This is a genomic window from Pseudomonas sp. GW456-E7 (genome assembly GCF_059424105.1).
The window spans coordinates 1-114117 of the sequence record NZ_JBWKZB010000018.1 but is presented as its reverse complement, the minus strand read 5'-3'; the positions used below and the strand labels follow the sequence as shown (position 1 = coordinate 114117).

The following is a 114117-nucleotide window of genomic DNA, read 5'->3' as shown; positions in this document are numbered from 1 at the left end:
GCCCGAGGCATCCACCACCACGCTGCCAGTGCTGCCATCCGGGAACGTCACGTTCACGGTCGCGCCTGGCTCGCCGCGCCCGCTGACAGTAACACCGCCGTCAGGCTTGCCTATGATCGCCGGCGTCGGCGCTTCCGGGGCTGTGGTATCTTCATACTCCACCACGATATCTGGAGATTGGTTGCCATGACTGTCGGTGATATTAATTACCAGATCACCCTCCGGCTGAACCACGCTCACCGGGCTGTCGATGCTGTAGTTGCCCGAAGCATCCACCACCACGCTGCCGGTGCTGCCATCCGGGAACGTCACGTTCACGGTCGCGCCTGGCTCACCGCGACCGCTGACGGTAATGCCGCCATCAGGCTGTCCGGCGATGACCGGAGCCGGAAGCTCGGGAGCCGTGGTATCGACCACCAACTCAACCGGTTGTGACTCCTCACTGGTGTTTCCTGCTGGATCTTTAATGACCACTGTCAGGCTGTGGTCACCATCGACCAAAGGAGGGTTTGGAGTGAAACTCCATTTACCATCATCTCCAATGACAACCTCACCAATCACCACACCGTTATCGAGAATCTGCACGGTGTCGCCCGGACGACCGCTACCGCTTAAGATGGGTTGATTGTTGCTGCCGGAGGCATCACTGACATTGACAGCACCCGGAGTGGCCGGGGTGACGGGGGGCTGTGGCAATGGCGAGACTGGAATATGAGCACCACCACCACCACCACCACCATCCTTGGCATAGGCAGTGGCGTCATGGGAAATGGAGTCCGGTACCAAAACGATGGAGGCCGAGAGGACGCCACCGATCGCCAGCGCCAATAAACCTTTCTTGAAAAGCAGGTAAGTGTTCATCGTGCATTCTCCTGGTGATTTACCGCGAGCAGTGCCAACGCGATCCGCGTTGTAATCCGGGAGCGGCATGGGAGTAAGCTTTATTGTTTATCCTGAAATCTTGGTGTGGGAATTTTTCCCACTCGATGAAAGCTAGCCCTTTCTGGCTCCGGGTCAACCCGCGCAGGAGAAAGCCGACCGACGGTGAGACACGTCAGCACCCGGCATCAATGGATAACGCTGTGTGAAAGCAATCGAATCACCGGCAGAACGCCAATGGCTCATGGACGAGTGGCCGAGTGGCCTCTAACCCGGGTGATCACCGAGACGTCAAGGCGGCTCGGGCATGACCTGAAAGCCCCCCCATAGGGGTAATGCTGTTCACTTAAGAGATAGAGCGAACAATAAGCAACCTGTGGCGAGGGAGCTTGCTCCCGCTGGACTGCGCAGCAGTCCCCTGCTCTTTAGGGAAAGGAGGGGCCGCTTCGCGCCCCAGCGGGACGGTGCGGCGATCCGACAAGCTCCCTCGCCACAGATGCAGTATTACCCCCATAAGGGGAGCGCCATGCCCGCTCCCCTTTTTGAAACACAGCATTCCAAATGCTCTGTCTCGGCACCCGCGATCAGTCGTGATGTTTGTGTTTATGTTTGTTCTTGTGTTTATTCTTGTGCTTGTAGCCGGAATCGTGGTGGTCGTCGTCATCGGCCAGATTGTTGCCGATCGCCCCCCCTGCTGCACCGCCCAGACCCGCGCCGATCAGGCCACCGGTGGAACCACCGACACTGTTGCCGATGACCTGGCCACCCGCTGCACCGAGACCTCCGCCAATAGCGGACTCGGTCTTCTTGCCACTCTTGGCGGTCATTGCGCCCCCGGCCGCGCCACCGACGCCGGCTCCGATTGCAGCGCCAGTGCTACCTCCCACAGCCTGACCGACCACGCTGCCAAGGGCGCCGCCGACACCGCCACCGATAGCCGTGTTGGTGGCTTCGCCGGCGAGGGCGTACTGCGATACAAGCAGACTTAATGCAACAACAGTGAATGACTTACGCATCAGACGGACCTTTAGGAACACACAAAAGGAGAAAGTCTGTTGGTACGAAACAGCCAGGTCAACAGATATTCGGCCGTGCACTGCAAACAAGGGAGCCCCGCAACAGCGGGACTCCCTTCGGTCTAGCCCCTGGGCTGCGGATTCAGCACCGTAACGGCCTTGGTTTTCCTGAAAAAAATGCCGTAGACAACCGAAAGCACCAGCAAGAACGGCACACCGAACACCAGGGTCATCTTGAAGGCCTCAGTGAAGTAGGTCGTGATCATCACAGCGCCCATCAGGACCAACCCCAACAATGTGCTGTAGGGAAACAGACGCATGCGGAACGACAATTTACGGTTGCCATTGCGTTCATGAAAACGACGGAAACAGTAGTGAGTGAGGAAGATCATGAACCAGGTAAAGATCGCGCCGAACATCGAGATCGCCATCATCAGGGTGAACGAACTTTCCGGGTACAGGATGTTGAGCAAGGTCGCCAGGGCGATCCCCGAACTTGAAAGCAACAGCGCGTTCAACGGGATGCCGGTCTTGCTCAACACCCCCATGGATTTTGGTGCGTAGCCGGCTCGAGACAGGCTGAACATCATGCGCGTGGTGATGTACAACTGGCTGTTCATCGCCGACAACGCCGCGATCAGGATCACGAAATTCATCACACCGGTGGCGCCGGGAATCCCGATGGCCTGCATGACCGTGACGAACGGACTCTGGGCATGGCCAGCCTGGACCCAAGGCACGATCGCCAGCATCAATGCCAGGGTCAACAGGTAGAACACCACCAGGCGCACGATAGTCCCGCGAAAGGCTTTCTTCACCGCTTGCTCCGGATCCTTCGCCTCACCGGCCGCCACTGCGATCATCTCCACACTCAGGTAGCTGAAGATCGACACAATCACCGCAATCCACATCCCTTGCAGGCCATTGGGGAAGAAACCGCCGTGAGCGGTGTAATTGTGCACGCCGTATTCCGGATTGCCGGAACCGAACACCACATACACCGCCAGGATAATGAAGCCGACAATCGCGCCGATCTTGATGGTCGAGAACCAGTACTCGAAGGTACCGAAGGTCTTCACGCTGATGGCATTGAGCACGATCAACACGCTGGAGAACGAGACGATCCAGATCCATTCCGGCACGTTGGCAAACCAGTACTTCATGTACATCGCCACCGCCGTCACTTCCGTACCGACCGCGAGCACGATCGCCGCCCAATAGGCATAGCGCACCAGGAACCCGGCCAACGGGCTGACATAAAATTCGGCATAGGCGCCGAACGAACCCGAGGTCGAATGGGCCACGGTCATTTCCGCCAGACAGCCCATCAGCAGCAAGGTGATGATTGCGCCAATGGCATAGCTCAACAGCACGCTCGGCCCGGCATAACCAATGGCATAGGCGCTGCCCATGAACAGCCCGGTGCCGATTGCACCCCCAATGGCGATCATGCTCATCTGCCCCGACGTCAGTTGACGCCGCAGGCCATGTTCACGGTTGGATATCGTTTCGAAACCGCAGTTATCGGTCATTTCTATGTCCTCTGGATTTTGTCTTTCTTGAAGAGCACGTCGTGGGTTAAACGGTGGGGATCAGCCACGCACAGCAGGACACGGATCAGAAAATACTCAGTGGATATTCGACGATCACCCGGACTTCGTTGTTGTCCGTGGTGTCGGCGCGGGCGACTTGCGCGGTGGAGCGCACACTGGCCTGGCGCACGCGTATTGATAGGTCCCTGGCCTTGCCCGACTGCACGACATAGCGCGCCTCGAGGTCGCGTTCCCAGCGCTTGCCGTCATCGCCGTAACGTCCATAGGCGCCATTGGGTCCGCCGTCGTAATGGCTGTCATCGATGTGGTCGCCACTGACGTAACGCGACATGAAGCTCAGCCCCGGCACGCCGAAAGGCGCCATGTCCAGGTCATAGCGCAGTTGCCAGGAGCGTTCGTTGGGGGCGTTGAAGTCGAGGACCTGAATCGAGTTGGCGAGAAAAATCGACGTGCCCGGTTGCTGGTCGAAACCCAGGTAATCGAACGGTTCTTCGCCATCGACCCGCTGGTACGCCAGGGTCACCCGATGAGCTCCGAACCTGTACGCGGTGGCAAACGACCAGGTGGTGTTGTCGATCCTTCCGGCCAGGCTGTCGCCGTTATCGTTGGTGCGGTAGAGATTGAAATCCAGGTTCAGCGACTGGTCTGGCGTCAGCACATAGGAGTAATTGACGTTGCCGTAGTACTGCCGCCAGATGTCGGTGAACTGAGAACCGTACAGGCTGACACTCAACTGATCGCTCAGCGCATAGCTGCCACCCAGGTAATCGACGCTGCGGGTTTCCACCCCGGCATACAGCGCTTTAAGGGCGCCATCGGCATTGGTCGAATTATTGTCGTTGCCGGCAGTGAAGTGGCCAATGTCCAGTCGTAATGCCTTGAGCTCATTGCTGGTCAGCTGGAAGCCGGTGGCACTGCTGGTGAACAGTCGCGCATTGCCGGTGCCGAACACCGGATTGAGCGGTGTCAGGTTGCCGTACTTGAGCTCGGTCTGCGAAATCCGCGCCTTCAGCGCACCACCGGCTTCGGAGTACTCATCCTCGGGACGGCCATCGGAATCGACCGGCAACAACCCTGTGCCCGTGCGCCCCTTGCCACTGTCGAGCTTGATGCCCAACTGCGCGTAGGCGTCGACCCCGAAACCCACCGTTCCCTGGGTGTAGCCGGAGCGGTAGTCGAGCATGATCCCGTGGGCCCACTCGTCCCGATAGTTCTGACCGCCGGGGTTGTTGAGGTTGTTGCGGTAGAAATAGAAGTTGCGGTTGGTCAGGGTCAGGCTGCTGTCTTCGACAAATCCGTTGTCAGAGGCGGCACAGGCCATTTGGCCAAGGCAACTGGAGATGGCGAGCGGCAAGGCAGGCCAGAGGGACAGTTTCATTCTGCGTGCTCCTTATTATTGTGATTGCAGAACTGGTTATTGCCGGCGACCGAACGCCCGCTGCGGGAAAATGCCCGCAGCTGGACAAGGACGCCGCAAGGTTCAAGTCACGCTGTGGCGAACCTGGTATCGCGCTTGCGACCAGGTGTTCCGGTCGAGGATCTCGCCGAGGATCTGCACCGCATCCCAGACTTCGGTGAAGGTTGTGTACAACGGGGTGAAACCGAACCGCATGATGCGCGGTTCGCGATAGTCACCAATCACGCCACGGTCGATCAGGGCCTGGATCACCGCATAACCTTCGGGGTGTTCGAAGCTGACATGACTGCCGCGTCTGGCGTGTTCGCGCGGCGTGATCAACTTCAGTTCGTGAGCCGCGCAACGCTGCTCGACCAGTTCGATGAACAGGTCCGTCAGGGCCAGGGATTTGCGGCGCAGGCTGGCCATGTCCGTTTGGGCGAACACGTCCAGGCCGCACTCGACCATCGCCAATGAGGTGATCGGTTGAGTGCCGCACAGGTAACGCGCGATGCCGCTGCTCGGCTCGTAATGCGACTCCATGGCGAATTGCCGCGAGTGCCCGAACCAGCCGGACAAGGGTTGCGGCACCAGATCGCACAATGACGGCGAAACCCAGACAAAGGCCTGCGATCCCGGCCCGCCATTGAGGTACTTGTAGGTGCAGCCGATGGCGTAGTCGGCACCCGCCTGGTGCAGATCGACCGGTACTGCGCCTGCGGAATGCGCCAGGTCCCAGATGGCCAGCGCGCCACATTCGTGGGTCAGCGCGGTCAGGGCCTGCATGTCATGCATGTAGCCGGTCTTGTAATTGACGTGGGTGAGCATGACCACCGCCGTGTCCTGGTCAATGGCTTGCGGCAAGGCTTCAGGACTGTCGACCAGGCGCAGGGTGTAACCCTGTTGCAGCATCTGCGCCAGGCCTTCGGCGATGTACAGGTCGGTGGGGAAATTGCTCGATTCGCTGACGATCACTCGCCGCTGGGGTGACCTTGTGGCCTGTACGCGCAAGGCAGCGCTCAGCACTTTGAACAGGTTGATCGAGGTGGTATCGGTCACCACGACTTCACCCGCCCCCGCGCCGATCAAACCCGCCAGGCGGTCGCCCAGACGCTCGGACAGCTCGCGCCAGCCAGCGCTGTTCCAGCTGCGGATCAAGCCATTGCCCCATTCCTCGGCGACCACCGCTTGTGCCCGCGCCAATGCCGCGACCGGCCGCGCACCGAGGGAATTGCCATCGAGGTAGATAATCCCTTCGGGGAGCGCAAATTGCTGGCGCAGGGGCGCCAGAGCGTCCTGGGCATCAAGCGCCAGGCAACTGTTTCTTGTCGTCATCGAGTGTCCTGTTTTTTTGTCATGGGACGCCATCCGGGCGGGTTGCATCAGCCGGATCAGGCGCCCTGGTTCAAGGCGATCAACTTGCCTTTGGGTAGAGAGATAATGAACGAACCTTTGGAGAATTTTCGTGCAAAGTAACCAGCCATGTAGTAGTTATTTCGCAGATAATTCGAATCCAATACCCATAAACGCGGATTTATTCAAACCATGAATCTTGACTCGACAGACCTGCGAATCCTGCATCAGTTGCAACAGGATGGCCGAATCAGCAATCAGGAGCTGGCGGAGAAAGTCGCCTTGTCACCGTCGGCCTGCCTGCGCCGGTTGCGCCTGCTGGAAAGCGAAGGAATCATCACCGGCTATCGCGCGGTACTGAATGCCGAACGGTTGGGCATCGAGCTGGAAGCCATCGTCCATGTGTCGTTGCGACAGGACGTCGAGGACTGGCACGAGACCTTCATCAAGAAGGTCCAGCAGTGGCCGGAGGTGGTCACCGCCTATGTCATTACCGGGGCGAGCAACTATGTGTTGCGGGTCCAGGCCCGCAACCTCAAACACTTCTCGGATTTCATCGTCAATCACCTCAACCGCACCGCCGGCGTCACCGACATACGTTCGGAGATCGTCCTGCAGAAAATCAAGGAGCGCGAGCAGTTGCTCGATCTGGTGGTACGCAAGTAAGACCGCGGCGTCCTTCAGAGCCCGTGCAGGCGCCGGGCCTCCTTGCGCTGCAACGTCATGCTCGGGGTTTCGTCGAACAGCTTGCGGTATTCGGTGGAAAAACGGCCCAGGTGCATGAACCCCCAGCCCATGGCTATCCCGGAAATGTTGCGTGACGAGCCGTGCTCGAGAATCTCCTGGCGTACGGCATTCAGGCGATACTTTTTCAGGTAGGCCATTGGCGACAAGGCGAAGTACTTCCTGAACGCGTCGAACAACTTGAAGCGTGAAACACCGGCAGCGGCTTCGATGTCCTCCAGGTGCAACGCTTCGCGGGCGTTGTCGTGGATGTACTGTCGAGCCCTGACCAGGTAGTGCGGCAATTTCACGCCCAACGCGTCCCGCAGCTCCTGCGAATAGTTGTTGGGCTGGGCGAGGATCAAGCCCTTGATCAGCGAGCTTTCAATGTCCCGGGTGAAGGCCACCTGCTCGAAGAGTTCACTGCTTCGCTCCAGCTCGTCGATGAAATAACGCGCCATGCGCCACCACGACGCCGACGCCCCATCGATCGCATCCATCATCGGTTCGAAGCGCAGCGGCGCATCCAGCGGCCGTTGCAGCATCCCTTCCAGAGCCTCGCTCATCGCCACTCGGGTAATCACCACCTGGACCTTGCGACAGTCACCGGAAATCGCCAGCAGTTGGTGTTCATTGGGGGAAATGATGACCCCTTGATCGCGGTCTGACCTGACCACGCTGCCCGCCTTGCTCAGCTCCTGTTCGCCCGACAACGGCAGGCTCAGGCTATAGCTGCTGAAGTGCTCGGCGTCTTCGATATCGATGGTGACGTCGGTGCCGTATTCGATGGTGCCCAAGGTGGTGGCCATCGATTTGAACATGTTGGCGTTGTGATGAAAGCGGATCCGTTCGGGGGTCGCGCTCACGAGTCGATGGGGTCCGCAAATACCGGACATCCAGCTTCTGGCAGCCTCCAGGTCATCGCTGTCGACACGAATGTCGCGAAACTGCGGATCCACTTTGCTACTCATCATGGTGCACTCACGGAGTCTGGTTCTGCGCGCTCTGGTGGCGCTTGTCAGGCGGGATGGGAGCAACTTCCACGCCATAAAACGTCGACACCGAATTAACGGATAGTGAATGGCAACTAAGCGGACAAGACATGGCTGGCGAAGCCGCAAAAGCCCTCGATCCGCACTCGACGTCGTGCAAAACAGTATCTGATTGGCGCCATCAGGTGCAGCCGTTTATCACCTGGTGGCGGATTTGTGTCATCGCTGCCCAACCGACTGTTACCTGCTCCCCAATTTTACGGACTGCCTTCGCCAACTTATCGGATAGACCATCACCCGCCCCGCTTCTCTAATGAGCGCACCGATTAGCCGAATAAAAAAAGGTGCACACCATGAGTGGCGAAAGAAACGTCGAGCAATGGAAAACGTTTATCGAAAGCTGCCTGGACTTCCGTCCCGCAGAAGGCGTGTTCCGCATCGCCCGGGAGATTTTCACCGAACCGCAGCTGTTCGATCTGGAGATGGAACTGATCTTCGAGAAGAACTGGATCTACGCCTGCCACGAAAGCGAACTGGCCAACAACCACGACTTCGTAACAGTGCGCGCCGGTCGCCAGCCGATGATCATTACCCGCGACGGTGAGGGTCGGCTCAATGCACTGATCAATGCCTGCCAGCATCGCGGCACGACGCTGACCCGCGTGGGCAAGGGCAATCAATCGACCTTCACCTGCCCGTTCCATGCCTGGTGCTACAAAAGCGATGGCCGCCTGGTCAAGGTCAAGGCACCGGGCGAGTACCCGGAAGGCTTCGACAAAGCCACACGCGGTCTGAAAAAAGCCCGCATCCAGAGCTACAAGGGTTTCGTCTTCATCAGCCTGGATGTGCACGCCGACAACAGTCTGGAAGACTTCCTCGGCGATGCCAAAGTGTTCTTCGACATGATGGTCGCCCAGTCGCCAACCGGTGAGCTGGAAGTACTGCCCGGCAAGTCGGCCTACACCTACGACGGCAACTGGAAGCTGCAAAACGAAAACGGCCTCGACGGTTATCACGTCAGCACCGTCCACTACAACTACGTCGCCACGGTGCAACATCGCCAGCAGGTCAACAGCGAAAACGGCAACGCCGCCAGCAACACCCTCGACTACAGCAAGCTCGGCGCCGGCGATGCCAATACCGATGATGGCTGGTTCGCGTTCAACAACGGTCACAGCCTGCTGTTCAGCGACATGCCCAACCCTTCGGTACGCTCCGGCTACGCGACGATCATGCCGCGGCTGATCGAAGAACATGGCCAGCAAAAAGCCGAGTGGATGATGCATCGCCTGCGCAACCTGAACATCTACCCGAGCCTGTTTTTCCTCGATCAGATCAGCTCGCAATTGCGCATCATCCGTCCGGTGGCGTGGAACAAGACCGAAATCATCAGCCAGTGCCTGGGGGTCAAGAACGAGTCGGACGCCGACCGCGAAAACCGCATTCGCCAGTTCGAGGATTTCTTCAACGTCTCGGGTTTGGGCACGCCGGATGACCTGGTGGAATTCCGGGAAGCCCAGCGTGGCTTCCAGGCGCGCCTGGAACGCTGGAGCGATATCTCCCGCGGCAGTCACCGCTGGGCCAGCGGCGCCACGCCCAACAGCGAAGCGATCGGCATTGCCCCGGCCATGACCGGCACCGAATTCACCCATGAAGGGCTTTACGTCAACCAGCACAGCAACTGGCAGAAATTCCTGCTCGACGGCCTGGACGCCAAATCCCTGAAACTCCGTGAGGTGCAATGATGAATGCGCAACTGCAGTACCGGATCGAACAGTTTTTCTATCGCAAATCCGAACTGTGCGACGCCCAGGACTGGGATGCCTATGTCCAGCTGTTCGCCGAGCAAAGCGAGTTCCACTTGCCGCAATGGGACTCCGAACACGTCTACACCCGCGACCCCAAACGCGAAATGTCGCTGATCTATTACCCCAACCGTTCAGGCCTGGAAGACCGCGTGTTCCGCCTGCGCACGGGCAAGTCCGCGTCCTCGACGCCGATGCCGCGCACCCTGCATCAGATCAGCAACGTGCGGATCGCCCCCCTGGAAAACGACGAGCTGCAAGTGCAGCTGAACTGGCACACCCTGTATTACCGCCTGGCCACGACCGAACAGTTTTTCGGCCGCGCGACCTACCGCCTCAAGCCCCACGCCGATAGCTGGCTGATCGTTCGCAAGCATGTGTTGCTGCTCAACGACACCATCAATTCGGTACTCGACTTCTATCACCTCTGAACCCAGGGAGACCGGGCATGAACCATAAAGTCGCGTTCAGCTTTGCCGACGGCAAAACGCTGTTCTTCCCTGTGCAGGCCAATGAAATCCTGCTCGACGCCGCCCTGCGCAATGGCATCAACATCCCCCTGGACTGCCGCGAAGGCGTCTGCGGAACCTGCCAGGGGCGCTGCGAGTCGGGCGATTACAGCCAGGACTATGTGGATGAGGAAGCCCTCTCCAGCCAGGACCTGCAACAACGCAAAATGCTCACCTGCCAGACCCGGGTCAAATCCGACGCAACGTTCTATTTCGACTTCGCTTCCAGCCTGTGCAACGCCGCCGGCCCCGATCAGCTCACGGCAACGGTCACCGAGCTCAAACAGGTGTCGGCCAGCACGGCGATCCTGCATCTGGATCTGGGCGATGTGGGCCAGTCGCTGGATTACCTGCCCGGGCAGTACGCCCGGCTGCAGATTCCGGGGACCGAGAACAAGCGATCCTACTCCTTCGCCAACCGGCCGGGCGTCAGCAATCGGCTGCAGTTCCTGATTCGCCTGCTGCCCGATGGCGTGATGAGCAACTACATCCGCGAACGCTGTCAGGTGGGTGACCCCATCGTTCTGGAGGCTCCGCTGGGGGCTTTCTATCTACGGCACGTCGCCCGGCCATTGATCCTGGTGGCTGGCGGCACCGGACTTTCCGCCTTGCTGGGCATGCTCGACGAACTGGCCGAGCGCGGCTGCGAGCAACCCGTGCATCTGTACTACGGCGTGCGCGATGCGGCCGACCTGTGCGAACAGGCGCGCATCCAGGCGTATGCGCAACACCTCCCGGGGCTGCGATACACCGAGGTGGTCAGCGAACCGTCGCCGCACTGGACCGGCAAGCGCGGCTACATTGCCGAACACTTCGACGTCGCCGAACTGCGCGACAGCCCGGTCGACATGTACGTCTGCGGGCCGCCGCCGATGGTTGAATCGATCAAGACCTGGCTGCAGGCACAAGCACTGGACAGCGTGCAGTTGTACTACGAAAAATTCACCGAGAGTAACGCCTGACACCCGCTACCGGAACCGGTGCCCGGTTCCGGATTGCCGATTGGGTCACTCGTATTAATGAGTACCCAACGGTCGCAAAATAGCCCGGACCGGGCTGGCGTCGAGGTTGGCAAAACGTAGCGGCAACGCGATCAACTCGTAATCCCCTTCGGGCACGTCATCGAGCACGACCCCCTCAAGAATGGCCATGCCGTGACGGGCCACGGCACGGTGCGAATCCATCGTCTTGGATTGCTGCGGGTCCAGTGACGGCGTATCGATGCCGATCAACCTCACACCCAGGCTGGCCAACAAATCGACGGCTTCCCTGGCAACGGCCGTGAACGCCGGGTCCCAGGCAGCCAGCGGTGCCTGGCGATAGGTCCGCAGCAGCACACGCTCAGGCACATCGTGCAAACGCCCTTCCAGTTGCCCGGGCTGCACCAGGTCACCGCTGTCCAGACAATGCAAAACGCGGCAAGGCCCGATATACAGATCCAACGCGACCTCGCCAATCGCCGCGCCGTCAGCGCTGTAATGCAGCGGCGCATCGACGTGGGCACCGGTGTGCGGTGACAGGGTGATGCGTCCGACATTCACCGGGCACTCGGGACCGTAGGTCCAGACCCGCTCCTCCAGAAAAGGCGTGTCCCCCGGCCAGGTCGGTGTTTTGCTACTCAAGGGTGGACTGATGTCCCACAGGGTTGTGTTTTTTGTCATCGCAAATGCTCAGCGTTTTTTACCGAGTGAAATGATACGAGCGATAACGGTGCAGATTCGTGCAAAAAACCCGGGCAAGCGGGCGGTTTTTCGCACAAACCGCCATGGATGAGCGTGATGGCGGCAGGAAATTTCAACGCGCACCCTTCGCCGACGCGGTCTTCACAGGCCGCAACGCGCGATGAAAGATCGGATGACTGTGGTTCAGGCTGACCGGGGTGCTGCCCCGCCAATACCACGCAGCGTCATGGCCTTCAGTCCGCGACACCCTGGCGTCGCTTGCGGAATTCGGCGACCTTATGCCGGTTTCCACACAGCGCCATGCTGCACCAGCGTCGTTTGTGGGATTTGGTGCGGTCGTAAAACATCAATGAACATTCGGCGCTTTCGCATTTGCGTACCAGGCTGAAATCGCCTTCGGCCAGCAACTCCGCGGCGGCGTAAGCGAGCCTGCCCAGACGCTGGTGGCCGGCATCGCGCTGGTGCAGGCGATCCAGCACCGGCGCGCCCGCCTCCTCCCACACCAGTTGCGGCACGACCCGCAGCAGAAAGGCATTGAGCGCTGCCGGATCCGCCTCGCGGTTCTCTCGACGGGCGGCGAGCAGGCCCTCGATGCAGTCGCGCAGCTTGCGCAATCGGGCAAGCAACTGCCCGTCCCCCACTGCCACGTCCGTCGCCCGACCGACACCGATCTGCTCCAGCCAGCGCGCCGCGTCGGCATCGCTGTTGAGCAGGTCGCGCCGCTGGCCGTCGACCACCATTCGGGTGTTCAGCAGGTCCAGCGCCGGATGGTCGGCCAGCACCAGCGGTACGGGCAAGTCAGGCGTGGCGACGGCGTCAGTCATGGAAATCTCCCGGGAATCGATGCACGGATTGTAACCTACAAAAAAGATTTGACCAGTTACAAAGTCCGTGCAAAATGAAAACAGGTAACCCGTATAAATAACTTTAAACAGTTACATTGGAGATCCGTCATGACCACGCTCGCGCACACCACCGTTGCCTGTAAATTCGTCGAAGCCGACGGCATCAGGGTTTTCTACCGCGAGGCCGGTGCTGCCGACGCTCCCGTACTCTTGCTGCTGCACGGCTTTCCCAGCTCGTCGCACCAGTTCCGGGACCTGATCCCGCGGCTCGCAGACAAGTACCGCCTGATTGCGCCGGATCTGCCCGGTTTCGGTTTCACCGAGGTGCCTGCCGAACGCCACTACGTCTACACCTTCGATGCCATCGGCGAGACGATCCGCCAGTTCGTCGATGGGCTGGGCCTCAAGCGTTACGGGATGTACTTCTTCGACTATGGGGCGCCGGTCGGCCTGCGCCTGGCGCTGGCGTACCCGGAGCGGGTCAGCGCGATCGTTTCGCAGAACGGCAATGCCTATCTCGAAGGCCTGGGGGATGCCTGGGCGCCGATCCGCCGGTATTGGGACGAGCCGTCGCCCGCCAATCGCCAGGTGATCCACGATGCCATCCTGCACCTGGAAGGCACGCGCTGGCAGTATGTGGAAGGCGTGAGCAACCCCGATCTCATTGCACCCGAGGGTTATCACCTGGACGCGCTATTGCTGGAACGGCCCGGTAACAAGGACATCCAGCTCGATCTGTTTTATGACTATCGGAACAACCTGAAGCTGTACCCGGCGTTCCAGCAATTCTTGCGCGATGCCCAAGTGCCGACGCTGGCGATCTGGGGCAAGGGCGATCCGTTTTTCATTCCGCCAGGTGCCGAGGCCTACAAGCGTGACAACCCCGATGCGGTGGTCGAGATGCTCGATACCGGCCACTTCGCGCTGGAGACCCACGCCCTGCAGATTGCTCAGCGGATAGTCGACGTGGTGGGCAGCCATCTCGACTGAGAGGCTAGGACTTTCTCGTTCCCGGGTTCTGCCAGAACGAGGGATCGGCGCTCTTGAGCCGCTCGACTGCGTTATTGATGTGATTGAGCGCCGCATGTCGCGCGCCTTCGGGGTCGCGCGCGGCAATGGCCGAATACACCGCGAAGTGTTCGGCCCGCACGGTCTTGGCCAGATCCCGGCGGCGCTCCTCGTTGGAGCGCGTGATGCGGATCGCCTCTTTGATGAATTGCGCAATGAACTCGTGCAATGAGGGGTACAGCGGATTGCCGGTAGCCCTGGAAATGGAGTGATGGAACCCCAGGTCTTCCTCTACCCCATCGCGACCCGCCTGCTCGGCTGCATCAATGGCCTTCAGCGCCTGGTGGATGGCCTCCAGCTGCGCAGGTGAATGCCGCTGGGCCGCCAGTGCCGCCGCCTCGCCTTCGATGCCGCGGCGTAATTCGGTGACCCTCAATACCGCCTCGATCGAGCCGCCGACATCCAGGTCGATCGTGAACGCCTTGATGTGCGCCCCTTCACTGACCACGGTACCGCTGCCCTGGCGAACCTCCACCAGACCGGCTGACTTCAGGCGCGAGATCGCCTCGCGGATGACTGTCCGACTAACGCCGAAACGTTCCGAGAGTACGGGCTCGGTGGGCAGGCGATCGCCCGGCAGCGCTTCGCCGCTGGCGATATAGGCCTTGAGGGCCGCCGTCACCTGATCGGACAACGTGCCCTTGGCGGAGTCCTTCAGGACACCCAGCGCATCGGGGCTACAGGAAGATTTGTCAGGAATGGGCATAGGCATCTCTGGGCTCAAATCGGTGAACGGTACTGCATTTTAGACCCGCCGTCCTCCCTCGATTTAGCCGTTGAATTCGTATGACGTATTATGATAAAAAACGCCACATCATGTAATCCGACAAAAACAACGTCACCCACTACAAAAATAAGGATGGGGGAAACACATGACTGAATCAGTGATTCAAACCGGTGCCGCCGTGCCCGCCGATCGCTTCGAGGATCTGGCGTATCGCAAAGTGGCGTGGCGTATCCTGCCGCTGCTGTTGCTGTGTTACCTGGTCGCCTATCTGGACCGGGTGAACGTCGGTTTCGCCAAATTGCAGATGTCCGACGATCTGCAATTTTCCGAAGCCGTCTACGGCCTTGGCGCAGGGATTTTCTTCATTGCCTACTTCCTCGTGGAAATTCCCAGCAACCTGATCCTGCATCGCGTCGGCGCGCGGTTGTGGATCGCACGCATCATGATCACCTGGGGAATCATCTCCTCGGCCATGGCACTGGTGAGTACGCCAATGTCCTTCTACATCATGCGCTTCCTGCTGGGGATCGCCGAAGCCGGGTTCTACCCGGGCGTCATCCTCTATCTGTCCTACTGGTTCCCGACCCATCGTCGCGGCAAGATGTATGCCCTGTTCGCCACCGCCGTGCCGCTGTCCGGCTTGATCGGCGCGCCGTTGTCCGGCTGGATCATGAGCGCCTTCAACGGTGACCACGGGTTTGCCGGCTGGCAATGGCTGTTCTTTCTCGAAGGACTGCCCTCGATCGCCGTCGGTATCCTGGTGATTTTCTGCCTCAGCGACCGCATCTCCAGTGCCGGCTGGCTCACCCGGGAAGAGAAAGCCCTGCTGCAGACGCGCATCGACGCGGAGTCCGCCGGCCACCAGAAACACAGCCTCAAAGAGGTGTTCCTGCAGCCGCGCATCTGGCTGCTGACGGCCATCTACTTCTGCATGATCGCCGGTTTCTACACCGTCGGTTTCTGGTTGCCGACCCTTATCCGCCAGGCCGGCGTCAGCGATGTCTTGCAGGTCGGCATGCTCACTGCCATCCCTTACGCGGCGGCAGCAATGACCATGATCCTGGTCTCGCGTAGCGCCGACCGGCTGCGCGAGCGGCGCTGGCACCTGGCGCTGACCGCCGTGCTCGGCGGCATCGGCCTGTTCATCTCCGCCACCTGGAGCGACAACTTCACGGTTTCCATGATCGGCCTGACCCTGGGCTCGATGGGAGCCATGAGCACCCTGCCCTTGTTCTGGAGCTTGCCGACTGCCTTCCTCGGCGGCACGGCAGCGGCAGCCGGCATTGCCCTGATCAATTCCTGGGGCAACCTGGCGGGCTTCGTCTCGCCTTACTTGATGGGTTTCCTCAAGGACGCCACCCACAGCACCACGATCGGCATGTATGTGATGGCAAGCGCATTGTTCCTCGGCGCCCTGCTGGTCTTCAGAATTCCCGGAAAACTCGTCAACCGCTGACGTTTGGAGTAACTCATGAATATTCTCGTGACCGGTGCAGCCGGCTTCCTCGGCCGCCGCCTGATCGAAGCGCTGTTGCTGCGTGGCTCGCTCACCGACCGTACTGGCCAGTCCCGGCCCATCGGGCAAATCGTCGCCTTCGACATGGTCGAACTCACGGGGATCGATGATCCCCGAGTAAAAGTGGTGTGTGGCGATATCGCCAACCCTGAAGTGCTGGACTCCCTGATCGATGCCAACACCGACAGCATCTTCCATCTGGCGGCGGTGGTTTCCAGCCAGGCCGAAGGCGACTTCGAACTGGGCATGCGCATCAACTTCACCGCCACCCAGAACATGCTCGAACGCGTTCGCCGGCTCGGTACCTGCCCGAAATGGGTGATGACCAGCTCGGTCGCGGTGTTCGGCGGGCAGTTGCCGGAACGTGTGCGCGATGATCAGGTCTGGGCGCCGCAGAGTTCCTATGGCACGCAAAAGGCCATGAACGACCTGCTGCTCGCCGACTACAGCCGGCGCGCCTTCGTCGATGGTCGCAGCCTGCGCATGCCGACCATCGTGGTGCGCCCGGGCAAGCCCAACCTCGCCGCGTCCAGCTTCGCCAGCGGCATCATCCGCGAGCCGCTCAACGGCCAACCCAGCGTCTGCCCGGTACCGCTCGATACCCGGCTCTGGCTGATGTCGCCCGCGCAGGCGATTGCCAACCTGATCCATGGTCATGAACTGTCCGGCGCGCAATTGACCCAGGGTCGGGTGATCAACATGCCGGGCCTGTCGATCACCGTCGAACGGATGATCGACGCCCTGCGCCAGACGGCCGGTGCAGAAGTGGCCGGGCGGATCCGCATGGAACGCAATCCGGCGATCGAGCGCATCGTCGGCTCCTGGCCAGGCGCCTTTTGCGCCACCTACTCCCGGGACCTGGGCTTCACCGCGGACGAGGATTTCACCGATGTGATCGAGCAGTTCATCAACGAGTACCTGCCCGGCTAAACCCGATTGAGGAGTTCAACATGTTGAATGCCCCTGCCCGGCCGCTGCTGGGCTGCATCGCCGACGACTTCACCGGTGCCACCGATCTTGCCAACATGCTGGTGCGCGGCGGCATGCGCACCGTGCAAAGCATCGGCATACCCGCCGGCGATGTCGCCGGCCAACTCGACGCCGACGCTATCGTCATCGCCCTGAAGTCGCGGACCGTGCCGGCCGCCGATGCCGTGAAGGAATCGCTCGAAGCGTTGCGCTGGCTGCGCGAGCGTGGCTGCGAACAGATTTTCTTCAAATATTGCTCGACCTTCGACTCGACCCCGGCCGGCAATATCGGCCAGGTCAGCGACGCCTTGCTCGAGGCACTGGACAGTGATTTCACCCTCGCGTGTCCGGCTTTCCCGGAAAACGGTCGCACGGTCTTTCGCGGGCATTTGTTCGTACAGGACCAATTGCTCAGTGAATCGGGCATGCAGCATCACCCGCTGACACCGATGACGGACGCGAATCTGGTTCGCGTGCTGCAAGCGCAGACCCGGGGCAAGGTCGGCCTGCTGCGCCATGACAGCGTGTCCGGTGGCGTCGAGAGCGTGCGAGCGCGCATCGCGCAGCTTCGCGCCGACGGGGTGCGCATGGCCGTCGCCGATGCCTTGTCCGATGCCGATCTCCATGTGCTGGGCGAAGCCTGCGCCGACCTGGCGCTGCTCACCGGCGGCTCCGGACTGGCGCTGGGCTTGCCGGACAACTTTCGACGCGCCGGCCAATTGCGCGACCTGGACGCCGCACAACTGCCTGCGGTCGAAGGCGGTGAAGTGGTGCTCGCGGGCAGCGCTTCCCAGGCCACCAATGGCCAGGTAGCGACCTGGTTGCAGGCAGGTCGTCCGGCCTTTCGTATCGACCCCCTGGCCCTGGCGGCGGGACAGCCAGTCATCGAGGAGGCATTGGCCTTCGCCGCTGATCATTCGCAAACAGTGCTGATCTACGCCACCAGTACCCCGGATGAGGTCAAGGCGGTGCAAGGTGAGTTAGGCGCCGAGCGCGCCGGGCATCTGGTCGAGCAGGCCATGGGCCGGATCGCCGGCAGGCTGCGCGAGGCAGGTGTCCGACGCTTCGTGGTCGCCGGAGGGGAAACCTCGGGGGCCGTGGTCCAGGCGCTGAACATCCAGCTTCTGCAGATCGGCGCACAAATCGACCCGGGTGTACCCGCTTGCGTCAGTATGCCCGGAGAACCGCTGGCCCTGGCGCTCAAGTCGGGCAATTTCGGTGGCGCGGATTTCTTTGACAAAGCCCTCAAGCAACTGGCAGGAGTACCGGCATGAGTAACGAAAGCGCCCTGCGCGAAGAGATCTGTGAGGTCGGCGCTTCGTTGTATGCCCGTGGCTACACGGTGGGCAGCGCCGGCAACATCAGCGCCCGGCTGGAGGACGGCTGGTTGATCACGCCGACGGACGCGTGCCTGGGGCGCCTCGACCCGGCCGCGATTGCCAAGGTCAGCCTCGCGGGTGAATGGGTCAGCGGCGACAAACCGTCAAAGACCCTCGCCCTGCACCGCCAGGTCTACGATCGCAACCCGGGGGTTGGAGGCATGGTACACACCCACTCGACCCACCTGGTGGCATTGACGCTGGCCGGTGTCTGGCACGAGGATGACATCCTGCCGCCGCTGACGCCCTATCAGGTGATGAAGGTCGGGCACATCCCGCTGATCGCCTATGAACGTCCGGGCTCACCGAAGGTGGCCGAACGTGTGGCGCAACTGGCCAACCGCGTGCGCGGCGTGATGCTGGAACGCCTGGGCCCGGTGGTCTGGGAAAGCTCGGTGTCCAAAGCCAGCTACGCCCTGGAGGAGCTGGAAGAAACCGCACGCCTGTGGCTGATGAGCAATCCACGACCGGCTCCGCTGCACCAGGCGGCGCTGGATGAATTGCACGAAGCCTTTGGTGTGCAGTGGTAACCCACAGATCGATTTTTTTGACCGCAGGAGTCTTCATGCCTCGTTTCGCTGCCAACCTCAGCATGCTCTACCCCGAACATGACTTTCTCGACCGTTTCGCCGCCGCCGCCGCCGATGGTTTTCAGGCAGTGGAATACATGTCCCCCTACGACTACAGCCCACAGCAATTGAAACAGCGGCTCGACGACAATGGCCTGGTCCAGGCCCTGTTCAACGCACCGCCTGGCAATATCGCGGCCGGCGAAAAAGGCACCGTGTCCTTGCCAGGCCGTGAGTCGGAGTTCCGCGCCGGTTTCGACAAGGCCCTGGAATACGCCGCGGTACTGGGCAACGACCGCATCCATGTCATGGCCGGGCTGCTGGCCAACGAAGCGGATCGCGCCAGGCACCAGCAAACCTACCTGGAAAACCTCAGCCACGCAGCGACACAAGCCGCCAAGGCTGGCATCACCGTATTGCTGGAGCCGATCAATACCCGCGACATGCCGGGGTTTTTCCTCAACCACCAACATCAGGCCCAGGCCATCTGCAAAGCGGTCGGCCAGGCCAACCTCAAGGTCCAGTTCGACGTCTACCATTGCCAGATCGTCGAGGGTGACGTGGCGACGAAGCTGCGACGGGATTTCGCCGGCATCGGCCATATCCAGATCGCGGGCGTACCGGATCGCCACGAACCGGACATGAACAACGAGCTGAACTATCCCTACCTGTTCGAGCTGATCGATCAACTGGGGTACACCGGTTGGGTCGGTTGCGAGTACCGGCCACGGGGCGACACCTCCACGGGCTTGCAATGGCTGCGCGATTGGCAGGGTCGGTCAAGCCAAGGCCAGGCATAGACGGCTTTTCATCCAAGGGTCACCAGGACGCCGGGGCAGCAGGAGGTATGCAATGGTACTGAACGCCAGGATCTCCAAGACGCTCGTCTGGGAACGAGGCGGCCTGCACGTGCGAACAAGAGCAGGTGGCGGAGATAGATTCTGATGAAAAACAAAATAGTCCCAAGCGAACTGACTATTGAAAAAATGCACGCCGGCCGATCATGCCTGAACCTGACATCGAGTGTCGATTGGGAGTCTTTTCCTGAGTATGCAGAGTTTATTCTTGGACTACTTGGGGGATCGGTCATCAGCAAGTCTGACGGTGCTGACGTGCGTATTTGGGAGGTGCTGATAGACAACGAGTACTTCTTCCTCGCATTTGACGATTTTCCGGTAATGATAACGTTAGAGTCGAAGAGTCTGCAGGGAGACAATTGCATACCCGCCTTCAAGGCCTTACTCGTTGAGAAGTCCTGACCTGGAAACCAATCCAAACGGACTGAGTACGGATAAATAATTGATGCGCACAAAACAAAGGAAGAGTCGTCTGCCAGGAATGATGATGAGCTACACCGTTCCCCTCTCCCATCCTGGCAATCAGGAAAACGCGGACGTTGTATGAATGCCTGCTTATGGCCGATTGCGGTCTGCAGTGATGGGCAGCAATCGACCAACGCTGACGTTATTCATCCTCGTAGATAAACGAGTAGTGGTCATCGATCAGCTGTTGCAGGTAGTAATCGAAGCTTTGCGCAATGACTTTGTAGCTGTCAGGGTCGTGCAGAAATCGCATGACCTGACCCACCGTTCCACCGGGCGCCGGGTTGAAGTCGATATACAGTCTTGAGGTTCCCCCATTGTTCATGCAGTGGGAGAAGCACAGCCGTTTGTTCATGGGCAATGTGCTGTCGATAAGCGGGTCGATCAGGTCGGGTTCCTGATCCAGGTAGCCCTCATATATCTGCGCAATGCTCCGGGTGTGAGCGTGTGCGCCCTCAAGTATCTGCCGTACGGACCTGAGGTAATAGGGGTACTCGAACACATCCGAGCCGAGCATCAGGACCATGACGGTGCCGTCGTGGTAATCCCTGAAGTGTGTGCCGTCGATCTGGCTGAGCAGTTGCAGCAGGCTTGCCGGGCACAGCGGATAATGCTCTGTGAGCTGCTGCAAGTCTGTCGCCGAAGCCCCATGTGCCAGTTTCAGTTGATCGAGGTTTTCAGCCGGCAACACATGGCGTAGACCGGCAAGGTAGGTATCTACGAGGGACATGACAGTCGTCCTTGCTATAGCGGTGAGATCGGACTCAATACGCTTGGTTTTTCCTTCAATGGTTGTCTTGATAGGCACCCAACGTAGAGCAATGGCGGCATCTGAAGAGGTAGGCTGTAGGGCCGTGGTCCTTGTCCAGTGCACTGAAGAACCTGTGCCATTGAGGCCCCTCCTCCAGCCCCGTCGCGTCCTGTACGGCAGTCATTGCTTCTACCCCTAGTGCAAGCAGCTCGGTATGGCCTGCCTTGCCGATGAACTCGCCTGCGTCATTGCAATGGGTAAACCATCGTTCCTGCTGCCAGCCATTAAAACCGGGTGTGCGCTGGCTCAACTCGGTGACCAGCGCTTCATCAAGTTCTTCTTCAGCGTCCAGACCAATGCTGTCTTCATCGATAAAGGTTGCGCCGAGCCGTTGGTGAGCGCTCCCATCGGCAATGCACCAGGGACAGATGCAGGCTTCGTAATCTTCGACGGCGTATACCGGCCCCACATAGATGTAGCCGCGAGCCTGGTCGCAGCTGATGCAGGTGTTTGTGGAGGGTTGTACCGAGCCGCTGGAAACAGGGTCCGGGTGGTAGGTGAACTGTGGCAGATTCATTGGAAGGTCCTTGATCCAAAGCCATGCCCTGAGCTGGAAGCGTTAGCGTACTCGACGTATTCTTCCTTGAACTTGAGGGCAATGGGGTAACAACAGTCAGATTGTGAATTGTGGTTATGGTTCAAACTGCCTTTTATCTACATCGATACATCACCCGTGCGAGTGTTGCTCCAGCCAGGACTTGAATTCGCCGGCCTGCTCAGGAGTGTTCAACGCACAGATCCAGGCGATTTCCTCAGGTGCGTTTTCAAAGTCAGAAACTGAAAACACATGGACGGCGTGCTCGAAAGTCGAGCCTGTGAGCTTTTGCATGGCTGCCACACATAACGCGAAAACCTGACTGCGATGTTGCTCGAAATTTTCCCGGGAGCTTGCGTCGGCCATGCTCCACAGCGTTTTCGACAGGTCCGCGAAGAAGTGTCCGCCAAAGGCTTCGTGGCTCCATTCGGCGGGAGTCCACTTGAAGTACTGGCGGCCATCGGGATTTTCAGCCTGCAAACGTGTCAGGTGGTCTTTGGTATTAAAGGCCGGCGCCAGGCTTCGCGCATCGGCGTCTGAATACAACGCGAATCCGCAGACCTCGGCGTTCGGGAAGTCCTTGCGAAATTGTTCGATTGCCTTGAGGGACGCTGCCTGAATCTCTCGTTGAAGACGTTCGCTACTCAAGGTCAACATCGGGCTTCTCGCTGTAGGGGTCATGAGGCGTCGCCAGGCTTGAGCACGATGAACGCATCGTTCTGGTAATAGTATTTAAACGCCATGAAGTAATCATCCAGTGTGGCTTGGACCCGTTGTTGGTTCGTGTTGAAAATAACGTCCTCGATCATCGCCGTTTCCAGAGTCTCGACCCAGCCTTCATTGTGCACCTGTGGTGGCAGGTGTTCATTCGAGTTGGCAGGAAAGTCCCGACTGTCCAGTGAGAACGCGCCAAGTGTGTCCAGCGTCCACCCGGTATTGGGCAAGTAGAACCAGGCATTGGGCATGTGCTCGATCTGCTGTAGAACTTCGCGGATGCTGTAAGTCTTCATAGGGTCCTCATGACGGGCTGCTCAATGATGTCGTCCGGCGCCGGTGATGGGCGGGACTAGCCCACAACTTCCTTGATCAGGGCATCCATGGATGAAAAGGCCAGCCCATCAGTGATGGACGGGCATCCCGAGTCCAGCAGATAAAAACGTTCTATCGCAGATCTGTCCACCAGTATCAGCCGGCCGCCCGAGTCATCACCGATCAACAGATATCCTGGAAAGTACTCGGCTATTTCGTATGTCTGTTGACGCTCGGCTATTTCATCCGTCGAATAAATTTTCACGAGGTCTTCGATCAGTGCGCCGTCGCAGGACGACCAGAATCTGGTTATCCATGAACCTGGGTTGATGGATAGCTGCTGCGCTGTGCAGGTGATCTTTTCAACGTCTGCAGGTGGTTTTTTTTCTGTGTAACGCACGTTCATTCGGATGCACCAGATGAAAGATTTTTAGCATGCTCATTCAAAAAAGAACTTCATGAATCCGTTCACGTCTGCACCTGCAACGGTGCCCACAACTTCCCTGACTCTGTGCAGGAAGGCGGGTTTTCCTGCGATTCGTTTACCGGGGCCTGTGATGCATCAAGAGGCTTCGACTCGGCTGTCAAACGGTTCGAAATCCCGCTCGGTAAAGGATTCCGTCAGAACATTCGAACTGCACAGCCATTCAATCGCTTCCACCAGCCCGTGGCCGGCAACCAGCGCGGCTTCGCTGTGTCGCGGCAACACATAAATACGCTCAGGATCCTCGGGGTGAATAATGAGTTCGTCACCGTCGTAGGTATCACCAATGATGATGCACTGCAGGGCCTTTTCCTTGGGCATCAGTTCTTTGTCATCATCCCAGAACCAGTATTGGTCAATGCGTTCCAGCCAGTTAGCCTGACTGTTTTCACCGTGCAGTATCTGATGTGGCGGGTATATCCGGATGTACACACCACCGAGAATGCCTTCGCCAAATTGCGTCACGTATTCACGGTAACCGGTGGGAAATCGACTACCCAGCGCATGTTGCGCTTGATCGACTTCGGCGTCTGTCGACAGCACCCTGGGCTCGCCTATGACGTTGATGTTTTCGAACATTCCATTTCCCCTGATTTGATGAATTGACTGCACGATATTTAGCGCACTCGACCTTGAGTGAGCAGGGTCCCGGGCATGTGCAGTTGCAGGTAGCCAATGACAATCACCATCGATACGCAAAACACCCATTGCAGCCAACTGAGCCCGGCAATCCGATAGGTCGCCTGCAGTGGCCTTCGCCAACGGTACTGGCGGTCCGCCGGGACTGCACTGGCGGGCTGCAGCAGGCCGATCGCCCCGTTGACCAAATAAGTCGCCAGCCCCAGCACCCCAAGCCAGTTCCAGATCACAATGGCAAGTGCCAACAACGGGCCGCCATTGCGGATCACCAGGTAACGGCGATCTGCGGTCAGTTTGTGTCGTACACACCATTCACTGGCACGCTGGTCGAGGTCATGCAGCGATTGCGTCAAGGTGGTCCAATGGCTGAGCAGCCATTTGCCGACCTGTGCCGCCAACACACCACCCAGTGCATAGAGTGGCAGCATGAGCAGCGTCACCATGAGTCCGGAGCCGGGAAGGTTGTTCAGTGCAAGGGTCAGGGTCAAGACGCAGGCTGCACGTTTCACGCCATGGGGCGGGTCCTTGTGACCGATGAGGGTCTTCCAGAACCAAGGATCATGGTTGGGGAACATCCCCAGCAGATCGGGGAAACGCGTGGCAAAGGTCTCTGCCAGTTGTTCGCAGGCCTGCCAGTCAGCCTCAACGAAACCTGTGGCCAGCTCCGCCTGCTGCACCGGTTGGGTCGACAGCAGGAACAGCGTGGCGGCATTGGCGCGCGAACTGGGGTGTTGCTGACGTTGCTGCATCAAGGAACGCAGTTCGCCGAGCCAGGTTTGCTGCTCGCAGCGCCTGTGCAGCGCTTGCCACGGGTCCTGGGTGATGGGCACCACCGCCGCTTCAACATCCCAGGCAAACAATCGACACACCCGTTGAAACAGCAGCGGTGACCAGTCTTCGGTATTCAGGAACAGATTCAGGACATGCACCTGCAATGCCTGACGACGTGCGAAATCACCAAGCCAGGCTTGTTGGCTGTGGTGTTCCAGGCAGTCGAAGAAGTTCTGTTCCTCGCCGGTTGCCAACTGCTGGTCGAGTTTGCGGTAAAGCGCTGCCGTCAGGGCGCGGGCAAGACAATGCTGCTCAAATTCACTGGCGGGGATCCGCTGCCAGGGCGTCAACCATTGGCGCTGTTCGATGCCCCATGTCAGAAGGTGCCAATGCGCTTCAGGGTCGTTCACGCAACGTTGGAACAGCAGGCGTTCGAACTCGGCGTCGCAGCCTCTGGTCGATGCCTCGTTCCAGTATTGATCAACCGCCCGGTCTTCAAATCCGCCCAGTAGCCCGACGGCCTGCTCATGCAGGGACCGCGTGGGCTTCAGGCCCGGGGGTGTCCGGTTCTCTGCAGTGGGCCGATCTGTAGAGTCAGCGGTATCCCGATCAACCTCGCTCCAGCCCTCGCGCAGGATGTGCAAGGCTTGCTCATAGGCTTCACGCAGTTGCTGGAAGGCGCCGGGATCCTCGTCCGGACGCGTGACCTTTAGCAGTTTGGCGTATTGGCGCTTGATGCTGCGCTCGTCGGATCGGGCGGGTAGGTCAAGGACCTCCCAGCAATCGAAATCAGACGCCATGGCTCAGTATCCGGCACCGGTTTCGAGCAGGCTGATGCGCCCGCTCAGATCATGGCGAGCCTGGCGAATCAGGCGCTCGTCCTGGCTTGCCAATGCTTGTTGAAACAGGTTGGCCCAATGAGCGATCTGCTCACGAAGCTCGCCCAGGCTTTCTTGGTACAAACGCTCCAGGCGGGCGATCAGCACCGTGTTGATCTGCTGTTCGCGGGGATGCACCTTGAGCTCGGCCAGCGCTTGCAGACGCTCGGCAATTTCTTCGCTGCTGAGCACACCCGGGTTGTTTTCGATGACCAGTGCATGCTGTTCACCGGTCATGGGAATGCGCACTTGACACTCAAGAATGCCGTTGATGTCGTAGGTGAAGCGCACGTCCAGTTCGACAACGCCACCGGTGTTCGCCGGGACCGGAATCTCCAGTTCACCCAAGGCGATGTTGTCATGCACCAGACGACTCTCACCCTGGTAGATCTTCACCAGTACGCTTTCCTGCAGTTCATGGACGGTACACACGGTCTTTACCCGGCTTACGGGGACCGTACTGTTGCGCTCAATGATCGGCAGGTAGTGCCCTTCCTCATAGTGTTGGCCCACCCATACCGAGGTTGAAATACCCAGGGTGTAGGAGCAGACGTCGGTCAACACCACCTCTTCCAGGGCGGCACTGCGGGACTTCAGCGCGGCTTGAATGGCTGCGCCGTGAGCCACGGCTTCGTCAGGGTTGACGTGGATGGACGGGAAGCGGCCAAACAGCCCCGCGGCCAGCTTGCGCACCAGCGGCATGCGTGTGGTGCCACCCACCAGCAGCACTTCATCGAGCTCGTTGATACGGATTCTGGCATCGCGCAGGGCGCGCTCAATCGGATGGCGCAGGCGTTCGAGCAAGGGCGCGAACAATGTGGCCATCTCGTCCTGTGAAAACACATGCTTCCATTGCTGCCCGTCCACCCGCAAAACAAACTCGCTCGCCGTTTCCTGTCCCAGCGCCTGGCGGACTCGCTCGGCTTCGCGGCGCAGCGCGTGGGCAATGGATTGTGTCGGTGCAAATCCTGGCTGGTCGCGCTGGGTCTGGATAAAACGCTCGGCCAGCACCTGGTCGAAATCCTCACCGCCCAGATAGTTGTCGCCAGCGCTGGCCCGTACCTCCATGACACCGTCGAACAGTTCCAGGACTGACACATCGAAGGTGCCGCCGCCCAGGTCGAAGACCAGGAACGTGGCTTCCTTGCCGTGCTGGGGCAAACCGTAGGCCAGTGCGGCAGCGGTCGGTTCGTTGATGAGCTTGTCGACTTTCAGCCCGGCCAGTTCGCCAGCGATACGGGTTGCCTTGCGCTGCGCATCACTGAAGTACGCGGGGACGCTGATGACCGCCTCGGTCACCGGTTCGCCATAGGCACGCTCGACGTCGTCCTTCAGGCTCCTGAGTACCAGCGCCGACAGTTCTTCAGGGCGCAACGACTTCGTACCCAATTGCACGGTGTGTGCACTGCCCATGTAGCGCTTGAACAAGGCGGCGGTCATGGTGGAATGGGTGTGCAAGCGCTCGCGGGCAGCTTGGCCGACCAGAATGCGGCCTTCATCGTCCACTCCCACCACCGATGGGGTCAGCACCTGACCCAGTGCGTTAGGAACCAGAACACTAACGTCGTTATGCCAGACAGCCACCAGGCTGTTGGTGGTACCCAAGTCGATTCCGACAATCATCAATGCGTTCCTTTTCCCTGGCGTGACTTCATGAACCTGTTCTTCCTTGAACCGCAGAGACAGATCGTAGTCGATGTGCGATCACTTTTTCCAATGAAGGTTCAATGCTCGCACGTTCGATGAACGAACCGGACTGCGATGCATGACACCTTGCAACCTTTTGAGTACTCAGTATCCGCTGATGAGGCTAAAGAGGCTGACAAGCCAAAACCAATACGTTGTGCCAATATTGAATCTGGACGCAGTTTTTTAAACGAAGGAATGAAAATGGCTGAAATCAGCAAGGTGACTGCCGAGTTGGCAGAGGAGATCAAAGTGTTGAGCCAGCAGGGGCTCGACTTACTGAGCCTTACTCAGGATCATGCTTCGGCTGATGTGGTTGCGGCGATTACGGAGCGGGTGCGTAATTGCAAAGCGAGTGGCACAACGCTGCCCGAGGGCGACATATTTTCGCTTGGAGCGTTGCTCGGCAGCCAATACGTAAAAGGGCAAGGCTGGCACTGGGGCGATGTCGTTTGGGATTTTGATGAGACCACTGCGGCTGTCGGAGTGCTGAACCACGACAACTCATTGTTCATCAACCCTATTGGCTGGTTGGCTGAAGTGATGGAGTCCGAGGGCGGCGTCGGCTTCATGCTCAACTACAACATGGTCAGCGCGCACCAGGTTCCGGTATGCGAACCTGATAGCGCCACAGGCCTTTACTGACTGCCTGGCCCCTGCCGCAGGACCTGTCGCAGCAGCTGCAACATCAGATCGCTCTGACCTGACGCAGCGCCCGCCGTCACAAGCGGCGGGTCGAGGATCACCATTCGGGATGAAAGTGGCGCTCTCGGTCGAGCAAATCGGCAACGATCCACGTCAACGCAGCCTGTGCTGGACACTGGTCGAGGAAGTGGCGCCAGGCGCCTGGACCTGTGGCGGCGTGGATGTCAGCGCTCAAGCCATTCCGTGCATCGTTCAGGTCTGCAAGATCTGGCGCAGCCGTAGACACTCCAAGTGCCAGCTGTTCGCCCTGCCCCGCTTTACAACGGGGCAAGGCAGCTCATCGTTACTGTTTGATCAAATCACTGGGCTTCCAGCTCTGGTCGAAAAACGCTTGCTTGGGACCATACAAACGCACGATCACCAGGAAGCCTTTGCCCGGTACGGTACGAATCCAGTTCTTGCCCGTACCCGGTGATTCGGGGCCGAAGTAGAGGTCGGTCGAGCCATCGCTGTTCTGCGCCGGTTTGTCCATCTGGTTGAGCGACGGGAACGGCTGGCCGTTGTCCAGGCCCGAGGCGGTCAGGTTGTCGTAGGCAGTCACCGACCAGAACAACGCCGCCGGCACATTGGCGGGCAGGTTGAGCTTGTAGGTGTGGGCGCCGTCGAGGAACTTGCCGTCGGCATCGCGGGTGGTGGCGGGATATTTGGCGCCGGCGCCGACCATGTTCATCACCATGCCCGGACTGTCCGAGTAGGCAGAGGTGAAGAACGCCACACGCTGCTCGAGGTTGGTGAACGTGCCGCTGGACTGGAACTCGGTGTTTTCCCCGGCAAAGGTGTTCACGTACTGGCGATCCGTGTAGTACAGGCCGCCCGGCTCTTTCATCAGCAGATGACTGGTGACCACCTTGCTCATCTTGAACGCGGTGCGCGCCGCGTCATCCAGCAGCTTGCGCCGCTGTGCATCCGGGGCGAAGGCCTTGCCCTTTTCGATGCCGATGGTATGCAGGAAGCCGCGCATGTCCATGTCCGCCGGGTCGACCGCTTCGGCTTCAATGAAGCGCGACAGTAGATCGAAGTAACGGCCGTCCTCGGGGAACAGCATGTTGATCGGTGCACCGGTGGCATCGGGGAACTGCATCGGCAGCGCCGAATCCTTCTTGCCCAGCGGATAGATCTTGGTGCGCTCGACCTCGGCCACCGGCACGCTCAGGTCTTTCGGGTCCTTGAAGAAGGTGCGCCAGAACAGGAACACGTTGTTGGTGCGCGAGCGGTAGACGAAACCTTCGGTGGGTTCCGGGCCGGTGTAGCCAGGCGGCAGCAGCACATAGGTGCCGCCCTTGCCCTTGTCGGGTCCGGCCAGGCCGACGTCGCCGCGCCAGGTCTTGCCGTCAATGGTCGGACCGACAATCGGCCGCTGGAAGAAATCGTCGAACATGCCCTGCACACCGGGCGGTGCTTCGACCACCAGCGGACCGTACTTCGCCAGGTCCAGATAGCTCATGGCGTAGACCAGGTCGGAGTTCGGCGTGGTCACCAAGGTCTTGGCGTTGATGCGTTTTTTCCAGGTCGGCAGGATGTTGTAGCCGGCGCCGAATTGTTTCTCCGACGCCTCCTTCATCGACCAGATGTTGATGGCTGGCAACGACCAGAGATACGACTGCACGGCGCGCTGGAAAATCAGCTCGTCGATCATGCTGCGTGCGGTGGCCTCGGTCGGGAAACCGTTTTCGAAGGGCTGGTTGGCCAGCTCTTCGTACCGCGTGGCGGCATCGGCGACGCCGCTCAGGGAGACCGCCACTGCCAGGGCGGTCAGGGTGTTACGCAAGCTGCTCATGGGATGTCCTTATGTGACGCAGTTTGAAGATAAAACATGGCATGGTTTTCAGTTGAGCTTGACCACCGCTGGCGGCGTCCACTGGCCGTTCATCGCGGCGGCTTCAGGCCAATAGGCGCGTACGTACAGCGAGAAATCGGCGCCCTTGGGCGCGGGCAGCCAGTTGTTTTCCTTGTCGGCACCCGGGGATTCGCTCTGCACGTACAGCGTCAGCGAGCCGTCGGCATTGGGCTTGAGCGATTTGTTCTTGGTGCCCAGGGAATAACGGCCCAGCGGGTTATCTGCGAAGAAGTGCTGTTCGTTATACAAAGTCAGCGACCAGAAACCCTTGACCGGCGGCAAGGCATCTTTAGGGAAGGTCACGCTGTAGCGCTGGCCGCCATTGAGGCGCGTGCCGGACTGATCCAGGTCCTGGTAAAAGTACTTGGTCTCGATCTGCTTGTTGACGAAGATGTTCGAGCGGGCCACCGCCGTGCGCAGGAAGTAGTCGGTGCCGAACGCTGCGCCGTTATCGATGGTGCTCCAGTGATTGGGCAACTGCTTGCCATAGTTGCGGAACTGCAACAGCGGCTTGACCACTTCGACATCAGACTTTTGCGCCTCGTCGATCATGGCCTTTTTCAGCGCCGGATCACGCTGGGCGATCTGTGCCAGTACCGACAACTGCGCATAGCGTGCTTCTTCGCCGGGCAATGGCTTGGCGTCCTTGAGGAGTGCCGGCAGTTCATCGAAGAATTTTTCCGGGAGCACCCAGCGGGTTTCTTCGGCACCGGCCGCTTCTGCCGGGAATTTCGGCGACTTGCTCCAGTCACGCTGCTTGAGTTTGCCGTCGTATTTGGACACCGGGTACATATCGATGCCGGACAGGTACGGCTGAATCGCCTTGCGATCCTCGGTCGTATCGTCCTGGAACACCCGTGGAATTACGAAACCGGTGTTGGTCTTTGCGCGGAAAACCTGGGTGATGCCCTCAGGCACCTTGCCGTTCCAGTCCGGGCCGACCAGCAAGTAGAAACCGGGTTTGGTGCCGTACATCTTGCCCAGCTCGGCGAAGCTGTCGGAGCGCAGGTCCACGACCTGATACACCCAGAACCGGTCGCCGAAATCCGGCACCTGCAAGACCACCGGCTCCAGATCCAGCGCGATGCTGCCGGCACCGTAGACCACGTCCTGGTTCGGGCAGGCCACCAGGCGTTCACCTGGCGAGATGTAATCGGTGAGCATCGACAGATGATTGATCGGCGCCACGGGCACGATGCCGCCCATCAGGCCGGCTTGCGGCAGGTCCTTGAACTTCAGCCGCCGGTTATAGATGTTGGCCATCGGCCAACCCCAGAAATAGGCTTCGCGCGCCATCATGCGCACATAGCTTTCGGTCACCTTCACATCGGCCTCAGGCCCGGACACCTGAGCCACCGGCTCACTCTGCGCCTGCACGGCCGTCGCGCCGGGCAACATCGCCGTTGCGAGCAGACAAAGGGTGAAAAGAGGGGTCTTTTTCATGAAGGTGCTTCCTTGCTTGGGAGTTTTCGATAAACGTGTTTATGGCAGTAAACACATCGGCAGAAAATTTAGCAGAGGAATCTGATTCGACAAAGGAAAGGCGTAAGACCAGGGGGGCGCTTTTTTTCTTTTTTTCGCCAGGCAGCGTTATTTCTCTAATGGCAGCTTCACGCCCTGATGATGCCAGCCGCTCGACAGAAGTCGCCATTCCATCCCGAACAATCTTGTCATTTGCCAAGGCTTAGGGCAGGGTCGATACCACTGAGGTCCCTGCCAAAGGAGTCACTCCATGTCAAAGCTATATCCCAGTATCGATCCCGAGGGGCTGGTCGAGTATTCAGTGGTCTACACCGACCGCTCGCTCAACCACATGTCGCAGTCATTTCAAGGGGTGATGAAGAACATTTCCACGACCCTGAAACAGGTCTACAACGCCCAGGCTGTTGCGGTGGTCCCGGGCAGCGGCACATTCGGCATGGAAGCGGTGGCGCGACAGTTTGCCACCGACCAGCAATGCCTGGTGATACGCAACGGCTGGTTCAGTTATCGCTGGAGCCAGATCCTTGAGATGGGCAACATCCCGGCGGCCACCACGGTGCTGAAAGCCCGACCGGTCGATACGGGTCGCCAGGCTGCCTACACCCCACCCCCTCTGGACGAAGTGCTGGCAGCCATTGCGGCTTCGAGGCCGCAGATTGTCTTCGCCCCCCACGTTGAAACCTCATCGGGGATTATCCTGCCCGACGAGTACCTGCGGGCCGTCGGCGACGCCGTGCATGCGGTGGGTGGCCTGTTCGTGCTGGACTGCATCGCCTCAGGCACGATTTGGGTTGATATGCACAAATGCGCAGTCGACCTGCTGATCAGCGCACCGCAGAAAGGCTGGAGCGCCTCCCCTTGCTGCGCCCTGGTGATGCTCAGTTCCCTGGCCCTCGGGCGCATCGAACAGACGCAAAGCAGCAGCTTCGCCTGCGACCTGAAAAAGTGGCTGCAGATCATGCAGGCCTACGAACAGGGCGGACATGCCTACCATGCGACCATGCCCAGCGATTCCCTCGCGCGATTCAACGAAGTGATGAAAGAGACGCAAGCCTACGGTTTCGACAAGGTTCGCGACGAACAACAGGCTCTGGGCGATCGGGTTCGCGCCATGTTGACCGGCAAAGGTTTCAAAAGCGTGGCTGCAGCCGGCTTTCAGGCCCCTGGCGTAGTGGTGAGCTACACCGATGATGCCGACATCAAGAGTGGCAAGAAATTTGCCAACCACGGCCTGCAGATCGCCGCCGGAGTGCCGTTGCAATGCGACGAGCCGGCCGACTTCCAGACCTTCCGCATCGGTCTGTTCGGACTCGAAAAGCTGCACAATATCGAGCGCACGGTCAGCACCCTCGAGCAGGCACTGGACGAGGTGATGGTTGACTAAGCCCTCATCTTGCCCGCAGCACATACCGGACGTGGGAGTTCCAGGAAGGCATCCTGCCCTGGGCACTGCCGGCCCATGGCGCTGACCTTCGACGAACATGACGCTGGTCGCCCGGACGTCATGTTCGAACCGTAAGGGAAAGCCCGTGCACGTGTCTTGCTGATACGTGTGCCTTTCAGCGCTATCAGAAAAGGGTTCCAACGGAGCCTTTTACGGGGCGGATGATTGGCGGCTGTATGACTTGGATCGACCCGAAGCTGCCGGTGACGATTGATAGAAAACAGGGAAAATCGGTCGTTCAAGTATGTCTACGAAACTTGAGGCGATTAAACAATCGGCATTCTGACTGCTGCAATGAAGTTAACTAATTAAGTATTTCCTACTGCCTCAGTTCGCCAAAGCCACTCACCTCATGGTAGGCGGCTGATATATTATGCTTCCGCAGTATACAGCTCTGCAAAGTCCTTCATCTCAAGACCATAGCTTTTAAGTCTAGCACGGAGATAGTTCGCCTCTTCGATGCCGCTTGAAAGCCACTGCTCGCGAGTCACAGCCTCCCAGCACGCTTGGAGAACATCCAATTGACCTATGCAAAAATTTCCGAAATTGGGCATACGATCGATCAACAGTCTCAAGTAGTCTTTCGAATTTTTTGCAAGAATGCTTCGCATCTCTGCAGATTCAGCGTACGTCAATACCTGCAGCAGCTTTGCCTTGTGCTCGCGGGTATATAGCACTGAGCGCGCATCGTGCAGCAAGTTCAGGCGGTGGTTTGACGCCTCGTCCAATTGGCAAAGATAGATGCCATTGGCCTCAGTGAGCAGCCCCAGCACATCAGCCACAGCTGCAGCTGCTGTGAGTTCCTGGACTATTTCGGCAAGCACGGGTATTTCCGTATTGCGGTTGTGTCTGAAACACAGGTGGAACAGTCCGGCCTTATCCTGGCAACGCTGTGCAACGCTTTCCAGTATCTGGTGCTCCATGTCGCGTAGTTGCTTTTCATCGCCCTGATTCGATCGCACAGAAAGCGCTACGAACATGTCCAGCATTCGACTACAGATCTGTATGTGACCAGAGGCAAAACCCAGTGCTTCAACCTTCTCCAGTTGCACCAGTTTGCAGAGGAAGCGAACGATCCGGATTGCTCGAGCAAGCGACAATTCACGCTGTGCCCTAACCTTGTGCTCGCTAATTAGACGAGTACAAATGGAATATTGATCAAGTGTCATGTTGAGCAAGCGCAATGAAGCGTCGGAGAGATCGGTCATTGCCCCTTGGGCAGCGGTTTGCAACGCGTAGACCACCAACTGGTCATCAATGCAAATGTTCCATTGTTCTATTAACCTGCCAAGTTCCTGCTGGGTGAAACAAGGTGCATGCGTGCCCAGTTGCATCTCATAGTCGATTAGCTCGGGGGCTTGCCATACACGCAATCCTTGCAGTTTTACGACCAACCGATACAAACGAATGAACGCTGGACTACCCTTCTCGTAGCCCGATGCTTCGGTGACCCTCTCCAGTATCTCTGAGACCTCTTTCTTTCGCTCGCTATCAAAGGATGTCCCCAATGTCGGCTTTCCTTTGCCGATTAACTCCTTTTCGACAATATCTACACATTCCGCCACCTCACACCTGAGCAAGGTTTGCAGAATAATTGCCTCCCACTTCAGTTCGCCCTCACCATGGCGCATGGCTACTTCCCTGAGGCTACCCAACTCTCGTGCAATGCCTCGAACCTGCCTCGGATTGTCAGGAAACCACTGAGCCGAACTGATCCTTACACCCTCGGGAATGAAGTCGCAACATTGCGCCATCGCACGTTCGGCCAAGCGAGCAGTTAAATCCCTGGAAAGGGGTTTGAGTTCAAACTCAAGGTCGATAATCTTGTCCAGAAACGGCTGTCTGGAGGACGAGAATGCACCGGAGTACTCGTCAAGGGATCGCACAATGATTTCTTTGTCGAAAGCCAATACGAAAGCAAACCCCGGCCAGTCAAGGTATTCGCGCAGCGTCATTAGCGTTTTCGGCAAAATAGCTGGATCTGCACGATCAAGGTCGTCAATAAAAACAATGACGTGATGTGACTTGAGTAGGCTACGAAGTTGCTCAAGTTCTAATGGAGATAGATTCAACCGTTTCTTGATGGTGTTTACAACGCTTCCCGTCAGCGCAGCACCCATTGATACCATCGTAGCGAGATCGTTATCGACTTTGCCCGCCGCTTGGCCGGTCATATCGGAAAGTCCTGTAATGCCAGACGCGATAGATGCTACCCAGCGCTTGAGCGTCATTTTTTGGGGCGTCTTAATCCGTCGCTTTTTTATTTCGGCACTCATCTCTTCACTGAGCGTGCCCATAAAGCTGTCAGCATCCAACGCACGCCAAGCGGAAACGTGGACAACCACGTCACCTTGCTCCAACGCGATCTCGCGCAGAAAATTCAACACGCTTGTCTTGCCAGCCCCCCACTCCCCGTAAAGACCGATACGTGTGGAAAAGCCAGGGGGAGTCGTCCTGATTGCTCTGTGCATCGAATGCGCTACTGGCCAGCGATCCAAGTCGTCATCTTCCCGGCTGGATTTGGCAGCGTCATGACCTGATCGCGAATTGGCTAGTTCAACGCCATGAGCAAGCGGCTTCCTACCAGTCTCTTTCTTCCAAAAGCGCTTTAGTCCAAACAACATCACCACTCCTACCCGAGCACAACCCTCAAAAAAGGGAGCATAACTAACTTCACCTGCAGCTTGCTTGCTCTTGGTATCACTCTTTGAATATAGGCCTCAACGAAAACCGGCTGATAGGTCTAGGCACTTGTACTATCGACTCCACCTGCTTCCAGTCGACCGCAAAGGTTCGCAACGGATCAGAAGAGACCTTTAGCAAGCGTCAGCTTCTGGCCGAAAGTAGTCATTTGTGAACGGCAACTTTCGGCCAGAAGAAGAAGAAGAAGAAGGAGAAGACATTCGTTTGCGTCGAGGTGCCCCCAATCCCGTCGTCAGGCATTAAGCACTGTTGAGAGGGTCACGCCGGCCTGGCAAGCCGGGACAACGCGTCGTGCGAGCAATCAGGCCTGCGTCTCGCTTGGGAACGCCGGCAGCCCGTACGTCTACGCAAGTCCCAAGGCCGATTACAAGGCGTATAACTATCAGAACAAAAGGCGGGCCACCCGGAACAGGCCCTCCAAAGGCAGCGCCCGGACCAGCCGCCCCAAGGCCTGATCGGCGCCTGCGGCGCGGAGCGATGTGATGAGTTGCAGAGCATGGCGATGGGCTCGCAAGAGCCTTCTTGGCTGCATCGGGCTGACCTTGCTGGTCGCTCCACTGTGCGCCAGCGCCATGTACAAGTGCCAAGCCGGGGACGGAGCCATCAGCTACACCAGCCAAGCCATCGCCAGCGCCCGCTGCACTCGTCTCAATGGCATGGCGGGCGCCGGTGTCGGCGCCAAGGCAAAGGCCCTGCCCCGGCTTGTGCAGGACGACAACTCAGGCGCGGTGCGGGTTCGGGTGTTCACCTTCATCCACAGGGGTGTTCGTCAATATGTGAGCCGGCGCCCCGTCGGGATTTCCGCACGGGTCGATGTCATTGATCTCTATTTCATCAAGGGCTGCTATCTGTGCAGGGCGCCGAAGGATTTCAAGGTCGCCTCACTGCGCCTGGACACCCAATCCTATCGGCGGGAGATCGAAGCCGCTTCGGGTCTTTATGGTGTCGACCGGGCGCTGGTCCGCGCCGTGATACATGCCGAATCGGCGTTTCGCCCCTACGCCATCTCCGAAGCCGGCGCCCAGGGGCTGATGCAGTTGATGCCCGCCACCGCCGAGCGCTTCGCCGTGGACGATCCGTTCGACGCACGACAGAACATTCGTGGCGGCGTGCGCTACCTGGCCTGGCTGCTCAAGCGCTTCAACGGCAACCAGGTGCTGGCGTTGGCAGGCTACAACGCCGGCGAAGCGTCCGTGGCCGAGTACAACGGCGTGCCTCCCTACGCCGAGACGCAATCCTACGTCACCCTCGTGCAGTCCTTGACCGAACGCTATCGCAACCATCGCTAGTACCGCAGGGCGCATCACCCGGAATATCCCTTTACTCCACCCGACTGACGGGCACCCTGCCCTTACCCGCCAGGTCAGTGTCGCAGCGCTCAAGCCCTTGCGACGCCTCGGCACCTGACACTTCAGGCGCCACCGCGTCCGTTTTCTTGCCGAGGACGTGATGAGTACGCAAAAGAAAATGCGACAGCGCCGGGATCAATATCAATGCACCCAGCATGTTCCACAGGAACATGAAGGTCAGCAGCATGCCCATGTCGGCCTGGAACTTGATCGGTGACCAGACCCAGCACACCACACCGGCGGCGAGGGTGATGCCCACCAGGCCGACCACCCGCCCGGTAAAGGACACGGCGTTGCGGTAGGCCTGGGACAACGGCAAGCCCTGGCGCTGGTATTGCAGCTGGACGCTGAGCAGGTACAGGGCGTAGTCCACGCCGATGCCGACGCCGAGGGCGATCACCGGCAGGGTCGCCACCTTCACGCCAATGCCCATGACCACCATCAAGGCTTCGCAGAGGATCGAGGTCAGCACCAGGGGCAACAGCGCCACCAGCGTGGCCCGCCAGCTGCGGAAGGTGATCAGGCAAAACAGCGTCACCGCCGCGTAGACGTACAGCAGCATGGTGCGATTGGCCTCGCGCACCACCATGTTGGTCGCCGCCTCGATCCCGGCAGTGCCGGCGGCGAGCAGGAACTGGCGATCGTCGGTGCTGTTTTCCCTGGCGAACCTGTCGGCAATCGCCACCACGGCATCCAGGGTTTCGGCCTTGTGATCCTTGAGGAAGGCGATCACCGGCATCAGCGAGCAATCGGTGTTGAACAGCTCCGGTGAGTTGACCGAGGCTTGTTGCGCGGCATAGTTCAGCACGTCCTGGTTGCGCTGGATGCTGTTGAGCTTGGGGTTGCCTTCGTAGGTGCCGGCGGTGATCTGCCGTACCGCGTTGACCAAGGACGCGGTGGCCTGCACGCCCGGATACTGTTGCAGCTCCCAGGCCAGGCGGTCGGCGAGCACCAGGGTCTTGTAGTTCAGGCAGCCTTCCGCCGGGGTCTTGATCATCACCGCGAACAGGTCGCTGGACAACGCGTAATGCTGGGTGATGTAGGCGTTGTCGCGGTTGTAGCGCGAGTCGGCGCGCAACTCCGGTGCACCGCTGTCGAGGTCGCCGATTTTCAGTTGCAGGCTGACCACGAATCCGCCGATCCCGAGCAAGGCTGCAACGAGGACGGCGCCGGTGGCCCACTTCGGTGTCGTGAAGCGGTCAAGGCTGTCCCACAGTTTGCCGAAGCCTTTATGCGCGCTCGCCCGCGTGTCGATTTGCAGCGCACGCTCGGCGGCTTTGCTGCCGACGCCAACAAAGGACAGCGCCACCGGCATCAGCAGCAGGGAGGTGAAAATCAGCACCGCGACGCCGATGCTGGCGGTGATCGCCAGGTCCTGGATCACCGGGATGTCGATCAGCATGAGCACGGCGAAACCCACCGCATCGGCCAGCAACGCGGTGACCCCGGCGATAAACAGGCGGCGGAAGGTGTAGCGCGCGGCCACCTGCTTGTGGGTGCCACGGGCGATGTCCTGCATGATGCCGTTCATCTTCTGCGCGGCGTGGGACACACCAATGGCGAAGATCAAGAACGGCACCAGCACCGAATACGGATCGATGGCATAACCGAGCCAGGCGACAATGCCCAATTGCCAGACCACCGCGATCAGCGAACAGCCGACCACCAGCAAGGTGCTGCGCACACAGCGGGTGTAGAGGTAGATGATCACCAGCGAGGTGACCACGGCCAGGCCGAAGAACATCATCACCTGGATCAGGCCGTCGATCAGGTCGCCGATCAGCTTGGCAAAACCGATCACCCGGACCTTGTAGTGACCCTTGCCCTCCTCCCCGGCCTTGCGCGCCGCAGGGTCACCGGCGTATTCGAACTTGTCGCGCAGACGCTCCTCGAGCATTTGCGAGAACGCGTGATAGTTGATGCCGCTCCCCGTGGCCGAAGCCTTGTCCAGCAAGGGCACGATCAACATGCTCGACTTGAAGTCGCTGGCCACCAGGCTGCCGACGATGCCGGCGCGGTTGATGTTCTGGCGCATCTGCTCGATATCGGAGGGCGAGCCCTGATAGCTGTCGGGCATTACCGGCCCCCCCTGAAAGCCCTCTTCGGTGACTTCGGTCCAGCGCACGGCCGGGGTCCAGAGGGATTTCATCCAGGCGCGGTCGACGCCTTCGGTGAGGAATAGCTCATCGTTGACCTGCTTGAGCACGTTCAGGTATTCGGGGTCGAAAATGTCGCCCCGGGTGTTCTCCACCACCACGCGCACCGAATTGCCCAGGCCGCGTAACGAGTGGCGGTTCTCGAGGAAATTCTGAATGTACGGCTGGCTCTGCGGGATCATTTTTTCGAAGCCAGGGCGCAGCTCCAGACGGGTCGCCGCCATGTAGCCCAGCACCAGGGTGGCCAGGGTCATGAGCACGATGAACAGCGGACGATAGTTGAACACCAGCCGTTCCAGCAGGTTGCCGGAGCGCCGATCAAAATCGCGCAGGTCGCGGATCACCGGCATGTTGTCTTGCTTGGTAGGGGCCATGTCTGAGTACTCGCTCTATGTTCTGGCTCTTATTCTTTGAGAAGCGCACGTGCGCCACGCGTACCCACCACGACCAGCGAACCATCGACGGCCAGGGTGGCACCGGCGACCGGTGACGGGTTCTGTTGCGGCATCAATTGCAATTGGGCGCTGTCGGGTTGATTGAGCAACATGTGCCCTGCCTGAGTGAACAAGCGATAGTGACCCTGGGCATCAATCGCGGCAGCAGTGACGCTGACCTGCAGCCCGGTGTCGAACGGCGTCCAGCTCGACCCGCCATCGGTACTGCGCAACGCATTGCCACGCAGGCCGTAGATCACGACTTCCCCAGGCTTGCCGACGACGCCGAAAAAACTGCCCTGATAGGGCGTAGGCAGGGCGGCGAAACGCTGCTGCGCCGCCTCCCATTTCAGCAGCAGGCCCTGCTCGCCGGCGATGTACAGCGCATCACCGGTCGAGGCGATGGCATTCAAGTGAAAGTTCTGCGGGTTGTCGGTACGGTCCTGGAACGGCGTCCAGCTCTGGCCGCCATCCTCGGTACGCAGGATCAGGTTGAACACCCCGACCACGTAGCCGACCTTGTCGTCGGCGAACCAGACGTCGAGCAGCGGCTTGTCGGCGCCCTCCTCGACCAGCCGTTGACCGTCAGCGACCAACAGCGGCCACTGCTCATTGGCCGGCTCGGCAGTGGCCAGCGCCGTGTAATGCCTGACCAGCAACGCGCCGATCTGTCGACCGTCCAGTTGCTTGTTCCAGGTCACGCCGGCATCGCTGCTGTGCAGGATCACGCCATCGTTGCCGACGGCCCAGCCCTGCTGCGGCGAAGCAAAATACACCGCACTCAAGTCACTGCTGACCGGTACGCTCGCCTGCTGCCATTGCTGGCCGCAATCGTCGGAATAAAGAATGTGCCCGCGCTGCCCGACCGCCACCAGCCGTTGCCCGGCATTGGCGACGTCCAGCAACGGGCTGCGCACGGCCAATGCACTGGCCCTGGCGGGCAGGTCCAGCACATCGACGTAATCGGCCGCCTGGACGATGCCCTGCGACAGGCCGAGCACAACGCCTAACGCCAAACGCAAACTATTGTTTTTATATGAACACATGCTGCGTCCTCTTCGGAAAACCGCGTCGTGCAGGTCATGTGGGAGCGAGCTGGCTCGCGATGGTCGTGAACGATGACGCGTGCTGTCTGGATGCCCACGTCGCCCTCTGGTCCATCGCGAGCCCGCTCGTTCCTACAGTGGATCGTGCGAGCGTTTGCTTGCGCTTGGCTTAGCGAATACCGTTACCGGCCAGCGCATCCGGCGACCACTGCGCCTTGGAGAGCGGCGCGATGTACTTGATGCCGCCGTAGGCGCCCGACAGGCCGTTGATGTTGTAGGTACCGCCGACCAGGTCGTAGATCACGTGCGGCGTGGTGTTGGGCGTGGTCACGTCGTAGCTTTGCGAGAGGAAGCTGAACGAACCGCGATAGAGCTGGCCACGGGCGTCGTACTGATCCGATGCCAGAGCGACCCAGCTGTCCTCATCCAGATAGAAGCGACGTTTGCTATAGACGTGACGGGCACCCGCCTTCAGCGTGCCCTCGACAACCCACACCCGATGTTTCTCCCAACGCACGAACTGCGGCGCCAGGTGATTCGGGGTGGTCAAGGTTTTCGTGTCTTTGAGATAGCTCAGGGCGTAGGCGTTGTACGGCACGATCATTTCCTGCTTGCCGACCAGTTTCCAGTCATAGCGATCCAGCGCACCGTTGAAGACATAAACGTCATCATAAGTGCCGGAACCTGCGGTGCCCGGGTTTGGCGTGTCGTAGGCCAGGGTGGGTGCCAGCTTCACGCGGCGTTGCCCGGGCAAGTACTGCCAGGCACGGCGTGCCTGCGCCAGCGGGTTGGCGGCGTCCTTGAGCATGATCGCCTCGCCTGCACGGCGCGCCGGGCCGGTATACAACAGGCGGGTCTGGAAGTAGGTGTCCTTGCCATCGATGACCTTGTCCGGGTCTTCGAATATCGGGAACGAGTTCACCACCTCTCCGCTGGTCGCCAGGTTCTGCGAGCCCGAGGAATCCACGTTCCACGAATCGTACTTGGTGGAATAAGCCACGCCCTGATAGCGCAACAGGTGGTTCCACATGGCCTCGGCGCCCGACTGCGGGATCGGGAACGGCACGCCAGGCAGCACGTTCTCGATCGCGTTACCGCCTTCCAGAGACTTGGCGCCGGTGGCGTTTTTCAGGGTGTTGTCCAGCACGCTTTGCGGCAGCGCGACGCTGCGGTGGGTCGGGTAGACCTCGACGCGAAAGCTTGGAAAACGCGTGGCCAGTTCGACGGTGACGGCGGTCAGCTGGTTTTTGTACTGCGCGACGTTCTTGCCGTCGATCACCAGCAAGGGTTTCTCGCCGGCGTATGGATCCGGGCGGAAAGTGTCACCGGCCTTGAAGCCTGCCGGCAGGCTAGTCAGCCCACCGCTGTAGGCCGGAATGGAACCGTCGGCATTGCCGGCCTTCTCGGCGCCGACGGCGGTCAGGCTGCTGCCCAGTTTCGCGGCGTCGGCGGCGGGTACGGCGGCCTGGACCAGGCCGGCGAAGGCCAGCGCAACCGAGGCGGTCAACAGAGTGTGCATGCATTTCATTGTGTCGTTCTCCTGATTGGGTTTTAAGCAATCGCGAATCAGAAAGTTGTCTTGAAGGTGGCCGTCACCATGCCGCGATCCTTGAGCTGGGCCGGAGTACCGCCGAAGGCGGTGGTTTGTCCTGGCGTGCAGTTGTACTGTCCGTTCACACCCGGTGCGGAGCCGTCGCCCTGACTGCCTGCGCTGCCCGGTGAGCTGCAGGTATCGAATGGACCGAAGTTGTCCACGTATTTCAGGTCGAAGCGGTATTGGTTGCGAATGTCGAAGCCGACGCCGACCGAGTAGCTGCCGGAGTCTTCGTTGCCGCCCAACTGCACGGCGGAGTTGCCATTGAGGCCGACGTTGTAGGTCATCGGCATGTACATATCGACGCCGGGGAACACCTGGTACCAGGTCGGGTTGAAGTTGACGCCGATGATGTAGTTGTCGCGGGTGACCTTGTCGGTGCCGTGGTACCAGTCTTCACCCTTGAACAGCTGTTTGTTGTCGGTCACTTTCAGCCAGCGGCTGTAGCCGAGCTCGACCAGCAACGAGGAACTGTCCCACAGCGGCGTGTCGCCGAAAGTCGTCAGGCCGTTAAGCACCGCGTGCACGGTGTTGCCGCGTGCCACGCCGTTTTCCCCGTTGAAGCTGCCGATGAAGCCTGGAACTCCGGCGGCGGCCGCCGCCGCATTGACGGTGCCCGGCACACTGGCCAGCGGCATGTTTTCGCGGTAGTTCAGGTCGAATCCGACACTGACATCGCCAACGCTTTTCGACAGGCTCAGGCCATAGATATCGATGTCATCGACGTAGAACTGGTTGTAGCTGCCGATGTTGCCGGAGATCAGCTGCGCCGGGCCGACAGCGGTCGGTTGCAGCACCAGGTTGGGCAGGATGTCGGACGTCTTGCGGTAGTAGACGCCGAGCGTGCCGTCCAGCCATTCCGGGCTCCACTTGGCCATCAGGCCGAAGTCGCCATGCTTGTCCGGGGTAAAGGTATGGCCATTGCTCAGGCGCAGGAACTGGTTCGCCCCCAAGGGTCCGGGCGTACCGAAGCGCGGATTCAAGCCACCGATCAGCGACAGGTTGTGCCCGCCGTTCTGGATGCCGTCGTTGAAGCCCAGATAGGTCCCGGATTCCGGCAGGCGCGAAGCGTCCCAGTCGAGGAAATACTGCGCACCCAGGGTCAGCTCCGGGTTGACCGTGAAGCTCATCGACAGCTGGTTGCGCGGGATGAACAGTTCCTTGGCTTCGGTACCTGGCACCGTAAGCGCCTTGGTGATGTCCAGGCCGGACTGGCCATAGCTGTTGCCGTGGGCGAAGGCCAGGACGCTCTCGCCCCAGTACTGGGTGTGCTTGCCGAGCTTGGCGCTGAGGATCGACTCGTCACCGATTTCCGCGCTGCCGAAAACGAAGGCATCGAGGATTTCCGCCGACGGCCCGTTGTAATAGCGATCGACATAGCCGCTGACATGGCGCGAATCCGGGCGCCCATTGTTCAACTGGTTGGTCGCCGCGTTGTCACTGCCGACATTGTCGTAGGCATGGTCGTACCAGCTGTTGGTGCTGACGCGAAAACCCATCTTCTTCTGGTAGGCCACATCCAGTTCCGAGAGCACGTCCAGGCGCTGGGACACCGCACTGCCCGAAGAGAAATTACGGTTACCGTCGTTGTTGTTCCATGACCGGGCCAACTTGCTGTTGGGACTTTCCACCCGCTGGGCATAGTTGAACTTGAAAGTGTTGTCGAAACGTACCGTCCAGTCTTCATTTCCGGTATCGAGTTCAAAGGCATGAGCCGCCGGCACTGCCGCGATAAATAGCGCAGAGGCCAGCAGTGTTGGCTCCCATACACCCACACCGAGTTTTTTATTGATCCGCATACGTTGGCTCCGATCTTTTCTTGTTGTTGTTTTATGTTCATGAAAAAACATCTGGCCACCCGATTCGGGCGCGACAGTGCTCACCACTCTTATCCCCATCAGGGGAGTGTTCGATTCATTCAAGTAACCCGATCAATACCGCCGGACTCAGCATCCTGCGCGGTATGGAACGACCCGACTCAACCGGCGAGTCGTATCAACAGCAACACCAGCCCCAGCAGGAACACGGTTTCACCGACCATCAACACAATGGGTTTGAGCCCCACCGTGGCCAGCTCCTTGAGCTGGATTTTCATGCCCAGCGCGCTGATCGCGACCACCAGGCACCAGCTCGACATCTGATTGCCCAGGTTCTGCACCGCCGCAGGCAACCAGCCGAAACTGGTGACCGTCGCCAGCGCCACGAAGGCCACGGCAAACCAGGGCAACAACGGCGGCCGCTGACCGGTGTCGTTCCCACCCTGAGAGCGGGTGATCAACACCGCGCAGACGATCACCGGCAGCAGCATGGCGATGCGCATCAGTTTCACCACCGTGGCGGTATCGCCGATGTCATGGGACATGCTGTACCCGGCGCCCACCACCTGGGCGACGTCATGAATGGTGGCGCCGAGAAACACCCCGGCCTGCAGCGGGTCCAGACCGAGCGCCCGGGCAATCACCGGATAGACAATCATCGCCAGGGTCGAGAGGCTGGACACGCCAATCACCGTGAACAGCGTCGCGCGCTCCTTGGCATGATGGGCCGGCAACGCCGCCGCCAGGGCCAGCGCCGCCGAAGCACCGCAAATGGCCGTGGCACCACCGGACAACAGGCCGAACAGCACGTTGAAACCCATGGCGCGCGCCGCCAGCATGGACACCACGATGGTCACCACCACCGACACCACAACGATCAGCACCGGATGCCAGCCCAATGCCGCAATCTGCTCCAGGGAAATGCGAAGCCCCAGCAGCGCCACGCCCACCCGCAGGATTTCACGGGCGCTGAAGTCGATACCCGGCTTGCTCGGCCCCGCCGCCAGGAAATTCATGGCCATGCCGAGCAGCAGCGCCAACAGCATCACCGGCGCGTGGTATTGATCAGCCAGGAAGCGCGCGGCAATCGCCACGACAATGCTCGCCAGCACACTCGGCAGGTACTGGCTGACAACCGACTGAAACTGAATGACGGCGGACCTGGACATAAGCTAGACCTTGATTCCCATGGCCGGCAGCGCACGCGTGCTTTCACGCTTGATCCGCGCCGCCACATAAAAGAACAAGCCACCGAGCAGCAGCGCCAGAATGTCGCTGACCAGCAACACACGGCTCAGCGGCGAAGCCACGCCGGCAGTCGTCAGCACATCACTGATCCAGCCCACGACAAAGGTGCCGAGCGCCACCGAGAACAGGTTCAACAGCAACATCGAGCAACCCATGACCGTCGCACGCATGCGCACAGGCACCGCACCCTGGATCGCGGTGGTCGCGCAACCGTACAGCGACATCAACATGAAAATGCCCACTGCCATGCCGACGTAGAACAGTGGCGAATCCGTCGGCACCAGGCGATAAGCGATCATGAACGGCGCACTTACCAGCACCAGCAGTACCAGCACACTGGCGGGGCCACCCTTGAAACGCGGGGCCAGGCGATCGCTCAAGACGCCACCGGCCAATGCGCCCAGCGAACCGAAGACAATCTGCATGACGCCCATGGTCGTGGCGATGGTCGCCGGGTCCATGCCGCGTTCGCGGGCGATCCACAATTGCGCGAACGAAATGCCCGGATAGACCAGATGCGCCAGCACGAAACCGGCCACCGTGTAGCGCACCACGCGGTTGCTGCGCAGCTCCGCTAACACCGCGGCCATCTGCGTCGTCAGGGACGCGCCGCGCTCCTGCACGGCGTGGATGCTGCGTTTGTCGCTCATCAACATCAACGGCAGGCCGATGACAATCCCGGCAAGCCCCAGGAAGTGGAACGTGGTGCGCCAGCCATGGGCGGCGCCAAGGGTACCGGCCAACAAAAAGCTGCAACCGATGCCCAGCGGAATGCCGAGGTAGAACAGGCCCATCGCCGTGCCCCGGCGCTTCTCCGAGAACAACTCCATCAACAGTGCCGTGGCGGCAGGCACCAGCGCGGCTTCACCGGTGGCCACCAGAAAACGCGCCGCCACCATTTGCTCGAAATTCTGCACGTAGCCTGAGGCAATCGTGCAGGCGCTCCAGACCAGCATGCCGGCGCCGATCACCCGTGGCCGGCTGTGCCGGTCGGCCAGGGCGCCGAGAAACACCGCCATCACCCCGTAGCTCAGGACCCAGACCGCGCCGACCAGAAAGCCGTACTGGGCATTATTGATCGCCAGCTCGCCGGTGATTTGCGGGGCGAAGCCCAGCAGTATGTTGCGGTCCACCTGGGCCAGCAGGTGAATCACCATCAGCGTTGCCAAAACGGCGCAAGGACTCTTTTTCCAGAACATCGTCTGTACCTTTGAGTTGTTGTTATGAAGGTAAGGCCGGATGCCGCTCGTCCTGCCAGGACTAGCGCATGGTCCGCCGCTTCGGCCCCAGGGAAAGTGCGGTGATGCGATACGCGTCACCCACCCAGTTGCACAGCAATGGACGCGTGCTGTCCGGCTCGATGATGTCGATCACGCCAAAACGCTCGGCGGTACGCAGCGGTGACGCCAGGGCCTGGTAATGCGCCTCCAGTTCCTTGCGCCGGGCCAGCGGGTCGTCCGCCGCAGCGATTTCCTGCTTGTAGGCGGCGGCCACGCCGCCCTCGATCGGGATCGAGCCCCACTGCGCCGAAGGCCAGGCAAACCGGTGCGGCAAGGCGGTACCCGTCGGGCCGTGCCAGGGGCTGACCATGGCGCCGGCGAGGCCGACACAGCGGCGCAGCACGATAGTGATGACCGGCACGCTCGCCTGTTCGATCGCATGCACTGCCTGCATCGCCGCAATCAGCGTGCCTTGCATTTCGGCTTCCTGGCCGGTCATCACCCCAGGCTGGTCGACGAGGTAGATGATCGGCAGATGAAAGGTGTCGCACAGGTCGATGAAACGGGTCTGCTTGAGCGCCGCCGCACGGGTCAGCGCACCGCCGCCGACCCGCGGGTTGTTGCAGATGATCCCGACCGGGTAGCCGTCGAGACGGGCGAACGCGGTGATGGTCGACGCGCCGAAATCCGGGGACATCTCGAACAGGCTGTCCTTGTCCACCAGCGACTTGAGGATCTTGTGCGGGTTGAAGATCTTGCGCCGGTCATGGGGAATCGCATCGTTGAGCCAGGCGTCGCAACGACCGGGGGAATCGGTCGATGCCGCGCGCGGTGGCTGCTCCCAGACATTGCCCGGCAGGAATGACAGGAAGCGCTTGGCCAGGTCCAGCGCCTCGGCGTCGCTGTTGGCCGCGAGGTTGATCATGCCGCTGTGGCGATGCACCTGGTCGTATCCGCCGAGGTCGTTCTTGTCGATATCGACGCCGAACGCCTGCTTTACCACCGGCGGGCCGGCCGCGAACACCTGGCTCTGGCCGCGCACCATGATCGACAGATGCGAAGCGGCGACCCGCAGCGCACCCAGTCCGGCACAAGCCCCGTGGGCGATACCGACAACGGGCACGGCGCCCAGCAGGTTGGTGATCGGCAGCAAGGCATAACCCGGAATCTTGGTGTGGCCGAGCTTGTCGAGCAGCTTCACACTGCCGCCGGCGCTGTCGATCATGCGAATGATCGGCAGCTTGTATTCCCAGGCATAACGGTCGGCGTAGATCCACTTTTCCGCGACCGCCGCCTCCGACGATCCGCCGCGAATGGTGAAGTCGTCCGCCGCGACCACCGTGCGTCGCTGCTCGATCTTGCCCACGCCAACCACCGCCGTGCTCGGCGTGGCGGAAGCGATCTTGCCCTCGGCCGTGTATTTCACGGCACCGGCGAGGATGCCGAACTCCTCGAAGCTTTCGCCATCGAGCAGGTGGCCGATGCGTTCACGCGCCGTCAGCTTGCCCTGGGCATGATGCTTCTCCACTGCTTCCGGGCCGCCCAATGCATAGGCAACTTCGCGGCGAGCGCGGATGTCGGCGAGTTCCCGGGACCATTCAGGGGCAACAGGCGTGCTCATGACGATTTCCTCTGCAGGCGCGCGAGATAGTCGTCGCGCAGAATGTTTTTAACCACCTTGCCGGCGTTGTTGCGCGGCAGGGCGTCGACGAACTCGATCAGGCGCGGTTTCTTGTAGCCGGCGATCAGCGCGGCGCAGTGAATGCCGAGAGCTTCGTTGTCGACGCTGGTGCCTTCGCGGCGCACGACGAACGCTGCGATGCGCTCGCCCCACTCCGCATCGGGCAATCCGAGCACCGCGACTTCGAGCACCTGCGGATGGCTTTCCAGGGCGTCCTCGACTTCCCGCGCATAGACGTTGAAGCCACCGGAAATGATCATGTCCTTGTTGCGCCCGACGATATAAAGGAAGCCCTGCTCGTCGAGGTAACCCAGATCGCCCGAGTAGTACCAGCCATCACGGATCGCCTCGGCTTCCAGATCGGGACGGCGCCAGAACGCCACTTCGCCGATGCCATCGGTGGCGATGGCGATCTCGCCGATTTCCCCCACCGCCCTCTCTATACCCTGGGCGTCGCGCACCGTGATCTGCACGTTGGCAGTCGGTTTGCCGCAGGAGCGCAGCACGCCATCCTCTGCGTGTTCGTACGGATACAGCACCGCCAGCGGCTGCACGGCCTCGGTCATTCCGTACTGCTGGCGCATCACCGGGCCGAACCGCGCCATGGCCCGACGGATCAGGTCGACGGAAGTCGGCGCGGTCCCGTAATGGATGCAACGCAGCGACGACAGATCGGCCGCGACCCCGCTGTCGAGCGTGTCGAGCAAGCGCGTGAGCATGGTCGGCACGCACATCATTTGCGTGATCCGCTGGCGTTCGATTTGTTGCAGCGTTTCCAGCGGCTCGAACTTCTCCAGGATCACATTGCGCGCACCCCGCAAGTAGCACGGCAACAGGTGCACACCGGCGGCATGGGTCAAGGGACCGACGTGCAACATCGCATCGGTCACGCCCAGGCTGTATTCCATGGCGTAGAAATGGTTGGTCAGGCGCTCGTACCAACGCTTGACCGTATAGGTGACGCCCTTGGGTTTGCCGGTCGTGCCGGAGGTATAGGCGATACGCAGCAAGGCGTCGGGCGACACCTGGACATTGGGCGCACAGGCCGGCATCGAGGCGAGTTGCTGGCGGTAATCCAGCACCTGCGGTGCCTGCCAGTCGAGCGCCATGACGTGACGCAGACTCTCGACGCGACCCATGACCCCCAGGCTGATCTCGCGAAATTCCGGCCCCGCCACCAGCAGGCTCGCGCCGGCGTCGTCGAGGATCGCGATCTGCTCGGCCAAGGTATGCCGGGCGTTGAGCGCCACGTAGACCAGGCCGGCCTTCTCTGCAGCGAAAACGCTTTCTATCGCTTCAGGCGAATTGTCGAGCAACACGGCGACGCGCTCCCCCACTTGCAAGCCAAGGGAAATCAGGGCGTGGGCGAGACGGTTACTGCCCGCCTCCACCTCGTCGTAAGTCAGTGCCTTGTTGCCGAAGATCAACGAGGTGCGGCCGCGGTGTTGCCGGGCTGCCCAACTGAGCATGAGTCCTGCGGTGCGTTTTTTTGTCATGATATTTTGTCTTATTGTCGACAATTAGACACAGCACTAGGGAGTGTTGTGCCCCCTGTGTACGGTTATTCCAAGTGGTTCAATGCCGCTTGATGGGAAGCGTTGATCAGCTCGACCATCAGGTTGCCGGCGGCGCTACTGTTGTTCTGCCCAAGTGCCTCGACCAACCCGCGCCAATAAACGGCGGAAGCCTGGCGACGCTCCGGTGAGCGCAAGCCCAAGCGGGTGTAGCGTGCGGTCTGGATCGCCAGTGCACCCATCAATTCTGCCAACTGCTTGTTGCCGCAGGACTGAAACAACACCGTGCTCAGGCGATAACTGCCCTGGGCATACTCGTCCAGTGCATCGGCTTGCCCGGCGATCAGTTCAAGCCGGGTGACGATGGCGTCCATCTGGTTGACGACCGCTGCATCGAGATCGACCAGGTACTTGGCCAGCAATCCGGCCAGCACGGCGCGGATCTCGAACAGGTTGTCGATTTCCTGCCTGCTCAATGAAGTCACATGCGCGCCACGCTGCGGCACGATGGTCACGACGCCGACCTTCTCGAGAATGCGCAGGGCTTCGCGGATCGGACCACGGCTGACCTGGAAGTGATCGGCCAGCTCCTGCTCACGCACCGAATCGCCCGGCCCGTATTCACCGCGCAGAATCGCCAGCGTAATGCTCTCGGCAATCTGCTCCGGCATCGTCAGAACGCGCTGGCGACCGGCCCGCGTGATACCTATTGCACTACCGCCCTTGGCGGCCGACGCCGAACCTGCATTCATTGACATAGACTTCAATCGCACTCCATCAGCAAAACATCCTGGCCATCTTTCACTACGTCGCCTTCGGCAACGAGGACACTCACTACTCGACCCGACTCGAGCGCCATCAACGGGATCTCCATCTTCATGGACTCCATGATGACCAGGGTCTGATCTTCTTCAACGATATCGCCTTCGCGGACATGAATCTGCCACACCGTACCCGCGACATCCGACTTAACCGCGATTGTACTCATTCTCGCCCCCTCCAAAACACCACTGTTTTCTGAAATCGCCAGGCCTCTGGCCGTCGCGGGCTACGCTTTTTGTATCCAGCGCTGTGCGAACGCCTTGGCTCACGAACTGCAAATTACATGATTGTACGATTGTTGACAATCCTACGTTTCGATGTTTTTATCCGACCAGGCAATTCGAACAACAAGAGGCCGAGGCATGTCGCTCACACATAAAGAAGCACGAAGAATCCTGGAGATCCTGGATCACACGACCCATCTGGACTTCCTTGAAGTCCGCGTCGGTGACACCACGCTGACCGCCAGCAAATCCGGCACGATCCAGCGCTCGCCGGCACCTGCCCAAGGCGCCGCGCCGGCAACAACCGCACCGGCCGCCGCCCCTGCGGCAGCCGCAAGCGAGCCTGAAATCGCCGAGGGCCAGGTGGCCGTGCGAGCGACCATGATGGGCACCTTCTATCGCAAACCCAGCCCCGACCAGGCGTCGTTCGTTGAAGAAAACACCCTGGTGGAAACCGGCGCGCCACTGTGCCTGGTGGAAGCCATGAAGCTCTTCAACACCCTCGCCTCCCCGGTGAAGGGCCGTGTGGTGCGCATCGTCGCCCAGGACCTGCAGATGGTTCAGCGCGACCAGATCTTGATGATTATTGAACCGGAGGCTCGTTGATGAGCAGCATTCCCGTGGCAACCCGCGACATTCGTCGGGTCCTGATCGCCAACCGTGGCGAAATCGCCGTTCGCATCGTGCGAGCCTGCAAGACCCTGGGTATCGAATCGGTGGCGGCGGTGTCCGAAGCCGACAGCGACAGCCTGGCCGCCCGCCTGGCCGACCAGTGCGTGATCATTGGCCCGCCGCCCGCCGCGCAAAGCTATCTGTGCGCCGAGTTGCTGGTCCGTACGGCACTGGAGCACCGCTGCGACGCCATCCACCCCGGCTACGGCTTCCTCTCCGAACGCTCGCATTTCGCCCAGGCCTGCGAAGACGCCGGGCTGGTGTTTATCGGCCCGTCGGCGCAGATCATCGATTCGATGGGCGACAAGATCACCGCCGTCGGTCTGGCGGAAAAAGCCGAAGTGCCGCGCGTCCCCGGCTCCGATGCGGTGGCCGATGCCGAGACCGCACGCGGCATCGCCAGCGCAATCGGCTATCCGGTGCTGTTCAAGGCCACCGCCGGTGGCGGCGGACGTGGCATGCGCATCGTGCGCAGCGATGAAGAGGCCGAGGCGGCATTCCGCTCGGCCTCTTCGGAAGCCCAGGCGGCCTTTGGCGATCCGACCCTGTACGTCGAGAAGTTCATCGAGCTGGCGCGGCATATCGAAATCCAGATCATGGGCGATCGCCACGGCAACGTGGTGCACCTGGGCGAACGCGAGTGCTCGACCCAGCGTCGTCACCAGAAGTTGATCGAGGAAGCCCCCTCCCCGAGCCTCGCCGCGCAAACCCGTGAGCAAATGGGTGAATGCGCCGTGCGTCTGGCGAAAAACGTCGGTTACTTCGGCGCGGGTACCATCGAATTCGTGGTCGATGACCGCGACGGTACGTTCTATTTCCTGGAAATGAATACGCGCATCCAGGTCGAGCACCCGGTGACGGAAATGATCACGGGCTTCGATCTGGTGGCCGAGCAGATCCGCATCGCCGCCGGCCTGCCGCTGTCGTTCACTCAGGCCGACGTCAAACTGAGCGGTCACGCCATCGAATGCCGGATCAACGCCGAAGACCCGGACCGCAATTTCCTGCCCAGCCCCGGCCTGGTGAGCGAGTGGCTGGCACCCAAGGGCCAGGGCGTACGCGTCGATACCCATTGCTTCAGCGGCGCCACCGTGCCGCCGTTCTATGACTCGCTGCTGGCCAAACTGATCGTGCATGCACCGACCCGCGGTGAAGCGATCGTGCTGATGCGCAAGGCGCTGGAGGACATGAAAGTCGTCGGTCTGTCGACCACCGCCAGCTTCCACCATGCCGTGCTCGACCATCCGGATTTCGTCGCCGGCCGCGTCACCACACGCTGGGTCGAAGACGTGTTCGTACCGGCCCGCAAGCAGGCGTTGAAACAAGCCAGGGAGCGCGCATGAGCATGACTACTTTGGTCGATGTCAGCCTCAGTGACGGCCAGACCGCCGTCTGGGGCGGTGCCGCCAGCACCGCGATGTTGCTGGGGACGATGAACTCGCTGGGGCACGCACGTCTTGCCGCCATCGAAGTCTTGAGCCCGGCGGTGATCGCCCAGTGCGTCAGCCGTGAGGAAAACCCGCTGCAACGCGTTGCTGCGCTGCGCGAGCGCGCCAATGGCACGCCGCTGCGCGCCACGGTGAATCTGCTGGCGACCCATGGCTATATCGATGTGCTGTCGGGCGAGGCCCTGAACACCTGGCTGCGATTGCTCGCCCGGAATGGCATCAGCGAGGTCGTATTGATCGATCCGCAGCTGGATTTCCAGCGTCTGGATAGCGCTGTGCAAATGGCCTTGGCCAACGGCCTGAGCGTCATCGCCGCCCTGCCCTACGTCGACGATCATGAGCACAGCGATGCCCACTATTCGGCCTCTGCTGCACGACTCGCCCAGACCGGCGCACAGCGCATCATGTTGCGCGACGAAGCCGGCCTGCTGCATGTCGATCGCCTGCCCGGGCTACTTACAGCACTGCGCGATGGCCTCGATGGCACGCCGCTGGACCTGCACACTCGCTGCCACACCGGACTCGGCCCGCAGGTTGCACTGGAGGCGATTCGACTGGGCATCGATCGCCTCGATGCCGCGCTGCCTTGTGTCGCCAATGGTGCATCGACGCCTGCGTTGCCCCTGCTGGTGCGCTCGGCGGCGTTGCTCGAACTGTCGCTGCAAGCCCCGGACCCGGACCGTATAAAAGAAGCCGAGGCCCAGTTCGCCGCCGTGGCGGATCAACAAGGTTTCCCCGAAAGCCAGCCCTGGGCATTCGACCTGGCGCCTTACGAACATCAACTGCCAGGCGAAATCGCCGCCGACGCCATGCAGGCCTTGCGTTCGCGCGGACGCCTGGTGGATCTGTTCGGGTTTGCCCGCGAGTGCACGCGCATACGCCAGGAGTTGGGCAACCCGCCGATGCTGCCGCCCTTCGCGCAAGCGATTGCACGACAGGCACTCGAACATCTGGATGCCGAACCACGCTATGCCACGCTGCAACCCGCCTTGCGCCGCTGGCTGCAGGGCTGCTACGGCCCGGTCGACACGTCACTGACCCGCCTGCAACAACGCATCGGCGCCGTCGCGACGCCGTGCCGTCCGATCAATCTGTCCACCGATGATGCGTTGGCCGCCCTGATCTGCGGCCGCCCTGCACTGCCGCCGTTTCAGAAGCTTGAGTATGAAATCCGCACCCCCGAGCAAGCCCTGACCCAAGGGCTGCTGCAACGCTGGTCCGGCTACACCGTACTGAGTGTCACAGGCCCGGGCCTGTCCATCCATCTCGAACACAGCAAGGGGTGACATGTGCTGAATCAACTACGCGAAAAAGTGAATGCGGAGTTCATCCGCACCGGCAAACGTCGCCGTATCCAGCTGGTCGATGCCACCCTGCGTGACGCGCACCAGTGCCTGTGGGCCACGCGCATGCGCACCGAGCACATGCTGCCGATGGCCGAGCGTCTGGATGCCCTGGGCTTCCATGCCATTGAAACCGTAGCGCTGGTGCAATTCGACGCCAGCGTACTGTTCCTCAACCAGAATCCACTGGAACGGCTACGGCTGTTGTCCGAGCGTATCCGCCACACACCGCTGCGTGCAGCGGTGCGCAGCAATATGTTGCGCAGCTTCTACCCCGAGCCGGATGACCTCAGCGAGTTGTATGTTGAACGGCTGGTCGCCAATGGCGCGCGCGATATTGTCTTTCTTGAGTCACTGCATTGCTGGGACAACCTGACGACATCGATCGCCACGGCCAAGCGCCTGGGTGCCACCACCACGATCGGGCTGATTTATAACCTGGCACCCGGTTATGACGCACCTTTCTATGCCGCCAAGGCCCGGGAGGCCATCCAGCGCTTCGACATCGATGCCTTTGCCTTCGGCGATGCCGGCGGCAGCATGACAGTGGAGCAGGTGCGCAGCATTGTGCCGGCCATCAAGGCCGTGATCGGCGATCGACCACTGGAAGTGCTCACCCATTGCCTGAACGCGACCGGCTCGCTGGTTGCACTTGAAGCAGCCGTACAGGGTGCCGACCGGCTGCTGTGCTCGATCGATCCGTTGGCCAACGGCAATGCCGGGCCATCGGCGCAGATGCTGGCGCGCAACCTGCGCGAGATTGGTTTCGAGGTCGACTTCGATGACCGCGCGGCGGACGAGATCGGTGACTACCTCGCCGGGATTGCCGAAGAGAACGGCTTCCCGGTAGGCATTCCGGCGGAATACGACCCGGCGCACTTCGTTACCCAGTACGCCGGTGGCGCCATGTCCAACCTGCAATCGCAGCTGCAACTGGCGGGCATCGCCGACAAGCTGCCGGTGGTGCTCGAAGAGATCGCGCGGATCCGCGTCGAACTCGGTTCGCCGGTGATGGCCACGCCCTTCCCCGCGATGATCGCCGCGCAAGCGGTGATGAACGTGCTGAGCGGCGAGCGTTACAAGGTGGTGCCGGATGAAGTGAAAAAGTACGTGTGCGGCTACTTCGGCGCCCTGCCCCTGCCGGTGGACCCCGACGTCAAGGATCGTGTGCTCGCCAATGGCTCCCGCGAAATCGCCCTACAGCCGCCGGTACTGGCGCCGCGAGTCCCTGAACTGCGTCGCCGCTACGCCGGCTTGTCGGATGATGAATTGCTGCTGCGGGCCATGTATGGCGACGAAAAAATCACCGGCCTGCTTCCGACCGTGATCGACGACACCTTCAATGTGCGTCGTCCGCTGAGCGAGCTGATCGCCGGTCTGGCCAGGCTGCCGGAACAACGTCATGTGCATATCGCCATGGCCGGTTTCGAATTGCGTACTCACTGAGGCTGCCATGTCGACTCCCATCCCGCCACGACCACTGCCGCAGCCCACCGCCGAAACGGCCGCCTATTGGGCGGCCGCCCAGGAGCAACGATTGGTCATCCAGCGTTGCGCCAGTTGCGGCAACTGCCAGTTCTACCCGCGCGCATTCTGCATCGGCTGCCTGTCCGAGCGCATCGAGTGGATCGATGCCAGCGGCCATGGGCGCATCTATTCCTTCACGGTCAGCCGCATTGCCCCGTCGCCGGCCTTCGAGGCCCGGCTGCCTTACGTCGTCGCGCTGATCGACCTTGATGAAGGCGTCCGGCTGGTCGCCAACATCCTCGACGCCGACCTTGAGCGCGTGCGGATCGGCGCCGCCGTCAGGGTCTGTTTCGAAACCGTCAGCGAATCCTGCACGCTGCCCCAGTTCACTCTTTTGGATTAGCCGTCACCATGGAAATGATCACCGACTACTTCGATGCCGGCGCCAATCGCCATCCCGATAACATCTGCCTGCAAGGCACCGGGTTCAGCCTCACCTACGCCCAGGTGCAAGCCGAATCCCACGCGATCGGTCATGCCCTGTCCCTGCTGCGCCTGCGATCCGCCCATGTCGGCGTGCTGGCGCCCAATCACCCGTTGAGTTTCGTCGCCATGCTCGGTGCGTTGCGCGCGGGGGCGACTTTCGTGCCACTCAACGCCCGCGACTCGATCGACAGCCTGATCTGGTTCATGAGTTTCACCCAACTGTCGGTGCTGGTCCTGCATTCCCAGTACGCCGAGCATGTCGAACGCATCCGCGCAGGCGTGCCGACGCTGACCACGGTGATCGGCCTGGACCAGCCCATCGCCGGCCTGAGCATCGCCGACTGGTGCCAGGAACACGCCGGCCAGCGCTGCACCGTGCGCAATTCGCTGGACGATACCGCCCTGATCAAATCCTCGGGCGGTACCACCGGCCGGCCGAAAGCGATCATGCAAAGCCATCGTGCGCTGCTGGCCTGCTACCGCATCAGCAACCAGTTCATGCCACCGGCGAAAAGCCCGGCGCACCTGGTCGTGGCACCACTGACCCACGCCGCCGGCGCGACCGCCATGGCGCTGTCGATTTTCGGCACACGCAACGTCATCGCAGCATCCGCCGATCCGGGTGTCGTGCTGGAAACCATCGAACGGGAGCGCATCACCCACCTGTTCCTGCCGCCGACCCTGATCTACCGACTGCTGTCGCACCCGGATGCCCGGACCCGCGACTGCTCCTCGCTGGAATACGTGATCTACGGCGCGGCGCCGATGTCCGTGGACAAGCTGCGCGAGGGCATTGCCCTGTGGGGACCGGTGTTCATGCAGGCCTACGGTCAATCCGAAGTGCCAGGGGTGATCACTCTGCTGACTCGCGAAGACCATATGCGCGACGGCAAGCACCTGGGTTCGGCCGGTCGCCCCACCGGGGCCTGCGAAGTGGCGCTGATGGATGAAGAAGGACGCTTCGTCGAGCCTGGCGAACGCGGCGAAATCGTCGCCCGCGGCGAACTGGTAGCGCCGGGTTACTACGACAACCCGCAAGCCAACGCCGAGGCCCGCCGCTTCGGCTGGCATCACACCGGCGACATCGGCGTGTTCGACGAAGGCGGCTATCTGTACATCGTCGATCGCACCAAGGACATGATCATCTCCGGCGGTTTCAATATTTACCCAAGCGAGATCGAGCAAGTGATCTGGGCGCATCCGGCGGTGATGGATTGCGCGGTGGTCGGGCTGCCCGATGCCGACTGGGGTGAGAAAGTCATCGCCGTGATCGAACTCAAGGCCGGCGCCAGCGCGACCGCCGAGGAATTCGTCGCGATCTGCCGCGAAAAACTCGGCAGCTTGAAAACGCCCAAGCAAGTGTTGTTCTGGGAGAGCCTGCCGCGCAGTCCGGTCGGCAAGGTATTGAAGAAAGACGTGCGCGCGCAGCTCGCCGCCCAGGAGGCGCAAGCATGAGCAACGACCCTTCCCGCCTGGCGGGCCGCTACGCCATCGTCGGTGTCGGCGAGGCCGGGCTTGGCAAGGCGGCGCCTGGCGACACCGCGCTGTCGCTGCAATGCCGCTCGGCCCGTGACGCCCTGCTCGATGCCGGCCTCACCCTGGCCGATGTCGATGGGGTTTTCGCGCACTGGGACGACCGCGCCAACGCGCTGCTGGTGAGCGAGTACCTGGGCATCACGCCACGTCATGTCGACAGCACGGTGGTCGGCGGCGGCTCGCCGCTCACCCATTTGATCCACGCCATGGCCGCGATCGAGGCGGGGTTGTGCTCGGTGGCGCTGGTCACCTACGGCAGCACCCAGCGACTGGATCAGAGCCGCAATCGCGGCGGTGTCATCAACGAGCCGCGCTCGCCGTCGGGACAATTTGTTGCGCCTTACGGTGTACTGAGCCCGATCAGCTGGTACGCGATGCTCGCGCAGCAGTATCTGCATCGTTACCAGGCGAGCGAGGAAGACCTCGGCGAGGTGGCGATCAACGCACGACGCTGGGCACAGTTGAATCCTCAGGCGACGCTGCGCAAACCGCTGACGATGGAGGAGTACCTGGCGTCGCCACTGATCTCGGACCCGCTGCGCAAGGCCGATATTTGCCTGGTCAGCGACGGCGCCGGTGCGTTGGTTCTCACCAAAGCCGACCGCGCGCGCACGCTGGCGAAACCACCGGTTTACATCCGCGGCTTCGCCGATGCCTATCGGCATCACGTCACGCCACTGGGCTCGACTGACTGGCTCGGCCCTGGGGTCATCGCCGACTGCGCCGAGCGTGCGCTTTGCATGTCCGGCATCGCGCGCGACGAATTGAGCATGGTGCAGATCTACGATGCGTTCACCATCAACGTGCTCGTCGCGCTCGAAGCCATGGGTTTCTGCCCACCCGGCCAGGCCGGCGCATTCTTGCGCAGCGGCATTGCCGCGCCCGGCGGTGCATTGCCGGTCAATACCTCCGGCGGCGGGCTGGCCTTCAACCACTCCGGCCAGTTCGGCATGCAATTGATGATCGAATCCGTGCGTCAGCTGCGTGGCGAATGCGCCGGGCGCCAGGTCGCCAACGCCAGCAGTTGCCTGGTCCAGTCCAGCGGGTTGTTGATGTCGGCGTTCATGACCCTGGTTCTGGCAAAGGGTGATCGACCATGAAGACGACAATCCCGATCCGAACCCTGCAGGCCCTTCGTCTGTTCGACTGGCGCGATGGCGCCCGTCTGTACGAAGTGCCGCCAGTCCTTCACACATTGCGTCACGGCGAAATCGCCGGACGTGCCGTCACAGTTCCCAATGAGACCTCACGATGACCTGCGAACACCCATCACCGGAACAGCAACTGCAGACCCGCCGCGAAAACACCCTGCAAATGGGTGGCGAGGCCAAGCTCCAGGCGCGCCGCGAGGCTGGCGTGCTCAATGCACGGGAACGACTGGAGGGCCTGCTCGACCCGCAGTCGTTCAGCGAAATCGGCATGCTCGCCCACTCCTCCCGGCCCGAGGACCGGGACAGCACGCCGGCGGACGGCAAGATCACCGGCTTCGGTCGCATCGATTCGCGTCGGGTGGCCGTGGTCTCCAACGACATGACGGTCAAAGGCGCGTCGTCCTCATGGATCAATGCACGCAAGATCGCTTACATGAAGGAATGCGCCACTCGCAATGGCATGCCGCTGATCTTTCTTGGCGAATCGTCCGGCCAGCGCATGCAGGACGCGATGGGCGCGGCGAGCATGGCCAGTGCCGGCCAGGACGCCCAGCAATACTGCCGGCGCCGCGAAACCCCGTGGGTCAGCGCAGTACTGGGCCCGTGTTTTGGATCGGCAAGCTGGTACTCGTGCCTGGCGGACTTCACCGTCATGCGCAAGGGTGCATTGCTCGCCGTCTCCAGCCCCAAAGTCACCTCCGTGGCGATCGGTGAATCCTCGGACGCCGAGGAACTCGGCGGCTGGCGCATGCATGCTGAAATCACCGGTCTGGCCGACAAGGTGGTCAACACTGACCAGGAAGCATTGAGCGCTATCCGGCAGTTTCTCAGCTACCTGCCCTCTCACTCGAATGAGACACCCGCCCTCCTGCCCTGCGGGCCCGAGGATCGACCTGACCCGTCGGGCCCGGAAACCATCGTCCCGGTGGAGCGCAGCAAAACCTACGACATGCGCAAGCTGCTGGCGACGCTGGTCGACCGCGACAGCCTGTTTGCGCTCAAGGACCGATTCGGTCGCTCGGTCGTTACCGCTCTCGCCCGCCTTGAAGGCGCCAGCATCGGGATCGTCGCGTCCAATCCGCAATTCAAGGGTGGAGCGCTGGACGCCGATGCCTGCCGCAAGGCCACCGGCTTCATCGCCATGTGCGACTCGTTCAACATTCCACTGGTGTTTCTTGTCGATACCCCCGGCTTCCTCGTGGGCATCGAAGGTGAGAAACGCAGCGCACCGGCGCACATCATGAACATGATCCACGCCGTACAACTGTGCTCGGTACCCAAGCTCTCGGTAATCGTGCGCAAGAGTTTCGGCCAGGCCTATCTGAATTTCGGCGGTGGCCGCAACAGCGACCAGTCGGCCGCTTGGTGCTCGGCCGATGTCAGCTTCGTCGACCCGGGCGTGGCGGTCAGCGTCGTGCATGGCGTGACGCGCGAGACGGATCCCGAGCGCTACGAGCGCCTGTACGCTGAATTCTCGAAAGACACCTCGGCCTTTGCACTGGCCGGTGCGCTGGGCACCCACGAGGTGATTGCACCGGGAGAAACCCGTCGTTTTCTCGTCGAGGCACTGGCGGCACAGCGGCGCGCAATCAATAACGGCATCGGGCGCCACGAAATGCGCACATGGCCCACCTACTTTTGACCGGCGCGAGTGCACTGCACTCAGCCCCCCCTCAATTCAAGGAATCGCCATGAATGTATTCATCGTACATGCCCATCCCGAACCGAAATCCTTTACCGCCGCCTTGCGCGACCAAGCGGTTGAGACGCTGCAATCCCAAGGGCATCAGGTCCGGGTATCCGACCTGTACGAAATGAACTGGAATCCGGTGGCCGGTGCCGGGGATTTCCGCGCCCGGGAAAACCCCGGGTATCTGGTCTACGCACTTGAGCAACGACGCAGCAGCAAAGAACAGACACTCGCCGCCGATATCCAGCAAGAGTTGGACAAACTGTTGTGGGCGGACCTGCTGATCCTCAACTTCCCGGTCTACTGGTTCTCGACACCGGCCATCCTCAAGGGCTGGATCGATCGGGTTCTGGTATCCGGCATTTGTTACGGCGGCAAGCGTTTCTACGATCAGGGCGGCCTGCGCGGCAAGAAAGCCCTGGTGACCGTGACCCTGGGCGGGCGCGAACACATGTTCGGCGACAACGCCATCCATGGCCCATTGGAGGACATGCTGCGCCCGCTACTGCGCGGAACCCTGGCCTATGTCGGAATGGACGTGCTGCAGCCATTTGTCGGTTGGCATGTGCCGTACATCACTGATGAAGCTCGACAGGATTTCCTGAAGGGGTACCGCCAACGCCTGGAAAACATCGGTGAGGATCCCCCCCTCGAGTACCCGCGTTTGAGTCAGTTTGATGATCGACTCTATCCCCTTGGAGTCGCGCCAGAAGAACCGGACACCACCTGCTGTTGATGCCGGATTGCGCAGAATAGTCCCGAGGTCGGCAATGCCGCCAGGCTTCGGGTCAGCAAGCGGCCCTTCAAGGGGGGAGCCGATGCCCGGCAATTGCCATGAATAGAGCTACGCTTGTCTGCAATAGAGGGACTTTACGCATTCCTTCATCGGGCAGCGGAGCCTAAAGACATGGGCATTGAACAGGATGTTTATCCTGCGGCCACCGTTCTGGTGGTCGATGACACGCCGGACAACTTGATGCTGATGACTGACCTGCTCAAGGACAGGTATCGGGTCAAGGCCGCCAACAGCGGCGAAGCGGCGTTGCGCGTGCTGCAAAACAATCCACTGCCGGATCTGATCCTGCTCGACATCATGATGCCGGGGTTGTCGGGGCATGACGTGGCCCGGCTGCTGCAGCAAGATCCGCGCACCCGCCAGATTCCAATCATTTTCCTCACGGCCCTGGCGTCAATGGAAAACGAAATCCAGGGCCTGGAGTTGGGCGCGGTCGACTACATCACCAAGCCGATCAGTCCGCCATTGGTCCTGGCCCGGGTGCAGACCCAACTGAAGATCAAGGCCGCGGCTGACTTCCTTCGCGATCAGAACGATTTTCTCGAGCAGGAAGTCCAACGCCGCACCCGTGAAGTGGTAGCCATTCAGGATGTCACTATCCAGGCCATGGCTTCGCTGGCCGAGACCCGCGACAACGAGACGGGCAACCATATCCGTCGTACCCAACACTACGTCAGGCTGCTGGCTGAACTGCTGCGCGATCATCCGCGTTTCAGTCAATTCCTGAACGATGACAGCATCCGCCAGCTGTTCAGGTCGGCACCGCTGCACGATATCGGCAAGATCGGCATTCCTGATCACATCCTGCTTAAACCGGGGCGCTTCACCCCGGAAGAATTCGAGATCATGAAAACCCACACCACCCTGGGGCGCGATGCCATCCAGCGTGCCGAGGATCAGTTGGGCCTTTCGGTGGACTTTCTGCGCATGGCCAAGGAAATCGCCTACAGCCACCAGGAAAAGTGGGATGGCAGCGGCTACCCGCAGGGACTGGTTGGCGAAGAAATCCCCATGAGCGCCCGATTGATGGCGGTGGCGGATGTCTATGACGCGCTGATCAGTCGTCGTGTGTACAAGGCGGGAATGCCGCACGAACAGGCCGTGGAGATCATTCGGCAGGGGCGCGCGAGCCACTTCGACCCAGACGTCTGTGATGCCTTCCTTGCCAACGCCGAGCAATTCCATCTCATTGCCGAGCGCTTTGCGGACAGCGATCAGGACATGGCCATGCTGATCAACCTGCAACGCACTCTCCAGAAACCCTGAACGGTCAACGCGCCGGTTTTTCATCAACGGGAATTGCCATGACCCGAGTACTCGCTCAACTTGAACGCCTGCCTCTTCGTATCAAGCTGATCCTCGGCTTCGCGACATTAGGGGCGCTGGTTCTGGTGCTCGGCGTGCAGAGTCTGCGTACCCAGGATTTGTTGAAAGCGGATATGCAGAGGCTGTACCAGCATGAGTTAGCGGGTATTGAACCCTTGCAGGAAGCACGGGTGCAGATGTCGCATCTCATGCAGGGATTGCAGCATGCGGTCGGCGGCAACAACGCAGATGATCGTAGCAAGGGCGTCGAGCAATTTCGTGAGGCTCGACAACATCTTGAAGAGGCGCTGCTACAGACACAACCGACCCTCTGGCGCGAGGAAAACCAGGAGCGATTCGCCACGTTCGAGGTTTTGTTGAAGCGTTTGCTGCACGACAGTGAGGCAGCACTGGAACTTGCCGTTGGGGATCAGGCGCAAGCCTTGCGGATGATCAATAGCGTCGGGTTCCAGGGGCTGGATGAGCGAGGGGACAACTTGCTCAAGCAGATGGCGCGAATCAAACAGGCCTCCATTCATGACACGGCCAAACAGATCGCAGACTTTGCCGGGCGCAGCACCCGGCTCACTTATCAATTGCTGCTGGGCGGCTTGGCACTGGCGTGGTTGATGGGCTGGTTGATCAGCCGCTCGATTCGCCTGCCCCTTTACCGGGTTCGCGCTGCCGTTGACGAGCTGACCGCTGGCCGACTGGACGGGACGATTCCCCATATCGATCTGCAAAATGAAACCGGTGATCTGGCGCGTGCTATCGCGACGCTGCAAACCGAGTCGCAACAACTGGAGCGCCAACGCTGGGTCAAGGCGCAAACCGAGCAACTCCAGGCTGACTTGCCACAAGCGGAAACGCCACGCGATCTGGCCCAGGTTTTTTTGCGGCATATGGCGAGCATGCTCGGCACCTGCCGAGGCGTGCTCTATAGCGTGCAGGATCAAGATGAAAGCCTGCAACTGATTGGCGGTTACGCGACCGATCCCGATTACCCGCCGGCGCCGACGGTGGCTCTGGGAGCCGGCCTTCTAGGGCAGTGCGCGCTGGATCGTGCGCCTCGTGAATTGCAGGGGCTGACGCAGCCGCTCGGACGGTTGCATTCGCAGTTGGGTGAAGTGCCGGCCAGCTATCTGCTGGTGCAGCCGGTATTGCGCGGTGAACGTCTGCTCGGTGTGCTCGAGCTGGCGGGTTATCAACCGCTGGGGGCCCGTGAACAGTCGCTGCTGCAGGAGGCCATGCCACGCCTGGCCGGTGCCATGGCGGTGATGGAGCGTCATCTGGCGGTGCAGTCCTTGCTGAGCGAGACCCGGCGCCAGGCCGATGAAATGGGTCAGCAGGCCTTGCGGCTGGAGCTGCAATCGAAGGAGCTGGAGGCACAACAGACTGCCTTGCGTGCCACCAAGGCCTGGTATCGCGCGATCCTCGAAGCGGCACCGGACGGCATGATCGTCATCAATGCCGAGGGCGAGATCCTGATGACCAACCCGCAACTGGACACGCTGTTCGGTTATGCCACGGGTGAACTTGTGGGCGAGACCATCGAGCGGCTGGTGCCTGACGCGGCGCGCGGTCGGCATGTGGCGTTGCGCAATGGCTTCATCGCCCATGGCAGCACCCGGCAGATGGGCGCGAAACTCGATGACCTCAAGGGCCTTCGCAAGGATGGCAGCCTGTTTTCCGTGGAGATCGGCCTGTCGCACTTGCCGCTTCTGGAGGGGCGTGGCACCTGTATCTGCGCTTCGGTTCGCGATGTCAGCGAGCGGCGGCAGATGCAAGCGGCGCTCAAATCCAGCGAAACGCAGTTGCGTGCGGTATTGGACAGCAGTCCGGTGGCCATGCTGATCCGTGGCGATGATGGCCTCCTGAGTTACTGCAACCCGGAGCTGGAGGGCCTGTTCGGCGTCAGCCGCGAGCAACTTGGCGAGATGGATGAAAGTCGCTTCTGGTGCGACGCACAGGCACACGACCGCTTCCTGGCCGCAGCCGCCAAGGGCGCGGTTCTAAACTTCGAGGCCAGCCTGCAGCGCGATGGAGGCAAGCGTTTCGAGGTCTTGCTCTCGGCCGTCCCCCTGACACTCGGTGAGCGCAACATCAGCGCCAGTTGGTACTACGACATCACCGACCGCAAGGCCGCCGAGGCGCAAGTGCAACACGCCCGGGAAATCGCCGAAGAGGCGACACGGGCCAAGAGCGAATTCCTCGCCAACATGAGCCATGAAATCCGCACGCCGATGAACGCCATTATCGGCATGAGTCACCTGGCGCTGCGCACCGACCTCGATAACCGGCAACGCAACTACATTGTGAAAGTGCATCGCTCGGCGGAAAGCCTGCTTGGGATCATCAACGACATCCTCGATTTCTCCAAGATCGAAGCCGGCAGGATGGACCTGGAGCGTATTCCGTTCCGCCTGGAAGACGTGCTGGAGAACTTCACCAACGTGGTGGGCCTGAGGGCCGAGGATAAAGGCCTGGAGCTGCTCTACAGCACGGTTGCCGATTTGCCCACCGCACTGATTGGCGACCCGCTGCGGCTGGGCCAGGTCCTGGCCAACCTGGGCAACAATGCGACGAAGTTCACCGAACAGGGTGAGATTGTGCTGGGCATCGAGCGCACCGGGAATGACGAGGGCAAGGTCGAGCTGCATTTCTGGGTGCGCGACACAGGCATCGGCATGAGCGAAGAGCAATGCCAGAGAATTTTTCAGTCCTTCATCCAGGCCGACAGTTCCACCACTCGCAAGTACGGAGGGACCGGCCTGGGCCTGGCGATTTCCAAGCGTCTGGTGGAGATGATGGGAGGCCGCATCTGGGTCGAAAGTGTGCTGGGCAGCGGTTCGACGTTTCACTTTTGCGTGAGTCTGGGCCTGCAGGCAGATGCTCCTGCGCGACGCATGTTCACTGCCGATGAACTGCTGGGCATCCGCGTGCTGGTGGTCGATGACAACGCCAGTGCGCGAGAAATTCTTTCGGGCATGGCGCACAGCTTCGGTGTCGAAGTGGACGTCGCTGAAAGTGGTCGCATGGCCCTGCGCATGCTGGCGCAGGCCGAGAAGGATTCACTGCCTTTCGACCTGGTCCTGATGGACTGGCGGATGCCGGGCATGGATGGGGTGGAGACGGTCCGCCAGATGCGCTCTGCCAACCTGGCACGCACACCGTCCGTCATCATGGTCACCGCCCTTGATCGCGAGGAGTTACTTGAACAGGCCAGGCACCAGGACGTCCATCTGCCGGTGGTGCTGACCAAGCCGGTCACGCCGTCCACCTTGCTGGAAGCCATAGGCACAGTGTTCGGCAAAGTGCCCCAAACCGCTACCCGCGCCCATGAGCGCAACGAGCAGAGCGCTGACAACATGGCACGCCTGGAGGGTGCGCGTCTGCTGCTGGTGGAGGACAACGAACTGAACAGGGAGCTGGCGTGCGACTTGTTGCAAGAGGCAGGCATCGAGCTCGAGCTGGCATTCGATGGCCAACAGGCACTCGACTGGTTGGCCCGGGACAGCGATTTCGATGGTGTGCTGATGGACTGCCAGATGCCGGTGATGGACGGCTATACCGCGACCCGCAGGATTCGCCAGCAATCGGACTTCGCAGCGTTGCCGATCATCGCCATGACCGCCGACGCCATGGCCGGGGACCGCGAACGCGCCCTGGCCTGCGGCATGAATGACCACCTGTCCAAGCCATTGGACGTCGACGGCATGTTCGCCACGCTGGCCAGGTGGATCACGCCACGACCCGGGCGTGGCGGCCGGGCGCGGGAGGTGACCGCTGCCGAGACATCCGGACAGTTGCCCGCCGAGCTTGCAGGCATCGATCAGCTCGCCGGTCTGGCTGCCTGTTCGGGCAAGACGGCCCTTTACTTGCGACTGTTGCGCACATTCCATGGGACCCAGAAGCACTTCGTCGAACAGTTCAAAACGGCAATCGCCGACGCCGATCCAACGGCGGCGGTTCGAATGGCTCACACCCTGCATGGTAACGCGGGGAACATCGGCGCCAAGGCGCTGGCACAGGCTGCAGCACAGCTGGAACAAGCGTGCCGGGCTGGCGAGCCGATCGATGGCGTGCAAGCTCACTTGGCCGAGGTTAGGCAGTGTTTGATACCCGTATTGAGCGCGCTGGCGCTTTTGCCCGAGGAAAAAACAGCTATTGAAGCGCAGCCGCCGCAACCCGAAGCGGAACTCGGTGACCGGCTTACTCGGCTCGAGCAATTATTGGCCGAGAGTGACACCGCAGCCATTGAGGCGCTTGATGAGTTGCGTCGGTTGTCTCTCGATGATGCATTGGCCAGGCGTCTGAGCCGGGTGGCGCAGCAACTTGAGCGCTTCGACTTCGATCGGGCCCTGGCGTTGCTGCAAGGCGAAACCGAACGCTCCACCCTGCCCCCCGAGTGACCGTCGTTTCGGAATTCTGGATATTGAATCAATCACCTTTTGCAGGCATCAAATGACTGGCTGCCAGGGTCGTTTTCAGTCCCTCACGACAGACAGCTGTCGGCCAGGAGCAGTCACTGGACAGACTAGTGGCTAATAGACAGCGTCGGCCTTCTGTACTGATCTTTACCGCGGCTGGGCGTGGCATCATCAATGTCGCGTTTTTCTCAGGGCTAAGTCGCGTTTAAATCCGAAGGTGATGCCGCGAGAGAGTAGTCAGGCGTATGAGTTGGAGGAGTTGCGATGACAACAATCGATGTGAAATTCCGATTTGAAGCAAAGCTTCTTCGTCCGGCAAAGCCGGGTAATGATGCGTCGTGGGCGTTCGTAGTACTGCCTAGAGACGCGAGTGAACAGCTTCCGAGGCGAGGAAGGACGACAGTTGAAGGCACAATCAATGGGCACCCGTTCCAGGCGACCCTTGAGCCGGATGGTCAGCTGAGCCATTGGCTGCAGGTCAGTAGAGAGTTACTCGAAGCCGCAGGCATGGCCGTTGGGGATGTCGTTACACTAGAGCTAACCCCTGTGAAGAAAGAACCCGAGCCAGACATCCCAGCCGATTTTCAGGAGGCTCTGGAAGCCACTCCTGAGGCTCGTAAGGTTTGGAACAATACGACGACCATCGCACGAGTAGACTGGATACATTGGATTACTTCAGCCAAGCAACTTAAGACGCGCGCAAAACGAATTGGTGATGCTTGCGATATGCTTGCATCCGGCAAGAAGAAGGTTTGCTGTTTCGACCAATCCGGCTACTACAGCAAGGCCTTCCGTGCGCCCGAGGGTGAAATTCTTTAAATGGAACATTCCGTGGAATGCGCCTGACAACGCGTTGACATCGTTCGCTTCGTTCACCGGGAGCGGCTGAAGCCAGCCTTCCAGCTTAACTGTTATGAATATCTGCAAAGGGTTGTGCCCCTTCGCGACGGGCAGAAATCGGCCAGGAGCGGACGTCACCATGATGCCTTGATATTCTGTGTGACCGATCGCCGAAGGACATCAACGCACATGGAAATTGCACCACGGTTCATCATTCATGAAACCGATCATTGGATACTCAATCATCACATGTCATCCGCGCTCCCTGGTTATTTGATGCTCGGTTCGCGGACTCACGCCAACTCGCTGGCCGACCTTCCGGGCTGTGCTCTGGCAGAGTTGGGTGGCCTGCTCGCAGCAGTTCAGAAAGCCATTGAATCGCGACTAAAGCCGAAGTGGATCTACATCAGTCGATTCGGCCATGACCCTGGCTATCCCATTCATTTCCATTTCATCCCGGTGTATCACTGGGTCGAAGAACTGTTCTGGAAGGATGCGAGATACAGACTCCTGGAGACCTTCGCTACAGTTGAAAGCGCTCAATCACTGACTGACGGAGCAGAACTGACATTGTTCATCTGGCGCGAATTTGGGGAAAGCCCGGAGCCACCAGCCACCCAAGGACCTTCCATCAACCAAGTCATTAATGATTTTCGCGAATCATTCAAATAGGAGGACGAGCCTGTCCGCTTCGGCTCGGAAGCATCCCTTCGTGACAGACCACAATCGGCCAAAAACAGTCATCCACCGAGTTGTTGGCGAAACAGGAGAAATCGCCTCATCAGCCGTTTCATTCGACAGGTTTATTGTGGATCACTGACCCGCTTGCGTACTGCTTTTGCAAGCAGCCAATAGAAAGCGATGAGCAAGGGAATTGGCAAAGCCACCAGCAACAATGCGCGAGTGACGTCAGATAGGTCACCCGCATTGATGTTCCCCGACAACGTGGCCAATGGAATCATGATCACCAGACACGCCCCCAGATTGCACATGCAGATGGCCATGGCCCGGTAGAAAATTCGCCAGGGCCTGGAGGGGTGATCGATGTTCCTGGTAGATGGCGGGATAACACCAGGGCGGGGTAATACGATACAAGTGCCAATAAGCCCGATAATGGACTGAAAGGCAAAGACGAAAAATGTCAGTGTCATGAGGGATCAATCAATTCAGTGGAAGCGCGATGACGGAGTTTTGCACAGTCTCGACTAGAAGCAGACGCTCTAGTCACAGCGTCATTGGAACCTTCAAGTCGGGGATAGTCGTCTCGGGTATTGATGTTGGGGACTTCAGGTAACCACCCTTCGACAACGTAGAGTTCACATGCATCAATGCTCGATAAAAGACCGGATGACATTCGGTAAATGGTAAATCATCAAGGGATGCCCAAAAAAAACTAAAGGCGTGGCCATGGTCGTCGAGCGTGTAATGAGTCCATTTCTCTGGCAACTGTACTTGCGCTTCACAAAGTTGAAACGACCAAATCTGATCCAGATGCTCAGCAATCCAACAGCCCATATCACAAACAACCGTGGCGGCAATACCGGACTCCTCTTTCAATTCGCGTAGCGCGGCCTGAGGTGGTGTTTCACCGGGCTCGATTGTACCTTTTACCAGTTGCACGCCTGCCAGTGGGTGACGGAACAATAGAATGCGTGGGACCGACGAATTCAGAAGAATAACGGGGCAGGCTTTGTTGGGTGACATAGCGATCTCCTTATCGAATGCGCATCACATAATACCGCCATCCCCTACCTCCATGACCAGATTCTGGATGTCCGCTTTGGGCTGTCGATTGCACCTCTGCGCGACCGAGAGCAATCAGCCAATTGCAGACTTCAACGCCAGCACGCGGTTATGATCCGAGATACCCAGGCGCCCTTGGACCCACGCTCATGCCAGCCTCGAAAATCCTCCCCTCCCCCGCGCCGCTGCTCAAACCCGGAGAGACGGTGGTGTTGTTCGACGGTGTCTGCAAGCTGTGCAATGGCTGGGTGAGGTTCGTGATTCGCCATGACCGCCAGCGGCGCGTGCGGTTGGCGGCGGTTCAGTCACCCGAGGGACAGGCTCTGCTCGCCTGGGCAGGTTTGCCCATGGATCAATTCCACAGCATGGCGGTGATCCGCGACCGGTTCTACTGGGAGCGTTCCCAAGCATTTTTCGAAATCTTTGCCCAGTTACCCGCCATCTGGCGCCCCGTGAACCTGTTGCGCATCATCCCTCGCCCACTTCGAGACTGGGCCTACGACCGCATTGCGCTCAATCGCTATCGGCTCTTCGGGAAATACGACACCTGCCTGTTGCCGGATCCAGATCATGAACAGCGCTTTTTGAAAGCGCCCCTGTAAACGCCTCAAGGCGATGTGACGAGCTGGATCAATACTCGGGTTGAAGCTATACCGAAAGGGTTCCGGGCGGGGATGGACCACAGGCTCGATTAGCGACTGAGGAGAATTTCACGGTGTCCAATCAGCTGGTCATACGCAACATGACCCGTCCCGAGCTGGACGAACTCGTCGAGTGGGCTGCCCGTGAGGGCTGGAACCCCGGCCTTCACGACGCCGAGCTGTTCTGGGCCACCGACCCTGCCGCCTTCATCGCGGCGTCCCAGGACGGCGAATTGATCGGCGGCGGTGCCATCACCTCCTACCATGGCGAATTCGGTTTCATGGGGTTTTTCATCGTCCGGCCTGAGTATCGCAGCCAGGGCCTGGGCAATACCCTCTGGCACGCACGCCGCGAGCGACTCCTCGCCCGCCTGCGCCCGGGCGCGAGCATCGGCATGGACGGCGTCTTCACGATGCAGGACTACTACGCCAAGGGTGGTTTCGTCTTCTCCCATCGCAACCTGCGTTTTCGTGCCGAGATCACCGAGCGCCCGACGACCTCCCAGGCAGACGACCAGGACATCGTGCCGTTGGCCGCCTTCCCGTTCGATCAGGTGGTCGATTACGACCGCACCTGCTTCCCCGCCCCGCGCGCAACCTTCCTGAGCGGATGGATAGCCCAGGCCGATGCACTCGCCGTGGGTTGCCGGCGCGAGGGCAGGCTGAGCGGCTATGGCGTCATAAGGCGCTGCCGGGAAGGCTGCAAGATCGGGCCCTTGTTCGCCGATGACGCCCTGGCGGCCAATGCCCTCTACGCGCACCTGGCGGAATTTGCGCAGGGTGGCCCGCTGTTTCTCGATGCCCCGGAGAACAACCCCGCCGCCATGGCGCTCGTGCACCAACAGGGCATGACCGAGGTGTTCGGCTGCGCACGCATGTACCTCGGCCCTCCTCCGGTGATCGCGCACGAACGTGTGTTCGGCGTCACCACCTTCGAGCTGGGCTGATGTCCGCCCGCGACCTCATCGGTTATGGCGGCCGTCCACCCCACCCGCGATGGCCCGGTGAAGCGCGCGTCGCGGTGCAGTTCGTACTCAACATCGAAGAAGGCGCGGAATCCTGCCTCGTCAATGGCGACCCCCAGTCGGAGGCCTGGCTTCACGAACTACCGGGCCGCCCGCCCCGTGTTGGGGAGCCGGACTTGAGCGTCGAGGGCATGTACGAATACGGATCGCGCGCAGGCGTGTGGCGCATTCTGGAACTGTTCCGCGCCCGAGGCCTGCCGCTGACCGCCTTCGCCGTCGGCCGGGCACTGGAACTCACCCCGGCGATCGGCCAGGCGCTCTGCGCGGCCGGCCATGAGATTGCCGGGCATGGCTACCGTTGGCTGGACTATCGCGACATGCCTGAAGACCAGGAACGGCACCATATCCGCCTCACCCTCGACGTGATCGAGCAGGCCTGCGGCAAACGCCCCGTCGGTTGGTACACAGGAAGGGTCAGCCAGAACACCCGCCGCCTGTTGCGTGAGGAAGGCGGGCTTCTCTACAGCTCGGACGCCTACAACGATGACCTGCCCTATTGGCTCCCGGGCTCGCCCGCCCACCTGGTGATCCCCTACACACTGCTCAACAACGACGCCCGCTATCTGCTGCCGAACGGTTTCGCCTGCGGCGAAGACTTCTTCCGGCTGCTCAAGGATGCGTTCGACCTGCTGTGGCAGGAAGGCGCGCAACACCCGAAGATGATGAGCGTCGGCCTGCATGGGCGGATCAGCGGCCATCCCGGTCGTGCGATGGCGCTGGCGCGCTTTCTCGATTACGTGCAAGGCCACGACGCGGTGTGGATCTGCCGGCGCGAAGAGATTGCCAGGCACTGGATAGCCCGGTTCCCCGCCTGAGTGGGGTTCGGAATGGCCTGAGCCACGCTGGCTAATCAAAATCACCCGTGCTGTATCAGGCGCCCTGCTCCGCCTTGAACATCGCCGAGGCGTTGCCTGCCACTGATGTGCGTTTTGGGTCGGTTTCAGCCGGTCATGGAAGGCAGAAACCGACCCAAAGCTGATGGTGGCGACAGGCAGAGATCGGCCAAAAGCGGACGTTCAGCCATAAGCGGCGATTTGAACTTGAAAGGCTTATAAAGAACTCGATCCACTGCCATTTAGTTCAAGCTCCCAAGCACTATTCGACCTTCAAGTCACCTGACCCTGGCAGGTGCGTCACCAGATCGGCGCCCAACAACCGCGCAGGCGTGTAGGCCCCACCAGTCGGGCGCATCCGTAACAGGTTGTCGACCACGGCCAACGCAGCGTAGATCGTCAAGCTATAGACGTTTGCAGTGTGCACACGCGCAACCTTGCAATCTCCACGAGCGTTACGGGCTTCGCCCCATACATAGGTGCCTTGATCTGCACGTTTTTCCTCATCCGGACCGACCACTGTCTTGCCGATGCGCGCCTTGAGCAGTCTCTGCACGAACGACAAACCCAGCAGCGGACGAATCAAATTGGCAAATCTGGCGCCGCGAATCATGCCGGCAGAACCCGGTATGAACACTTCAATATTGGCAATGCCGGTGGTGTGATAAGCCGTGGAAACGTCGCCCCAGGGGATGGTCATGGCCAGTTTCTCTCCGGCGCCAAAGTCGATACGACGGACCCGATAGGCCAACGGTACCGAGACGATTTTCCCGTCGCGGCGTACCTTGCCGCCCTGCGCCATGCCTTCGATTGAAGTCTTGACAGTGCCAGGCGAAAAGCTGGAGCGCGAATCAAACCCCAGCGCCAGATGCGTTGCGTCCGGCAGCGCGTTTTTCAGTGCCGCGGCGACACAGTCAGTCGGGACCACATCGAAGCCGACGCCGGGGCAAATCACCACGCCCGCCGCACGCGCACGCTCATTCAGGGATTGGGCATGTTCGAATACGGCAATCTCGCCGGTAATGTCCAGATAGTGCGCATTGGCACGCAAGCAGGCCTCCATCATCGGTGCGGCGGTCGCTGAAAAGGGTCCTGCGCAGTGCAGGACCAAGCCATGGCCCTTGATCTGGGCAAGTAACCGCGCCTCGTCATCCAGTCCGAACACCCGGGCTTCAAGGCCCAGTTCACGGGCCAGGACTTCGACCTTGTCGCGGCTGCGTCCTGCCAACACCGGCCTGAGTCCACGTTTGACGGCATCTCGAGCGATCAACTCGCCGGTATAACCGTTGGCGCCGTAAATCATCCATTTCATCTGCGTATCCGGGTTGTCTTGCTGACTCATGCGTTGCTCCTGACAGGATTGATGGCGAGCGTGGTTGCCTTGCTCAATCAACGTCAGACGCTAGCGTTAAAGTGAGGTTGAGGGTCAAGCAAAAGTGTACGAGTAGCCGCGGCGATTTTTTGCAGCAGCGGGGGTTGACCTTAAAGTGAGGTTTAAGGTGAGCATGCACGGACCTGCATGACTGTCGGACCCTGGATGATGTTGAAAACCTTTATTTCCTGTGCGTTGGTATTGATAGGCGGTGCATTCATGACTTTTGCAAATGCCGGGCCGGCCCCTTCCACGGTTGTTGCGCAAGATCGCCAGATACTGGTGATCATGACCAACCACGCCAGCTATCCCTCACGAACCGATAGCACGGGATTGTGGCTGACCGAGCTGACGCATTTCACCGATGTGGTGGAAGCGGCCGGCTACACGACGGTTTTTGCCAGCCCCAGGGGCGGCGCCGTGCCTCTGGACGAGCGTAGCCTCGGCTGGCTTTACATGGACAAGGCTGCCCGTGAGCATTTGCAGTCCCCTGCCTTTCGCGCTCGCCTGCAAAACACGATACCGATCGCCGATGTCGATCCATCCCGGTTCAGCGTCATCTACTTCACGGGAGGCCACGGTGTCATGTGGGATTTCCCCAATAACCCCGACCTGCGGCGTGTCGCCGAAACCATCTACAACCAGGGCGGCATCGTATCGGCCGTCTGCCATGGTGTAGCGGGACTCCTGGATCTGAAGGATGAACAAGGCCAGTTGATCATCAAGGGCAGAAACATCACCGGATTCTCTGACCGCGAGGAGCTGTTCTCGGGCATGAAGAGTCAGGTGCCCTTCTTCCTTGAGGACAGGTTGGTGAGCCAGGGTGCGCGTTACCGCAAGGGCTGGCTGCCGTTCACGTCATTTGCCATCACCGATGGGCGGTTGGTGACCGGCCAGAACCCTCAATCGCCGAAGGCCGTGGCTGAAGCCGTGATGGCCGTGCTCGCCGCCGGCAACGTAGCTCGCTGATCCATCAAGTACATCCCATCACCTGGAGAAAGACCGATTGAAACTCGCAAGCGCCGTTTTAACAGCATTACTGTTCAACACTTTTGCCAACGCTGCGTTGGCGGGGACACCTGAGATGCCCAGCCCGACCGACACAACCACCATCGATATCGCAGGCCACCAGGTGCCCGTCGTCAAAGGCGGTCTGTATGACCGCTTTCGCTCCAACCCTCCGTTGTCGGTGATTGCAGCAGAAGTACCGGGCGTTGATCTGAGCTGGTTCAAGGGATTGGAGAAGAATAAGGTCGACATTGGCTTTGAGTCGTACTCCCCAAACTTTTACTACCAGAACAGTCGCGTAACAGCTGTTTATACGGCGGACCTGGATCGGCTCCGGGCACTGATGCCGCCCGAAGTACTGGCAACCGTGCAGCCGCTGCAAGTCTGGCCAGGTCGCGGCTTGATCGCGTTCACCGCGTACACCTATGAGCACTGCGATAACGATGCCTACAACGAGGTTGCCGTATCGATCATCACCAACAAACCTGGCAAAGCCAATCTGGGTCCGTTCACGCTGATTGGCCAGTCGATGTCTGGAGATTTCTGGGGTTATGTGCTCAAGCTGCCGGTTAATACCGAGCTGGCGAGGGTGCGTGGTGTCGTCGGTTACAACCTGCCGAAATGGCTGACCGGCATTGACCGCAAAGAGGATGCGCAATCGGTGGTGTATGACATTACCGACAGCCAGACCGGCAAACCGGACGTGTCCTTCAGAGCGAAGAAGCTCGACGACCTGTCCCGCGATGTCGATATCGTCACCAGCAGTTTCACCAATCTCGATCACCAGGGCCAACTGGCCTATGGGTACGCTGTTTCCCGCCAGCTCAGCCATGGTTCCAGCCGGGACGCGGATTCGGCCACCCTCACGCTGGGCGACGGCAGTCTGTCGAACTACCTCCGCTCCCTGAAGCTGGGGAAAATGATGAAGTACGAATATGTACCTGAGTTCCAGAGCGCGCTCTATGCGCCAAAACCACTTGCCACCCTGGTTGGCGAGCGCTGAAACCTGTGGCGCCTGTCAGGCCTCGGAAGCCTGACGGGCTGTTTTTTTCCTGGATGACGCTGCATCACGGCGGCCTGAAGTGGCTATCACGCCCTCATCGCGCAGACGATGCAACAGCAATTGCGCATTGTCCGCACACGCCATGCCCTCGGGCTTACCCTCGATGCCCTTGATGACCAGCAGAAGTTGCGCCTTGTTCTGGGCCAACCGCTGCTGCAGGACTTCGATTTCCTCAACCTTTTGCTTGAGGCCACTGAGCAACTCTTCGTGCTGCCAACCACTCGCATTCATCGGCATCAATTGGCGGATTTCTTCCAATGAAAAGCCCGCCGCCTGCGCGCCGGTGATGATCTCCAGAACCCACTGGGTGTCAGGCGCATAATCCCGATAACCATTGGCTTTACGCTCGACCGATTTGATCAGGCCGCTCGCTTCGTAGAAGCGGATGCGTGAAGGCGCCAACCCGCTGATTTTCGCCAGTTCGCCTATTCTCATATTCCACCTCAAAAAATCCATTGACCTTAAAGTTGACTTTAAACCTAAAGTCTTTGGGTGGCCAAGCGGCTCGGGTGCAATGGGCTGCTCAGCCGTCATGGAACTCTGGGGGGCAAACGGAAACCGATCCAGAAACACGCCCTCTGAACCGCCTATTGGATGGGCTGCGCTTTGTTCATTCAAGGCCTTGATCGAAACAGGATTCGGTTCAGGCCTTCACTTCATTCAGGAGATGCGAACATGGGGTATGTCACTACGCGAGACGGTGTTGAGATCTTTTACAAAGACTGGGGGCCGCGCGATGCCCAGGTCATTTTCTTCCATCATGGATGGCCACTGAGCGCGGACGATTGGGACGCGCAAATGCTCTTTTTCCTGGCCAACGGCTACCGGGTGGTTGCACACGACCGACGTGGTCACGGGCGCTCCAGTCAGGTCTGGGACGGACACGACATGGATCACTATGCTGACGACGTCGCAGCCGTTGTTGATCACCTCGGCGTACAAGGCGCAGTCCATGTCGGCCACTCCACCGGCGGGGGTGAAGTCGTTCATTACATCGCGCGCCACGGCGAAGACCGAGTGTCGAAGGCCGCCATCATCAGTGCCGTCCCACCGCTGATGGTCCAGACCCCGAGTAATCCTGGCGGCCTGCCCAAGTCAGTGTTCGACGACCTGCAGGCACAACTGAAGGCCAACCGCGCACAGTTCTACCACGACGTTCCAGCGGGACCTTTTTACGGCTACAACCGCCCAGGTGCGAAATCGTCTGAGGGCATCATCTGGAACTGGTGGCGGCAAGGCATGATGGGTTGTGCAAAGGCACACTATGACGGGATCGTGGCTTTTTCTCAGACCGACTTCACCGAAGATTTGAAGAGCATCAAGATCCCCGTCCTGGTGATGCATGGTGATGATGACCAGATCGTGCCTTATGAAAATTCCGGGGTTCTGTCGGCCAAACTCCTGCAAAACAGTACGCTGAAAATCTACCCGGGCTTCCCGCATGGGATGCCTACAACCAACGCCGATACGATTAACGCCGATCTGCTGGCATTCGTGCGGAGCTAAACAATGGAGGGCGGGTAAACATCCCGCCCTTACCCTATTCAAGGCCACTGGATCGACGCGTTCAGGTTTAGCTCAACGCCCTCAAAAAACTGCGCTAACTGAGTAGCTGCTTCTGGCCGATCGCTGCCTGTCGTGAAGGGCTGTATCCGCCCCTAAGCGATCACTCGAAACATTGATCAACGTAAACCTGCAGGAATTTATCCTCTATGGACACTCTGAGTTCCGAGGACTTGCTGCCGGAGTTTTGCACTCGGTTTTTGCCGCCGCCACCCCATTAAAATCACCAGCCCAGCGCCGGCGTTTTCGTTATCGTCACGCAGCGTACAGCCAGCCCGTCAGGCTCATTGGCCTGGCCGCTATTCACTGCGCAGAGCCGCCACCGGATGCAGGCGGGCCGCCCGCAGTGCCGGCGCCAGGCCAGCGAGAATTCCGAGCACCGCCGCCAGCAGCAGTGCCAGCAGCAGAAACAGCGGCTGCAGCGCCAAGGGCAGGCTCGGCATGGCCAGGTGCAGTAGCCCGAGCAGCAGGCCCATCAACAGCAGCCCCAGCAGACCACCGGCCAGGGACAGCAGCGTCGCTTCAGCGAGAAACAGCCCGAGCACCTGCCGCGGACTGGCACCTATCGCCCGCAGCAGGCCGATTTCCGCCGTGCGCTCGCCCACAGTGGTGGTCATGATGGTGAGAATGCCGACGGCGCCGACCAACAGGGAAATGCCCCCCAAGGCACCGATGGCCAGACTCAGGGTGCCGAGAACGCGGTTGAAGCTGCGCAGCATGTCGTCCTGGGTGCTCAGGCTGAAGTCTTCCTCGCCGTGCCGTTCGCCGAGCACCTGGCGAATCTGCTGACTCAACGCCCGCGAAGTGGTGCCGGCGCCGAACACCACATGGACTTTGACCACCCCGGTGCGGTTGAACAGGCTTTCGGCCCAATCCACCGGGATGTAGGCGATATCGTCGAGGTTGAAGCCGAGCAACTGGCCCTTCTGCGCCATCACGCCGATCACCCGGAAACGCACGCCGCCGACGCGGACCAGCTCGCCCAGCGGATTGCGTGCACCGAACAGCTCGACACGCAGCTGATGGCCGAGCACCACATAGGGCGGCGAACGACCGTCACGGGCCACGGGCAGGAACTCGCCCAGGCTCAGCTGCATGCGCCAGGCCTGCGCCAGTTGATGGCCGCCACCGAGAATGTCGCTGCGCCGGCTCAGTTGACCGTACTGGATATCCCCGCTGCCCGGAATGATCGGCACCGCCGCCTCGACATGCGGCAAGCGCCGCAGGGCGTCGGTATCACTGATGGTCAGTGGCCGTACGCTGCCGAGCAGACCGCCGAGGCCGCTGGTCTGGGTCTTGCCCGGGCGCACGGTGATGATCCGCGTACCAAACTGCGAGAAGTTCTCCAGCACATAGCCGCGCACGCCTTCGCCTATGGCCGTGAGCAGCGTCACGGCGGCTATCCCGATCGCTATCCCGAGCAGGGTCAGCAGGCTGCGCAAGGGGCGACAGGTCAGCGCCGAGCTGGTCAGCCGGAAACCATCTTGCCAGCGCATCAGTGCGCTCCCGGCGGACGTAGCGCCGCCACCGGTTCCAGCGCCGAGGCCCGAGCGGCCGGCAGCCAGGCGAACAGCAGCGCCGTGCAAAGTGCCAGCAGCACCGCGCTGGCCCGCGCCCACCAGGGTGCATAGAGCGGCAGATCGAATGCCAGGCGCCCCAGCCAGAGCAAGGTTTCGGCCAGCAGCAGCCCCGCCAGCGCCCCCGCCAGGGCGAGCAGCGCCGCCTCGCCGAGGAACAGCAGGCGCAACTGCGCCGCCGTCACCCCTATGGCTTTGAGCAGGCCGATCTCGGCGCTGCGCTGGCTCACCGCAATCCAGGTCACGTTCATGATCAGGATGCCTGCCACCAGCAGGCTGATCGCGGCAATCCCGGCCACCGCCAGGGTCAGCACCGTGAGTATCTCGTCGAAGGCACTGAGCAGGCTGTCCTGGCTGATCAGGGTGATGTCTTCCTCACCCTCGTGGCGCTCCTTGAGCGCGGCGAGTATCAGCCGCTTGCTGTGCTCGAGAAAGCTCGGCCCACGCACCTCGACAAACACCCGCAACAACCCCTCGCGATTGAACAAGGCCTGGGCACTGGCCACCGGGATGATCAACATCTCGGCGAAATCCATCCCCAGGGATTCGCCCCGCTCACTGAGGATACCGACCACCCGGAAGCGCCGGTCGCCGGCGCGCAACCATTCACCCAGGGCCGGACGCGCACCGAATAGTTCGCGCCGGAGTTTGCCGCCGATCACGCAGACGGCCTCGCCCTGCTCAGGGTCCAGCGCCGGCAGGGGCTGGCCCTGGACGACCGTCAGTTGGCGAATGGCGAAGAAGTCCCGTGTGGTGCCCAGGGTCAGCACCTCACGATTGCGGTTGCCGACTATCACCTCCATCTGTCCGGCCTGCATCGGCGCGACCCGGCGGATGCCCGGCAACCGGGTGATGGCCTGGACGTCCTGCAAGGTCAACTCGTGCGGCGTCAGGCCGGTGAGCGGCGGCATGCGCCCCGTGGTTTCCTTGCGGCCCGGGAAAACGATCAGGATGTCGCGCCCGAGCACCGAGAACTCGTTCAGGACGAAGGCCCGCGCGCCCGCGCCGAGACCGGTGAGCAGATTGACCGCCACCACCCCGATAGCGATGGCCAGCAGCAGCATCAGGCTGCGCGAGCGATGCCCACGCAAGGCGCCGAGCCAGAAGGCCAGGGCATCGGCGGCGCGCATCAGGCCAGCACCTGCTGCGACGCAGCACTGTGGATCCGCCCGTCACGCATGTGTAACTGGCGCTGCGCGCGGGCGCCCAGGCTGGCGTCGTGGGTCACCACTATCAGGGTCAGCCCCTCGTCGTTGAGCTCCTCCAGCAGGCTGAAGACTTCGGCGCCGGCCTGGCTATCGAGATTGCCGGTGGGCTCGTCGGCCAACAACAGCGCCGGTTGCATGACCATCGCCCGGGCGATGGCGACGCGCTGGCGCTGACCACCGGACAGCTCGCCCGGGCGGTGGGCAATGCGATCGCCCAGCCCCAGGCGCGCCACCAATTGGCTGCTGCGCTTGTGCCGTTGCGCCGCGCCGATGCCGGCGAGGACCATCGGCAGCTCGATGTTTTCCAGCACCGTCAGCCGTGCGATCAGGTGGTAGGACTGGAACACGAAACCTATCAGTTGGCTGCGCAATTGGGCGCGCCGCGCCTCGCTCAGCGTCGCCGTGGCCTCGCCCTGCAGCCAGTACTCGCCGGCGCTCGGCGCATCGAGCAAACCGAGGATGTTCAGCAGGGTCGACTTGCCCGAGCCCGACGGCCCCATCACCGCCACGTAGTCACCGGCGGCGATGTCCAGATCCAGACCGTCCAGCCCCATCACCTGCTGCTCGCCCAACTGGAAGCTGCGGCTGCCGCCGCGCAGGCGGATCATTGCCTGGTCTCCGCCGCATCCACCGGGATCACCGACACGGTGTCCTTGAGCCCTTCCTGCTCGAGGCTGGCGACTATGCGCGCGTCCTCGTCCAGCCCGGCGAGCACCTCGGTCCAGCGCCAGTTGCTCAACCCGGTTTGCACCTCCACCTCGCGCAACACCCGGGCGCTGGGGTCATAGCGCAGCACGCGCTGCCCCTCCAGCAGGGTTTCGGTGGGGATGCGCAAAGCACGTTCGCGCTGCTCCAGGAGGATCTCGACATCGGCGCTATAGCCGGTGAGCAGGACCAGATTGGCCGGCGGCTGGTCGAAGCGCACCTCGACATCAACGGTGCGCGCCTGCTTCTCCAGTTCACGCACATAGGGCGCGATGCGGCTGACGCGGCCAGCGAACTGCTGGCCACGGAAGGCATCCAGGGTGATCCGCACCGCGGTTCCGGGGCGAACCCGGGCAGCGTCCACTTCATCGATCGGCGCCTCGACATACAGGCAGCTGTCGTCGATCAGGTCGACCGCCGGCGGCGTGGGAATACCCGGCGGCGAAGGGGTGACGAACTCGCCGAGTTCGCCGTTGATTTCTGCGACTACGCCAGCGAATGGCGCACGCAGGGTCGTCTGCTCCAGCAGTGAACGCTGCAACTGCAGGCTGGCGTCGGCCTCGCGGATCAGCACGTTACTGGCATTGCACATCAGCTTCGCCAGGTTAGCCTTGGTCTCGGCCTGATCGAGGCGATCGGCGGCAACCAGCTTGCGGTCGGCCAGTTGGCCCAGGCGATCGAGGTCGCGCCGGTCCAGATGAGCCTGCTGACAGCGCTGTTCGCGGGCGTTGCGTTGGGCCTCCAGCCGCGCCTCGGCCTCCTGCAACCGGGCCTGCTGCTCGTCCTGCCGCAGGCGCATGAGCACCTGACCGGCCTGGACCCGCTGGCCCTCGGCGATCAGCAACTCGGCAACCTGGCCGCCGACATTGAAGGACAGATGCGAGCGCCGACAGGACTTCAGCGTACCCGCGCGGGTGTTGGCCACCAGCGTCTCCACCGGCCCGCGCTCAACCTCCAGCAGCCTGACCGGCAACGGCTGTGGTCGACTCAACCAGCCGCCCAGCACCACCAGACAGGCCAGCATCGACGAGGCAATCAATAATCTGCGCATGGACTTCACCTCCTCCCCACATGGCTTGAGCCTAGGTCAGGAGGGTGAAAGAACAACGCGAAACGTCATTTATCCGACGTTTTTCAGACGAGCGTCAGATAAATGGCGAATGAGATTTATTTCACTCGCAACGGCTGTTCCCCTTGCCGCGGCGACGCTGCGACGTCGAAATATCTCCGGAATCTGTGCCACGCTTTGCCTATACCCGAATGTCTTCAAGCGGCCAGGAGCGGTCATTCCAGTCCTGTTTGCGCGAAACCTTGGAATTGGCCAACACGCCCTCATAACAGTGGCTATACACAACGTCCCCGAGAGGAAGGACAGACCATGACCAGACAAACCGAAACTGCCATTCTCGCCGGCGGCTGCTTCTGGGGCATGCAGGATCTGCTGCGGCGCTATCCCGGTGTGCTGCACACGCGGGTCGGTTATACCGGCGGCGATGTGCCGAATGCCACCTATCGCAACCATGGCAACCACGCCGAAGCCATCGAGATCGTCTTCGACCCTGCCGTGATCAGCTACCGGCAGATCCTTGAGTTCTTCTTCCAGATACACGACCCCAGCACGCCCAACCGTCAGGGTAATGACCAGGGCCCCAGCTATCGTTCGGCGATCTACTACCTCAATGAACAGCAACGCGATATTGCCGAGGACACCGCTGCCGATGTCGATGCTTCACACCTTTGGCCAGGCCGAGTAGTCACCGAAATAGAACCGGCAGGGCCTTTTTGGGAAGCGGAACCAGAGCACCAGGATTACCTCGAACGCATACCGAATGGCTACACATGCCACTTCATCCGCCCGAACTGGAAACTCCCCAAGCGCGCCTGAAAGTCGAGTTCATGAGGCGCAGAGGAGACTGACTCTGACCGCTGGCTGCCTTTCGCGAAGGGCAGCCCTGGATTGATGGATGTCCCCTGGTGACCGGCAGAAAACGGCCGATAGGGGACACTCATCAAAACACCCAATCAGTCCACTTCGGACGCACACTGCGCACGCAAACCAAGATCATTGATGCCATTGCAATCGCTGCTGCGGCCGCTCTGCCTGGCACGGCAATAGGCTCGCTGGTTGAGATCATTGATGCTATAGCAAGAACCACCTCCCACCTCTGCGCTGCACTGCGCACGCAAACCAAGATCATTGATGCCGTTGCAATCGCTGCTGCGGCCGCTCTGCCTGGCACTGCAATAGGCTCGCTGGTTGAGATCATTGATGCTATAGCAAGAACCATCTCCTACCTGTGCACTGCACTGCGCACGCAAACCAAGATCATTGATGCTGTTGCAATCGCTGCCCCGGCCGCTCTGCTTGGCACTGCAATAGGCTCGCTGGTCAAGATCATTGATGCTGTTGCAACCGGCAAACGCGTAACCGCTGAACATCAACAACATCGCAAGAATCAGTTTCATTTCACACTTCCTTGGGCTTGCCAGGAAACAGCCTGGCGCTGGGTGATCCTGTTTCAATAAACATCGCTACACGCCATCAAATTGACATCATTTAAAGAAAAAGTTCCGGAAGCGGATTGAGGGTTTTTGCAGATCAGCAGAACGTCGTCCTGATTTCACAATCACTCGATTACGACATGCCATGGAAATACTGATTGATATCCTGTTTAGCGGGTTTTGCTACTGAGTCCCCCTCCCCTATTAAAAGGTTCTTCACGCAATCCCGGGGGAAAACAGGGGAACGCGTGCACCACCAACAAAATCCGCCAGCCCGCCATCGCCAGCAAGCCGGCTCCTGCCGTTATCGGTGCTCCCCGGAATTACGTGAACAACCTATTAAAAGCACTCTCAATGAACCGAGCTGATTACCCTTGGCCGCGTAGTGACTCATTGGTTTTCATCGCGAACACAATGTCTTCCTGTGTCGATATCAGACACGGATGTGGCGTGATCAGGTAACTGAATCATCGGACAAGCCGGGTAAGGTGGCGCACCTTTTCATCGAAACGACCACGTCACGATGATGGGCTTGATAAGAACTGCAGCGTTTGAAGGGTGCTTCTTTCAGGAAGCCCGGCAGGCAGCAATGATGATCTGTTGCCCTATCCATCCGCTTAAATGTCGATCGGCAGAGAATAAAAAACCAATGATTAGCCCGAGCTCCAAGGATTCGAGTGGCCAATTGGCGCAGGGCTTCAAGCCTCGTCACGTAACAATGCTGTCAATCGCCGGTATTATCGGCGCCGGTTTGTTCGTTGGCTCAGGACACGCCATTGCGGCGGCTGGCCCGGCGGTACTGCTGGCCTATCTATTCTCTGGCCTGCTCGTCGTTCTGGTCATGCGCATGCTCGGTGAAATGGCGGTGGCCAACCCGGACACCGGCTCCTTCTCCACCTATGCCGACCAGGCAATCGGCCGTTGGGCTGGCTTCACCGTCGGTTGGCTCTACTGGTGGTTCTGGGTGCTGGTGATCCCTATCGAAGCGCTGGCCGCCGGGCATGTATTGAACCAGTGGTTTCCCCAGATCGATGCCTGGCTGTTCGCCCTGGTGTCGATCATTGCACTGGTGGTGACCAACCTGTTCAGCGTGTCCAAGTACGGCGAATTCGAGTTCTGGTTCGCCATGGCCAAGGTGGTGGCGATCATCGGTTTCATCGGCGTGGGTTTTGCCGTGTTGATGGGCTGGGTTCCCGATCGGGAAGTCAGCGGATTGAGCGGCCTGATGGCCGAGCACGGCGGGTTTGCTCCAAACGGGCTGTCGGCGGTAGTCGGCGCCTTCATCACCATCATGTTCAGTTTCATCGGTACCGAGGCGGTCACCATTGCCGCCGCCGAGTCCGACAATCCCTCGCAGAACATTGCCAAGGCCACCCGTTCGGTGATCTGGCGCATCGGGGTGTTTTACCTGCTGTCGATTTTCGTGGTCATCTCCGTGGTGCCCTGGAATGACCCGCTGTTGGCTTCGGTAGGCTCCTACCAGCGGGCGCTGGAAATCATGAACATTCCCCACGCCAAGTTCATGGTGGACGTGGTGGTGCTGATCGCCGTGGCCAGTTGCATGAACTCCTCGATCTACATTGCCTCGCGTATGCTTTATTCGCTGGGCCGTCGCGGCGATGCACCGAAGGCACTGAAAGCGACTTCCTCCGAAGGCGTGCCGCGGGCAGCAGTCATCGCCAGCACCGTGTTGGGCGCGGCGATCACCGTGTGGAGCTACTTCATGCCCGCCGGGTTGTTCGAGTTCCTGCTGGCCAGTTCCGGCGCGATTGCCCTGGTGGTGTACCTGGCCATTGCAGTGTCGCAGCTGCGCATGCGCCGGATGTTGCGTCGGCAGAACGTCGAGCTGACCTTTCGCATGTGGCTGTTTCCATGGCTCACCTGGTTGGTGATCCTGTTCATCTGCGCGGCGCTGGCGGTGATGATGGCCTCCCCTGATCACCGTACCGAAGTGAGCACGACCATTGGCCTGGCGCTGGCAATTTCCTTTATCGGCCTGGTGACATCGCGTCACCCTGCGCAGGCTGCGAGGGTGACATCGGCGGGATAAAACCAGCGAGGTAGTTGCGCCCAACCTGATACCCCCTTCGCCAGGACAGGGGGTATTACCCCGCTCCTGTGTCTCAGGCCGTCATCGCTTTTTGTGAGGACATGACCACGATGTCATCGAACTCCACCGTGTCCGACGGTACGACTCAATCCGTCGGTTTTCTGCTGCTGGACAAATTCACACTCATTTCCCTGGCGTCGGCAGTAGAACCTCTGCGCATGGCCAATCAGTTGTCGGGGCGAGAGTTATATCGCTGGCATACGTTCAGCCCCGGTGGAGAGCCTGTCTGGGCCAGTGACGGCGTGCAGATCACCCCGGATGCTTCGTGGAAAAATCCATTGGTGGCGGACACTGTAATCGTGTGCGGCGGTATTGGAATCCAGAGCGTGATTACCCGCGAGCACATAACCTGGCTGCAAGCCCTGGCGCGTCAATCCAGACGCTTGGGAGGCGTGTGCACCGGTAGCTGGGCGCTCGCAAAAGCCGGGCTGCTCGACGGCTACGAGTGCAGCGTGCATTGGGAATTTCTGGCGGCCATGCAGGAAGCTTTCCCGCGAGTCAGCATCAGCGCGAGCCTGTTCACCCTCGACCGAAACCGCTTCACGAGTTCCGGCGGAACGGCTCCTATGGACATGATGTTGCACCTGATCGGTCGCGATCATGGTCGTGAATTATCCGCAGCCATCTCCGAGATGTTTGTTTACGAGCGCATACGCAACGAACAGGACCATCAGCGCGTTCCACTCAGGCATGTGCTCGGAACTCATCAGCCCAAGCTGCAGGAAATCGTCGCGTTGATGGAGGCCAATCTCGAGGAACCGATCGACCTGGATAACCTTGCTGAATACGTTGACCTGTCACGTCGACAGCTGGAGCGGCTATTTCAGAAATACCTGCACTGTACGCCGTCACGCTACTACATGAGGTTACGTCTTGTTCGAGCGCGACAACTGCTCAAGCAAACATCATTGTCGATCATTGAGTTGGCGTATGTATGCGGTTTCGTGTCGACACCCCACTTTTCCAAATGCTATCGCGAGTACTTTGGTGTTCCACCCAGTGAGGAGCGTTCCGGCCCTGAAACGAGTCGCAAACTGGCAACGCTTGCGACGACGCAGCCGTCATTGACCAAACCGCTGACAGCGCTCGACCAGGCGCGAAACGAATCGACCTTTGCCAGTGTTCGAATGATGGATCTTTCCGGTTTGGCGGAGTCGTGCTGATCGGCCGCCCCAGTCGCATCCGAGTTTACTCAATAGGTTCACGCAGGAGATTCAACGGGCATCAGAAATGACTGTATGTGTGCCGACACGATGGCTGATATCTTTCCCGCGCACCTGATCGCGTCCAATCGACGCTGATCCCATCAAGGAAGATGAAAACAATGAAAATATTATTCATCGCTACGCTAGGAATTTTATCGCTAGTTCAAACATCACTTTCCTTCGCGGATAATGTTAACGGGAAAAACCTCTATTCACAGAGATGTATCATGTGCCACGGAACAGATCTCAAAGGAACAGGACCACTGGCTAATAAAAGCAACCCTCCTACGCCTGACCTTACAACCCCCGCTTTCAAAAAACGATTAAATGATTATCCGGGCGTTATTGTGTCATCGATAATACTTCGTCCAAATGGAGACTTGATCCCACGAACTTTGCAAGAGAATGGTGTAAAGCTATCACCATACTCCTGGAGGATTAAGGACCTGCGCGATATAAATCAATACATGAGTGGTGTTATTTCAAAAAATCGATGATGTTGAGATGAGAGGTGGGCGCAGAAACTCAAGAGTCATTTCAAATTTGAGGGCTTGTGGGGCAATGCCAGTGAGCCCATCGACCTCTTGCGGTCACATCGCTGATGACCAATCCCTGATTAATACAAGTTCGGGCGGATCTTCGCATCCGTCAGCAATCGGCTGCGGTCGTGACAGATAAATAACGGCCAGGAGCGGCCTTTCTCGGTTAGAACCGAACACCTGAACCTGCAGATGCCCGAATGGATCCAATCGGCATGTACTGGCAAGCACCAAAAATGCTGACTAGAGGGTTTTGAAACTTGTTGTTACAAGCAGGAATACGTATCATTAATATTCAAATTCAGGACGCAGGGAGTGCATTGTCCATACAATAAGAAGGTCAAAAAAATAATGCTGAAAATGCTCCTCGTGTACGTTCATCTGCTCGCCAGCTGTATTGCCCTCGGCAGGGTATTGCTAGCCGATCACAAGCTTTGGAATTGGCGCAAGGAAGCGCTGGATCAGGCGAAGCTTGAGTATCTGGAAGAAACCAGGAAAATCGCCACCCTCGCGTTACTGGCCCTTTGGGGCAGTGGTCTGCTGTTGGTGCTTCAGGGGTATCTCCTCGAGGGCACTGCGTATTTGCTCAACCAGAAGCTCTGGGCCAAAGTGGCGGTTGTCGCGCTGCTGACCCTGAACGGCGGTCTGTTGCATCGTGTCGGCTTCCCGCTGTTGCAAAAAGCCCCCTTCGTCTTGTTACCGGGTTCCGACCGCGGTCGCCTTGCACTCTTGGGGGCGTTCTCCATGAGTGGCTGGCTGTTCGCCGCTTTCCTGGGGGTGGCTCGAGCCTGGAATCATGTCATGCCATGCTTGCATGTGATGGGGGTTTTCACGGCATTCGCCTTGCTGGCTTGTGCCGTGGCGCTTGTGGTCGCCAGCACGGCGGGCACGATGCGTGGTGAGGAGCCTACGGTTTCATAGTGGGTGTAGCACAAACTCAAGCGTGGATAGCATGACACCTCCTTCGGCACAGGAGTCCACTCAGGCATCCACGCTTGAAGTGGTGGTTTCGTCCGTTCCAGGCCACTGGAATCGCTGGCAGACACAATGGCTCCAAAGAAGCCCTTCGTGACAGGCAGCAGTCGGCAAAAAAAGAGGCTCACCCGCGTACCAGGTAGGCCCCTGAGGGAACCCGATATCGCAGCTTCTTGCATTTGCCGGGTTTAGGCTGATGCCCCGGCGGACGATCAGGAAACCAGATTCGGCATTTGCCCGGAGGCGGCATATGACCGCGGGGAATCTCGACCTCGGCGTACGCCCGCCCTGGCCCGATATTAGCCATTTGCAATTGCCCCTCGGCCCCTACTCTGCCCGCCGTCGGTACATCCGAAACCCGATTTGCCTCTGTGCCAGTGAAGTTGCCGGCGTCAACAGCCGCCACTTTCGCTTCGCGGCGTCTTTGGGTCTCCTCCTCCAACCCCTTCTGTACCGCAACCACGTCCTCCTTGGCATTGGGTGGAGTACCCGAAGATTGGGCTTGCTGCGCCGCCTGGATCAACTGGAAGTTGCGGTTGCGCAACTGGACGTTGTTACCCACCCGCATGTTCGAGCGCGCCGCCAAGGTCTCAGCCTGTTGGTACTGCCCCTGCTGAAGTCGCAAAACACCGAGGTAATGCAGCGTCGCGGGATTGTTCGGCTGGATATGCAGGGCACGCTCAAGCGTGGCGGCGGCCTGGTCCAGTTGGCCGTTTTCATACTGCCGCGAGGCTGTTTCGATCAGGGTGGTTGATGCGCTGTTGCTCTGCGCGGGCGCTCTTCGCTCGGCAGCGACAGAGCAAAACGACGCGACAGCGCAGAACACCAGGAGGAGGACCGGCAGAGAACTCTTGTTTGGCATCAGGGGGCGGACTCGACTGAACTCGGACGGCACTGCCGATACAGGGCCGCTATAGACCCGGCCAATACCCTGAAGTTCCTGCTGCAAGGGCCGTCGCAACCGGTACTTTTTTTGGTACTTCACGGAATCCCGGGGGAACACAGATTACGAAATATCTGTAGGAGCTGCCGAAGGCTCGGGCCGCGTTCGGACGATCTTTTGATCTTGCTTTTGCGATCTGGAGATTGCTGAAGGTCAAGATCAAAAAGATCGCACCCTTCGGTAGCTCCTACAGTTTCCCGGAATTATGTGATGAACCTTTTTTACCACCCCACGACCGAGACCGTTGGCTATTTAAGCACCGGCCCTCTAGAACTTTTCCCTATTTACCGGTCTATGTGGATAGGCACATCCGCTCGGTAATCACGCCCCCCGCAGGCTACCCGCCGCCAGATGGCCACACGTCCGATTGTCCATCAGAGGTTGTCTTCGCTCATGAAATTCCATGTCCCACGGATGGTGCTGTTCGGCCTGTTCGCGTTCGCGGCAGTGGGCTCGGCATCCGCCACACAGATGAAGGACTCAACCCCTGCTTTTGCAACTCAAGCCCCAGCCATCCAGACGCCCGTCCAGGCCGCCGGCAACCCTTGGCCGACCTTGGCCAGCATGGCCGGCAAGCAGCCAGGGCCGCTGCTTGCCCATGACGACCGATACTGGCATGACGGCCGTTGGCACGATCGTAGAGACGATTGGCGCCGAGACGACTGGCGCAGGGATCAGTGGCGTAGAGACCAGTGGCGTAGAGAGCAAGCCCGCCGAGAAGCTGAGCGCCGTCGTGATTGGGAGCGCCACCACGATCGGGCCATGCGGTACCGTTACGAGGACGATCGCCGTTACTATCGTCGCTAGTGCGAAGCCCCGGAACAATCCGGGGCGGTGCGAACAATAGCCCCTGATCGTCCTTGCTCAGATACCCTCAACTGCCAGTCCTGATCTTGCTCCAGAGACGGGTACGCACGCGCTCCATTTTCAGCGAGATCGGCTCCAGCGGGAACAGAGTATCCAAAACCTGCTTCGACGGATAAACGTCAGGATTATTGCGAATATTCTCCTCGACCAGCGCGGTGGCGTCCTTGTTGGCATTCGGATATGCCAAGTAGTTGGAGGACTTGGCGATGACCTCAGGGCGTAGCATGTAATTGATGAAGGCCATTCCTTCCGCTGGATTCGGGGAGTCGTTAAGCAGCACAAGGTTTTCCACCCAAACCGGTGCACCTTCGCGAGGAATGCTATAGATGATATTGCGTCCGTTACCAGCAAGTCTGGAACTCTCTTGTGCCCCGAAAACTCCGCCAGCCCAGCCGAGCACAACACAGATGTCGCCATTGGCCAAGTCAGCGCTGAATTTGGATGAGTCGAAGTAACGGATGTAAGGGCGCAGCTTCAGCAACAGCGCCTCAGCTTTGCGGAAGTCCTCAGGATTCTGACTGTTATAGGGCAGCCCAAGGTAATGCATTACTATCGGAAAAATCTCGCCCGGTGCGTCCAGCATGGCCACGCCGCATTGGCTTAACTTGGCGAGGTTCTCTTCCTTTAAAATCAGGTCCCATGAATTGACCGGAGCATCCGGACCAAGGATCGACTTGACCTTGTCCGCATCATAACCAATCCCGGTGGTCGCCCACATATACGGAATTGCGTATCGATTACCGGGATCGTTAGCTTGTAACTTGGCAAGGATATCCGGGTTGAGATGGTGATAATTGGACAATTGCGCGCGGTCTATTTCCTTGAGGACACCGGCCTTTATCAGGTTTGGCAACAGCCCATCGGTAGCAATCACCACGTCATAGCCGCTACGACCGGCCATGACTTTACTTTGCATGACATCGGCGTTGTCGAACGAGTCATACGTCGCTTTGATGCCGGTTTCCTTGTGAAAATCTTTCGTCGCATCCGGTGCGATAAAGTCGTACCAGCTGTAGATATTCATCTGGGGCTCAGCAGCCTCAGTGCAGAGGATGCTTGTACTCAACAGTGAGGCAAGGACTAGCTGTAAACCGACTTTCGGGTTCATCTGGAGACTCCGGAGCGGTAGCGCTGTTTAAAATACCAGCGCTGCGCCTGCTGATTGTTAGATTTATATGGCAGGGCCGACATCGGCAAGACCAACAACGTATTACTGGGGAAAAGAATCCGAGCGACTCAAGGAATCAGCAGCTCGCGACGACCGTCCGTATGCTCAAGTTGTACCCCTGTCAGATGCAGGCGACGGTCGTTGAGATAGTCGTAATCCCGACGGGACTCCTTGAGCTGGCCAAGGTCAAGCGTGACCACCTGTTGACACTCCTCGCGACCGGCCTCAAACATTATTTGCCCGAACGGATTGACCACCGCGCTGCCCCCCGCGAACACCAGGCCGTCGTCCCCTTCTCCCACCCGATTCACCATGACAGCAAACGCCTGGTTTTCCTGGGCGCGAGCCATGATTGCCGTGCGGTGGACCGGGCCGTAGGGATCCATGTTGCCGTTGGTGACCAGTATCAGCTCGGCGCCGAGCTGCCCGAGGGCGCGGGCGCTTTCCGGGAGTTCGATGTCGTAGCAAATCAGGATGCCTACACGTACGCCCTTCCACAGTGCCGTGACATAGCGGTCACCCGGCTGGAACAGACCACGCTCCGATGGCCACAAGTGCGTCTTGCGGTAGTGCAAGGCGATACCTTCTGGGGTCACCAGTACCGAGGTGTTGTAAAAGATACCGCCATCATTCTCCGCAATGCCGACGACGACCGAGACATTACGCTTGCGCACTAGCTGCTGGACGGCCTGCAAGGTGGGGCCATCCAAGGGTTCGGCCACACTCGCCAATTGCTCGGCATCGACAAATCCCGTCAGGTGGGTTTCCGGGAAGATCAACAGATCCGTGTCAGCCGCGCAGGTAGCGATGGCCTCCAAGGTACGCCCGAGGTTGTGAACGACATCGCCGTCACGGCCAGCCAGTTGCACCAACTCAATCTTCATCTCTGTTCCTTGCACAGTTAAGTAAGGGCCCAATCCGCCAGGGTTGGCCAGAGTATGCTGCGCGGTAGAGCGACACGTAATTACCCGCCAGGGGTAACTACAAATGAGTAGAGACGTGAAAGCGACATTGCAGGATGGGGTTGAAATCAAGTGAGCGTCCGCTGATTCAGACGGAGGATCGCTCCAATTTCTGATGGGTTCAATCGCCCTGCTGGACCCTATGTCCACACAGGGAATGGCCGCTTCTCGCTACGGGGAAACATTCTCCCCCTGGCTCGATCAGACTGCCCTCAGGCACCAGCCCTTCTCATGCCGATTGTCTGCGCCAGGTACCGGGTGATGTGCCGAACTGGCGCTTGAATGCGCGGCTGAACGCCGCTTCGGATTCGTAGCCCACTGCAAAGCCGATTTGCGCCACGTTACCGCGACCTTCGCGCAGGTGTTGAGCCGCCACGTGCATACGCCAGAGCGTCAGGTATTGCATCGGTGGCTGTCCGACCAATGCCGTGAATCGCTCCGCGAATACCGAGCGCGACATGCCCACTTCAAGCGCCAGGGCTTCCGCCGTCCAGCCCTCGGTTGGACGGGCATGGAGCAGCGCCAGTGCGCGCCCGATATGCGGATCTCGCAACCCCGCCAGCCACCCGCGTCGTTCAGGGGGGAGGTTCGCGACATACTGGCTGACGGCTTCGACGAACAGCAGTTCGGAGAGCTTGGCGATGACCGTTGTCGAGCCGACGCGCCCCGCCGCGATCTCACTGACGGCGAAACGGAAAGAGCTTTCAATCCAGGCGCCCGAAGCCGTCGCGCGGACATCCAGCTTCAACAAGGATGGCAGCGACGAAAGCAACGGACTGAACGGTGTTTCAGAGCCGAGGAATCCGCACAGTAGCTGTGTGGCCTCGCCGCCCCCGCCGCACTTGATGCGTGATATGCCGCCGACTTCCGGCGGCTGAATGACTTCGCGCGCCGACATGGGCGCAACGCTCAGATCACTGCCAAAGGTATGAACGTCATTGCGCGGCAGCAGAATGAGTTCGCCTGCCCGCACGTCGAGGGTGGCACCCTCGTCGACTCGCAACTGCATGTGCCCCGCCGCGACAAAATGCGAGGCAATGATATGTCGAGGGGCGGCCAGGAACGGTTTGCAATCGTCGGCGGAGATTCTTCCGCTCAGGCACCAGGGCGCAGTGAACTCCGCCTCGAGGAAGACCCCTCCAGACAGCCGAATCACACGCAATACATCAGATAGCGCATCCAGCAATTGCCAGCCCTCCTTTCCGGAGTCCCGAGCATGTAATCAGGCGCACTGGTCATTCGCCGCCTGAACGGCGAGGCCTAGATTAGCACCAACGCGGACTCAGTGATCGAGACGATCCCCAGACGCTTCACCGATTGTCATTGACTCCTGCGCTAACCGTAATTGGCCCCTTCCAACTCGACCACGCCAGCCGGAGATCAGTATGAACACCGCCGCTACCCTGCCCCGCCCGGACTCGGGCAACGCCGCCCGTTATGCGCAACTCGTCAGATCCTCGAAGAAAGCGGAATGGCAGATCGATCGCGACTTGCTGCAGGACCGCAGCTTCGACTTCTCGCGCAAATTCTTGCCCGACGGCTTATCGCATATCGACCGCCTGACCTTCCTCGGCGCAGACGAGGCGCGCCTGCTCAGCCAGATTCAGGGCCGAACCTATGCGTATATTTTTGGCCTGGTCGAGCGTTTTATCAGTGCCAAGATGCTCGATCAGGGTCGGGCCCATGTATTTGACGATCAACTCGCCCTCGAAGCGCTGGTGCGCTTTTCCAACGACGAGATCAAGCATCAGGAGCTGTTCCGCCGCATCGAGACGATGATGGGGACTCGATTGCCGGCGGGATATCGTCAGGTTGCCGATCCGAACGATGTGGCGCGCGCGGTGCTGGCGGCCAGCACCTGGGCGGTACTGGCGCTGACCTGTCATATCGAGCTGTTCGTTCAGACGCACTACATGCAGAGCATCGCCCCGCGCGAGGAGTTGTGCCCACTGTTCAAGGACGTCTTCAAGTTTCACTGGAAGGATGAAAGCCGCCACGTCGTACTCGATGAACTGGAGTGGGAGGCGGAGCACGCGAAACTCTCCCCGGCCGAGCGCGACCAGGCCGTGAACGATCTGATTGCGTTGGTGGCGGCCGTCGACGTGATCCTGCAGGCACAATCGGCAGCCGATACCGACTACTTCATGGGAAATGCTTCACGATCGTTCAGTGTCGATGAGACCGCGCAAATCAAGGCCTGCGTGCTGAGCGCCTACCGCTGGCAATACATTATCTCGGGCGTGCAGCATCCACACTTTGGCCGGCTGCTTACGCGAATGACAACGCCAGCGCAGATGTCCAGGGTCCAGACCGCATTGGCCCCCATCATGGGCCATTGATCGACAGGGGGCGACCGACCGCGTGTCGGTCGCGCGACAGTGGGATGACGTGCTGAAAATGATGGATTGAGGATGGCAGCCATGACGATTCCGATGTGGATGCTGCTTGGGTTTGCGACCTGGACTTTACTGCTGTTGATGGCAACCGTCGGGGTCTATCGCTGGGTCAGAATCCTGTTCTCGAATGTTCCGATCGCTTCTTTCCGGAGCGATCAGCTCGAGGGCGAGGATTGGTATCGGCGCGGGACAAGAGCACACGCCAACTGTGTGGAAAACCTGCCGGTCTTTGGCGTCATCGTGTTCGTGATTTCAGCCCTTGGTATCGACGGCCCTGCGGTGAGCTGCTTGTCCATCATCGTCCTGATCGCTCGTGTGTGTCAGTCTCTGGTTCACGTATCCCATGTGCAGACCGACAGCTTCGTGTCGGTTCGGTTTACTTTCTTTTGCCTACAATTGATCTGTTTTCTCGCACTCATTGTCATCGCCGCTGGTTACGGCGCAGGCATACTCGAATAGAGGTACGACCATCCGGCAGGGAATCTCTCGACTGATCGCAGACGCCCCTGTCCAACCTCCTTCACCAGGACGAATCAGGAGAACAACATGCGCACACTGACCGTTGCCGCGTTCGTCAGTCTGGACGGTGTCATGCAAGCGCCCGGCGGGCCCGAAGAGGATACCAGTGGCGGATTCCGCTTCGGTGGCTGGATCGTGCCCTACGCCGACCAGACAACCGGCCAGGCCGTACAGGACCTGTTCTCGCAGCCGTTCGAGTTGCTGCTGGGGCGTCGGACCTACGACATCTTCGCCGCCTATTGGCCGCACGCTTCGGCCGACTCCCCCCACCACACCATTGCCGATCTGTTCAACGGCGTCCCCAAGCACGTGGCCACCCATCGCGGCGATTCGCTGGAGTGGCACAACAGTCACGCGCTGCCGGGCAACCTGGTCGACGCGATCAGCGCGCTCAAGCGCCAGGACGGTCCTCGGCTACTGACCCAAGACAGCGGCGACCTGGTGCGCCAACTGCTTGCCACCGGCCTGGTGGACGAGTTGCGGCTGATGATTCACCCCATCCTGCTGGGACGCGGCAAGCGCTTGTTCGACGACAACGCACAGGCGGCGGCCTTCACCTTGCTGAACTCGATCAGTTCGCCCGGGGGTGTGCTGATCGCCCGCTATACCCGCAGCGGCGAGGTGCGCACAGGTACGTTCCAAGGCGGCGGGGGTCGATAACCCAGGTGAAATTAAGCTTGGGCTAAGGTTGCTTCTTTAATCTTCGAGGCTTTCAGGTAGTCGAGCATTTCGAAGATGGGCAGTGTCGATACAAGCGCCAAACCGCCGTTCAGCATCGTGCTGGTGAACTACAAAACCCTCGATCTGACCAGGATCTGCCTGGACCTTTTGCGTGAGCCTGCACGCAAAGCCGGCATCCCCGTCTGGGTGGTGGACAACGATTCGGCGGACGCCAGCGTCGAATACCTGCGCTCACTGGACTGGATCAACCTGATCGAACGCGATGCCCCCACCAAAGAACCCGGCCATATCGCCCATGGCAAGGCACTGGACATGGCGCTGGCCAAGGTCAATACCGACCATCTGTTCCTGATGCACACCGACACCTTCGTCTTCGATGCCAACATCTTTGCGCTGATGATGGAGCACTGCACCAGGGACCGAAATGTCATCGCGGTCGGCTGCACCGAACAACTCAATCGCGGGTTGCCAAGGACTGTCTGGCGCTTCACCTCACGCTTCGCAAAGCACCATTTTCGCCGCTTGAAACTGTCCCTGGGCCTGCGCTCAAGAGAACCGAAGCCCTACACCGAAACCCACCTGAAAAGCTTTTGCACGCTATGGAATTGCAGGTTGATGAAGCAGCAGGGTCTGCATTTCCAGATCGATGACCGGGTGCCCGGTTATGAACTGCAGGACCGCGCGATCGGCCTCGGCTACAAGGTGGTGTTTCTGTCCCCCGGCAAAATCTTCAAGTACCTGGACCACGTCCAGGCCGGCACCGTCGCCGCCGCGGGGGGATATGGCCGGGATCACCGGCGGACCAAAATGTACCAGGACATTCTCAAGCGCTTCAGTGCCGCCAATCCCTAGATGGATTGAACAGATCGCACTCACAGAAAAGCCCACTGACCGTCGCCGGTTCAGTGGGCTTTTTTTTGGTTCTTCACGGAATCCCGCGGAACACGGATTTCGAAATAACTGTAGGAGCTGCCGAAGGCTGCGATCTTTTGATCTTGCTTTTGCGATCTGGAGACTACTGAAGATCAAGATCAAAAGATCGCAGCCTGCGGCAGCTCCTACAGGGGAACGCGTGCTCCACCCAACTGGCGACCATTGCCAGCTACCTGGACGGCGGACTCACTGGCTCATGATGAACGTCGCCAGGCTCTTCAGGTCGTCCGGGCTCAACTGCGCGAAGGGCGGCATGGGCACATCCCCCCACTTTCCGCTGCCGCCGTGCTGAATGCTGGACATTACCCGGGCCAGCGCCTTCGGGTCATTGGCATATTTGGCCGCCACATCGTGATAGGCCGGGCCAACGACCTTATGGTCGATTGCGTGGCAGGACAGGCAAGCATTGTCCTTGAGCAAGGCCGAAGCCACTTTTGCCACCGACACCGTCGGCGGCTGCTCCACCGGCGGGTTCGAGGCCGCCTGGACATCGGCGTCGCTGGCCTTGGCACTGCCGTAGGTCGCCGCCAGGTAGGCGCCGATCACACTCACGTCCCGGTCGCTGATCGGAGCACCGTACACGTGCTGCATCTTGCCCGCTTCGGCGGTCCACTGCGCCAGGCTCATGCCGGGCGGCTGGAAGTTGATGTAGTCGGCCGAATGGCAGGTGGAGCACTTCTGCTGCGCCAATGGGTAACCAGGCAGCGAACTGGGCTTGAACACTGCCGTTTCGGGCGGCAAGGTGATCGAGAGTGGCGCGGCGTCAGCCAGGGTCATCAGGCAGACCTGGGCGGCGCACAGCAGGGAGGTCAAAAGTTTCATGCAGTCCTCCTCAGGCGACGGTCACGTGGCGGGTTTCGACGACGTGGCGGCGGTAGCCACCGGGGTTCCAGTCCGCTTGCAGCGGCTGCGTCTCACCGGCCCTGTTGCTGGCGCGCACCATCAACTGAGTGGCGCCCTTGTTGGTAAAGGTGACCGGCAGCGTCCACTCACGAAAGGAGAAACGGCCCAGGTCCTGCCCGAGGGTGGATTCGCGCCATGTAGCTCCGCCGTCGATCGACACCTCGACCTTATTGACCCCGACGCCGCCGTCGAACGCGATGCCCTTGAGCACCAGGCTCTGGTTCAGCGGCAATACATCGCCATGTTTGACGCTGGTGATGAAACTGCGCACCGGCAATCTGGAAATCGGTTGGGTTTTCGCCGCCGTGGTGCCGGGGGCAATGCACAGGCAATCGTTATCCGGAACCCGGTACCCCTTGGCCATGAAGAAACCGTCGTAGGTATGGTCGACGACTTCGATCTCACTCAGGTGCTTGACCCAGTACGTACCGAAGTAACCGGGCACCACCAGACGAATCGGGTAACCGTTGAGAAATGGCAGGTCGGTGCCATTCATCGACCAGGCGATCATCGGCTCGCCGTCCATGGCATGGCTGATGTCCAGCGCCTTGATGAACTCCGGCGTGCTCGGCAGCACCGGCTTATCGAGCCCACGGAAGGTCACTTGCATGGCGCCGGCCTTCACCCCCGCCTTTTCCAGTACCGCCTTGAGCGGCACCCCCAGCCACCGCGCATTACCCATCGAGCCATTGCCCAACTGAGCCCCGAACACCCGCGGCATCGAGAAGCCACGGCTGTTGCCCGAACACTGATTGACGGCCACCACCTCCACCGGCTCGGCAAGCGCCTTGAGTTCGGCAAGGGAAAGCGACAACGGCGTGTCGACCAAGCCCTTGATCGTCAGGCGGTAGCTGTCCGGATCGATGCTGGTCGGGAAATCGGCCAGGTGGTAACGCACGAAAAACGCGTCATTGGGCGTGATGGCCCCTTCATTGAAGACAGAAAACGGCGTCTCCAGGTGCGGCGGGCGCGTGGTCACCAGGGTCAACGGGCGTTTTTGCGGGTATTGCACCAGCGGTCGCGGGCCCGCGGCAAAGGTCACTTCTTCAGTGTTTTCCTCGGCGGCCCTGGCCAGATTTGCCACCGGCGAAGCCGCCAAAGCCAACGTGAAAGCATCGCGTAAAACCCGCCGGCGGCTCGGCTGGCGGCTGTCTATAAAACTGAACTTCATTCTGCGCTCTCTATGATTGTTTTATCGAGATGCAACTGACTACTGTGGGAGCGAGCCTGCTCGCGATGAACGTCAACGAAAACGCGCGCTGACTGACTAAACGCAGCGCAAGTTCGTCCATAGTCGGAACGCCGCCCATATTCCCACCAGGGTGGAGAGGTATCAGACTTACGGTTTCGCGTTACCCAGGTCGGTAAACAAACCAGTATCGACACAGCCAACCTGTCTGCTTCACATTGAGCGTCAGATACTTGGCAATTGATGACAGGGATTGCCGATATGTGCGGCATAGAGAGAGTGCTGTTCACTTAAGCAAATGCCTCAGACACACCTGCTTTCTGTGGCGAGGGAGCTTGCTCCCGCTGGGCTGCGCAGCGGCCCCAAAAAATGTGCCGTTTTTTATGTGAGTGCTACGCACTCAAGCGGGAGCAAGCTCCCTCGCCACGGGTTTCTCTCTGACTGAAGACACGCTTAGGTGAACAGCTTTTCGGCATGTCCTGGTCATCGCCCACAAAAAAGCCCACTGACCGTCGCCGGTTCAGTGGGCTTTTTTTGATCCGGCGTCTAGTTACAGAGCCATATCACTCGCAGCACTAGGCTTCGGTGCCTTCGCATCCGTATCGACAGTCACCGGCTTCACAGCCGGCGCAATCACCGCTGGTGGCGGAGTCAGTTCCAGCACCTTGGCGGTGTAGGCCCACTCTTCAGCAACCTTCTCGGGGCTGTTGTTCAGCTGGGTGCCGTAGCTCGGCACGATCTGGTGCAGTTTGGCCTGCCACTCAGGGCTCGCGACCTTGTCCTTGAACACTTTCTGCAGCACGGTCAGCATGATCGGTGCGGCGGTCGATGCGCCTGGGGAGGCGCCCAGCAGGCCGGCGATGCTGCCGTCTTGCGAAGCGACGATTTCGGTGCCCAGTTTCAGCACGCCACCGGCGGCTTCGTCACGCTTGATGATCTGCACGCGCTGGCCGGCTTGCCACAGGCGCCAGTCTTCAGCCTTGGCGTTCGGGAAGTATTCCTTCAGGGCGTTGAGGCGGTCTTCATCCGACAGCATCAGCTGGCCGGCAAGGTACTCGACCAGCGGGTATTCCTTGATGCCGACCTTGGTCATTGGCCACACGTTGTGGGTGGTCGTGGTGGTCAGCAGGTCCAGGTACGAACCTTCTTTGAGGAACTTGGTGCTGAAGGTCGCGAACGGGCCAAACAGGATCACGCGCTTGCCGTCCAGCACGCGGGTGTCCAGGTGCGGAACCGACATCGGCGGTGCGCCCACCGAAGCCTTGCCGTAGGCCTTGGCCAGGTGTTGCTCGGCGATGGTCGGGTTCTCGGTCACCAGGAACGAGCCGCCTACTGGGAAACCTGCGTATTCCTGGGCTTCAGGAATGCCGGACTTCTGCAGCAGGTGCAGGGCACCGCCGCCGGCGCCGATGAACACGAACTTGGCGTCGGTTTCGGTCTTGCTGCCGTCTTTCAGGTTCTTGTAGCTGACGCGCCAGCTGCCGTCGGCGTTCTTGGTGATGTCCTGTACTTCGCTGGACAGCTTCAAGTCGAATTTCGGCGTGGTTTGCAGGTGTGCAACGAACTGACGCGTGATTTCACCGAAGTTCACGTCGGTGCCGATCGGGCTCCAGGTGGCCGCGATTTTCTGGTTCGGGTCACGCCCTTCCATCATCAGCGGCACCCACTGCTTGATCACAGCCGGGTCTTCGGAGTACTGCATGCCGGCGAACAGCGGGCTCGCCTGCAGGGCGTCGTAGCGTTTTTTCAGGAACTTGATGTTGTCATCGCCCCACACGAAGCTCATGTGCGGCGTGGAGTTGATGAACGAACGCGGGTTCTTCAGCACGCCTTGCTGAACCTGCCAGGCCCAGAACTGACGGGAAATCTGGAAGGCTTCGTTGATTTCAACGGCCTTCGGGATCGAGACCTTGCCGTTCTCGTCTTCCGGGGTGTAGTTCAGCTCGGCCAGGGCGGAGTGACCGGTACCGGCGTTGTTCCAGCCGTTGGAGCTTTCCTGGGCGACGCCGTCGAGGCGCTCGATCATTTCCATCGAAGTGCCAGGTTCCAGCTCGTTGAGCCAGACACCCAGGGTCGCGCTCATGATGCCGCCGCCAATCAGCAGTACGTCGACTTTCTTGGCTTCTTCGGCCTGGGCTGTCGTCATCCCCAACGACAAGGCCAGCCCCAGCAGGGCTGTGTTCACTTTCTTAAACATCTGTAGCACCTATGATAAAACGCCATCCGCCCTTCCATCCTCATGCGCACAGCCCCGTGTTTCATGGCAGTCACGGGCGCGGCACTCAAGGATTGCAGGGTGGGCACACAAGGCCGACTGACTGCATCGACCCCAGTTATATGTCCCTTCTGAACTGACTTCTTATCTTTTTTGGCTTCAGCTACTTGAGCGACAGTGATTCCGTCGGCACGTCTCGAGGACACGCCAACTGAATAGGTCAAACCAAGTTGGGGCGAAGAATATCACGACATGGCTAACCCGCGCGTCTGTTCGCGACTGTGTGGTCCGGTTCAGGATCAAAAGATCGTCCGAACGCGGCCCGAGCCTTCGGCAGCTCCTACATTGATACGCCGCCAGTGCAAAAAACCCTGTAGGAGCTGCCGAAGGCTGCGATCTTTTGCCTTTCAGGAGGAGAACTATACTCACTGGGCTTTTTCCGCTGAGGCTTGAGGTGTTGTCATGAGCGATAAAGACGATCTGCGCAAATATTCATCCCAAGTGATCGACGGCGTCGAAGCCGCACCCGCCCGGGCCATGCTGCGGGCCGTGGGCTTTACCGATGCAGACTTCGACAAGCCGCAGATCGGCATCGCCTCCACCTGGGCCATGGTCACCCCCTGCAACATGCACATCGACAAGCTGGCGCGCGAAGCCGAAAAAGGTGCGAATGCCGCCGGCGCCAAGGGTGTCATCTTCAACACCATCACCATCTCCGACGGCATCGCCAACGGCACCGAAGGCATGAAGTATTCGCTGGTCTCGCGCGAAGTGATCGCCGACTCCATCGAAGTGGTCACCGGTTGCGAGGGTTTCGACGGCCTGGTGACCATCGGCGGCTGCGACAAGAACATGCCGGGCTGCCTGATCGGCATGGCGCGGCTCAATCGCCCATCGATCTTTGTCTATGGCGGCACCATCCAGCCCGGGGCTGGGCATACCGACATCATTTCCGTGTTCGAGGCCGTGGGCCAGCACGCGCGGGGCGACATCAGCAAGATCCAGGTCAAGCAGATCGAGGAAGTGGCGATTCCCGGCCCCGGTTCCTGTGGCGGCATGTACACCGCCAACACCATGGCCTCGGCCATCGAGGCGCTGGGCATGAGCTTGCCCGGTTCCAGCTCCCAGGACGCCATTGGCGGCGACAAGGCCTCGGACAGTTTCCGCGCCGGCCAGCAGGTCATGGAGCTGCTCAAGCTCGACCTCAAGCCCCGGGACATCATGACCCGCAAAGCCTTCGAGAATGCGATCCGCGTGGTGATCGCCCTCGCCGGCTCAACCAACGCCGTGCTGCATCTGCTGGCCATGGCCAACGCGGTGGATGTGGAACTGACCCTGGATGACTTCGTCGAGCTGGGCAAGATCTCCCCGGTGGTCGCCGACCTGCGCCCCAGCGGCAAGTACATGATGAGCGAGCTGGTGGCCATCGGCGGCATTCAACCGCTGATGAAACGCATGCTCGATGCCGGCATGCTGCACGGCGATGTGCTGACCGTCACCGGCCAGACCCTGGCGGAAAACCTCGCCGGCGTGCCCGACTACCCGGCCGGCCAGGACGTGATCCGGCCCTTCGACCAGCCGATCAAGAAGGACTCGCACCTGGTCATCCTGCGCGGCAACCTCTCGCCCACCGGCGCCGTGGCCAAGATCACCGGCAAGGAAGGCCTGCGCTTTGAAGGCACGGCGCGGGTCTATCACGGCGAGGAAGGCGCGCTGGCCGGCATTCTCAACGGCGAGGTGCAGCCCGGCGAAGTGATCGTGATCCGCTACGAAGGGCCCAAGGGCGGGCCGGGGATGCGCGAAATGCTCTCGCCGACCTCAGCGGTCATGGGCAAGGGCCTGGGCAAGGAGGTGGCGCTGATTACCGACGGGCGCTTCTCTGGTGGCTCGCATGGTTTTGTCGTGGGGCATATCACGCCTGAGGCGTTTGAAGGCGGGCCGATTGCGCTGGTCGAGAATGGCGACAGGATCATCATCGATGCGCAAACCCGGCAGATTACCGTGGATGTGTCCGATGCCGTGCTGGCCGAGCGCAAGTCGCGTTGGGTGCGGCCGGAATCCAAATACAAACGCGGGGTGTTGGCCAAGTATGCGAAGACAGTGTCCAGTGCTTCGGAGGGGGCGGTGACGGATAAGTATCTTTAGGCCATTGGTCCAGCGTTGTCTGGACTATTGCCATCGCGAGCAAGCTCGCTCCCACAAGGGATCTTCGTCATAAGGAGATCCTCTGTGGGAGCGAGCTTGCTCCGGGCGGCGTTCCGACGATGGCGTCCTGTCAGGCAACCTCTACCTCAAAGCCTGAACCGATCCACCGACTGCGACAGCTGCCCCGCCAGACTGGACAGTTCATCGGTGGTCGACGCCGTCTGCCCGATCACCTTGCTGTTGCCTTCGGACATGCCGGCAATCATCTCCACCTGATGGGCGATCTCGTTGCTGGCCAGGCTTTGCTCGCCGATGGTACGGCTGATGTCATTGACCAGTTGCGTGGTATGCAGCGTGGCATCGAGGATCTCGCGGATGGCGCGCTCGACATCGGCCGTCACCGCCATGCCTTTGTCGACCTGGGCCACGCCCTCCTCCATGCTGATCACCGCCTCGCGGGTGCTTTGCTGGATGCGCGCGACCATGCTGGCGATTTCCTGGGTGGACGCGCTGGTGCGCCCCGCCAGGCTGCGGACCTCATCGGCCACTACGGCAAAACCGCGTCCCTGCTCGCCGGCGCGGGCGGCTTCGATGGCGGCGTTGAGTGCCAGCAGGTTGGTCTGGTCGGCAATACCCTTGATCACCTGGATGATGTTGAAAATCCCTTCGGACTCCTTGTCCAGCGTGCGGATCACCTGCGCCGACTGCTGCGCCGAACGCGCGATGCCGTCCATGTCGCTGACCACCTGGTGGATCACCCGGCCGCCATCCTTGGCCAGGTTTTCTGCCTGATTGGCCATGTTCAGCGCCCGTTCGGCATGCCGGGTGATTTCCTCGATGCTCGCGGTCATTTCGCTGGCGGCCGCGGCCATGGTGCTGGCCGCCGCGCTTTGCTGCTGGCTGCTGCCGGCCACCTCATGGCAGCCGTTGCTCAGCAGTTCGCTCATGCCACTGACGCCGTGGGCGTTGCTGCGCACGACCTCGATCATGCCGCGCAAATCCCGCTGCATGGTTGCCAGGCTACGAATCAAGTCGCTGGCTTCGTCCTTGTGGGTGGGCTCGACGATCGGCTCGCTGAGGTTGCCATGGGCGATGCTCTCGGCAATGCGGCTGGCGGTTTGCAACGGGCCCATGATGCTCAGGATCGCCGAACGCCCCAGGGCCAGCAGCAACAACAGACTGGCGATCAGCACACCGCCGAGGGTCAGGTTGGCGTTGCTGATGGCAAGCGCGGTGCCCTGGCTGGTCTGTTGCGTGTCGCTTTCGATCAACTCGCTGAGGGCCTCCATCTGGTCTTCCAGTTGGCTGAAGGCGTTGTTGAACGTGCCCAGGTCCTGTTGCGCGGCTTCCGGGGTTTCCAGGGCCAGCGCGACGATACGCTCGGCAGTGCCGATGTAGGTGTCGAGGCTGGGCTTGATCTTGTTCAGGCCGGCCTTGATGGTGTCGCTGACCGGCAGCTTGAGGTTTTCCCCGAGCACTTCGCGAAAGCGTTGGGTGTGCTCTTCGATGGAACTGCGCACCTCGGCCTTGCTGCTGGTGCTCTTGTTCAAGCCCACCAACATGGCCGACAGCACGTCGGCGCGCAACGCGTCGTGCATCATGTCGGCTTCGAGGTGATTGCGCAGTGCGGCCATGCTGACGTTGTCGTCGCCCACGGCCTCGGCCATCCGGGCGTTCCCCAGGTAACTGACCAGGCTCATGATCAACGCAGTCAGTAGTCCGGTGCCGATCAGCAACATTAAACGCAGTTTTATGGACACTCTGTGGTTCCTCTCTGGCACGTTAGGCCGCGGGGTTCCCCCGCGCGAATGGCACTCTTGAAGAGGTTATCGACGGGGCCGCGCAGTAATTGAAGCCTACTGCCAAAGATTGTGTTTTTTGCGACATGCGGTCGTCACCGGTTGCTTTTGCCGCATGCCGCGCAGGGACACCAGCAACAGGCTGGCAAACGCTCCGGCGACCGCGATGGCCATGTCCTTTTGCGAATCCCACGGATCGTTTTGCGCGCCGACGAAGGCCTTCGCCGTGTCATTGCCCAGGAAGGCACCGCCGATCCACTCCACCAGTTCGTACAGGGCGGAGGTCGACAGCATGATGTTCAGGGTCACGAAAAACAGCCAGAACCCGCGCAGCGGCGTCAGCCGCCGCAGGACTTCGCGCACCGGATATGCCAGCAGCAGCCCGTAGCTCAGATGCACCAATCGGTCGTAGTGATTGCGGTGAGCACCTGCCGCCCGGTCGAAACTGAAGCCCAACCACGCCGAAGACCAACGATCGTAAGGCACCAGGGAATAGGTGTAATGGGCGCCCAGTTCGTGTACGCACAGAAACGCAAACACCAGGGTGACGGACATTGTCGACAAGCGGAATCGCCGAGAAACCGCGACCAGCGTCCCCACCAGCAACAGCACCAGCAGGTTTTCCAGCGCCCAGTCCACCCGGCTGCGGGGAGAAAAACCCGACACCACCACGATCACCAGGAACACCATGAGCAACGTCAGGTCGTGCCGTATACGTTGGTTCGGCTGCATGGCTGGAATACCTCGAAGTCAGGACATCGCCCTTTTAACTTCGAGGCAAGGTCACCGGGCAAGTTCGCTTTTTCCCTCCAGCACATGATAAGTTGTACGATGACTGATGAATGCTCATCCATTCATCGCGTCATCCCTACAACAACAAGGAAACACCCATGAAAAAAGCAAAAGTGCTGATTGGTTTTCTGTGCCTGTTCACCGGCTACGTCGCCGCCACCCCGGCCGCCTCGGACAAGGACGTGGCCCAAGCGGTCGACCACCTGACCCAGGCCATGCTGCACAAGGACATCCCGGAGCTGAAAGCCTTGACCGCCGAGAACCTGACCTACGGGCATTCCAGCGGCAAGATCCAGGACAAGCAGGCCTTCATCGCCGACATCGAAACCGGCAAAAGCGCGTTCAAGACCCTTGAGATGCAGAACCAGACCATCACCGTTTCCGGCGATGTCGCGCTGGTCCGTCATCATTTCTCGGCACAAGCGCTCAAAGGCACCGAAGTGGTGCCCACTGAAATAGAGAACTTCCAGATCTGGCAAAAGCAGGACGGTAAATGGCTGTTGGTGGGACGCCAGGCGTTCAAGTTCTGAGGCGCCGCTAAAGCCACCACCGTACCTGTGGGAGCGAGCTTGCTCGCGATGGCGGAGTGTCGGTCGCCATATCAGGTGTCTGACACACCGCTATCGCGAGCAAGCTCGCTCCCACAGGGTTTTCGGGTGTATCAACTACCCTTCCACTCCCGCGGGCTCAGCCCGGTCTTGCGCCGGAACGCCCGGGCCAGCGCCGAGGGGCTCTCATAACCCACTTCCTCGGCGATCAGCGCTATCGGCCGGCCCTCGCGCAGGCGCTTCTGCGCCAGGCTGATGCGCCAGCTCACCAGGTAATCCACCGGTGTCTGCCCGACCACCCGGCGAAAGTGTTCGGCGAAACTGGCCCGCGACATGTTGGCGGCGACCGAGAGTTCGGCCACGCTCCAGGCCTTGGCCGGGCTTTGATGCATCAGGCTCAGGGGCCGCGCCAGGCGCGCATCGGCAAGGCCCGCCATCATGCCCGGTCGCTGGCCTGTGGTGCTCAGGATGTGCCGCAGCAACAGAATCACCAGCAGCTCGAACAGGCGATCCATCACCGCTTCACGCCCGCAGGTACCGTCGAACGCCTCGTTGAACAGCCATTCCAGGGTCCCGGCCAGGGTCGGGATTTCATCGAGCTTGAGCACCAGGTAATCCGGCAGCGCCGCCGCCAGGGCATTGCCCGCACCGCCGTCGAAATCCAGGGTCGCGCACACCAGTTGCGTGCCGGATGCTTCAGACGCAAACAGACGATGTCGATAGGGCCGGGGGAAAAAGATCAGGCTCGGCTCGGTCAGTTGCAGGTCCGGCTGGTCGCCCATTTTGAGCAGCAACTCCCCCGCCTGGAGCAGGTGTAAATGACCGCTGGCCTGTTGGCCGTCGTAGGCGACGGTGCCGCAGAACATACCGCTATGGAAAGTGCCGGCATTGACGCTGAAATGGGTGAGCAACGTGGACAGGCGATCCATGACAAGGGCTCCCGAAGGCAGTTCTGGACGATCTGTCGCATATCCTCGACGATTTGCATCCAATACACCAGGCCTTCTCCCTAACATGAGCTCCGTACCCAGCGCATTCCGCGCCTTACATCACGGAGTATCACCATGACCCGCATTGCCCCGATCAGCCTGGAAAACGCCACCGACACCACCCGCCCCCTGCTGGAGGCCGTGCAGAAGAAAATCGGTTTTCTGCCCAACGTCTTCAAAGTCCTGGCCCACGCACCGGCCGTGCTGGCCTCGTACCTGCAAAACTCGGCCGCACTGGGCAGGACGTCCCTGAGCGCCACGGAAAAGGAAGCGGTGTCCCTCGCCACTTCGCAAGTCAACGGCTGCGACTACTGCCTGGCCGCTCACACGGTGTTCGCCGGTAAGGCCGGACTGTCGAAGCAGGAGATCCTCAGCGCACGACACGGCGAGCTTAACGCCATTGCCACCCTCGCCCGCCAGGTCACCGAAAGCCGTGGGCACCTGAGCGTCGAGCAGATCACCGCAGCGCGTATTGCGGGTATCGACGACGGCAAGATCATCGAAGTGATCGCCCATGTGGCATCGCAGACGCTCACCAACTATCTGAACAACGCAATCCTGACCGACATCGACTTCCCGGCCATCGAGGCCTGAACCGATCCAGCGTAAATCCTGTCTGAAACATTCTGTCGGAGCGAACCGAAACCTGTGGGAGCGAGCTTGCTCGCGATCGCGGTGGTCCATTCAACATCGATGTCGTCTGGCCTGACGCTATCGCGAGCAAGCTCGCTCCCACAATGATTTTGCTCAAGTGACAGTTGTGCGCATGACGCCAACGTCAGGTATTGGTTTTCAGCTTGGTCCACAACCGCGTGCTGAGGCGTGCGATGGCCGCGGGCAAGTCCTCGACGGTGAACAGCTTGTCCATCACGGTTTTCGGCGGGTAGATCGCCAGGTCCTGCTTCACCGCCGGGTCGACGAAGGCATCCGCCGCGCTGTTGGGGTTGGCGTAGTGGATGCTGTTGCTGATGTTGGCAATCACCTTCGGCTCCAGCAGGTAGTTCATGTAGGCGTAGCCGTTCTTCTCGTGTGGCGCGCTCTTGGGCATGACCACCATGTCCAGCCACAAGGTGGAACCTTCGTCCGGGATCGAGTAGGCAATGTCGATCCCGTTCTTCGCTTCCCTGGCGCTGGCGGCGGCCTGCACGATGTCGCCGTTGAAACCGATCACCGCGCAGACGTTGCCGTTGGCCAGGTCGCTGATGTACTTGGACGCATGGAAATACTGGACGTATGGCCGGATCTTCAGCAGCGCCTGCTCGGCTTTCTTGTAGTCGGCCGGCTCGTGGCTATGAGGCGGCAGCCCCAGATAGTTGAGGGTGATCGGCAGGATCTGCGTCGGGTTGTCGATGATCGCCACGCCGCACTCGCTGAGTTTCTTGATGTTGTTCTCGTCGAAGAACAGCTTCCAGGAATGGGTGACATCGGTAGTGCCGAAGATCGCCTTGATCTTCTCGACGTTGTAGCCGATGCCCGCCGTGCCCCACATGTAAGGGAAGCCGTACTGGTTGCCCGGGTCGTTGACCTCAAGCTTCTTCATCAGCGCCGGGTCGAGGTTTTTCCAGTTGGGCAACTGGCTCCTGTCGAGTTTCTGGATCGCGCCGGCCTTGATCAGGCGCGACAGGAAGTGGTTCGACGGGCTGACCACGTCATACCCGGTATTGCCGGTCATCAGTTTCGATTCCAGCACTTCGTTGCTGTCGTGGATGTCGTAGGTCGCCTTGATCCCGGTTGCCTTGGTGAAGTCGGGCAAGGTGTCGTCGGCGATGTAACCGTTCCAATTGGAGATATTGACGGTTTCGTCGGCGTAGGCGACGGCGGAAAAGGTCGAGATCAGGGCCACAAGGGAAAGCGTATTGACGCGCATGTTGAATCACCTTCGATGGGAAGTGCTGTTGTTCTTGTTGTGAAGTTCGTGTTGGTCAGACTTCGCTTCTGGCCCGGACCGTTTCCACGCGCATACGCAGCATGGCACCGATGTCGAGCAGCGGCTTGGGCGGCAGCCAACCGGGTTGTGCCCGCGTGATGACCGATTGCAGCAGCGCTGAATCACCGCCCGAGGCCAATTCCGCGAGCAGGCGCCCCCACAGCGTGCCCCGCGCCACGCCGGAACCGTTGCACCCGGCCACGGCGTACACGCCCTCCTCGACTTTCGCGAAGTACGGTTGCCCGGAGCGCGAAGCGCTGAGATGACCGGTCCAGGTGTATTCGATGTCCTGCTCGCCGAGCATCGGGAAACGCCGTTGCAACCCCAACGCGTGGTGCTGGCGACGGGTCGACAGCTCGCTCAATGACAAATCCCTGGAGCGGTATTCCGCGGTGTTGCGGATCATCACCCGGCGATCCGGCGTCAGGCGTACCGTGGCGCCCAACGGACGGGTCGACAGCACACCCCAGGACGCTGGCGCCCCCAGGGCTTCAAACTCTTGGTCACTGAGCGGTCGCGTGAGGCTGGCGCTGAGTTCCATCGCGAAGGTGCCGCTGTCGTCGATCCCCGAACGAGGAATGAAGGCGTTCAGGCAGACCAACACCTGCCTGGCTTCAACGCAGCCATCTTGGCCCCGGGCACGGATCCGGCCGTCGCCGAGGCGCTCAAGACCTGCGATATCGCTGTTCTCATGGACCGTCACTGTCGGCGGCAAGGCATCGAGCAGGCCCTTCACGTACTTGGCCGGTTGCAGCAGCGCATTGCCATTGCCGCACCAGATTCCGGCACGGTAGTGGCGGGTGCCGAGTTTCTCGATCAGTTGTTCGCCTTGCAGGAACTGCGCGCTGGCGCCAACGGCCCGCAAGGTCTGCAACTTGGCTTCGACGTCGCTCAGCTTGCGTGGATCGCTGACGGCAAAGAAATAGCCCGATTCCCTGAAGTCGCATTCGATGCCCAGCCGGGCGATCTGCTTGCGCACTTCATCGGCGGCGGCGCGGCCGATCGACGTATCCACTTGATAGCCGGCGAACCCGGCGCTGCCCAGCAACTCGCTCGCGGCGGGATGTTCGTGGGCCACCACAAACCCGGAGTTACGCGCCGATGCCCCCTGCGCAGCCCGCTGGCGGTCGACGACCACAATGCGTGCCTGGGGGTGCATGTGCGCCAGAGCGTGCGCCGCACTGAGGCCGGTAATGCCGGCGCCGATCACCAGCCAGTCGGTGTGCTGCGTGCCTTTGAGCGGATCGCGCAACGGAGAACTCCCCGCTTGCGCAATCCAGCCACAGATATTTTCCATGCGTCACCTCAGGTTCTTGTTCTGCGAACCGTCTCGATCAGCATGTTATGCAGGATTCGCATAAATGGTTTTCGTGAACGGTGTCCATGACTAGAATCTAAAGGCTGATAACGCAGACAACCAACGTTATTAAATCATCGAGGCATTCTGAAAACGCATGGATAAAGTACGCCACGTGCCCTCGCTGCAGGGCTTGCAGGCCCTGGTCGAGGTCGCCGGGTCGGGCAGCTTCACCCAAGCGGCGCAAAAGCTCTGCCTGACCCAAAGCGCCGTGAGCCGACAGATCCAGCAACTGGAGAGCCACTTCGGTGTCGCGTTGTTCGTGCGCAGCAGCCGCAGCCTGCAACTGACCCCGGAAGGCGAGCAGGTGCTGGCCAGCGCTCGCACCATCCTCGAACAATTGAGGTCGCTCGAAGACCGGCTCGCGCCAAAGCAACGCCCGTTCCGCATTCGCATGCACGTGTCACTGGCGGTGCGCTGGCTGCTGCCCAAACTGAACGATTTCTACCGGCATCACCCTGACGTCTCCCTGGCAATCGAAACCGTGGCCACGGAAGTGGTGGAACCGGCCAGTGACAGCGACGCCTACATTCTCTATCTGCCTGAGCCGTCCACGGCGCCCGATTGCCTGACGCTGTTCGAGGAAGCCCTGGTGCCGGTGTGTGCGCCTGGGCTGGGCACCCCGACCCGGCCATTGGCTTCGCTGGAAGATCTGTCGGGGTTCGCGTTGCTGCACCGTTCCTCCGATCAACATGACTGGCAGGTATGGTTGTCAGCCCATGGCGGCAAGGCGTTGCAGGACTATCGGCATATCCCCTTCAACCTCGACGAACTGGCACTCGATGCCGCCGCCCGGGGGCTGGGGGTGGCGATGACCGACATGACCCTGGCAGGCGAGTCGATCCAGCGCGGTGAACTGGTGATTCCGTTTGGTGAACCGTTGAAGACCCGGGGGATTTACTCGTTGTGCCTGCAACCCTCGGCGGCCACCCATCCGGCGTGCGCACCGGTCATGCAGTGGTTCACCGCACAAACCACTGCATGAGGCTGTACGCAAAATGTGCGAGTGACAAAAATCACTGTGGGAGCGAGCCTGCTCGCGAAGGCGTCCGGTCAGTTGACATTTATTTCGCTGACACTCCGTCTTCGCGAGCAGGCTCGCTCCCACAGGGTTAGTGGGTGTACGCAGTATTCGTGAACAACCGAAATTACTGTGGGAGCGAGCTTGCCCGCGAAGGCGTCGAGTCAGTTGACATTCATTTCGCTGACACTCCGTCTTCGCGAGCAGGCTCGCTCCCACAGGGTCAGTGGGTGTACGCAGTATTCGTGAACAACCGAAATTACTGTGGGAGCGAGCTTGCCCGCGAAGGCGTCGGGTCAGTTGACCATTATTTCTCTGACACTCCGCCTTCGCGAGCAGGCTCGCTCCTACAGTCAATCATCCTCATGCAACTTGATCCCGCGCTTATGCAGCACATAGGGCACCAACAGCACCAGCAGCGTCAGGGCAAGAAAGAACGCCGAGATCGGTTGCGTGACGAACACCGTCCAGTCGCCCTGGCCGATGGACAAGGCGTTGCGCAGTTGTTTCTCGGCCATCGGCCCCAGCAGCATGCCGACGATCACCGGGGCGACGGGGAAGTCGAACCGCCGCATCAGCACCCCGCCCCAGCCAATCGCCAACATCAGCAGCAGGTCGAAGGATGAGTGGCGCATGCCATACACGCCGATGGTGGCGAATACCAGGATGCCGGCATTCAGGTACGGCCGGGGGATCTGCAGCAGTTTGACCCACAGCCCCACCAGCGGCAGGTTCAACACCAGCAGGATGACGTTGCCGATGTACAGCGAGGCCACCAACGTCCAGACCAGGTCAGCGGAGGTTTCGAACAGCATCGGCCCCGGTTGCAGGTTGTAGTTCTGGAACGCGGCCAGGAGGATCGCCGCGGTGGCGGACGTCGGGATGCCCAGGGTCAGCAACGGCACCAGGGACCCGGTCGCGCTGGCATTGTTGGCCGCTTCCGGGCCGGCGACGCCTTCGATGGCGCCCTCGCCCTTGTTGGCGGAAAACTCCTTGGGGTATTTGCTGAGCTTGCGCTCGGTCGAATAGGACAAAAAGGTCGGAATCTCCGCACCACCGGCCGGAATAGATCCAAACGGAAAGCCGATCAGCGTGCCGCGAAGCCACGCAGGCACCGAACGCTTCCAGTCGGCACGGGTCATCCACAACGAGGTCAGGCGATGCCGCCCTTCGTTCGCTTCCGTTTGATAGAGCAAGCTGTACAGGGCCTCGCCCACGGCGAACAAGCCGACCGCCACCAACACCACCTCGATACCGTCCACCAGTTCGGGAACGCCCAGGGTGTAGCGGGCAATGCCCGAGGTCGAGTCCAGGCCGATCAAGCCGATGGTCAACCCGACGCCCAGCGAAGCAAACCCTCGCAGCATCGAGGCGCCGAGCACCGCCGACACGGTGGTGAACGACAGCACCAGGATCGCGAAATATTCGGTCGGGCCGAAATTCAGCGCCAGCCTGGCCACAACCGGCGCAAACAGCGTCAGCAACACCGTGGCGATGGTGCCGGCGACGAAGGAGCCTATCGCCGCCGTTGCCAGCGCAGGGCCGGCGCGGCCGTTGCGCGCCATCAGGTTGCCCTCCAGGGCCGTGACCATGGAGGACGATTCACCCGGGGTGTTGAGCAGGATCGAAGTGGTGGAACCGCCGAACTGCGCACCGTAGTAGATACCGGCGAACATGATCAGTGCACCGGTAGGGTCGACCTTGGCGGTGATGGGCAACAGCAGGGCCACCGTCAGCGCCGGGCCGATCCCCGGCAACACGCCGATGGCGGTGCCGAGCAGGCAGCCGATGAATCCCCACATCAGGTTGATCGGCGTCAGCGCCGCGGCAAAACCCATCGCCAGGCTTGAAAGAATGTCCACGGTGTCAATCTCCTTTCAAAGCCAGATGTTGATCAGCGACGGCAGGGAAACCCCCAGCCCGGCGTTGAACAGCCAGTAGATCGGCAGGGTCAGGGCAATGCCGATGGCCAGGTCCCGCAGCGGATGACGGCTGCCGAACCCCCGCGCCGAACAGGCGAACAACAACCCGGCGGCCAGCACAAAACCGATGAGGTTGATCAGCAGCGCCACCCCGACAAGCCCGGCGGTCACCCAGGCGGCGCCGGTTTTTCCACCGGGCACCGTGCCTGCGTCGTCGTTATCCAGCTCGCGAAAACCGCCGCTGAGCGCCTGATAGCTCAGCAACAGGCCCACACCGCCGAGAAACGCCGCCACCACATAGGGGTAAACGTAGGCCGGGAGGATGACAAAACCCATTTCCGGTGGAAAACGGTAGGCCCCCATCGCCAATACGACGCTGATGGCGATCAGGCCGAGGCCGACCGCCAATTGCGTCGGCACCACTGCGCGCAGTGTGGTCATCTCAAAGCAGCCCGACCTTGACCAGCATGGCGTGCAACCGCACGTGTTCTTCGTCGACGAACTTGCCGAACTCATCGCCGGTCAACACGCTGGGCGTCCAGGCGTTGGTCTGGATATTGTCCTGCCAGACCTTGCTCTTGGTGGCGGCCACGACCGCGTCGATCACCTCTTTACGCTGTTCCGGGGTGAGGCCCGCCGCACCGTAAACGCCGCGCCAGTTGCCGATCGTCACGTCATAGCCGCTCTCCTTGAGGGTCGGTGCGTCAATGCCGGGAACACGCTCCGGCGCGCCGATGGCCAGGACACGGAACTGACCGTTCTTGATGTACTGGCCCAGCTCGGCGAAACCGCCGGTGATCACCTTGAGCTGACCGCCCAGCGCCTGGGCAACCACCTCGCCACCGCCACCAAACGCCACGTAGTTCACCTTGTTGACCGGCACGTCCAGCTTGCCCGCCAGCTCGGCAATGCCGATGTGATCCACCGAGCCCTTGGAACCGCCGCCCCAGGTGATGCTCGTCGGGTTGGCCTTGAAGGCCTTGATCAGGTCATCGAGGGTCTTGTATTCAGATTCCTTGCGCACGGCGATCACGTTGTACTCGGTGAACAACCGGGCAATGGGCGTCACATCCTTCAGGCTGATCTGCGACTTGTTCTGTTCGATGCCCGCGACCATGATCGCGCCGACCACCAGCAACGCATTCGGATCGCCCTTGGTGCTGTTGGCAAATTGCGCCAGCCCCAGGGTCCCGCCC

Annotated in this window: 102 protein-coding genes and 2 pseudogenes; 48 read left to right on the top strand and 56 right to left on the bottom strand. The window is 60.4% G+C overall.

The window, feature by feature from the left end:
- From AC07YV_RS14115 to kynU, 5 genes are all read right to left on the bottom strand, one after another.
- Positions 1-861, bottom strand: an 861-nt coding sequence (locus AC07YV_RS14115; protein ID WP_494990311.1) for an Ig-like domain-containing protein, incomplete at its 3' end; no start/stop codon positions are given.
- Between the two features lie 602 nt (positions 862-1463).
- Positions 1464-1895, bottom strand: coding sequence for a YMGG-like glycine zipper-containing protein (locus AC07YV_RS14110; RefSeq protein ID WP_102699921.1), 432 nt, complete (start codon positions 1893-1895; stop codon positions 1464-1466).
- Positions 1896-2017: 122 nt separating this feature from the next.
- Positions 2018-3427: an amino acid permease gene (locus AC07YV_RS14105; RefSeq protein WP_102699920.1), complete on the bottom strand. Its 1410-nt coding sequence runs from the start codon at positions 3425-3427 to the stop codon at positions 2018-2020.
- Positions 3428-3512: 85 nt separating this feature from the next.
- Positions 3513-4826, bottom strand: coding sequence for an OprD family porin (locus AC07YV_RS14100; RefSeq protein WP_102699919.1), 1314 nt, complete (start codon positions 4824-4826; stop codon positions 3513-3515).
- Positions 4827-4928: 102 nt separating this feature from the next.
- On the bottom strand, positions 4929-6179 hold the full coding sequence (kynU, locus tag AC07YV_RS14095) for a kynureninase (RefSeq protein WP_102699918.1): 1251 nt from the start codon (positions 6177-6179) through the stop codon (positions 4929-4931).
- Positions 6180-6389: 210 nt separating this feature from the next.
- Between kynU and AC07YV_RS14090 the strand changes: the two genes are divergently transcribed.
- Positions 6390-6863, top strand: a complete 474-nt coding sequence (locus tag AC07YV_RS14090) for an Lrp/AsnC family transcriptional regulator (protein WP_007971266.1) — start codon at positions 6390-6392, stop codon at positions 6861-6863.
- 14 nt (positions 6864-6877) lie between these two features.
- Here the strand turns inward: AC07YV_RS14090 and AC07YV_RS14085 are convergent, their stop codons facing one another.
- A complete protein-coding gene (locus AC07YV_RS14085) occupies positions 6878-7891 on the bottom strand; it encodes an AraC family transcriptional regulator (RefSeq protein WP_102699928.1) in 1014 nt (337 codons plus the stop codon).
- A gap of 374 nt (positions 7892-8265) precedes the next feature.
- On the opposite strand from AC07YV_RS14085, the gene antA reads away from it, so the two are divergent.
- The 3 genes from antA to antC are packed head-to-tail and all read left to right on the top strand — an operon-like array spanning position 8266 to position 11188.
- Positions 8266-9657 carry an anthranilate 1,2-dioxygenase large subunit gene (gene antA, locus AC07YV_RS14080; RefSeq protein WP_102699917.1) on the top strand — a complete coding sequence of 464 codons (1392 nt, stop codon included), beginning with the start codon at positions 8266-8268 and terminating at the stop codon, positions 9655-9657.
- On the top strand, positions 9657-10148 hold the full coding sequence (antB, locus tag AC07YV_RS14075) for an anthranilate 1,2-dioxygenase small subunit (protein WP_102699916.1): 492 nt from the start codon (positions 9657-9659) through the stop codon (positions 10146-10148). Before antA ends, antB begins: the two co-directional genes overlap by 1 nt.
- A gap of 17 nt (positions 10149-10165) precedes the next feature.
- On the top strand, positions 10166-11188 hold the full coding sequence (gene antC / locus AC07YV_RS14070; protein WP_102699915.1) for an anthranilate 1,2-dioxygenase electron transfer component AntC: 1023 nt from the start codon (positions 10166-10168) through the stop codon (positions 11186-11188).
- Between the two features lie 54 nt (positions 11189-11242).
- Here the strand turns inward: antC and kynB are convergent, their stop codons facing one another.
- Together kynB and AC07YV_RS14060 are read right to left on the bottom strand one after the other, a co-directional pair.
- The gene (kynB, locus tag AC07YV_RS14065) at positions 11243-11887 is read right to left on the bottom strand and encodes an arylformamidase (protein ID WP_102699914.1); all 645 of its coding nucleotides are present in this window, start codon (positions 11885-11887) and stop codon (positions 11243-11245) included.
- Positions 11888-12141: 254 nt separating this feature from the next.
- Positions 12142-12732 (bottom strand): CGNR zinc finger domain-containing protein, encoded by a 591-nt coding sequence (locus tag AC07YV_RS14060; RefSeq protein ID WP_102699913.1) that lies wholly within the window; start codon positions 12730-12732, stop codon positions 12142-12144.
- Between the two features lie 129 nt (positions 12733-12861).
- Here AC07YV_RS14060 and AC07YV_RS14055 point away from each other — a divergent pair, with 129 nt between their 5' ends.
- Positions 12862-13743, top strand: coding sequence for an alpha/beta fold hydrolase (locus tag AC07YV_RS14055; protein WP_102699912.1), 882 nt, complete (start codon positions 12862-12864; stop codon positions 13741-13743).
- Positions 13744-13747: 4 nt separating this feature from the next.
- Here the strand turns inward: AC07YV_RS14055 and AC07YV_RS14050 are convergent, their stop codons facing one another.
- Positions 13748-14533 (bottom strand): FadR/GntR family transcriptional regulator, encoded by a 786-nt coding sequence (locus AC07YV_RS14050; RefSeq protein ID WP_102699911.1) that lies wholly within the window; start codon positions 14531-14533, stop codon positions 13748-13750.
- A 160-nt stretch (positions 14534-14693) separates the two neighbouring features.
- On the opposite strand from AC07YV_RS14050, the gene AC07YV_RS14045 reads away from it, so the two are divergent.
- The 7 genes and pseudogenes from AC07YV_RS14045 to AC07YV_RS14015 all read left to right on the top strand — a co-directional run bounded on the left by AC07YV_RS14045 (position 14694) and on the right by AC07YV_RS14015 (position 20240).
- A complete protein-coding gene (locus tag AC07YV_RS14045) occupies positions 14694-16004 on the top strand; it encodes an MFS transporter (RefSeq protein ID WP_102699910.1) in 1311 nt (436 codons plus the stop codon).
- Between the two features lie 15 nt (positions 16005-16019).
- Positions 16020-16994, top strand: coding sequence for a D-erythronate dehydrogenase (gene denD / locus AC07YV_RS14040; RefSeq protein WP_102699909.1), 975 nt, complete (start codon positions 16020-16022; stop codon positions 16992-16994).
- A 20-nt stretch (positions 16995-17014) separates the two neighbouring features.
- Entirely contained in the window at positions 17015-18307 is a 1293-nt protein-coding gene (otnK, locus tag AC07YV_RS14035; RefSeq protein WP_102699908.1) for a 3-oxo-tetronate kinase, read from the top strand.
- Positions 18304-18942 (top strand): 3-oxo-tetronate 4-phosphate decarboxylase, encoded by a 639-nt coding sequence (gene otnC, locus AC07YV_RS14030; RefSeq protein WP_102699907.1) that lies wholly within the window; start codon positions 18304-18306, stop codon positions 18940-18942. The genes otnK and otnC overlap by 4 nt, the downstream gene beginning before the upstream one ends.
- 35 nt (positions 18943-18977) lie before the next feature.
- Entirely contained in the window at positions 18978-19781 is an 804-nt protein-coding gene (gene otnI, locus AC07YV_RS14025) for a 2-oxo-tetronate isomerase (protein WP_102699906.1), read from the top strand.
- A gap of 46 nt (positions 19782-19827) precedes the next feature.
- A pseudogene (locus AC07YV_RS14020) lies at positions 19828-19896 on the top strand (VOC family protein); the annotation flags it as partial.
- Between the two features lie 29 nt (positions 19897-19925).
- Positions 19926-20240, top strand: coding sequence for a DUF3630 family protein (locus AC07YV_RS14015; RefSeq protein WP_102699905.1), 315 nt, complete (start codon positions 19926-19928; stop codon positions 20238-20240).
- A 205-nt stretch (positions 20241-20445) separates the two neighbouring features.
- Here the strand turns inward: AC07YV_RS14015 and AC07YV_RS14010 are convergent, their stop codons facing one another.
- The 8 genes from AC07YV_RS14010 to AC07YV_RS13975 all read right to left on the bottom strand — a co-directional run bounded on the left by AC07YV_RS14010 (position 20446) and on the right by AC07YV_RS13975 (position 27073).
- Complete coding sequence (locus tag AC07YV_RS14010) at positions 20446-21033, bottom strand: SMI1/KNR4 family protein (protein ID WP_102699904.1); 588 nt, start codon at positions 21031-21033, stop codon at positions 20446-20448.
- Positions 21034-21088: 55 nt separating this feature from the next.
- Positions 21089-21631 carry a CbrC family protein gene (locus tag AC07YV_RS14005; protein WP_102699903.1) on the bottom strand — a complete coding sequence of 181 codons (543 nt, stop codon included), beginning with the start codon at positions 21629-21631 and terminating at the stop codon, positions 21089-21091.
- 150 nt (positions 21632-21781) lie between these two features.
- On the bottom strand, positions 21782-22303 hold the full coding sequence (locus AC07YV_RS14000) for a DUF4303 domain-containing protein (RefSeq protein ID WP_494990310.1): 522 nt from the start codon (positions 22301-22303) through the stop codon (positions 21782-21784).
- A 23-nt stretch (positions 22304-22326) separates the two neighbouring features.
- Positions 22327-22659 carry a DUF7716 domain-containing protein gene (locus tag AC07YV_RS13995; RefSeq protein WP_102699901.1) on the bottom strand — a complete coding sequence of 111 codons (333 nt, stop codon included), beginning with the start codon at positions 22657-22659 and terminating at the stop codon, positions 22327-22329.
- 56 nt (positions 22660-22715) lie between these two features.
- Complete coding sequence (locus tag AC07YV_RS13990) at positions 22716-23084, bottom strand: hypothetical protein (RefSeq protein WP_102699900.1); 369 nt, start codon at positions 23082-23084, stop codon at positions 22716-22718.
- A 156-nt stretch (positions 23085-23240) separates the two neighbouring features.
- Positions 23241-23741, bottom strand: a complete 501-nt coding sequence (locus AC07YV_RS13985; protein WP_102699899.1) for an SMI1/KNR4 family protein — start codon at positions 23739-23741, stop codon at positions 23241-23243.
- Positions 23742-23779: 38 nt separating this feature from the next.
- Positions 23780-25372, bottom strand: a complete 1593-nt coding sequence (locus tag AC07YV_RS13980) for a J domain-containing protein (protein WP_102699898.1) — start codon at positions 25370-25372, stop codon at positions 23780-23782.
- Positions 25373-25375: 3 nt separating this feature from the next.
- Positions 25376-27073, bottom strand: a complete 1698-nt coding sequence (locus AC07YV_RS13975; protein WP_102699897.1) for a molecular chaperone HscC — start codon at positions 27071-27073, stop codon at positions 25376-25378.
- A 138-nt stretch (positions 27074-27211) separates the two neighbouring features.
- Between AC07YV_RS13975 and AC07YV_RS13970 the strand changes: the two genes are divergently transcribed.
- Positions 27212-27781 carry a hypothetical protein gene (locus AC07YV_RS13970; protein WP_494990309.1) on the top strand — a complete coding sequence of 190 codons (570 nt, stop codon included), beginning with the start codon at positions 27212-27214 and terminating at the stop codon, positions 27779-27781.
- A 343-nt stretch (positions 27782-28124) separates the two neighbouring features.
- On the opposite strand, the gene AC07YV_RS13965 is transcribed toward AC07YV_RS13970, so the two are convergent.
- From AC07YV_RS13965 to AC07YV_RS13955, 3 genes are read right to left on the bottom strand one after another with little or no spacing between them, the layout of a single operon-like run.
- The gene (locus AC07YV_RS13965; RefSeq protein WP_102699896.1) at positions 28125-29618 is read right to left on the bottom strand and encodes a DUF1254 domain-containing protein; all 1494 of its coding nucleotides are present in this window, start codon (positions 29616-29618) and stop codon (positions 28125-28127) included.
- A gap of 48 nt (positions 29619-29666) precedes the next feature.
- Positions 29667-31121, bottom strand: coding sequence for a DUF1254 domain-containing protein (locus tag AC07YV_RS13960; RefSeq protein WP_102699895.1), 1455 nt, complete (start codon positions 31119-31121; stop codon positions 29667-29669).
- Positions 31039-31329, bottom strand: coding sequence for a hypothetical protein (locus AC07YV_RS13955; protein ID WP_146025358.1), 291 nt, complete (start codon positions 31327-31329; stop codon positions 31039-31041). Before AC07YV_RS13955 ends, AC07YV_RS13960 begins: the two co-directional genes overlap by 83 nt.
- Positions 31330-31410: 81 nt before the next feature.
- Here AC07YV_RS13955 and AC07YV_RS13950 point away from each other — a divergent pair, with 81 nt between their 5' ends.
- Positions 31411-32544 carry a pyridoxal-phosphate-dependent aminotransferase family protein gene (locus AC07YV_RS13950; RefSeq protein ID WP_102699894.1) on the top strand — a complete coding sequence of 378 codons (1134 nt, stop codon included), beginning with the start codon at positions 31411-31413 and terminating at the stop codon, positions 32542-32544.
- Between the two features lie 431 nt (positions 32545-32975).
- Here AC07YV_RS13950 and AC07YV_RS13945 read toward each other — a convergent pair whose 3' ends face one another.
- Complete coding sequence (locus tag AC07YV_RS13945) at positions 32976-35228, bottom strand: KAP family P-loop NTPase fold protein (RefSeq protein WP_102699893.1); 2253 nt, start codon at positions 35226-35228, stop codon at positions 32976-32978.
- 561 nt (positions 35229-35789) lie between these two features.
- On the opposite strand from AC07YV_RS13945, the gene AC07YV_RS13940 reads away from it, so the two are divergent.
- Positions 35790-36596, top strand: a complete 807-nt coding sequence (locus tag AC07YV_RS13940) for a lytic transglycosylase domain-containing protein (RefSeq protein WP_102699892.1) — start codon at positions 35790-35792, stop codon at positions 36594-36596.
- 31 nt (positions 36597-36627) lie between these two features.
- On the opposite strand, the gene AC07YV_RS13935 is transcribed toward AC07YV_RS13940, so the two are convergent.
- The 10 genes from AC07YV_RS13935 to AC07YV_RS13890 form a co-directional block, all read right to left on the bottom strand.
- Positions 36628-39186 carry an efflux RND transporter permease subunit gene (locus AC07YV_RS13935; protein ID WP_102699891.1) on the bottom strand — a complete coding sequence of 853 codons (2559 nt, stop codon included), beginning with the start codon at positions 39184-39186 and terminating at the stop codon, positions 36628-36630.
- Between the two features lie 29 nt (positions 39187-39215).
- Positions 39216-40292 carry a WD40/YVTN/BNR-like repeat-containing protein gene (locus AC07YV_RS13930; protein WP_102699890.1) on the bottom strand — a complete coding sequence of 359 codons (1077 nt, stop codon included), beginning with the start codon at positions 40290-40292 and terminating at the stop codon, positions 39216-39218.
- Positions 40293-40461: 169 nt separating this feature from the next.
- On the bottom strand, positions 40462-41820 hold the full coding sequence (locus tag AC07YV_RS13925; protein ID WP_102699889.1) for a DUF1329 domain-containing protein: 1359 nt from the start codon (positions 41818-41820) through the stop codon (positions 40462-40464).
- Between the two features lie 38 nt (positions 41821-41858).
- Positions 41859-43685, bottom strand: a complete 1827-nt coding sequence (locus tag AC07YV_RS13920; protein ID WP_102699888.1) for a DUF1302 domain-containing protein — start codon at positions 43683-43685, stop codon at positions 41859-41861.
- A 179-nt stretch (positions 43686-43864) separates the two neighbouring features.
- The gene (locus AC07YV_RS13915; RefSeq protein ID WP_102699887.1) at positions 43865-44872 is read right to left on the bottom strand and encodes a YeiH family protein; all 1008 of its coding nucleotides are present in this window, start codon (positions 44870-44872) and stop codon (positions 43865-43867) included.
- 3 nt (positions 44873-44875) lie between these two features.
- Entirely contained in the window at positions 44876-46150 is a 1275-nt protein-coding gene (locus tag AC07YV_RS13910) for an MFS transporter (RefSeq protein ID WP_173900811.1), read from the bottom strand.
- Positions 46151-46211: 61 nt separating this feature from the next.
- Positions 46212-47792, bottom strand: coding sequence for an acyl-CoA carboxylase subunit beta (locus AC07YV_RS13905; RefSeq protein WP_102699886.1), 1581 nt, complete (start codon positions 47790-47792; stop codon positions 46212-46214).
- Positions 47789-49348, bottom strand: a complete 1560-nt coding sequence (locus tag AC07YV_RS13900; RefSeq protein WP_102699885.1) for a class I adenylate-forming enzyme family protein — start codon at positions 49346-49348, stop codon at positions 47789-47791. The genes AC07YV_RS13905 and AC07YV_RS13900 overlap by 4 nt, the downstream gene beginning before the upstream one ends.
- 65 nt (positions 49349-49413) lie before the next feature.
- Entirely contained in the window at positions 49414-50124 is a 711-nt protein-coding gene (locus AC07YV_RS13895) for a GntR family transcriptional regulator (RefSeq protein ID WP_102699884.1), read from the bottom strand.
- 5 nt (positions 50125-50129) lie between these two features.
- Positions 50130-50354 (bottom strand): acyl-CoA carboxylase biotin carboxyl carrier protein subunit, encoded by a 225-nt coding sequence (locus tag AC07YV_RS13890; RefSeq protein ID WP_102699883.1) that lies wholly within the window; start codon positions 50352-50354, stop codon positions 50130-50132.
- A 196-nt stretch (positions 50355-50550) separates the two neighbouring features.
- Between AC07YV_RS13890 and AC07YV_RS13885 the strand changes: the two genes are divergently transcribed.
- The 13 genes from AC07YV_RS13885 to AC07YV_RS13825 all read left to right on the top strand — a co-directional run bounded on the left by AC07YV_RS13885 (position 50551) and on the right by AC07YV_RS13825 (position 68248).
- Entirely contained in the window at positions 50551-51018 is a 468-nt protein-coding gene (locus AC07YV_RS13885) for a biotin/lipoyl-containing protein (RefSeq protein WP_158248444.1), read from the top strand.
- Complete coding sequence (gene accC / locus AC07YV_RS13880; RefSeq protein ID WP_102699881.1) at positions 51018-52427, top strand: acetyl-CoA carboxylase biotin carboxylase subunit; 1410 nt, start codon at positions 51018-51020, stop codon at positions 52425-52427. Before AC07YV_RS13885 ends, accC begins: the two co-directional genes overlap by 1 nt.
- Positions 52424-53818, top strand: a complete 1395-nt coding sequence (locus tag AC07YV_RS13875; protein ID WP_102699880.1) for an acetyl-CoA carboxylase biotin carboxylase subunit family protein — start codon at positions 52424-52426, stop codon at positions 53816-53818. Before accC ends, AC07YV_RS13875 begins: the two co-directional genes overlap by 4 nt.
- 3 nt (positions 53819-53821) lie before the next feature.
- Positions 53822-55321 carry a carboxylase gene (locus tag AC07YV_RS13870; RefSeq protein ID WP_102699879.1) on the top strand — a complete coding sequence of 500 codons (1500 nt, stop codon included), beginning with the start codon at positions 53822-53824 and terminating at the stop codon, positions 55319-55321.
- A 7-nt stretch (positions 55322-55328) separates the two neighbouring features.
- Complete coding sequence (locus AC07YV_RS13865) at positions 55329-55745, top strand: Zn-ribbon domain-containing OB-fold protein (protein WP_102699878.1); 417 nt, start codon at positions 55329-55331, stop codon at positions 55743-55745.
- 8 nt (positions 55746-55753) lie between these two features.
- On the top strand, positions 55754-57283 hold the full coding sequence (locus tag AC07YV_RS13860) for an AMP-binding protein (protein ID WP_102699877.1): 1530 nt from the start codon (positions 55754-55756) through the stop codon (positions 57281-57283).
- A complete protein-coding gene (locus AC07YV_RS13855) occupies positions 57280-58464 on the top strand; it encodes a thiolase C-terminal domain-containing protein (RefSeq protein ID WP_102699876.1) in 1185 nt (394 codons plus the stop codon). The genes AC07YV_RS13860 and AC07YV_RS13855 overlap by 4 nt, the downstream gene beginning before the upstream one ends.
- 151 nt (positions 58465-58615) lie before the next feature.
- Positions 58616-60157, top strand: coding sequence for an acyl-CoA carboxylase subunit beta (locus tag AC07YV_RS13850; RefSeq protein ID WP_102699875.1), 1542 nt, complete (start codon positions 58616-58618; stop codon positions 60155-60157).
- 49 nt (positions 60158-60206) lie between these two features.
- Entirely contained in the window at positions 60207-60941 is a 735-nt protein-coding gene (locus AC07YV_RS13845; RefSeq protein ID WP_102699874.1) for an NAD(P)H-dependent oxidoreductase, read from the top strand.
- Between the two features lie 171 nt (positions 60942-61112).
- Positions 61113-62267 (top strand): response regulator, encoded by a 1155-nt coding sequence (locus tag AC07YV_RS13840; RefSeq protein ID WP_102699873.1) that lies wholly within the window; start codon positions 61113-61115, stop codon positions 62265-62267.
- A gap of 38 nt (positions 62268-62305) precedes the next feature.
- Positions 62306-66718, top strand: a complete 4413-nt coding sequence (locus AC07YV_RS13835; protein WP_102699872.1) for a response regulator — start codon at positions 62306-62308, stop codon at positions 66716-66718.
- Positions 66719-67000: 282 nt separating this feature from the next.
- Positions 67001-67555: a YdeI/OmpD-associated family protein gene (locus tag AC07YV_RS13830; RefSeq protein ID WP_102699871.1), complete on the top strand. Its 555-nt coding sequence runs from the start codon at positions 67001-67003 to the stop codon at positions 67553-67555.
- A gap of 210 nt (positions 67556-67765) precedes the next feature.
- A complete protein-coding gene (locus tag AC07YV_RS13825; protein WP_102699870.1) occupies positions 67766-68248 on the top strand; it encodes an HIT family protein in 483 nt (160 codons plus the stop codon).
- 131 nt (positions 68249-68379) lie between these two features.
- Here the strand turns inward: AC07YV_RS13825 and AC07YV_RS13820 are convergent, their stop codons facing one another.
- The gene (locus AC07YV_RS13820; protein ID WP_102699869.1) at positions 68380-68727 is read right to left on the bottom strand and encodes a hypothetical protein; all 348 of its coding nucleotides are present in this window, start codon (positions 68725-68727) and stop codon (positions 68380-68382) included.
- 73 nt (positions 68728-68800) lie between these two features.
- Positions 68801-69280, bottom strand: coding sequence for an NUDIX hydrolase (locus AC07YV_RS13815; protein ID WP_102699868.1), 480 nt, complete (start codon positions 69278-69280; stop codon positions 68801-68803).
- Positions 69281-69468: 188 nt separating this feature from the next.
- On the opposite strand from AC07YV_RS13815, the gene AC07YV_RS13810 reads away from it, so the two are divergent.
- The 3 genes from AC07YV_RS13810 (at position 69469) to AC07YV_RS13800 (ending at position 71800) form a co-directional block, all read left to right on the top strand.
- A complete protein-coding gene (locus tag AC07YV_RS13810) occupies positions 69469-69921 on the top strand; it encodes a thiol-disulfide oxidoreductase DCC family protein (protein ID WP_102699867.1) in 453 nt (150 codons plus the stop codon).
- A 113-nt stretch (positions 69922-70034) separates the two neighbouring features.
- Entirely contained in the window at positions 70035-70907 is an 873-nt protein-coding gene (locus AC07YV_RS13805; protein ID WP_102699866.1) for a GNAT family N-acetyltransferase, read from the top strand.
- Entirely contained in the window at positions 70907-71800 is an 894-nt protein-coding gene (locus tag AC07YV_RS13800; protein ID WP_102699865.1) for a polysaccharide deacetylase family protein, read from the top strand. Before AC07YV_RS13805 ends, AC07YV_RS13800 begins: the two co-directional genes overlap by 1 nt.
- Before the next feature lie 280 nt (positions 71801-72080).
- On the opposite strand, the gene AC07YV_RS13795 is transcribed toward AC07YV_RS13800, so the two are convergent.
- Positions 72081-73160 carry a saccharopine dehydrogenase family protein gene (locus AC07YV_RS13795; RefSeq protein ID WP_102699864.1) on the bottom strand — a complete coding sequence of 360 codons (1080 nt, stop codon included), beginning with the start codon at positions 73158-73160 and terminating at the stop codon, positions 72081-72083.
- Positions 73161-73355: 195 nt separating this feature from the next.
- On the opposite strand from AC07YV_RS13795, the gene AC07YV_RS13790 reads away from it, so the two are divergent.
- Positions 73356-74159: a type 1 glutamine amidotransferase domain-containing protein gene (locus tag AC07YV_RS13790; protein ID WP_102699863.1), complete on the top strand. Its 804-nt coding sequence runs from the start codon at positions 73356-73358 to the stop codon at positions 74157-74159.
- Between the two features lie 37 nt (positions 74160-74196).
- Positions 74197-75201 carry an acetoacetate decarboxylase (ADC) gene (locus AC07YV_RS13785; RefSeq protein ID WP_102699862.1) on the top strand — a complete coding sequence of 335 codons (1005 nt, stop codon included), beginning with the start codon at positions 74197-74199 and terminating at the stop codon, positions 75199-75201.
- Between the two features lie 15 nt (positions 75202-75216).
- Here the strand turns inward: AC07YV_RS13785 and AC07YV_RS13780 are convergent, their stop codons facing one another.
- On the bottom strand, positions 75217-75696 hold the full coding sequence (locus AC07YV_RS13780) for a MerR family transcriptional regulator (RefSeq protein WP_102699861.1): 480 nt from the start codon (positions 75694-75696) through the stop codon (positions 75217-75219).
- 240 nt (positions 75697-75936) lie between these two features.
- On the opposite strand from AC07YV_RS13780, the gene AC07YV_RS13775 reads away from it, so the two are divergent.
- On the top strand, positions 75937-76767 hold the full coding sequence (locus tag AC07YV_RS13775; RefSeq protein WP_102699860.1) for an alpha/beta fold hydrolase: 831 nt from the start codon (positions 75937-75939) through the stop codon (positions 76765-76767).
- A 356-nt stretch (positions 76768-77123) separates the two neighbouring features.
- Here AC07YV_RS13775 and AC07YV_RS13770 read toward each other — a convergent pair whose 3' ends face one another.
- From AC07YV_RS13770 to AC07YV_RS13755, 4 genes are read right to left on the bottom strand one after another with little or no spacing between them, the layout of a single operon-like run.
- Positions 77124-78320, bottom strand: a complete 1197-nt coding sequence (locus AC07YV_RS13770) for an ABC transporter permease (RefSeq protein WP_102699859.1) — start codon at positions 78318-78320, stop codon at positions 77124-77126.
- The gene (locus AC07YV_RS13765) at positions 78320-79531 is read right to left on the bottom strand and encodes an ABC transporter permease (protein ID WP_102699858.1); all 1212 of its coding nucleotides are present in this window, start codon (positions 79529-79531) and stop codon (positions 78320-78322) included. The genes AC07YV_RS13770 and AC07YV_RS13765 overlap by 1 nt, the downstream gene beginning before the upstream one ends.
- On the bottom strand, positions 79531-80217 hold the full coding sequence (locus AC07YV_RS13760) for an ABC transporter ATP-binding protein (RefSeq protein ID WP_102699857.1): 687 nt from the start codon (positions 80215-80217) through the stop codon (positions 79531-79533). The genes AC07YV_RS13765 and AC07YV_RS13760 overlap by 1 nt, the downstream gene beginning before the upstream one ends.
- Entirely contained in the window at positions 80214-81365 is a 1152-nt protein-coding gene (locus AC07YV_RS13755) for an efflux RND transporter periplasmic adaptor subunit (protein WP_102699856.1), read from the bottom strand. Before AC07YV_RS13755 ends, AC07YV_RS13760 begins: the two co-directional genes overlap by 4 nt.
- A 327-nt stretch (positions 81366-81692) precedes the next feature.
- Between AC07YV_RS13755 and msrA the strand changes: the two genes are divergently transcribed.
- Positions 81693-82199, top strand: a complete 507-nt coding sequence (msrA, locus tag AC07YV_RS13750; RefSeq protein WP_007973026.1) for a peptide-methionine (S)-S-oxide reductase MsrA — start codon at positions 81693-81695, stop codon at positions 82197-82199.
- 137 nt (positions 82200-82336) lie between these two features.
- Here msrA and AC07YV_RS13745 read toward each other — a convergent pair whose 3' ends face one another.
- Positions 82337-82780 carry a hypothetical protein gene (locus tag AC07YV_RS13745; RefSeq protein WP_102699855.1) on the bottom strand — a complete coding sequence of 148 codons (444 nt, stop codon included), beginning with the start codon at positions 82778-82780 and terminating at the stop codon, positions 82337-82339.
- A gap of 685 nt (positions 82781-83465) precedes the next feature.
- Here AC07YV_RS13745 and gabP point away from each other — a divergent pair.
- From gabP to AC07YV_RS13725, 4 genes are all read left to right on the top strand, one after another.
- A complete protein-coding gene (gene gabP, locus AC07YV_RS13740) occupies positions 83466-84866 on the top strand; it encodes a GABA permease (protein ID WP_102699854.1) in 1401 nt (466 codons plus the stop codon).
- Between the two features lie 101 nt (positions 84867-84967).
- Positions 84968-86089, top strand: coding sequence for a choline metabolism transcriptional regulator GbdR (gene gbdR / locus AC07YV_RS13735; protein WP_102699925.1), 1122 nt, complete (start codon positions 84968-84970; stop codon positions 86087-86089).
- A gap of 161 nt (positions 86090-86250) precedes the next feature.
- Positions 86251-86628: a c-type cytochrome gene (locus AC07YV_RS13730; RefSeq protein WP_102699853.1), complete on the top strand. Its 378-nt coding sequence runs from the start codon at positions 86251-86253 to the stop codon at positions 86626-86628.
- A 393-nt stretch (positions 86629-87021) separates the two neighbouring features.
- Positions 87022-87591: a hypothetical protein gene (locus tag AC07YV_RS13725; protein WP_102699852.1), complete on the top strand. Its 570-nt coding sequence runs from the start codon at positions 87022-87024 to the stop codon at positions 87589-87591.
- A 178-nt stretch (positions 87592-87769) separates the two neighbouring features.
- Here AC07YV_RS13725 and AC07YV_RS13720 read toward each other — a convergent pair whose 3' ends face one another.
- Positions 87770-88507, bottom strand: a complete 738-nt coding sequence (locus AC07YV_RS13720; protein ID WP_102699924.1) for a tetratricopeptide repeat protein — start codon at positions 88505-88507, stop codon at positions 87770-87772.
- Between the two features lie 474 nt (positions 88508-88981).
- Between AC07YV_RS13720 and AC07YV_RS13715 the strand changes: the two genes are divergently transcribed.
- Complete coding sequence (locus tag AC07YV_RS13715) at positions 88982-89395, top strand: hypothetical protein (RefSeq protein WP_256357928.1); 414 nt, start codon at positions 88982-88984, stop codon at positions 89393-89395.
- A 67-nt stretch (positions 89396-89462) separates the two neighbouring features.
- Here the strand turns inward: AC07YV_RS13715 and AC07YV_RS13710 are convergent, their stop codons facing one another.
- From AC07YV_RS13710 to AC07YV_RS13700, 3 genes are all read right to left on the bottom strand, one after another.
- Complete coding sequence (locus AC07YV_RS13710) at positions 89463-90563, bottom strand: polyamine ABC transporter substrate-binding protein (RefSeq protein WP_102699851.1); 1101 nt, start codon at positions 90561-90563, stop codon at positions 89463-89465.
- Positions 90564-90691: 128 nt separating this feature from the next.
- The gene (locus AC07YV_RS13705) at positions 90692-91507 is read right to left on the bottom strand and encodes a carbon-nitrogen hydrolase family protein (protein WP_102699850.1); all 816 of its coding nucleotides are present in this window, start codon (positions 91505-91507) and stop codon (positions 90692-90694) included.
- 307 nt (positions 91508-91814) lie between these two features.
- Entirely contained in the window at positions 91815-92771 is a 957-nt protein-coding gene (locus AC07YV_RS13700; RefSeq protein WP_102699849.1) for an AraC family transcriptional regulator, read from the bottom strand.
- Between the two features lie 199 nt (positions 92772-92970).
- Between AC07YV_RS13700 and AC07YV_RS13695 the strand changes: the two genes are divergently transcribed.
- The 4 genes from AC07YV_RS13695 to AC07YV_RS13680 all read left to right on the top strand — a co-directional run bounded on the left by AC07YV_RS13695 (position 92971) and on the right by AC07YV_RS13680 (position 96033).
- Positions 92971-93924, top strand: a complete 954-nt coding sequence (locus AC07YV_RS13695) for a diiron oxygenase (RefSeq protein WP_102699848.1) — start codon at positions 92971-92973, stop codon at positions 93922-93924.
- A gap of 81 nt (positions 93925-94005) precedes the next feature.
- The gene (locus AC07YV_RS13690; protein ID WP_102699922.1) at positions 94006-94440 is read left to right on the top strand and encodes an MAPEG family protein; all 435 of its coding nucleotides are present in this window, start codon (positions 94006-94008) and stop codon (positions 94438-94440) included.
- An 87-nt stretch (positions 94441-94527) separates the two neighbouring features.
- The gene (locus tag AC07YV_RS13685) at positions 94528-95160 is read left to right on the top strand and encodes a dihydrofolate reductase family protein (RefSeq protein WP_102699847.1); all 633 of its coding nucleotides are present in this window, start codon (positions 94528-94530) and stop codon (positions 95158-95160) included.
- Positions 95161-95235: 75 nt separating this feature from the next.
- A complete protein-coding gene (locus tag AC07YV_RS13680; RefSeq protein WP_102699846.1) occupies positions 95236-96033 on the top strand; it encodes a glycosyltransferase family 2 protein in 798 nt (265 codons plus the stop codon).
- Between the two features lie 267 nt (positions 96034-96300).
- On the opposite strand, the gene sorB is transcribed toward AC07YV_RS13680, so the two are convergent.
- The 3 genes from sorB to mqo all read right to left on the bottom strand — a co-directional run bounded on the left by sorB (position 96301) and on the right by mqo (position 100403).
- Positions 96301-96936 (bottom strand): SorB family sulfite dehydrogenase c-type cytochrome subunit, encoded by a 636-nt coding sequence (gene sorB, locus AC07YV_RS13675; RefSeq protein ID WP_102699845.1) that lies wholly within the window; start codon positions 96934-96936, stop codon positions 96301-96303.
- Positions 96937-96946: 10 nt separating this feature from the next.
- A complete protein-coding gene (gene sorA, locus AC07YV_RS13670) occupies positions 96947-98188 on the bottom strand; it encodes a SorA family sulfite dehydrogenase catalytic subunit (RefSeq protein ID WP_102699844.1) in 1242 nt (413 codons plus the stop codon).
- A 568-nt stretch (positions 98189-98756) separates the two neighbouring features.
- Complete coding sequence (gene mqo / locus AC07YV_RS13665) at positions 98757-100403, bottom strand: malate dehydrogenase (quinone) (protein ID WP_102699843.1); 1647 nt, start codon at positions 100401-100403, stop codon at positions 98757-98759.
- A 480-nt stretch (positions 100404-100883) separates the two neighbouring features.
- On the opposite strand from mqo, the gene ilvD reads away from it, so the two are divergent.
- Positions 100884-102566, top strand: coding sequence for a dihydroxy-acid dehydratase (gene ilvD, locus AC07YV_RS13660; protein ID WP_102699842.1), 1683 nt, complete (start codon positions 100884-100886; stop codon positions 102564-102566).
- Between the two features lie 146 nt (positions 102567-102712).
- On the opposite strand, the gene AC07YV_RS13655 is transcribed toward ilvD, so the two are convergent.
- The 3 genes and pseudogenes from AC07YV_RS13655 to AC07YV_RS13645 all read right to left on the bottom strand — a co-directional run bounded on the left by AC07YV_RS13655 (position 102713) and on the right by AC07YV_RS13645 (position 105097).
- The gene (locus tag AC07YV_RS13655; RefSeq protein WP_494990312.1) at positions 102713-103438 is read right to left on the bottom strand and encodes a methyl-accepting chemotaxis protein; all 726 of its coding nucleotides are present in this window, start codon (positions 103436-103438) and stop codon (positions 102713-102715) included.
- A 132-nt stretch (positions 103439-103570) separates the two neighbouring features.
- A pseudogene (locus AC07YV_RS13650) lies at positions 103571-104326 on the bottom strand (MCP four helix bundle domain-containing protein); the annotation flags it as partial.
- Between the two features lie 96 nt (positions 104327-104422).
- Positions 104423-105097 (bottom strand): DUF2238 domain-containing protein, encoded by a 675-nt coding sequence (locus tag AC07YV_RS13645; protein ID WP_102699840.1) that lies wholly within the window; start codon positions 105095-105097, stop codon positions 104423-104425.
- A gap of 158 nt (positions 105098-105255) precedes the next feature.
- On the opposite strand from AC07YV_RS13645, the gene AC07YV_RS13640 reads away from it, so the two are divergent.
- Positions 105256-105687 (top strand): nuclear transport factor 2 family protein, encoded by a 432-nt coding sequence (locus AC07YV_RS13640; RefSeq protein WP_102699839.1) that lies wholly within the window; start codon positions 105256-105258, stop codon positions 105685-105687.
- Between the two features lie 131 nt (positions 105688-105818).
- On the opposite strand, the gene AC07YV_RS13635 is transcribed toward AC07YV_RS13640, so the two are convergent.
- On the bottom strand, positions 105819-106634 hold the full coding sequence (locus AC07YV_RS13635) for an AraC family transcriptional regulator (protein WP_102674928.1): 816 nt from the start codon (positions 106632-106634) through the stop codon (positions 105819-105821).
- Between the two features lie 135 nt (positions 106635-106769).
- Here AC07YV_RS13635 and AC07YV_RS13630 point away from each other — a divergent pair, with 135 nt between their 5' ends.
- Positions 106770-107288, top strand: coding sequence for a carboxymuconolactone decarboxylase family protein (locus AC07YV_RS13630; RefSeq protein WP_102699838.1), 519 nt, complete (start codon positions 106770-106772; stop codon positions 107286-107288).
- A 184-nt stretch (positions 107289-107472) separates the two neighbouring features.
- Here the strand turns inward: AC07YV_RS13630 and AC07YV_RS13625 are convergent, their stop codons facing one another.
- Entirely contained in the window at positions 107473-108561 is a 1089-nt protein-coding gene (locus tag AC07YV_RS13625) for a polyamine ABC transporter substrate-binding protein (RefSeq protein WP_102699837.1), read from the bottom strand.
- A 55-nt stretch (positions 108562-108616) separates the two neighbouring features.
- Complete coding sequence (locus AC07YV_RS13620; RefSeq protein WP_102699836.1) at positions 108617-109918, bottom strand: NAD(P)/FAD-dependent oxidoreductase; 1302 nt, start codon at positions 109916-109918, stop codon at positions 108617-108619.
- 157 nt (positions 109919-110075) lie between these two features.
- Between AC07YV_RS13620 and AC07YV_RS13615 the strand changes: the two genes are divergently transcribed.
- Positions 110076-110963 carry a LysR family transcriptional regulator gene (locus AC07YV_RS13615; protein ID WP_102699835.1) on the top strand — a complete coding sequence of 296 codons (888 nt, stop codon included), beginning with the start codon at positions 110076-110078 and terminating at the stop codon, positions 110961-110963.
- Between the two features lie 389 nt (positions 110964-111352).
- Here the strand turns inward: AC07YV_RS13615 and AC07YV_RS13610 are convergent, their stop codons facing one another.
- The 3 genes from AC07YV_RS13610 to AC07YV_RS13600 form a co-directional block, all read right to left on the bottom strand.
- On the bottom strand, positions 111353-112861 hold the full coding sequence (locus AC07YV_RS13610; protein WP_102699834.1) for a tripartite tricarboxylate transporter permease: 1509 nt from the start codon (positions 112859-112861) through the stop codon (positions 111353-111355).
- A gap of 15 nt (positions 112862-112876) precedes the next feature.
- Positions 112877-113362, bottom strand: coding sequence for a tripartite tricarboxylate transporter TctB family protein (locus tag AC07YV_RS13605; RefSeq protein WP_102699833.1), 486 nt, complete (start codon positions 113360-113362; stop codon positions 112877-112879).
- Position 113363: 1 nt separating this feature from the next.
- A partial coding sequence (locus AC07YV_RS13600) for a tripartite tricarboxylate transporter substrate binding protein (protein ID WP_102699832.1) occupies positions 113364-114117 on the bottom strand: 754 nt, incomplete at its 5' end.

Excerpts from the sequence above, each read along its gene's own strand:
- AC07YV_RS14110 (WP_102699921.1), bottom strand. The coding sequence starts at position 1,895 with ATGCGTAAGTCATTCACTGTTGTTGCATTAAGTCTGCTTGTATCGCAG.
- AC07YV_RS14105 (WP_102699920.1), bottom strand. The coding sequence starts at position 3,427 with ATGACCGATAACTGCGGTTTCGAAACGATATCCAACCGTGAACATGGC.
- AC07YV_RS14100 (WP_102699919.1), bottom strand. The coding sequence starts at position 4,826 with ATGAAACTGTCCCTCTGGCCTGCCTTGCCGCTCGCCATCTCCAGTTGC.
- kynU (WP_102699918.1), bottom strand. The coding sequence starts at position 6,179 with ATGACGACAAGAAACAGTTGCCTGGCGCTTGATGCCCAGGACGCTCTG.
- AC07YV_RS14090 (WP_007971266.1), top strand. The coding sequence starts at position 6,390 with ATGAATCTTGACTCGACAGACCTGCGAATCCTGCATCAGTTGCAACAG.
- AC07YV_RS14085 (WP_102699928.1), bottom strand. The coding sequence starts at position 7,891 with ATGAGTAGCAAAGTGGATCCGCAGTTTCGCGACATTCGTGTCGACAGC.
- antA (WP_102699917.1), top strand. The coding sequence starts at position 8,266 with ATGAGTGGCGAAAGAAACGTCGAGCAATGGAAAACGTTTATCGAAAGC.
- antB (WP_102699916.1), top strand. The coding sequence starts at position 9,657 with ATGAATGCGCAACTGCAGTACCGGATCGAACAGTTTTTCTATCGCAAA.
- antC (WP_102699915.1), top strand. The coding sequence starts at position 10,166 with ATGAACCATAAAGTCGCGTTCAGCTTTGCCGACGGCAAAACGCTGTTC.
- kynB (WP_102699914.1), bottom strand. The coding sequence starts at position 11,887 with ATGACAAAAAACACAACCCTGTGGGACATCAGTCCACCCTTGAGTAGC.
- AC07YV_RS14060 (WP_102699913.1), bottom strand. The coding sequence starts at position 12,732 with ATGACTGACGCCGTCGCCACGCCTGACTTGCCCGTACCGCTGGTGCTG.
- AC07YV_RS14055 (WP_102699912.1), top strand. The coding sequence starts at position 12,862 with ATGACCACGCTCGCGCACACCACCGTTGCCTGTAAATTCGTCGAAGCC.
- AC07YV_RS14050 (WP_102699911.1), bottom strand. The coding sequence starts at position 14,533 with ATGCCTATGCCCATTCCTGACAAATCTTCCTGTAGCCCCGATGCGCTG.
- AC07YV_RS14045 (WP_102699910.1), top strand. The coding sequence starts at position 14,694 with ATGACTGAATCAGTGATTCAAACCGGTGCCGCCGTGCCCGCCGATCGC.
- denD (WP_102699909.1), top strand. The coding sequence starts at position 16,020 with ATGAATATTCTCGTGACCGGTGCAGCCGGCTTCCTCGGCCGCCGCCTG.
- otnK (WP_102699908.1), top strand. The coding sequence starts at position 17,015 with ATGTTGAATGCCCCTGCCCGGCCGCTGCTGGGCTGCATCGCCGACGAC.
- otnC (WP_102699907.1), top strand. The coding sequence starts at position 18,304 with ATGAGTAACGAAAGCGCCCTGCGCGAAGAGATCTGTGAGGTCGGCGCT.
- otnI (WP_102699906.1), top strand. The coding sequence starts at position 18,978 with ATGCCTCGTTTCGCTGCCAACCTCAGCATGCTCTACCCCGAACATGAC.
- AC07YV_RS14015 (WP_102699905.1), top strand. The coding sequence starts at position 19,926 with ATGAAAAACAAAATAGTCCCAAGCGAACTGACTATTGAAAAAATGCAC.
- AC07YV_RS14010 (WP_102699904.1), bottom strand. The coding sequence starts at position 21,033 with ATGTCCCTCGTAGATACCTACCTTGCCGGTCTACGCCATGTGTTGCCG.
- AC07YV_RS14005 (WP_102699903.1), bottom strand. The coding sequence starts at position 21,631 with ATGAATCTGCCACAGTTCACCTACCACCCGGACCCTGTTTCCAGCGGC.
- AC07YV_RS13995 (WP_102699901.1), bottom strand. The coding sequence starts at position 22,659 with ATGAAGACTTACAGCATCCGCGAAGTTCTACAGCAGATCGAGCACATG.
- AC07YV_RS13990 (WP_102699900.1), bottom strand. The coding sequence starts at position 23,084 with ATGAACGTGCGTTACACAGAAAAAAAACCACCTGCAGACGTTGAAAAG.
- AC07YV_RS13985 (WP_102699899.1), bottom strand. The coding sequence starts at position 23,741 with ATGTTCGAAAACATCAACGTCATAGGCGAGCCCAGGGTGCTGTCGACA.
- AC07YV_RS13980 (WP_102699898.1), bottom strand. The coding sequence starts at position 25,372 with ATGGCGTCTGATTTCGATTGCTGGGAGGTCCTTGACCTACCCGCCCGA.
- AC07YV_RS13975 (WP_102699897.1), bottom strand. The coding sequence starts at position 27,073 with ATGATTGTCGGAATCGACTTGGGTACCACCAACAGCCTGGTGGCTGTC.
- AC07YV_RS13970 (WP_494990309.1), top strand. The coding sequence starts at position 27,212 with ATGCATGACACCTTGCAACCTTTTGAGTACTCAGTATCCGCTGATGAG.
- AC07YV_RS13965 (WP_102699896.1), bottom strand. The coding sequence starts at position 29,618 with ATGAGCAGCTTGCGTAACACCCTGACCGCCCTGGCAGTGGCGGTCTCC.
- AC07YV_RS13960 (WP_102699895.1), bottom strand. The coding sequence starts at position 31,121 with ATGAAAAAGACCCCTCTTTTCACCCTTTGTCTGCTCGCAACGGCGATG.
- AC07YV_RS13955 (WP_146025358.1), bottom strand. The coding sequence starts at position 31,329 with ATGGCGACTTCTGTCGAGCGGCTGGCATCATCAGGGCGTGAAGCTGCC.
- AC07YV_RS13950 (WP_102699894.1), top strand. The coding sequence starts at position 31,411 with ATGTCAAAGCTATATCCCAGTATCGATCCCGAGGGGCTGGTCGAGTAT.
- AC07YV_RS13945 (WP_102699893.1), bottom strand. The coding sequence starts at position 35,228 with ATGTTGTTTGGACTAAAGCGCTTTTGGAAGAAAGAGACTGGTAGGAAG.
- AC07YV_RS13940 (WP_102699892.1), top strand. The coding sequence starts at position 35,790 with ATGAGTTGCAGAGCATGGCGATGGGCTCGCAAGAGCCTTCTTGGCTGC.
- AC07YV_RS13935 (WP_102699891.1), bottom strand. The coding sequence starts at position 39,186 with ATGGCCCCTACCAAGCAAGACAACATGCCGGTGATCCGCGACCTGCGC.
- AC07YV_RS13930 (WP_102699890.1), bottom strand. The coding sequence starts at position 40,292 with ATGTGTTCATATAAAAACAATAGTTTGCGTTTGGCGTTAGGCGTTGTG.
- AC07YV_RS13925 (WP_102699889.1), bottom strand. The coding sequence starts at position 41,820 with ATGAAATGCATGCACACTCTGTTGACCGCCTCGGTTGCGCTGGCCTTC.
- AC07YV_RS13920 (WP_102699888.1), bottom strand. The coding sequence starts at position 43,685 with ATGCGGATCAATAAAAAACTCGGTGTGGGTGTATGGGAGCCAACACTG.
- AC07YV_RS13915 (WP_102699887.1), bottom strand. The coding sequence starts at position 44,872 with ATGTCCAGGTCCGCCGTCATTCAGTTTCAGTCGGTTGTCAGCCAGTAC.
- AC07YV_RS13910 (WP_173900811.1), bottom strand. The coding sequence starts at position 46,150 with ATGTTCTGGAAAAAGAGTCCTTGCGCCGTTTTGGCAACGCTGATGGTG.
- AC07YV_RS13905 (WP_102699886.1), bottom strand. The coding sequence starts at position 47,792 with ATGAGCACGCCTGTTGCCCCTGAATGGTCCCGGGAACTCGCCGACATC.
- AC07YV_RS13900 (WP_102699885.1), bottom strand. The coding sequence starts at position 49,348 with ATGACAAAAAAACGCACCGCAGGACTCATGCTCAGTTGGGCAGCCCGG.
- AC07YV_RS13895 (WP_102699884.1), bottom strand. The coding sequence starts at position 50,124 with ATGTCAATGAATGCAGGTTCGGCGTCGGCCGCCAAGGGCGGTAGTGCA.
- AC07YV_RS13890 (WP_102699883.1), bottom strand. The coding sequence starts at position 50,354 with ATGAGTACAATCGCGGTTAAGTCGGATGTCGCGGGTACGGTGTGGCAG.
- AC07YV_RS13885 (WP_158248444.1), top strand. The coding sequence starts at position 50,551 with ATGTCGCTCACACATAAAGAAGCACGAAGAATCCTGGAGATCCTGGAT.
- accC (WP_102699881.1), top strand. The coding sequence starts at position 51,018 with ATGAGCAGCATTCCCGTGGCAACCCGCGACATTCGTCGGGTCCTGATC.
- AC07YV_RS13875 (WP_102699880.1), top strand. The coding sequence starts at position 52,424 with ATGAGCATGACTACTTTGGTCGATGTCAGCCTCAGTGACGGCCAGACC.
- AC07YV_RS13865 (WP_102699878.1), top strand. The coding sequence starts at position 55,329 with ATGTCGACTCCCATCCCGCCACGACCACTGCCGCAGCCCACCGCCGAA.
- AC07YV_RS13860 (WP_102699877.1), top strand. The coding sequence starts at position 55,754 with ATGGAAATGATCACCGACTACTTCGATGCCGGCGCCAATCGCCATCCC.
- AC07YV_RS13855 (WP_102699876.1), top strand. The coding sequence starts at position 57,280 with ATGAGCAACGACCCTTCCCGCCTGGCGGGCCGCTACGCCATCGTCGGT.
- AC07YV_RS13850 (WP_102699875.1), top strand. The coding sequence starts at position 58,616 with ATGACCTGCGAACACCCATCACCGGAACAGCAACTGCAGACCCGCCGC.
- AC07YV_RS13845 (WP_102699874.1), top strand. The coding sequence starts at position 60,207 with ATGAATGTATTCATCGTACATGCCCATCCCGAACCGAAATCCTTTACC.
- AC07YV_RS13840 (WP_102699873.1), top strand. The coding sequence starts at position 61,113 with ATGGGCATTGAACAGGATGTTTATCCTGCGGCCACCGTTCTGGTGGTC.
- AC07YV_RS13835 (WP_102699872.1), top strand. The coding sequence starts at position 62,306 with ATGACCCGAGTACTCGCTCAACTTGAACGCCTGCCTCTTCGTATCAAG.
- AC07YV_RS13830 (WP_102699871.1), top strand. The coding sequence starts at position 67,001 with ATGACAACAATCGATGTGAAATTCCGATTTGAAGCAAAGCTTCTTCGT.
- AC07YV_RS13825 (WP_102699870.1), top strand. The coding sequence starts at position 67,766 with ATGGAAATTGCACCACGGTTCATCATTCATGAAACCGATCATTGGATA.
- AC07YV_RS13820 (WP_102699869.1), bottom strand. The coding sequence starts at position 68,727 with ATGACACTGACATTTTTCGTCTTTGCCTTTCAGTCCATTATCGGGCTT.
- AC07YV_RS13815 (WP_102699868.1), bottom strand. The coding sequence starts at position 69,280 with ATGTCACCCAACAAAGCCTGCCCCGTTATTCTTCTGAATTCGTCGGTC.
- AC07YV_RS13810 (WP_102699867.1), top strand. The coding sequence starts at position 69,469 with ATGCCAGCCTCGAAAATCCTCCCCTCCCCCGCGCCGCTGCTCAAACCC.
- AC07YV_RS13800 (WP_102699865.1), top strand. The coding sequence starts at position 70,907 with ATGTCCGCCCGCGACCTCATCGGTTATGGCGGCCGTCCACCCCACCCG.
- AC07YV_RS13795 (WP_102699864.1), bottom strand. The coding sequence starts at position 73,160 with ATGAGTCAGCAAGACAACCCGGATACGCAGATGAAATGGATGATTTAC.
- AC07YV_RS13790 (WP_102699863.1), top strand. The coding sequence starts at position 73,356 with ATGATGTTGAAAACCTTTATTTCCTGTGCGTTGGTATTGATAGGCGGT.
- AC07YV_RS13780 (WP_102699861.1), bottom strand. The coding sequence starts at position 75,696 with ATGAGAATAGGCGAACTGGCGAAAATCAGCGGGTTGGCGCCTTCACGC.
- AC07YV_RS13775 (WP_102699860.1), top strand. The coding sequence starts at position 75,937 with ATGGGGTATGTCACTACGCGAGACGGTGTTGAGATCTTTTACAAAGAC.
- AC07YV_RS13770 (WP_102699859.1), bottom strand. The coding sequence starts at position 78,320 with ATGCGCTGGCAAGATGGTTTCCGGCTGACCAGCTCGGCGCTGACCTGT.
- AC07YV_RS13765 (WP_102699858.1), bottom strand. The coding sequence starts at position 79,531 with ATGCGCGCCGCCGATGCCCTGGCCTTCTGGCTCGGCGCCTTGCGTGGG.
- AC07YV_RS13760 (WP_102699857.1), bottom strand. The coding sequence starts at position 80,217 with ATGATCCGCCTGCGCGGCGGCAGCCGCAGCTTCCAGTTGGGCGAGCAG.
- AC07YV_RS13755 (WP_102699856.1), bottom strand. The coding sequence starts at position 81,365 with ATGCGCAGATTATTGATTGCCTCGTCGATGCTGGCCTGTCTGGTGGTG.
- msrA (WP_007973026.1), top strand. The coding sequence starts at position 81,693 with ATGACCAGACAAACCGAAACTGCCATTCTCGCCGGCGGCTGCTTCTGG.
- AC07YV_RS13745 (WP_102699855.1), bottom strand. The coding sequence starts at position 82,780 with ATGAAACTGATTCTTGCGATGTTGTTGATGTTCAGCGGTTACGCGTTT.
- gabP (WP_102699854.1), top strand. The coding sequence starts at position 83,466 with ATGATTAGCCCGAGCTCCAAGGATTCGAGTGGCCAATTGGCGCAGGGC.
- gbdR (WP_102699925.1), top strand. The coding sequence starts at position 84,968 with ATGACCACGATGTCATCGAACTCCACCGTGTCCGACGGTACGACTCAA.
- AC07YV_RS13730 (WP_102699853.1), top strand. The coding sequence starts at position 86,251 with ATGAAAATATTATTCATCGCTACGCTAGGAATTTTATCGCTAGTTCAA.
- AC07YV_RS13725 (WP_102699852.1), top strand. The coding sequence starts at position 87,022 with ATGCTGAAAATGCTCCTCGTGTACGTTCATCTGCTCGCCAGCTGTATT.
- AC07YV_RS13720 (WP_102699924.1), bottom strand. The coding sequence starts at position 88,507 with ATGCCAAACAAGAGTTCTCTGCCGGTCCTCCTCCTGGTGTTCTGCGCT.
- AC07YV_RS13715 (WP_256357928.1), top strand. The coding sequence starts at position 88,982 with ATGAAATTCCATGTCCCACGGATGGTGCTGTTCGGCCTGTTCGCGTTC.
- AC07YV_RS13710 (WP_102699851.1), bottom strand. The coding sequence starts at position 90,563 with ATGAACCCGAAAGTCGGTTTACAGCTAGTCCTTGCCTCACTGTTGAGT.
- AC07YV_RS13705 (WP_102699850.1), bottom strand. The coding sequence starts at position 91,507 with ATGAAGATTGAGTTGGTGCAACTGGCTGGCCGTGACGGCGATGTCGTT.
- AC07YV_RS13695 (WP_102699848.1), top strand. The coding sequence starts at position 92,971 with ATGAACACCGCCGCTACCCTGCCCCGCCCGGACTCGGGCAACGCCGCC.
- AC07YV_RS13690 (WP_102699922.1), top strand. The coding sequence starts at position 94,006 with ATGACGATTCCGATGTGGATGCTGCTTGGGTTTGCGACCTGGACTTTA.
- AC07YV_RS13685 (WP_102699847.1), top strand. The coding sequence starts at position 94,528 with ATGCGCACACTGACCGTTGCCGCGTTCGTCAGTCTGGACGGTGTCATG.
- AC07YV_RS13680 (WP_102699846.1), top strand. The coding sequence starts at position 95,236 with ATGGGCAGTGTCGATACAAGCGCCAAACCGCCGTTCAGCATCGTGCTG.
- sorB (WP_102699845.1), bottom strand. The coding sequence starts at position 96,936 with ATGAAACTTTTGACCTCCCTGCTGTGCGCCGCCCAGGTCTGCCTGATG.
- sorA (WP_102699844.1), bottom strand. The coding sequence starts at position 98,188 with ATGAAGTTCAGTTTTATAGACAGCCGCCAGCCGAGCCGCCGGCGGGTT.
- mqo (WP_102699843.1), bottom strand. The coding sequence starts at position 100,403 with ATGTTTAAGAAAGTGAACACAGCCCTGCTGGGGCTGGCCTTGTCGTTG.
- ilvD (WP_102699842.1), top strand. The coding sequence starts at position 100,884 with ATGAGCGATAAAGACGATCTGCGCAAATATTCATCCCAAGTGATCGAC.
- AC07YV_RS13655 (WP_494990312.1), bottom strand. The coding sequence starts at position 103,438 with ATGGCCGCGGCCGCCAGCGAAATGACCGCGAGCATCGAGGAAATCACC.
- AC07YV_RS13645 (WP_102699840.1), bottom strand. The coding sequence starts at position 105,097 with ATGCAGCCGAACCAACGTATACGGCACGACCTGACGTTGCTCATGGTG.
- AC07YV_RS13640 (WP_102699839.1), top strand. The coding sequence starts at position 105,256 with ATGAAAAAAGCAAAAGTGCTGATTGGTTTTCTGTGCCTGTTCACCGGC.
- AC07YV_RS13635 (WP_102674928.1), bottom strand. The coding sequence starts at position 106,634 with ATGGATCGCCTGTCCACGTTGCTCACCCATTTCAGCGTCAATGCCGGC.
- AC07YV_RS13630 (WP_102699838.1), top strand. The coding sequence starts at position 106,770 with ATGACCCGCATTGCCCCGATCAGCCTGGAAAACGCCACCGACACCACC.
- AC07YV_RS13625 (WP_102699837.1), bottom strand. The coding sequence starts at position 108,561 with ATGCGCGTCAATACGCTTTCCCTTGTGGCCCTGATCTCGACCTTTTCC.
- AC07YV_RS13620 (WP_102699836.1), bottom strand. The coding sequence starts at position 109,918 with ATGGAAAATATCTGTGGCTGGATTGCGCAAGCGGGGAGTTCTCCGTTG.
- AC07YV_RS13615 (WP_102699835.1), top strand. The coding sequence starts at position 110,076 with ATGGATAAAGTACGCCACGTGCCCTCGCTGCAGGGCTTGCAGGCCCTG.
- AC07YV_RS13605 (WP_102699833.1), bottom strand. The coding sequence starts at position 113,362 with ATGACCACACTGCGCGCAGTGGTGCCGACGCAATTGGCGGTCGGCCTC.